The organism is Pseudomonas sp. PHC1 (assembly GCF_046487845.1).
GTDB classification, from domain to species: domain Bacteria; phylum Pseudomonadota; class Gammaproteobacteria; order Pseudomonadales; family Pseudomonadaceae; genus Aquipseudomonas; species Aquipseudomonas sputi.
In genome coordinates, this window is sequence record NZ_JBJXHJ010000009.1 from 57,672 (window position 1) to 173,014 (window position 115,343).

At 61.8% G+C, this 115,343-nt stretch carries 86 protein-coding genes and 1 other RNA gene (2 of these 87 cut by a window edge); 47 read left to right on the forward strand and 40 right to left on the reverse strand.

Annotated features, from left to right (window positions below; translation table 11 throughout):
• From ACKJSM_RS14580 to ACKJSM_RS14590, 3 genes are all read right to left on the reverse strand, one after another.
• On the reverse strand, positions 1 to 813 hold the beginning of the coding sequence (locus ACKJSM_RS14580; protein WP_410238067.1) for a non-ribosomal peptide synthase/polyketide synthase. 14,247 nt of this gene lie to the left of the window's left edge; 813 of the gene's 15,060 nt are visible here — the first part of the coding sequence; it begins with the start codon at positions 811 to 813; its stop codon lies beyond the left edge, outside the window.
• On the reverse strand, positions 813 to 13,223 hold the full coding sequence (locus tag ACKJSM_RS14585) for a non-ribosomal peptide synthase/polyketide synthase (protein ID WP_410238068.1): 12,411 nt from the start codon (positions 13,221 to 13,223) through the stop codon (positions 813 to 815). Before ACKJSM_RS14585 ends, ACKJSM_RS14580 begins: the two co-directional genes overlap by 1 nt.
• Before the next feature lie 235 nt (positions 13,224 to 13,458).
• Complete coding sequence (locus ACKJSM_RS14590; protein WP_410238070.1) at positions 13,459 to 14,196, reverse strand: thioesterase II family protein; 738 nt, start codon at positions 14,194 to 14,196, stop codon at positions 13,459 to 13,461.
• A 128-nt stretch (positions 14,197 to 14,324) separates the two neighbouring features.
• Here ACKJSM_RS14590 and ACKJSM_RS14595 point away from each other — a divergent pair, with 128 nt between their 5' ends.
• Entirely contained in the window at positions 14,325 to 15,458 is a 1,134-nt protein-coding gene (locus ACKJSM_RS14595; RefSeq protein ID WP_410238071.1) for a cupin-like domain-containing protein, read from the forward strand.
• Positions 15,459 to 15,464: 6 nt separating this feature from the next.
• Here the strand turns inward: ACKJSM_RS14595 and ACKJSM_RS14600 are convergent, their stop codons facing one another.
• The gene (locus ACKJSM_RS14600) at positions 15,465 to 16,637 is read right to left on the reverse strand and encodes an MFS transporter (RefSeq protein ID WP_236182011.1); all 1,173 of its coding nucleotides are present in this window, start codon (positions 16,635 to 16,637) and stop codon (positions 15,465 to 15,467) included.
• 295 nt (positions 16,638 to 16,932) lie between these two features.
• Here ACKJSM_RS14600 and ACKJSM_RS14605 point away from each other — a divergent pair, with 295 nt between their 5' ends.
• The 6 genes from ACKJSM_RS14605 to ACKJSM_RS14630 all read left to right on the forward strand — a co-directional run bounded on the left by ACKJSM_RS14605 (position 16,933) and on the right by ACKJSM_RS14630 (position 22,930).
• Positions 16,933 to 17,940 carry a terpene synthase family protein gene (locus ACKJSM_RS14605; RefSeq protein ID WP_410238073.1) on the forward strand — a complete coding sequence of 336 codons (1,008 nt, stop codon included), beginning with the start codon at positions 16,933 to 16,935 and terminating at the stop codon, positions 17,938 to 17,940.
• Between the two features lie 116 nt (positions 17,941 to 18,056).
• The gene (locus tag ACKJSM_RS14610; protein ID WP_236182009.1) at positions 18,057 to 18,857 is read left to right on the forward strand and encodes a glucose 1-dehydrogenase; all 801 of its coding nucleotides are present in this window, start codon (positions 18,057 to 18,059) and stop codon (positions 18,855 to 18,857) included.
• Positions 18,850 to 20,676, forward strand: coding sequence for a glycoside hydrolase family 15 protein (locus ACKJSM_RS14615; RefSeq protein WP_410238075.1), 1,827 nt, complete (start codon positions 18,850 to 18,852; stop codon positions 20,674 to 20,676). The genes ACKJSM_RS14610 and ACKJSM_RS14615 overlap by 8 nt, the downstream gene beginning before the upstream one ends.
• A gap of 308 nt (positions 20,677 to 20,984) precedes the next feature.
• Complete coding sequence (locus ACKJSM_RS14620) at positions 20,985 to 21,374, forward strand: hypothetical protein (RefSeq protein WP_410238076.1); 390 nt, start codon at positions 20,985 to 20,987, stop codon at positions 21,372 to 21,374.
• A gap of 11 nt (positions 21,375 to 21,385) precedes the next feature.
• Positions 21,386 to 22,018 (forward strand): BRCT domain-containing protein, encoded by a 633-nt coding sequence (locus ACKJSM_RS14625; protein ID WP_410238078.1) that lies wholly within the window; start codon positions 21,386 to 21,388, stop codon positions 22,016 to 22,018.
• A gap of 12 nt (positions 22,019 to 22,030) precedes the next feature.
• Complete coding sequence (locus ACKJSM_RS14630; protein WP_410238080.1) at positions 22,031 to 22,930, forward strand: alpha/beta fold hydrolase; 900 nt, start codon at positions 22,031 to 22,033, stop codon at positions 22,928 to 22,930.
• Here ACKJSM_RS14630 and ACKJSM_RS14635 read toward each other — a convergent pair.
• Positions 22,899 to 23,882 carry a GlxA family transcriptional regulator gene (locus ACKJSM_RS14635; protein WP_236182005.1) on the reverse strand — a complete coding sequence of 328 codons (984 nt, stop codon included), beginning with the start codon at positions 23,880 to 23,882 and terminating at the stop codon, positions 22,899 to 22,901. The genes ACKJSM_RS14630 and ACKJSM_RS14635 overlap by 32 nt on opposite strands.
• A gap of 90 nt (positions 23,883 to 23,972) precedes the next feature.
• On the opposite strand from ACKJSM_RS14635, the gene inhA reads away from it, so the two are divergent.
• The 3 genes from inhA to ACKJSM_RS14650 all read left to right on the forward strand — a co-directional run bounded on the left by inhA (position 23,973) and on the right by ACKJSM_RS14650 (position 27,250).
• On the forward strand, positions 23,973 to 24,659 hold the full coding sequence (gene inhA, locus ACKJSM_RS14640; RefSeq protein ID WP_236182004.1) for an isonitrile hydratase: 687 nt from the start codon (positions 23,973 to 23,975) through the stop codon (positions 24,657 to 24,659).
• Between the two features lie 132 nt (positions 24,660 to 24,791).
• Positions 24,792 to 25,583 (forward strand): CPBP family intramembrane glutamic endopeptidase, encoded by a 792-nt coding sequence (locus ACKJSM_RS14645; protein ID WP_236182003.1) that lies wholly within the window; start codon positions 24,792 to 24,794, stop codon positions 25,581 to 25,583.
• Positions 25,584 to 25,684: 101 nt separating this feature from the next.
• Positions 25,685 to 27,250: a methyl-accepting chemotaxis protein gene (locus ACKJSM_RS14650; RefSeq protein ID WP_085655232.1), complete on the forward strand. Its 1,566-nt coding sequence runs from the start codon at positions 25,685 to 25,687 to the stop codon at positions 27,248 to 27,250.
• Between the two features lie 62 nt (positions 27,251 to 27,312).
• Here ACKJSM_RS14650 and ACKJSM_RS14655 read toward each other — a convergent pair whose 3' ends face one another.
• The 3 genes from ACKJSM_RS14655 to ACKJSM_RS14665 form a co-directional block, all read right to left on the reverse strand.
• Complete coding sequence (locus tag ACKJSM_RS14655; protein ID WP_410238081.1) at positions 27,313 to 27,672, reverse strand: DUF6124 family protein; 360 nt, start codon at positions 27,670 to 27,672, stop codon at positions 27,313 to 27,315.
• Between the two features lie 87 nt (positions 27,673 to 27,759).
• Positions 27,760 to 28,125: a DUF6124 family protein gene (locus tag ACKJSM_RS14660; RefSeq protein ID WP_410238082.1), complete on the reverse strand. Its 366-nt coding sequence runs from the start codon at positions 28,123 to 28,125 to the stop codon at positions 27,760 to 27,762.
• 746 nt (positions 28,126 to 28,871) lie between these two features.
• On the reverse strand, positions 28,872 to 29,549 hold the full coding sequence (locus tag ACKJSM_RS14665) for an alpha/beta family hydrolase (protein WP_410238083.1): 678 nt from the start codon (positions 29,547 to 29,549) through the stop codon (positions 28,872 to 28,874).
• Between the two features lie 86 nt (positions 29,550 to 29,635).
• On the opposite strand from ACKJSM_RS14665, the gene ccoN (ACKJSM_RS14670) reads away from it, so the two are divergent.
• The 8 genes from ccoN (ACKJSM_RS14670) to ccoP (ACKJSM_RS14705) all read left to right on the forward strand — a co-directional run bounded on the left by ccoN (ACKJSM_RS14670) (position 29,636) and on the right by ccoP (ACKJSM_RS14705) (position 36,533).
• A complete protein-coding gene (gene ccoN, locus ACKJSM_RS14670; protein ID WP_007969190.1) occupies positions 29,636 to 31,060 on the forward strand; it encodes a cytochrome-c oxidase, cbb3-type subunit I in 1,425 nt (474 codons plus the stop codon).
• Positions 31,061 to 31,070: 10 nt separating this feature from the next.
• Positions 31,071 to 31,679, forward strand: coding sequence for a cytochrome-c oxidase, cbb3-type subunit II (gene ccoO, locus ACKJSM_RS14675; RefSeq protein WP_039770055.1), 609 nt, complete (start codon positions 31,071 to 31,073; stop codon positions 31,677 to 31,679).
• Positions 31,680 to 31,682: 3 nt separating this feature from the next.
• On the forward strand, positions 31,683 to 31,880 hold the full coding sequence (locus ACKJSM_RS14680; RefSeq protein WP_410238085.1) for a cbb3-type cytochrome oxidase subunit 3: 198 nt from the start codon (positions 31,683 to 31,685) through the stop codon (positions 31,878 to 31,880).
• Complete coding sequence (ccoP, locus tag ACKJSM_RS14685; RefSeq protein ID WP_410238086.1) at positions 31,877 to 32,830, forward strand: cytochrome-c oxidase, cbb3-type subunit III; 954 nt, start codon at positions 31,877 to 31,879, stop codon at positions 32,828 to 32,830. The genes ACKJSM_RS14680 and ccoP (ACKJSM_RS14685) overlap by 4 nt, the downstream gene beginning before the upstream one ends.
• 481 nt (positions 32,831 to 33,311) lie before the next feature.
• Complete coding sequence (ccoN, locus tag ACKJSM_RS14690; RefSeq protein WP_007960352.1) at positions 33,312 to 34,754, forward strand: cytochrome-c oxidase, cbb3-type subunit I; 1,443 nt, start codon at positions 33,312 to 33,314, stop codon at positions 34,752 to 34,754.
• On the forward strand, positions 34,754 to 35,362 hold the full coding sequence (gene ccoO, locus ACKJSM_RS14695; protein WP_085700210.1) for a cytochrome-c oxidase, cbb3-type subunit II: 609 nt from the start codon (positions 34,754 to 34,756) through the stop codon (positions 35,360 to 35,362). Before ccoN (ACKJSM_RS14690) ends, ccoO (ACKJSM_RS14695) begins: the two co-directional genes overlap by 1 nt.
• Before the next feature lie 5 nt (positions 35,363 to 35,367).
• Positions 35,368 to 35,553 carry a CcoQ/FixQ family Cbb3-type cytochrome c oxidase assembly chaperone gene (locus ACKJSM_RS14700; protein ID WP_003175465.1) on the forward strand — a complete coding sequence of 62 codons (186 nt, stop codon included), beginning with the start codon at positions 35,368 to 35,370 and terminating at the stop codon, positions 35,551 to 35,553.
• On the forward strand, positions 35,550 to 36,533 hold the full coding sequence (ccoP, locus tag ACKJSM_RS14705; protein WP_236181995.1) for a cytochrome-c oxidase, cbb3-type subunit III: 984 nt from the start codon (positions 35,550 to 35,552) through the stop codon (positions 36,531 to 36,533). Before ACKJSM_RS14700 ends, ccoP (ACKJSM_RS14705) begins: the two co-directional genes overlap by 4 nt.
• 84 nt (positions 36,534 to 36,617) lie before the next feature.
• Here ccoP (ACKJSM_RS14705) and ACKJSM_RS14710 read toward each other — a convergent pair whose 3' ends face one another.
• Positions 36,618 to 37,622 (reverse strand): metallophosphoesterase family protein, encoded by a 1,005-nt coding sequence (locus ACKJSM_RS14710; RefSeq protein WP_410238087.1) that lies wholly within the window; start codon positions 37,620 to 37,622, stop codon positions 36,618 to 36,620.
• A 469-nt stretch (positions 37,623 to 38,091) separates the two neighbouring features.
• Between ACKJSM_RS14710 and ccoG the strand changes: the two genes are divergently transcribed.
• The 8 genes from ccoG to ACKJSM_RS14750 all read left to right on the forward strand — a co-directional run bounded on the left by ccoG (position 38,092) and on the right by ACKJSM_RS14750 (position 46,578).
• On the forward strand, positions 38,092 to 39,507 hold the full coding sequence (gene ccoG, locus ACKJSM_RS14715) for a cytochrome c oxidase accessory protein CcoG (RefSeq protein WP_236181993.1): 1,416 nt from the start codon (positions 38,092 to 38,094) through the stop codon (positions 39,505 to 39,507).
• Positions 39,508 to 39,518: 11 nt separating this feature from the next.
• A complete protein-coding gene (locus tag ACKJSM_RS14720) occupies positions 39,519 to 40,058 on the forward strand; it encodes a FixH family protein (RefSeq protein WP_236181992.1) in 540 nt (179 codons plus the stop codon).
• Positions 40,059 to 40,191: 133 nt separating this feature from the next.
• Entirely contained in the window at positions 40,192 to 42,642 is a 2,451-nt protein-coding gene (locus tag ACKJSM_RS14725; protein WP_410238088.1) for a heavy metal translocating P-type ATPase, read from the forward strand.
• A 22-nt stretch (positions 42,643 to 42,664) separates the two neighbouring features.
• Positions 42,665 to 42,877 carry a cbb3-type cytochrome oxidase assembly protein CcoS gene (gene ccoS / locus ACKJSM_RS14730; RefSeq protein WP_410238089.1) on the forward strand — a complete coding sequence of 71 codons (213 nt, stop codon included), beginning with the start codon at positions 42,665 to 42,667 and terminating at the stop codon, positions 42,875 to 42,877.
• Positions 42,870 to 43,553, forward strand: coding sequence for a sulfite exporter TauE/SafE family protein (locus ACKJSM_RS14735; RefSeq protein ID WP_410238091.1), 684 nt, complete (start codon positions 42,870 to 42,872; stop codon positions 43,551 to 43,553). The genes ccoS and ACKJSM_RS14735 overlap by 8 nt, the downstream gene beginning before the upstream one ends.
• Before the next feature lie 82 nt (positions 43,554 to 43,635).
• A complete protein-coding gene (gene hemN, locus ACKJSM_RS14740; protein ID WP_192564137.1) occupies positions 43,636 to 45,018 on the forward strand; it encodes an oxygen-independent coproporphyrinogen III oxidase in 1,383 nt (460 codons plus the stop codon).
• 198 nt (positions 45,019 to 45,216) lie between these two features.
• Positions 45,217 to 45,951 carry a fumarate/nitrate reduction transcriptional regulator Fnr gene (gene fnr / locus ACKJSM_RS14745; RefSeq protein WP_007951654.1) on the forward strand — a complete coding sequence of 245 codons (735 nt, stop codon included), beginning with the start codon at positions 45,217 to 45,219 and terminating at the stop codon, positions 45,949 to 45,951.
• Between the two features lie 78 nt (positions 45,952 to 46,029).
• Entirely contained in the window at positions 46,030 to 46,578 is a 549-nt protein-coding gene (locus ACKJSM_RS14750; protein WP_003223345.1) for an adenine phosphoribosyltransferase, read from the forward strand.
• Between the two features lie 58 nt (positions 46,579 to 46,636).
• Here the strand turns inward: ACKJSM_RS14750 and ACKJSM_RS14755 are convergent, their stop codons facing one another.
• The 5 genes from ACKJSM_RS14755 to dnaX all read right to left on the reverse strand — a co-directional run bounded on the left by ACKJSM_RS14755 (position 46,637) and on the right by dnaX (position 52,327).
• The gene (locus tag ACKJSM_RS14755; protein WP_410238093.1) at positions 46,637 to 47,785 is read right to left on the reverse strand and encodes an acyl-CoA dehydrogenase family protein; all 1,149 of its coding nucleotides are present in this window, start codon (positions 47,783 to 47,785) and stop codon (positions 46,637 to 46,639) included.
• Positions 47,786 to 47,856: 71 nt separating this feature from the next.
• Positions 47,857 to 48,459 carry a recombination mediator RecR gene (gene recR, locus ACKJSM_RS14760; RefSeq protein ID WP_007951652.1) on the reverse strand — a complete coding sequence of 201 codons (603 nt, stop codon included), beginning with the start codon at positions 48,457 to 48,459 and terminating at the stop codon, positions 47,857 to 47,859.
• Between the two features lie 66 nt (positions 48,460 to 48,525).
• The gene (locus ACKJSM_RS14765; RefSeq protein ID WP_410238095.1) at positions 48,526 to 49,560 is read right to left on the reverse strand and encodes an NADP-dependent oxidoreductase; all 1,035 of its coding nucleotides are present in this window, start codon (positions 49,558 to 49,560) and stop codon (positions 48,526 to 48,528) included.
• Between the two features lie 270 nt (positions 49,561 to 49,830).
• A complete protein-coding gene (locus ACKJSM_RS14770; RefSeq protein ID WP_236181986.1) occupies positions 49,831 to 50,169 on the reverse strand; it encodes a YbaB/EbfC family nucleoid-associated protein in 339 nt (112 codons plus the stop codon).
• 67 nt (positions 50,170 to 50,236) lie between these two features.
• Positions 50,237 to 52,327: a DNA polymerase III subunit gamma/tau gene (gene dnaX, locus ACKJSM_RS14775; RefSeq protein WP_410238097.1), complete on the reverse strand. Its 2,091-nt coding sequence runs from the start codon at positions 52,325 to 52,327 to the stop codon at positions 50,237 to 50,239.
• Positions 52,328 to 52,472: 145 nt separating this feature from the next.
• Between dnaX and ACKJSM_RS14780 the strand changes: the two genes are divergently transcribed.
• Positions 52,473 to 53,222, forward strand: a complete 750-nt coding sequence (locus tag ACKJSM_RS14780) for a substrate-binding periplasmic protein (protein WP_410238099.1) — start codon at positions 52,473 to 52,475, stop codon at positions 53,220 to 53,222.
• Positions 53,223 to 53,231: 9 nt separating this feature from the next.
• Here ACKJSM_RS14780 and ACKJSM_RS14785 read toward each other — a convergent pair whose 3' ends face one another.
• From ACKJSM_RS14785 to ACKJSM_RS14815, 7 genes are all read right to left on the reverse strand, one after another.
• Positions 53,232 to 55,190, reverse strand: a complete 1,959-nt coding sequence (locus tag ACKJSM_RS14785) for a hypothetical protein (protein WP_410238101.1) — start codon at positions 55,188 to 55,190, stop codon at positions 53,232 to 53,234.
• A gap of 217 nt (positions 55,191 to 55,407) precedes the next feature.
• An RNA gene (gene ffs / locus ACKJSM_RS14790) (signal recognition particle sRNA small type) lies at positions 55,408 to 55,504 on the reverse strand.
• A gap of 111 nt (positions 55,505 to 55,615) precedes the next feature.
• Positions 55,616 to 56,782 carry a putative zinc-binding metallopeptidase gene (locus ACKJSM_RS14795; RefSeq protein ID WP_410238102.1) on the reverse strand — a complete coding sequence of 389 codons (1,167 nt, stop codon included), beginning with the start codon at positions 56,780 to 56,782 and terminating at the stop codon, positions 55,616 to 55,618.
• Positions 56,783 to 56,850: 68 nt separating this feature from the next.
• Positions 56,851 to 59,208, reverse strand: a complete 2,358-nt coding sequence (ligA, locus tag ACKJSM_RS14800; RefSeq protein ID WP_410238104.1) for an NAD-dependent DNA ligase LigA — start codon at positions 59,206 to 59,208, stop codon at positions 56,851 to 56,853.
• Between the two features lie 88 nt (positions 59,209 to 59,296).
• Positions 59,297 to 60,163, reverse strand: coding sequence for a cell division protein ZipA (gene zipA, locus ACKJSM_RS14805; protein WP_064378762.1), 867 nt, complete (start codon positions 60,161 to 60,163; stop codon positions 59,297 to 59,299).
• A 258-nt stretch (positions 60,164 to 60,421) separates the two neighbouring features.
• The gene (gene smc, locus ACKJSM_RS14810; protein ID WP_410238106.1) at positions 60,422 to 63,910 is read right to left on the reverse strand and encodes a chromosome segregation protein SMC; all 3,489 of its coding nucleotides are present in this window, start codon (positions 63,908 to 63,910) and stop codon (positions 60,422 to 60,424) included.
• Positions 63,911 to 63,912: 2 nt separating this feature from the next.
• The gene (locus tag ACKJSM_RS14815; RefSeq protein ID WP_007952019.1) at positions 63,913 to 64,572 is read right to left on the reverse strand and encodes a GntR family transcriptional regulator; all 660 of its coding nucleotides are present in this window, start codon (positions 64,570 to 64,572) and stop codon (positions 63,913 to 63,915) included.
• A gap of 266 nt (positions 64,573 to 64,838) precedes the next feature.
• Between ACKJSM_RS14815 and xdhA the strand changes: the two genes are divergently transcribed.
• Genes xdhA through guaD form a run of 4 tightly spaced genes read left to right on the forward strand, consistent with a single transcriptional unit; the run spans position 64,839 to position 70,885 of the window.
• Positions 64,839 to 66,293, forward strand: a complete 1,455-nt coding sequence (xdhA, locus tag ACKJSM_RS14820; RefSeq protein WP_410238107.1) for a xanthine dehydrogenase small subunit — start codon at positions 64,839 to 64,841, stop codon at positions 66,291 to 66,293.
• The gene (gene xdhB, locus ACKJSM_RS14825; protein ID WP_410238109.1) at positions 66,286 to 68,679 is read left to right on the forward strand and encodes a xanthine dehydrogenase molybdopterin binding subunit; all 2,394 of its coding nucleotides are present in this window, start codon (positions 66,286 to 66,288) and stop codon (positions 68,677 to 68,679) included. Before xdhA ends, xdhB begins: the two co-directional genes overlap by 8 nt.
• 30 nt (positions 68,680 to 68,709) lie before the next feature.
• A complete protein-coding gene (xdhC, locus tag ACKJSM_RS14830; protein WP_410238110.1) occupies positions 68,710 to 69,567 on the forward strand; it encodes a xanthine dehydrogenase accessory protein XdhC in 858 nt (285 codons plus the stop codon).
• A gap of 13 nt (positions 69,568 to 69,580) precedes the next feature.
• Positions 69,581 to 70,885 carry a guanine deaminase gene (gene guaD / locus ACKJSM_RS14835; RefSeq protein WP_236181975.1) on the forward strand — a complete coding sequence of 435 codons (1,305 nt, stop codon included), beginning with the start codon at positions 69,581 to 69,583 and terminating at the stop codon, positions 70,883 to 70,885.
• 144 nt (positions 70,886 to 71,029) lie between these two features.
• Here guaD and ACKJSM_RS14840 read toward each other — a convergent pair whose 3' ends face one another.
• Positions 71,030 to 71,794, reverse strand: a complete 765-nt coding sequence (locus tag ACKJSM_RS14840; RefSeq protein WP_007952027.1) for a GntR family transcriptional regulator — start codon at positions 71,792 to 71,794, stop codon at positions 71,030 to 71,032.
• Positions 71,795 to 72,018: 224 nt separating this feature from the next.
• On the opposite strand from ACKJSM_RS14840, the gene ACKJSM_RS14845 reads away from it, so the two are divergent.
• A complete protein-coding gene (locus ACKJSM_RS14845; RefSeq protein WP_039770013.1) occupies positions 72,019 to 73,209 on the forward strand; it encodes a benzoate/H(+) symporter BenE family transporter in 1,191 nt (396 codons plus the stop codon).
• Positions 73,210 to 73,270: 61 nt separating this feature from the next.
• Here the strand turns inward: ACKJSM_RS14845 and ACKJSM_RS14850 are convergent, their stop codons facing one another.
• A complete protein-coding gene (locus ACKJSM_RS14850; RefSeq protein ID WP_039770011.1) occupies positions 73,271 to 73,615 on the reverse strand; it encodes a YggL family protein in 345 nt (114 codons plus the stop codon).
• Between the two features lie 234 nt (positions 73,616 to 73,849).
• On the opposite strand from ACKJSM_RS14850, the gene dacB reads away from it, so the two are divergent.
• Complete coding sequence (gene dacB, locus ACKJSM_RS14855) at positions 73,850 to 75,310, forward strand: D-alanyl-D-alanine carboxypeptidase/D-alanyl-D-alanine-endopeptidase (RefSeq protein WP_410238112.1); 1,461 nt, start codon at positions 73,850 to 73,852, stop codon at positions 75,308 to 75,310.
• A 130-nt stretch (positions 75,311 to 75,440) separates the two neighbouring features.
• Here the strand turns inward: dacB and ACKJSM_RS14860 are convergent, their stop codons facing one another.
• Together ACKJSM_RS14860 and rlmKL are read right to left on the reverse strand one after the other, a co-directional pair.
• On the reverse strand, positions 75,441 to 77,825 hold the full coding sequence (locus ACKJSM_RS14860; RefSeq protein ID WP_410238114.1) for a diguanylate cyclase: 2,385 nt from the start codon (positions 77,823 to 77,825) through the stop codon (positions 75,441 to 75,443).
• A gap of 146 nt (positions 77,826 to 77,971) precedes the next feature.
• On the reverse strand, positions 77,972 to 80,242 hold the full coding sequence (gene rlmKL, locus ACKJSM_RS14865; RefSeq protein WP_410238115.1) for a bifunctional 23S rRNA (guanine(2069)-N(7))-methyltransferase RlmK/23S rRNA (guanine(2445)-N(2))-methyltransferase RlmL: 2,271 nt from the start codon (positions 80,240 to 80,242) through the stop codon (positions 77,972 to 77,974).
• A 531-nt stretch (positions 80,243 to 80,773) separates the two neighbouring features.
• Here rlmKL and rmf point away from each other — a divergent pair.
• Positions 80,774 to 80,989 carry a ribosome modulation factor gene (gene rmf, locus ACKJSM_RS14870; RefSeq protein WP_003223300.1) on the forward strand — a complete coding sequence of 72 codons (216 nt, stop codon included), beginning with the start codon at positions 80,774 to 80,776 and terminating at the stop codon, positions 80,987 to 80,989.
• 139 nt (positions 80,990 to 81,128) lie between these two features.
• Here the strand turns inward: rmf and ACKJSM_RS14875 are convergent, their stop codons facing one another.
• Positions 81,129 to 82,148, reverse strand: coding sequence for a quinone-dependent dihydroorotate dehydrogenase (locus ACKJSM_RS14875; RefSeq protein WP_410238118.1), 1,020 nt, complete (start codon positions 82,146 to 82,148; stop codon positions 81,129 to 81,131).
• A 222-nt stretch (positions 82,149 to 82,370) separates the two neighbouring features.
• Between ACKJSM_RS14875 and ACKJSM_RS14880 the strand changes: the two genes are divergently transcribed.
• The 8 genes from ACKJSM_RS14880 (at position 82,371) to cobA (ending at position 93,923) form a co-directional block, all read left to right on the forward strand.
• A complete protein-coding gene (locus ACKJSM_RS14880; protein WP_410238119.1) occupies positions 82,371 to 83,582 on the forward strand; it encodes a CmpA/NrtA family ABC transporter substrate-binding protein in 1,212 nt (403 codons plus the stop codon).
• 15 nt (positions 83,583 to 83,597) lie between these two features.
• Positions 83,598 to 84,173 carry an ANTAR domain-containing response regulator gene (locus tag ACKJSM_RS14885; protein WP_007916390.1) on the forward strand — a complete coding sequence of 192 codons (576 nt, stop codon included), beginning with the start codon at positions 83,598 to 83,600 and terminating at the stop codon, positions 84,171 to 84,173.
• 275 nt (positions 84,174 to 84,448) lie between these two features.
• Entirely contained in the window at positions 84,449 to 85,660 is a 1,212-nt protein-coding gene (locus tag ACKJSM_RS14890) for a nitrate/nitrite transporter (RefSeq protein ID WP_236182580.1), read from the forward strand.
• A 7-nt stretch (positions 85,661 to 85,667) separates the two neighbouring features.
• Positions 85,668 to 87,338, forward strand: coding sequence for a protein kinase domain-containing protein (locus tag ACKJSM_RS14895; RefSeq protein ID WP_410238121.1), 1,671 nt, complete (start codon positions 85,668 to 85,670; stop codon positions 87,336 to 87,338).
• A gap of 322 nt (positions 87,339 to 87,660) precedes the next feature.
• Positions 87,661 to 90,129, forward strand: a complete 2,469-nt coding sequence (gene nirB, locus ACKJSM_RS14900) for a nitrite reductase large subunit NirB (RefSeq protein WP_410238122.1) — start codon at positions 87,661 to 87,663, stop codon at positions 90,127 to 90,129.
• Complete coding sequence (nirD, locus tag ACKJSM_RS14905; protein WP_007951992.1) at positions 90,126 to 90,443, forward strand: nitrite reductase small subunit NirD; 318 nt, start codon at positions 90,126 to 90,128, stop codon at positions 90,441 to 90,443. Before nirB ends, nirD begins: the two co-directional genes overlap by 4 nt.
• Entirely contained in the window at positions 90,443 to 93,157 is a 2,715-nt protein-coding gene (locus tag ACKJSM_RS14910; RefSeq protein WP_410238124.1) for a molybdopterin-dependent oxidoreductase, read from the forward strand. The genes nirD and ACKJSM_RS14910 overlap by 1 nt, the downstream gene beginning before the upstream one ends.
• 13 nt (positions 93,158 to 93,170) lie before the next feature.
• Positions 93,171 to 93,923, forward strand: coding sequence for a uroporphyrinogen-III C-methyltransferase (gene cobA / locus ACKJSM_RS14915; RefSeq protein ID WP_410238126.1), 753 nt, complete (start codon positions 93,171 to 93,173; stop codon positions 93,921 to 93,923).
• A 75-nt stretch (positions 93,924 to 93,998) separates the two neighbouring features.
• Here cobA and ACKJSM_RS14920 read toward each other — a convergent pair whose 3' ends face one another.
• The 8 genes from ACKJSM_RS14920 to ppsA form a co-directional block, all read right to left on the reverse strand.
• Positions 93,999 to 95,033, reverse strand: coding sequence for an OmpA family protein (locus ACKJSM_RS14920; RefSeq protein ID WP_410238128.1), 1,035 nt, complete (start codon positions 95,031 to 95,033; stop codon positions 93,999 to 94,001).
• A 107-nt stretch (positions 95,034 to 95,140) separates the two neighbouring features.
• The gene (gene sigX, locus ACKJSM_RS14925) at positions 95,141 to 95,731 is read right to left on the reverse strand and encodes an RNA polymerase sigma factor SigX (RefSeq protein WP_011333251.1); all 591 of its coding nucleotides are present in this window, start codon (positions 95,729 to 95,731) and stop codon (positions 95,141 to 95,143) included.
• Between the two features lie 90 nt (positions 95,732 to 95,821).
• Complete coding sequence (locus ACKJSM_RS14930; protein WP_007951987.1) at positions 95,822 to 96,646, reverse strand: mechanosensitive ion channel family protein; 825 nt, start codon at positions 96,644 to 96,646, stop codon at positions 95,822 to 95,824.
• Positions 96,647 to 96,648: 2 nt separating this feature from the next.
• Complete coding sequence (locus ACKJSM_RS14935) at positions 96,649 to 96,897, reverse strand: CrfX protein (protein WP_085700244.1); 249 nt, start codon at positions 96,895 to 96,897, stop codon at positions 96,649 to 96,651.
• A 63-nt stretch (positions 96,898 to 96,960) separates the two neighbouring features.
• Positions 96,961 to 97,956, reverse strand: coding sequence for a zinc transporter ZntB (locus ACKJSM_RS14940; protein WP_410238130.1), 996 nt, complete (start codon positions 97,954 to 97,956; stop codon positions 96,961 to 96,963).
• Positions 97,957 to 97,980: 24 nt separating this feature from the next.
• Positions 97,981 to 98,472 carry a ribonuclease E activity regulator RraA gene (gene rraA, locus ACKJSM_RS14945; protein ID WP_339489857.1) on the reverse strand — a complete coding sequence of 164 codons (492 nt, stop codon included), beginning with the start codon at positions 98,470 to 98,472 and terminating at the stop codon, positions 97,981 to 97,983.
• A 226-nt stretch (positions 98,473 to 98,698) separates the two neighbouring features.
• A complete protein-coding gene (locus ACKJSM_RS14950) occupies positions 98,699 to 99,688 on the reverse strand; it encodes an alpha/beta fold hydrolase (RefSeq protein WP_410238132.1) in 990 nt (329 codons plus the stop codon).
• Between the two features lie 98 nt (positions 99,689 to 99,786).
• Positions 99,787 to 102,162, reverse strand: coding sequence for a phosphoenolpyruvate synthase (gene ppsA / locus ACKJSM_RS14955; RefSeq protein ID WP_410238133.1), 2,376 nt, complete (start codon positions 102,160 to 102,162; stop codon positions 99,787 to 99,789).
• A 174-nt stretch (positions 102,163 to 102,336) separates the two neighbouring features.
• Between ppsA and ACKJSM_RS14960 the strand changes: the two genes are divergently transcribed.
• Entirely contained in the window at positions 102,337 to 103,155 is an 819-nt protein-coding gene (locus tag ACKJSM_RS14960; RefSeq protein ID WP_410238135.1) for a pyruvate, water dikinase regulatory protein, read from the forward strand.
• Here ACKJSM_RS14960 and prpD read toward each other — a convergent pair.
• The 6 genes from prpD to ACKJSM_RS14990 all read right to left on the reverse strand — a co-directional run bounded on the left by prpD (position 103,148) and on the right by ACKJSM_RS14990 (position 111,433).
• A complete protein-coding gene (prpD, locus tag ACKJSM_RS14965; RefSeq protein WP_410238137.1) occupies positions 103,148 to 104,632 on the reverse strand; it encodes a 2-methylcitrate dehydratase in 1,485 nt (494 codons plus the stop codon). The two genes, ACKJSM_RS14960 and prpD, sit on opposite strands and share 8 nt — an antisense overlap.
• 117 nt (positions 104,633 to 104,749) lie before the next feature.
• Positions 104,750 to 105,940, reverse strand: coding sequence for a 2-methylaconitate cis-trans isomerase PrpF (gene prpF / locus ACKJSM_RS14970; RefSeq protein ID WP_410238138.1), 1,191 nt, complete (start codon positions 105,938 to 105,940; stop codon positions 104,750 to 104,752).
• 56 nt (positions 105,941 to 105,996) lie between these two features.
• Positions 105,997 to 108,591, reverse strand: coding sequence for a Fe/S-dependent 2-methylisocitrate dehydratase AcnD (acnD, locus tag ACKJSM_RS14975; protein WP_410238139.1), 2,595 nt, complete (start codon positions 108,589 to 108,591; stop codon positions 105,997 to 105,999).
• 61 nt (positions 108,592 to 108,652) lie between these two features.
• Entirely contained in the window at positions 108,653 to 109,780 is a 1,128-nt protein-coding gene (prpC, locus tag ACKJSM_RS14980) for a 2-methylcitrate synthase (RefSeq protein WP_236182566.1), read from the reverse strand.
• Positions 109,781 to 109,823: 43 nt separating this feature from the next.
• Positions 109,824 to 110,714, reverse strand: coding sequence for a methylisocitrate lyase (prpB, locus tag ACKJSM_RS14985; RefSeq protein WP_410238140.1), 891 nt, complete (start codon positions 110,712 to 110,714; stop codon positions 109,824 to 109,826).
• On the reverse strand, positions 110,711 to 111,433 hold the full coding sequence (locus tag ACKJSM_RS14990) for a GntR family transcriptional regulator (protein WP_169432611.1): 723 nt from the start codon (positions 111,431 to 111,433) through the stop codon (positions 110,711 to 110,713). Before ACKJSM_RS14990 ends, prpB begins: the two co-directional genes overlap by 4 nt.
• 299 nt (positions 111,434 to 111,732) lie before the next feature.
• On the opposite strand from ACKJSM_RS14990, the gene ACKJSM_RS14995 reads away from it, so the two are divergent.
• The 4 genes from ACKJSM_RS14995 to pabB all read left to right on the forward strand — a co-directional run.
• Positions 111,733 to 112,269: an ATP-dependent zinc protease gene (locus ACKJSM_RS14995; protein ID WP_011333239.1), complete on the forward strand. Its 537-nt coding sequence runs from the start codon at positions 111,733 to 111,735 to the stop codon at positions 112,267 to 112,269.
• A gap of 5 nt (positions 112,270 to 112,274) precedes the next feature.
• Positions 112,275 to 113,810, forward strand: a complete 1,536-nt coding sequence (locus ACKJSM_RS15000; protein WP_236182564.1) for an inactive transglutaminase family protein — start codon at positions 112,275 to 112,277, stop codon at positions 113,808 to 113,810.
• Positions 113,810 to 114,796, forward strand: coding sequence for an alpha-L-glutamate ligase-like protein (locus tag ACKJSM_RS15005; protein WP_339489866.1), 987 nt, complete (start codon positions 113,810 to 113,812; stop codon positions 114,794 to 114,796). The genes ACKJSM_RS15000 and ACKJSM_RS15005 overlap by 1 nt, the downstream gene beginning before the upstream one ends.
• Before the next feature lie 168 nt (positions 114,797 to 114,964).
• A protein-coding gene (gene pabB, locus ACKJSM_RS15010) for an aminodeoxychorismate synthase component I (protein ID WP_410238143.1) crosses the window boundary here: on the forward strand, positions 114,965 to 115,343 show its start. 965 nt of this gene lie beyond the right edge of the window; only the first 379 of its 1,344 coding nucleotides appear in the window; its start codon is at positions 114,965 to 114,967; the stop codon falls past the right edge of the window.

Genomic DNA, 115,343 nt, shown 5'->3' on the forward strand with positions numbered 1-115,343 from the left:
CAGACGCGCACCACGGAAGCTCTGCACCGCCGGGCGCGGATGATCGATCGGCAATTCCAGCACCGGCTGTTCGCCGCCGAGGGTGTCGATCCAGTATTTCAGCTGCCGCTCACGCTCGCCGGCCTCCAGCCAGTGACGTTGCCAGATCGCGTAGTCGGCGTATTGCACGTCCAGCGGCGGCAGGCTCAGGGACTGGCCGCCGGTGTCGGCGGCGTAATGCTGGATCAGCTCGCCGACCAGCACTTGCATCGACCAGCCATCGGAAATGATGTGGTGCTGGATCAGCGCCAGCACGTGATCGTCTTCACCGACCTTGAGCAATGACACTCGCAGAAGCGGGCCCTGTTGCAGGTTGAACGGGCGCGCGGTTTCGTGTTCGACGAAAGCCTTGATCGCGGCGTCGGCGTCCAGACCGGGCACCAGCGTCTCGACCGTGATGCTCAGCGGCATCTGCGCGTGAACCTGCTGACAGAAGGTTTCACCCTGTTCGACGAACGTGGTGCGCAGGCTTTCGTGGCGGGCGACCACCGCGTTGAAACTGCGCTCCAGCGCCGCGACATCCAGCCGCCCCTTCAAACGCAGGGCGCTGGGAATGTGATACGCGGTGCTGTGCGGGTCCATCTGCCACAGGAACAACTGACGTTCCTGGGCGTAGGACAGCGGGATCGCCTCGAAGCTTGAGCGAGTTTCCGGAATCGGCAGGTTGGCCGGCGAGACGCCCTCTTCGAGCATCTTTTCCAGGTAGAGCTTACGTTTGTCCAGCGGCAGAGTGATAAAGCGCTTGGCAATCCTCAAAGCAACACTCGTGTCCATCAGAACTCCTCCATATCGTCAAGCAGGGCTTCCAGCTTGTTCAGTTTCTGTTCGTTGATTGCCCCGCCTCCTGTATCGAGTCGAGCGACAAAGTCGCCCAGGACGGGGTGCTGGAATAGCAGTTGCGGCGTCAGCGTCAGGCCCAGTTCCAGGGCGATGCGCGACACGACATTGACCGCCAGCAGCGAGTGCCCGCCGAGTTCGAAGAAGTGATCGTTCAGACCGATGCGTTCCACGGTGAGCACTTGCTGCCAGATTGCCGCGACCTGTTGCGCAAGCTCCGACTGCGGCGCGACATACGCGGCCTGCATCTGGCTGGCATCCACCGCCGGCAGCGCCTTGCGGTCGAGCTTGCCGTTGGGGGTCAGGGGCAACTGCTCAAGGAACAGCAGGTGCGCGGGAATCATGTAGTCAGGTAACGAAGACTTGAGGCCAGTCTTTAGTCCGTCGCGCCGTTGGCGCTGCGCTTCAGCGTCGTACACATCCAGTTGCGGAGCGACCACGTAGGCCACCAACTGCGCGCCACCCTCGGCCTCAACGGCCAGTACGGCCGCCTCACTGATGCCCGGTTGCGCCAGCAGTCGCGCCTCGATTTCGCCCAGTTCGATACGGAAACCACGGATTTTCACCTGATGGTCGATCCGCCCCATGTACTCCAGTTCGCCGTCCTCGCGCTGACGAATCAGGTCGCCGGTGCGGTAGAGACGCTCGCCGTTGCGGGCGAACGGGTTGGGCACAAACTTCTCGGCGGTCATCGCCGCTTTGCCCAGGTAACCGCGGGTGACCCCGGCGCCCGACAGGTACAACTCGGCCGACACACCGTGCGGCACCGCCTGCAGATCGGTATCGAGCAAGTGGCTGCTGGAGTGCTCCAGCGCCCGGCCGATGCGCGCCTGACCACCGGCGGTGCGGCGGGTCCAGGTCGAGTAAGTGGTGTCTTCCGACGGGCCGTACAGGTCGTAGACATGCTCGATAGTCGGCTGCTGATAGAGCGCGTCCACCAGTCCCTGCTTGAGCGGTTCGCCCGCCAGGTTGATGATCCGCACACCCGGCGGAATCTGCCCGGCGCGCTGCAATGCGTTGATCGCCGACGGCACGGTGTTGATCAGGCGCACCTGATCCCGGGCCGGCAGTTGCGGCAGTTCCAGCGCGTTGCGGGCGATGATCAGCGAGCCGCCGTTGGCCAGGGTCACAAACAGCTCCCACACCGACAGGTCGAAACACACCGAGGTCGAGGCCAACACGCCTTGAATGTCTTCGCGGCGGTAGACCCTGGCCGACCAGTCGATCAGCGCCATGACGTTGCGATGAGCAATCGCCACGCCTTTCGGCTTGCCGGTGGAACCGGAGGTGTAGATCACGTAGGCGAGGTTGTCCGGGGTCACGGCGGTTTGCGGTGCCTGAACCGGATGGCCACCCAGTTCTACTTGATCCAGCAGCAACACTTGCGTGTCGGACGGCACGGTCAGTGCTGCCGCCAGCGCTTGCTCCGTCAGCAACACTCGCGCACGGCTGTCTTCGAGCATGTAGGCGACTCGGTCGGCCGGGTAATCCGGGTCCAGCGGCACGTAGGCGCCACCGGCCTTGAGCACCGCCAGCAGTGCAATCAGCAACTGCTCGGAACGCGGCAGCGCCACGCCCACCCGCACTTCCGGGCCGACGCCCAGTTCGATCAATTTGTGCGCCAGGCGATTGGCCCGGGCGTCCAGTTCGGCGTAGGTCAGTTGCGTGTCGGCGAAGGTCACGGCCCGTGCATCCGGGGTCGCGGCGACCTGACGGGCGATGCCTTGATGGATGCACAGGTCGGTGACGAAATCAGTGTGAACCGGCGGCGTCTCGATCAGACGCAATTGGCTGAGCGAACGCTCACCCGCCTCGGTCATCTGCTCAAGCAAATGCTGCAGGTGCGCGCCCAGTTGCGCCACGCTGACATCGGCGAAGCTGTCGCGCTGGTAGCTGAAATGCACAGACAACTCGGCACCCAGATGCACCAGCAGGGTCAACGGATAGTTGGTCTGTTCGTGGTTTGCCACCGGACCGAATCGCAGGCCCTGCGGCGCGCCTTGCTCCAGCGCTTCGGCAATCGGGTAGTTCTCGAACACCATCAGGCTGTCGAACAGCGCGTCACCGCCCTGCCCGGCCCAGCGCTGAATCTGCGCCAGCGGCGTGTGTTCGAATTCGCGCAGCGCCAGGTTCTGCGCCTGCACGCCCTGCAGCCAACCGGCCAGGCTCTGCTGCGCTTGTGGCGCGGCGATTACCGGCAAGGTGTTGATGAACAGGCCGACCTGCTGCTCGGCCCCCGGCAGATCCGTCGGACGCCCGGCGACGGTGGCGCCGAACGCCACGCAATCCTTGCCGGTGTAGCGCTGCAACAGCAGCAGCCACGCGGCTTGCACCAGGGTGTTGACGGTGACTTTCGAGGCCCGGGCGAACTCGCCCAGACGCTGAGTCAGGCTGGCATCGAGCACCTGGAAATGATCGCCATAACCGACGCTCGGCAAACCGGCATTCGGCCGCGCGATGGCATCGGCCAGACGCGTCGGCTCCTGCAGGTTGTTCAGCGCCGCCAGCCAGAAGGCTTCCGCGGTCGCGGCGTCCTGGCGCTGCAGCCAGGCGATGTAATCGCGGTAGCGCCCGGTCGGACGCGGCACCGCTGCGCCGCTGTAATGCTGCAACACTTCGCCGAGCAACTGCGCGCTGCTCCAGCCGTCCATCAGGATGTGATGGTTGGTGTAGATCAGGTGATGACGGTGTTCAGCGATGCGCACCAGCACCAGACGCAGCAACGGTGCGCGGGTCAGGTCGAGGCCTTGGGCACGCTCTTGGTCGGCGAGTTTTTTCAGCGCGGCATCAAGATCGGTCTGACCGTTCCAGTCGAGGACGCGAAACGGCACGTCGAGCTGACGCTGCACCACTTGCAGCGGCTGCGCCAGATCGCCCTGCCAGACGAAACCGGTGCGCAGGATGTCATGGGCATCCACCACCGCTTGCCACGCGGCACGGAACCGCTGCGGGTCGACGCCATCGACGTCCAGACGCATCTGGTTGATGTAGTCGCCGCTGCCATGTTCGAGCAGGGTGTGGAACAGCATGCCCTGCTGCATCGGCGACAGCGGGTAGATATCGTCGATGGCTTGCGGTTGCGGGGCGAGCACATCCAGTTGCGCTTGAGTCAGCTGCGCCAGCGGGAAGTCCGACGGGGTCACGCCACGGTGGGCGCTGTCGCAGCAATGGGCGATCAGCGCGGTGAGTTCTTGCAGGTAATCGTCGGCCAGACGCTGGATGGTCGCCGGTTCGAACATCTCGCGGCTGAAGGTCCAGCTCAGGTCCAGCTCGCCGTTGAACACCTTGCCGTCGAGGGCCAGCGGGCTGCCCAACGGGCCTTGCATATTCACTTCTTCGCCGCCGGATTCGCTGGTCGGCACGAACAGCGCTTCATCGCCGGCATCGAAACTGCCGTCGAACTGGCCCAGATAGTTGAAGGTCAGGCGCGGCGTCGGCAGCGCTTGCAGGGTGGCCCGGGCATGGTCATCGCCCAGGTGCGCGAGGGCACCGAAGCCGATGCCTTTGTTCGGGATCGCCCGCAGTTGTTCCTTGATTTGTTTCAGCGAGGCGCCGAGGTCAGCGAGCGGAGTCAGTTTTGCCGGGAACAGGCTGGTGAACCAGCCCACGGTGCGGGTCAGGTCGACGTGCTCGAACAGGTCTTCACGACCATGGCCTTCCAGTTGCACCAGCACATTGTCGTCGCCGGTCCAGCGCACCATCACCCGCGCCAGCGCGGTCAGCAGCAGATCGTTGACCTGGGTGCGATAGGCCGCCGGGGCCTCTTGCAGCAGTTGGCGGGTCAAAGTCTTGTCCAGCGGCGTGCGGATTGCCAGTGCCTGGCAATGCTGCTGGTCACCGTGCGGGTTGTCGTACGGCAATGCGTTCGACGCGCCTTGCAGTTGTTGCTGCCAGAAGCCCAGCTCGGCTTGCAGCGGCGCACTGCCGGCGTAGTCCTGCAACGCTTCAGTCCAGGCTTTCACCGCACTGGTCTTGGCCGGCAGTTGCACGGCGCCCCCCGACTGGATCTGCCGGTAAGCACTTTGCAAGTCTTCGAACAGAATCCGCCACGACACGCCATCCACCACCAGGTGATGAACCACCAGCAACAGACGCTGGCTGCCATCGGCCAGGTTCGCCAGCACTGCACGGATCAGCGAACCGCCGCTCAGTTGCAGGCTGCGTTGGGCCTGGTTGCCGAGCACTTCAAGGGCCGCCAGATCGGCGACCTCGACTTGCCACAACACCGTTTCACCGGCCTGGGTTTCGACGTCGCGGTACTGCGCCGTCCAGCCCTGCGTTTGTTCGGTAAAGTCCAGGCGCAGGCTGTCGTGATGCACGAGCAGCGCATCCAGGGCTTGCTCCAGAACGGACGCATCCAACGGCTGAGCAGTCTTGAGCATCACCGACTGGTTCCAGTGATGACGGTCGGGAATCGGCTGGGCGAAGAACCATTGATGAATCGGCAGCAACGCCGTTTCACCGGTCACCGGTCGCTGATCGATCGGCTGCACCGGCTCACCGCTCTGCACTACATTGGCCAGCGCCTGAATGGTCTGGTGCTGGAACAGGTCTTTCGGGGTAAAGCGCAGCCCGGCCTGACGGGCGCGGCTGACCACCTGGATCGAGATGATCGAATCGCCGCCCAGCTCGAAGAAATTGTCGGTCAGACCGACGCGCTCCAGCTTCAGCACGTCCTGCCAGATCGTTGCCAGTTGCTGCTCCAGTGCGCTTTGCGGCGCCACGTAGGTTTGCTGCAATTGGCTGACGTCAGGCTTGGGCAGGTTCTTGCGATCGAGTTTGCCGTTCGGCGTCAGCGGCATGCGCTCAAGGGTCAGCACGTAGGCCGGGACCATGTGCGCCGGCAAGCTGGCCTTGAGTTGCGCCCGCAATTGCTCGGCGAAATCCGCCTGTTTTGAGTCACCAACCACGTACGCCACCAGCCGTTTGCTGCCGGCGCTTTCCTGGGCCACGACCACCGCTTCGCGCACGCCGTCGAGGGCTTGCAGGCTGGCTTCGATTTCACCCAGTTCGATGCGGAAACCACGGATCTTCACCTGGTTGTCGATGCGTTCCAGGTAGTCGAAAGTGCCGTCGGTGCGCTGGCGCACCAGGTCGCCGGTGCGGTACAGCACGCCACCGGTTGCGCTGAACGGGTCCGCGACAAAACGCTCGGCGGTCATCCCCGGACGATTCAGGTAACCACGGGCCACGCCGCTGCCACCCAGGTACAGCTCGCCGGCCATGCCTTGGGGCAACAGGTTCAGATCGGCATCGAGGACGTAGGCGCTGCGGTCGCCGATACGGCTGCCGATCGGTGCATACGCGGCGCCGCACGGCACATCGCGACCGGCCTTCCAGATCAGCGGCGTCACCACGGTTTCGGTCGGGCCGTAGCCGTTGATGATGTATTGCGGGTTCAGCGCGCGCTTGACCCGTTCGAAACTCGCATTCGGCACCGCGTCGCCGCCGAAGCAGTAGATGCGTACCTGCGGCGGATTGCCCACGCGTTCGGCGTGTTCGGCGAGTTGTTGCAGGTACACCGGCGGGAACGCGACCACGGTCACGCCGTGCTCGATCATCGCGTTGTAGGTCTGCTCCGGCGTCCACAGGCTGTCGTCGCGGATCAGCAGCGAGCCACCGTGGGTCAGGCTGGTCAGCCAGCGTTCATGGGCGCCGTCGAAGGCGAACGACATGAAGTGGAATTCGCAATCGCTGTCGCGCATTTCATAGCGCTCACCGATGGCCAGGCAGTGCATCGCCAGCGGCCCGTGGGTGACGCTGACGCCTTTCGGATTGCCGGTGGAACCGGAGGTGTAGATCACGTAGGCCAGATTGTCCGGATCGATCGCCACCACCGGTGCCTGCACCGAATGGCCGCTGAGGTCGAGGCGGTCCAGGTCCAGCACGCTCATGGCGTCGTCGATCGGCAGTTGCGCCGACACGCGGGAATCGGTCAGCAACAGCGCCAGACCGGAGTCCTGCATCAGATACGCCAGACGCTCACGCGGGTAGCTGGTGTCCAGCGGCACATAGGCGCCGCCGGCCTTGAGCACCGCCAGCAAGGCGACGATCAGGCCCTCGCCGCGCGGCATCGCCACGCCGACCCGCACTTCGGCGCGCACGCCACGGGCCACCAGTTCATGGGCCAGACGGTTGGCCCGGGCATCCAGTTCGCCGTAGCTGTAATGCTTGCCATCGAAAATGACCGCCGTGCGATCAGGCTGCTGTGCAGCCAATCGGGCGAAGCGCTGGTGCACGGCGATATCGGTCGGGTACGCCTGCGGATGGTTCTGCGCCTGTTGCCGCGCATGTTCGTCGGCCGTGGCCAGGGCGATTTCACCGAGACGACGCTCGGCGGATTCGGCGAACTGCTCCAGCAAGTGCAACAACTGCGCGCTCAGGCGCTCGACCGTGGCGACGCTGAAATGCGCCTGGTCGAAGCTCATGTGCAGCGCCAGGGTTTCACCCAGCGTCACGCCGAGGGTCAGCGGATAGTGGGTCTGATCCTGGTTGGCGACTTCGCCGAACACCACGCCCTGGGCGGTGCCATGCTGCAGCGCCTCGGAAATCGGGAAGTTCTCGAACACCAGCAGCGTGTCGAACAGCGACTCGCCGCCCTGCCCGGCCCAGCGCTGAATGCTCGCCAACGGCGTGTGTTCGAACTCGCGCAGCGACAGGTTCTGCGCCTGCACCGCCGCCAGCCACGCGGCCACGGTCTGGTCCGGCCGACTGCCGGCGATCACCGGCAAGGTGTTGATGAACAGACCGACCTGCTGCTCGATGCCCACCAGTTCCGCCGGACGCCCGGCCACGGTGGTGCCAAACGCCACGCAGGCGCTGCCGGTGTAACGCTGCAACAGCAACAGCCACGCGGCTTGCACCAACGTGTTGACGGTGACTTTCTGTTCACGGGCAAACGCGTTCAAACGACGAGTGCGCGAAGCATCGAGGTCGTAGTGCTTGAGCAGATGACCAACCTCGCTGCGCACTTCGCCACCGCCGGCCGCGGCTTGCGCCAGCACGGTCGGCTCGTGGAAGTCCGCCAGTTGTTGCAGCCAGAATGCTTCGCTGACCGCCGCGTCCTGACGCTGCAGCCACTGGATGTAATCCGAGTAACGGCTGACCGGACGCGGTGGTTGCTGGCCGACATAACGCTGCAGGACTTCGCCGAGCATCTGCGCGCTGCTCCAGCCGTCCATCAGGATGTGGTGGTTGGTGAAGATCAAGTGATGACGCTGGTCGCTGATACGGATCAGGGTCACGCGCAGCAGCCCGGCCCGGGTCAGGTCGAACCCTTCGGCCAGATCGGCGACGGTGAAATCCTTGAGGGCCTGGGCGATGTCGCTGCGCTCACGCCAGTCGAGCAGCGTGTACGGCAGCGCCAGTTGGCGATGGATGATTTGCAGTTGTTCCTGCAATTGGCCCTGCCAGATGAAGCCGCTGCGCAGGATGTCGTGAGCGTCCATGGTCGCTTGCCACGCCGCACGGAAACGCTCGGGATCAAGGCCGTCGACATCGACGCACAACTGGTTGATGTAAGTGCCGGTGCCCTGCTCGTACAAGGTGTGGAACAGCATGCCCTGCTGCATCGGCGACAGCGGATAAATGTCTTCGATGTCGGCGGCCGGCACCGGGATCGCGTCCAGTTGTGCCTGATCGATGTGCGCCAGCGGGAAGTCCGACGGCGTCACGCCCATCGAATCCGCGTCGCAGCAATGGCTGATCAACGCCTGCAGTTCACGTTCGTAGTCTTCCGCCAGACGGGCGATGGTCGCTTCGTTGAATTGCTCGCGGCTGAAGGTCCAGCGCAGGTCGAGTTCGCCGTCATAGACCTGGCCTTCGACACCCAGCCAGTTGTCCAGCGGCGCGTCGAGGCTTTGCTCCAGCCCGGCGCTTTCACCGGCCGGGCTGAACAGCGCACCGTTATCGGCATCGAAACTGCCGTCGAACTGACCGAGGTAGTTGAAGGTGATGCGCGGCATCGCCAGCGCCTTGAGGCGGGCCTGGGTGGCTGCGTCACCGAGATGGCGCAACACGCCGAAACCGATGCCCTTGTTCGGAATCGCCCGCAGTTGTTCCTTGATCTGCTTGATCGCCGCCGCGACGCCATCCTTCGGGGTCAGACGCACCGGGAACAGGCTGGTGAACCAGCCGACGGTGCGGGTCAGATCGACGTCGTCGAACAGGTCTTCGCGGCCGTGGCCTTCCAGCTGGATCAGGGTATCGGCGTGGCCGGTCCAGCGGCTGATGACCCGCGCCAGCGCGGTCAGCAGCAGATCGTTGACCTGCGTGCGATAGGCCGCCGGGGCCTGTTGCAGCAATTGCTGGGTGAAGGTTTTGTCGAGGCGGCTGTGCAGCACCAGCGCGTGACGGCTTTGCAGGCTGCCCTGCGGGTTGTCGCAGGGCAGATCCAGTGCCGCACCGTCGAGTTGTTGCTGCCAGAACCCCAGTTCGGCTTGCAACGCATCGGTCGCGGCCCAGGCTTGTAGATGTTCGCCCCAGGCCTTGTAGGCGCTGGTTTTCGCCGGCAGCTTGATGGCGGTTTTTTGCGCAGCCTGCTGATAAGCCAGTTGCAGGTCTTCCAGCAGAACCCGCCACGAAACACCGTCCACCACCAGGTGATGCACGGCCAGCAGCAGGCGCTGACTGCCATCGGCGACGGTCGCCAGCACCGCGCGCAGCAGCGGGCCGTTCTGCAGGTTCAGGCTTTGCTGGGCCTTGGCGTACAGCGCTTGCAGTTCGCGGTCCGCGAGCTTGTCAGCGGTCCACAACAGCTCCGGATCGTGCGCAATTGGCGCGAGTTCGGCACGCCAGCCTTCGGTGCTTTCAACGAAGCGCGAACGCAGGCCGTCGTGATGCGCGATCAACGCGTTCAGCGCTTGCAGCAGCGCCTCGGCGTTCAAGGTTTGATGACTGCGCAGCAACACCGCCTGGTTCCAGTGGTGACGCTGAGGAATTGCGTCTTCGAAGAACACTTGCTGGATCGGCAGCAACGGCAGTTCGCCGCTGACCGGGCCCTGATCGATGCTCAGGCCACCGCTGCCCTGCTGCGCCACACTGGCCAGGCCTTGCACGGTCTGGTGCTGGAACAGGTCACGGGGGCTGAAATGAATGCCGGCCTGACGCGAGCGGCTGACCACCTGAATCGAGATGATCGAGTCGCCGCCCAGTTCGAAGAAGTTATCGGTGAGGCCAACCTGCTCAAGCTTGAGCACGTCCTGCCAGATGCCGGCGATTTTCTGCTCCAGCTCGCTGCGCGGCGCGACGAACGCCTGCTGCATCTGGCTGGCGTCCGGCGTCGGCAAGGCCTTGCGGTCCAGTTTGCCGTTCGGGCTCAGGGGCAGTTCGGCGAGGAACAACAGCTGCGTCGGCACCATGTAGTCCGGCAGGCTGTCCTTGAGCTGCGCCTTGATCGCTTCCCGCGCCGCACTTTGTTCGTCGGCGGGCGCCGCGACCACGGATGTATCCTTCGGCACCACGTAGGCCACCAGTTGCAGGCTGCTGCCGCCCTGCACTGCCAGCACCACGGCTTCGCTGACGTCGTTCAATTCCAGCAGGCGCGCTTCGACTTCACCCAGCTCGATACGGAAACCACGGATCTTCACTTGATGGTCAACCCGGCCGACGTATTCGATCTGGCCAAGGGCGTTGTAGCGCGCCAGGTCGCCAGTGCGGTACAGACGTGCCCCACTGCTGGAAAACGGATCGGGAATAAAGCGCTCGGCCGTCAGATCGGCGCGCTGGAAGTAACCCCGCGCCAGCAATTCACCACCGATCAGCAGCTCGCCGACCACACCGACCGGGGTCGGCTGGCCATCGGCATCCAGCAGATAGGTGTGACGGCCCGGCAGCGGCTGACCGATCGGCAGGGTCAGCGGCAACGGCTGACGAGCGAAGACGTAGTCGCTGCAATCAAGGGTGGTGGCGGTGACCGTGGCTTCGGTCGGGCCGTAGGTGTTGAGCAGTTTGACGTGCTCGAGCCCGGCCTGACGCCAGGCCTGCACGCCTTCCGGCGGCATCGCTTCACCGCCGCTGTGCACCTGACGCAGCGCCGCGTAGTCACGCGGGCCGACAGCGGCGAATTCCTTGGCGATCATGTTCCAGTAAGCGGTGGTCAGGTCCATGACCGTGATGCCGTGTTCCACGATATTCCGGTACAGGGTTTCGCTGTCCCACACTTCGTTGCCGCGCAGCACCACCGAGGCGCCGCAGGTCAGCGGGCCGAACAGTTGCTCGCCAAAGGCATCGAAGTTGAAGGTCGCGAATTGCAGCGCACAATCGGCAGCGCTCAGGCCGTAGTAATGCTGCGAAGCGAATGCGTGCTTGCTCAGCGCACCGTGACTGATGCCGACGCCTTTCGGGCGACCGGTGGAGCCGGAGGTGAACATCACGTAGGCCAGGTTGTCGGCCCACACGGCGCGGTGCGGGTTGCTTTCGTCGGTGTGCGCCCAGACTTCGGCCTGATCCAGGCACAGGCTCTGGACGTTCTGCGGCACCGGCAAACGCTCGAGCAAATGGCTTTGGGTCAGCAGCAAGCGGCTGCCGCTGTCTTCGATCATGCACAGCAGGCGATCACGCGGGTATTGCGGGTCCAGCGGCACGTAGGCGCCACCGGCCTTGAGCACGGCGAGGATGGCGACGATCAGTTCCAGTCCGCGATCCACCGCCACGCCCACCAGCACCTCGGGGCCGACACCTTGCGCCAGCAGCGTACGCGCCAGGCGATTGGCCCGGGCGTTGAGCTGGGTGTAAGTCAGTCGCTGACCGTCGAAAATCAGCGCGACGGCATCCGGTGTCAGCCCGGCCTGGGCTTGGAACAGTTGATGCACCGGGCGCTCGCTCGGCCACTGGGTGTCGTGGCGGCCCCAGTCCTGAGTCAGTTGTTCCAGCTCGGCCGTTTCCAACAACGCGATGTCACCGACGCGCTGCTGCGGATCGCTGGCGAGGCTGCGCAGCAAGTTCGTCCAGTGGCGCGCCATGCGCTCGATGGTTTCGGGTTCGAACAGATCCGTGGCGTAGGTGAACGCCGCGTGCAGTTGCCCGCCCTTTTCGTAGGTGTCCAGGCTCAGGTCGAACTGGGTGCTGCGGCTTTCCCATTCGATAACGCCCAGCTCCAGACCGCTGCCGACCTTGAGCGTGGTGACATCGGCAACTTCCGGCTGGTGGTTGTACATCACCTGGAACAGCGGGTTGTAACTGAGGCTGCGCTCCAGTTTCAGCGCCTCGACCAGACGTTCGAACGGCAAGTCCTGATGCGCCTGGGCACCGAGGGCGGTTTCCTTGAGGTCACGCAGTAGATCGGCAACGGAGGTCTGGCCGTCCAGTTCGACGCGCAGCACCTGGGTGTTGACGAAGAAGCCGATCAGCCCTTCGATTTCCCGACGGTTGCGGTTGGCGATCGGCACACCGACGCGCAGGTCGGTCTGGCCGGTGTAACGGTGCAGCAGAATATTGAAGGTGCCGAGCAACAGCATGAACAGCGTCACCCCGTGCTGACGGGCGATGCCACGCAATTGCTCGACCAGCGCGGCGTCCACCACGCTTTCCAGACGCCGGCCCTGATTGCTCGGCAGCACCGGGCGCGGGTGGTCCACCGGCAACTCCAGCACCGGGTGTTCGTCGCCCATCTGCGCCAGCCAGTAGTCGAGTTGACGTTGTTGCTCACCCGCTTCCAGCCAGCGGCGTTGCCACAGGGCGTAGTCACTGTATTGCACCGCCAGCGGTGGCAGTTCGGCAGCCCGGCCCTGATCGTGGGCGTCGTAGAAGCGGCAGAACTCGTCGATCAGCACATTCATCGACCAGCCATCGGACACGATGTGATGCAGCGTCAGCAGCAGCACGTGCTCCTGCTCGGCCAGTTGCAACAGACGCACCCGCAGCAGCGGGCCGTTGGCCAGGTCAAACGGCAGCAGCGATTGCTCCTGCGCGGCGGCGGCCACCCGGGTTTCGCGTTCGGCGGCGGGCAAATTGCTGAGGTCGATGCGCTGAATGTCCAGCGGTTGTTGCAGCGGTACTTGCAGCAGGCTGTCGTCGGGTTGCTGCTGAAACACCGTGCGCAGGGTTTCGTGGCGTTCGATCAGGCTCGCGAACGCTTGCTCCAGCGCTGCCTGGTTCAGGCGACCGGTCAGGCGCACCGCCGCCGGCAGGTTGTAGGCGCCACTTTGCGGGTCCAGATGCCAGAGAAACCACATGCGTTGCTGGGCATAAGACAGCGCCTGCCGGTCCTCGGCCTCAACGCCTGCGGGAATCGGAAACCGGGAAAAATCCACCCCTTCTTTCGCCAGGGCAGCCAGGAACATCTGGCGTTTTTCCAGGGGCAACCCGATAAACCGGCGAGCGAGTTTCAAGGAGTCTTCTGCATTCATTTCTTGGCATCCGGATCAGTAGGCAGGCAGCACAAAGGCACGTCGTCCCTATAAAACGAATGCAGACCGGAAAAATTAGCGATTGAGAAGAAGTGTCAGAAGCAACTGCGGGAGCGAGCTTGCTCGCGATCGCGGCCTGTCAGTCAACCCTGCGCCGACTGAAAAATCGCTATCGTCGGATCGCCGCCCGGGACAAGCTCGCTCCCACCGTTTTCAGGATGAGTTGCAGGTTGGGCTAGACGGCAGCCATCAAGCTGTGGCGCCGATGATGCACCTCAAGTTGATCCTTGATCACCTTGAGCACCCGGGCTTCTTGTTCATGAATGAAGAAGTGTCCGCCGGCCAGCATGTCCACCGAGAAGCTGCCCGTGGTTTCCTTGCTCCAGCCGATCAGTTGTTCGGTGGTGGCCTTGTCAGCCTTGCCGCCCAGCACATGCACCGGGCAACTGAGCAATGGGCGCTGCAACGGCTGGAATTTGCCGCACAGCAGGAAGTCTGCGCGCAGGATCGGCAGGGTCAGGCTCATCAACTCTTGGTTGGCCAGCACTTCCTCGCGGGTGCCGTTGAGCGTGCGCAACTGGTCGATCAGCTCGGCGTCGGTCTTGGGGTCGGCAAAACCGCGATCGTAATCGGCGCGCATGGTCGGCGCAGCGGTGCCCGAGGCGAACAGTGCCACCGGTTCCGGACAGCCCAGCGCGCGCAATGCATGGGCGATTTCGCAGGCCATCAGTGCGCCCAGGCTATGGCCGAACAACGCATAAGGGGTCTTGAGCGTCGGGCGCAATTCCTTGGCCAGTTGCATCGCCAGTACGCGCATGTCGGTGTGCAGCGGTTCGTCGAACCGGGCGCCGCGCCCCGGCAGCTCCACTGGTTGCAGTTGCAGCCATTGCGGCAGCTTCGGCCGCCAGCGGCTGTAGACCATGGCACTGGCGCCGGAGTACGGCAGGCACAGCAGGGTCAACTTGGTCACCACGCTTCCCTCGAAAAATGTCTCTTCAAAAGGGTACGGATCAACAGCCGGGCAAATTAGTCGGCGGCGGCTAAATTTCCCCCGCAAGCCCTCGTTAACCGTTCAGGCCAAAACAACAACGAGGATTCACCGTGGACCTGCAGACCATCCTGGGCAAGCTGTTCGCCAATGCCGGTGCCGTCGGCATCGAAGGCGTTTTCCAATTCGTGTTGGGGCCTCAGCTGGCGTGCTGGTCCGAGGTCAAGGCCAGCACCCGCACCGAGGCCGGTCGCCACCCGAGCCCGGACGTGACCATTGAAGTGGCGCCGAACGATTTTGCCGGGATCATGAGCGGCACCGCCAACGTCGAGGAACTGTTCGCCAGCGGTCGGCTGAAGATCGGCGGCAACATGGGCCTGGCGACGATGCTGCCGCAGATCATCGACCACGCCCGCTACGGGGGTGCGCCGGCGCAGAAGGTCGACATGAACAAGCGCTACCCGACACCGCCACGCCCCAGTGAAGCCATCACCGCCGCACGGCCGGTGCAGACCATCGTCGAACGCCGGCCACGCAGCGAGCTGTCGCGCCAGGAATTCGAGGAGCGCTACCTGCCCTTCGGCACGCCGGTGGTCATCAGCAATGCCCTGCACGACTGGCCGCTGTTCAAGCTCAGCCGCGAAGAGTCGCTGGTGCATTTCGCCGAACTGCAAGGCATCACCCGCCACGGCGATTACGTGAAGAAGACGTTCTCGACCGAACGGGATTTCCGCTCCACTTCCATGGCCGATTTCATCGCTTCGCTGGACAGCCCGGCGGTCAAAGGCGCGGACGGAGAACCGCCGGCCTATATGGGCAACAACATCCTGCCCGCCGCCCTGATGCAGCAGATCCAATACCCGCCCTACTTCGATACCTCGCTGTTCATTCCGCCACGGATCTGGATCGGCCCCAAGGGCACGCTGACGCCGCTGCACCGCGACGACTCCGACAACCTGTTCGCCCAGGTCTGGGGCCAAAAGCAATTCACCCTCGCCGCGCCCCATCACCGCGAAGCGCTGGGCACCTGGTCCACCGCGCCGGAAGGCGGCCTGGATGGCTGCGATTTCAACCCCGACGCGCCGGACTATGAGCATTTCCCCGCCGCACGGGACGTGACCTTCCTGCGCGTGACCCTGGAGGCCGGGGATCTGCTGTTCCTGCCCGAGGGCTGGTTCCATCAGGTGGAGTCGGTATCGACGTCGCTGTCGGTCAACTTTTGGGTGAACTCGGGCCGGGGCTGGTAACCGGCCTCATTTGAGGTGACGAAAGCTCTGCACCGCCGAGCCCAGCACCACCGCCCCGGCGGCAATCGCCAGCCAGAAACCGCTGCGCGCGCCAAAGGCATCCACCAGTGCGCCGGAGCCGGCGGCGCCGATGGCCACGCCGATGCTCAAACCGGTGACCAGCCAGGTCAGGCCTTCGGTGAGTTTGGCCGGCGGCACGATGCGCTCGATCAACGCCATCGCCACGATCAGGGTCGGCGAGAAGAACAGGCCGGCGATGAACACCGCCACCGACAACCCGAGGATGTTGGTCGCCAGCAACAACGGCAGCGTAGTCACCGCCGTCGCAATCCCGCCATACAGAAACAGCCGTGGCAACGGCAGCTTCGAGCGCATCGCACCGAAGGCGATACCGGCCAGACAGGAACCGATGGCGTACACCGACAACACGATACTCGCCGCCGCCGGCTGGCCCTGGTGCTGGGCGAACGCGACGCTGACCACGTCCACCACGCCGACAATCACCCCCATGGCCAGCATCAACGCCAGCAGCCATTGCACGTCGGTTGAACGAATGATCGAACCTTGATGCTGCGATTCGTGCGGATGCACCGGCGGCTCGGTGCTACGCTGGGCCACAAACGCCGTCACACCAATCGCCAGCATCAACAACGCCGCCAGCGGCCCGGCCTCGGGAAACACGCCGACGCACAAGCCCACCGACAACGGCGGGCCGACAATGAAGCAGACTTCGTCGAGCACCGACTCCAGCGCATACGCCGTCTGCAATTGCGGCTGGCCGCGATAGATTTCAGTCCAGCGCGCCCGCGCCATCGCCGACATGCTCGGCATGCAACCGGCCAATGCGGCGCAGACAAACAGGGTCCAGGTCGGCGCCTGCAAGCGGGTGCACAGCAGCAACATCAGCAACGCGCCCCCGCCGATCAGCGCCGCCACCGGCAGCACCCGCCCCTGGCCGAAACGGTCCACCAGCCGTGACACCTGCGGCGCGCAAAACGCCGTGGCCAGCGCAAACGTCGCCGCCACCCCACCCGCCAGTGCATAGCCGCCGGTCAATTGCGAGAGCATGGTGATCACGCCGATGCCGGTCATGGATATCGGCATGCGCGCGATCATCGCGGCGATCACAAAAGCCCGGGCGCCGGGGGCGTTGAACAGTTCGCGGTAAGGGTTTGCCATCGGATGCAGCCTCATCAGGGGCGGCCACGTTGCCACAAAGCCTGACGGGCGGGGAAGCGAGGAATTGTTGGTGGAATGTGAAGGGAATGCACCCGCGAAAGATTCAGGGTTTTGGCTTCGCAAACTGCCTGCCTGACGCTTAGTGGAGGTCGTTGACTGCTCGTCCATTGAGCCGCGCACCTGTCAAACCTGACAGGTGCGCAAATTCCGCCAAAGGTTTTACATGGACCTGTCATCCCTGCACAGGAACCGCGTCGGTGAGCATCTCAATCGGCCCTGAGAAAAGGATCACCCCATGAATCAATCCAGCAGTGCCCGGACTCCACGCAGCGCCACTGCCCCCTTTATCGTCCGTGCCGTACGCTGCCCGGCGCCTACGCGCATTGATGAGGCGTTGGGCCAGGAAGTCAACGAACGCCTGATGGAGTGGATATCGAACATAGGGATCTTTGCCGGCAAGGAAGAAAAAATCCGCGCCAGCGACTTCGGTCGCTATGCAATGCTGTGCCATGCCGACACGAATAATCCGGATCGACTGTTACTCGCGGCGCAATGCTTTGCGGCGTTGTTTGCGGTGGACGATCACTATTGCGACGATCAATCCCTCGGCGGTCGCCCCGAGACAGTGGCCGAAAGCTTGTCGTTCGCCCTCACCGCGATCGATCCGGTCTATTTGCCTTCGCCGTTCGACAAAGAACTCCTGAAGCAGCAAATGTGCGACCCGGTAATCAGGGGATTGCTGGCCTACATGAAACGGGTCGCCCAGTTCTGCACGCCTTCGCAAGTCGCCCGGGTGCGCCAGATCACCATCGCCATGTTCGTCACCATGGCGGCGGAAGGTCCCTGGCGCCTCTATGGCACTCAACCCACCGTCGCCGAATACCTGGCCAGTCGGCAGGTCAACAGCTTCTGGCCATGCCTGGTACTGATCGACGTGATAGGCGGCTACGAAGTCCCGGCCAATGCGTATTCCCGTCCAGACATTCACCACGTCACCGCACTGGCCTCGCTGGCGACCACTCTGGTCAACGATCTGTATTCCGCTTACAAAGAGCACCTGAACGAAACCGGCGACTTCAAGCTGCCTTATCTGCTGGCAGCCAGGCACAACTGTTCGCTTCAAGAGGCAATCGACCTGGCAGCCGATATCCATGACGCAGTGATGGAAGAATACGAACGCCTGCACGGAACGCTGATGAAAGGCGCGCGCTCGCCGATATTGCGGCGCTATCTCACCGGATTGAGTACATGGATCGGCGGCAATCTGGAGTGGCATAAACACAGTGCCCGGTACCATATCTGAACCCGTACAGCCCTGCGGGACCCGACTTGATTACGTGCCCCTTCGCATTCACGCTGAACTCTGACTCAAGGATGCCGGTCAGCAGATCAGATCCCCCGCATAAGGCGCGACCGTTCATGCAGATTTCCCTCGCCCGTCAGGTGGCACTGGTCACCGGCGCCAGTTCCGGCATCGGCCACGGCGCCGCCAAAGCCCTGGCCGCCGCCGGTGCTGCCGTGGTCATCAACTACAACCGTCAGGCCGAGCCCGCCGAAGCGTTGGCCCGGCAGATCGTCGCCGACGGTGGCCAGGCCATCGCCATCGGCGCCGACGTTTCGAAGGAAGAAGACGTTGAGCGGCTGTTCCAGCAGACCCTCGACGCCTTCGGCACACTGGACATTCTGGTGGCCAATTCCGGCCTGCAAAAAGACGCGGCGGCGGTGGATATGTCGCTGGCCGACTGGAACGCGGTGATCGGCGTCAACCTCACCGGCCAGTTCCTCTGCGCCCGGGCTGCGCTGCGGATCTTCATTCGCCAGGGCGTGCGCGAAGGCGTGTCATGGGCCGCCGGCAAGATCATCCACATGAGTTCGGTGCACCAGCGCATCCCTTGGGCCGGGCACGTCAATTACGCAGCGTCCAAGGGCGGCGTCGATCAGTTGATGCAGAGCCTGGCCCAGGAAGTCAGCCACCAGCGAATCCGCATCAACGGCATCGCGCCGGGGGCGATTCGCACGGCGATCAATAAAGACGCCACCGAAGGCGACGCTGCGCAGGACCTGCTCAAACTCATCCCTTACGGTCGCATCGGCGATGTCGAGGACGTGGCCAACGCGGTGGTATTTCTCGCCTCCGATGCCTCTGACTACATCGTCGGCACCACCCTGTTCATCGACGGCGGCATGAGCCTCTATCCGGAGTTCCGTGGCAATGGCTGAGCATCAATCCGAACGACAAAGCCCCATCGACGCCCACGGCATCATTGGCGACATGCGCAGTGCCGCGCTGGTCAATGACAAGGGCAGCGTGGATTTCTTCTGCTGGCCGGAGTTCGACAGCCCGTCGATCTTCTGCTCGCTGCTGGACACACCCGATGCCGGGATTTTTCAGCTCGCCCCGGACCTGCCCGATGCCCGGCGCGAACAGATTTACCTGCCCGACACCAACGTCCTGCAAACCCGCTGGCTCAGCGACCACGCCGTGGTGGAAATCACCGATCTGCTGCCCATCGGCGACAACGACGATGCCCTGCCACTGTTGATGCGTCGGGTGCGAGTGGTCAGCGGGCAGGCAACGTTTCATCTGCGCTGCGCGGTTCGGCATGACTACGCCCGCGCTAAAACCCGCGCCGTCATTGATAAGCAGGATGTGCTGTTCAGCGCCAGTGGGCAGCCGACACTGCGGCTCGCCTCTGATCAAGCCTTGAGCGTCGATAACGCTGCGGCAGTCGGACAATTCACCCTCGAACAGGATCAGACGGCGGCATTCATGCTCGGCGCCAGCGACGACCCGCGCTTTGCCGAAGGCGCCGCGCAGCTGTGCATCGAACGCACGCTGAAGTTCTGGCGCGACTGGATCGGCCAATCCAACTATCGCGGTCGCTGGCGGGAAATGGTCAACCGCTCGGCCCTGGCCCTGAAGCTGCTGACCTCACGCCAGCACGGTGCCATCCTCGCCGCCGCCACCTTCGGTCTGCCGGAAACAGCCGGCGGCGAACGCAACTGGGACTATCGCTACACCTGGATCCGCGACGCCTCGTTCACGGTCTACGCCTTCATGCGCCTGGGCTTTGTCGACGAAGCCAACGCCTACATGCGCTGGCTGCGCGGGCGGGTCAGCGATTGCAGAGGCCAGCCGATGAAACTCAACATCCTGTACGCCATCGACGGCCGCCAGGAGCTGCCGGAAACCGAACTCACGCATTTGTCCGGGCATGGCGGCGCGAAACCGGTGCGGATCGGCAATGGCGCGTACGACCAGATTCAACTGGATATCTTCGGCGAACTGATGGACGCCGTTTATCTGGTTAACAAGTACGGCGACGCGATTTCCCACGAAGGCTGGAAACATGTGATGGAAGTGGTCGATCAGGTCTGTGAGACCTGGCAGACCAAGGACGTAGGCATCTGGGAAATGCGCGGGGAGCAACATCACTTCCTGCACTCCCGGCTGATGTGCTGGGTGGCGCTGGACCGAGCAATCCGCCTGGCCTCGAAACGCTCGCTGCCGGCGCCCTTCGCCCGCTGGGACCAGACCCGTCAGGCCATTCACGCCGATATCTGGGACAACTTCTGGAACGCAGAGCGCGGACATTTCGTGCAATACCAGGGCGGCACCGCGCTGGATGGCTCGATGTTGCTGATGCCACTGGTGCGTTTCGTCAGCGCCAAGGATCCGAAGTGGCTGGCGACGCTGGAAGCCATCGAAAAAAATCTGGTGCGTGACGGCATGGTTTACCGCTATCGCAACGACGATGCCGGCATTGACGGATTGTCTGGCACCGAGGGCGCCTTTGCCGCGTGCTCGTTCTGGTACGTCGAGTGTCTGGCTCGAGCCGGACAAGTGGAAAAGGCCCATCTGGAATTCGAGCAACTGCTGCGTTACGCCAATCCGCTGGGGCTGTACGCCGAGGAATTCGACAACCGTGGCCGGCATCTGGGCAATACTCCACAGGCGTTGACCCATCTGGCGCTGATCAGCGCGGCGAGTTTTCTCGATCGCAAGTTGAGCGGGGAGAAGAATTACTGGCAGCCGTAGTCGTCCTTTTTCGATAGAGCCTGTAAGAAAGATCTCAACTCCAATCGCCGTTTGTAGGATGGCCACCTACGAACGGCAAACAGCCCCAAGCCTTGCGGTTGAAGGGCTGGCCCACACAATCGATTCCTTTCGATACAACTTGTTGAAGGCGCGACCTGCAAAAACCTGCCAACCCCGTGTAACGCTTGGCCCGCAACTCGCACTTACACCCCGAAATACCTTGTTGCCAGCTGTTACATCCCCCCCTACCATCCACCGCAACGGGCACAGCGGAGCTGTCCAATAAAAACCCGATTCAAGGAACCAGAATGAGCCAACGCATCCACCGCCAGATCGACACCCCACTGCGCACGGGCCTCAAGCGCGACGAACTGTGGGAAGCCGCCGACAAGGGCCTGATCAAATGCTGGGAAATCGGCCGCCAGCGCGCCATCCGCTTCCCCGACCTCGCCCAACGCTGCCGCGCCGACGAATTACCGGTACTGGGCTGGAAAGGTGGCGTGAGTCGCAGCCTGAAGAAGAATGAAAAGTATGGATCGCTGAAATACCTCGCCCAGTGGCAAGGGTTGCGCGGGGAAGATCTGGATATTGATCTGGGTGCAGAGCGGGTCATGACCTGCTCGCGGACGAAAATGGTGGTGACGTTTACGCCGGATCGGAGCAAGTATTTCAATCAGGTGGCGGAAGCCGAGGCTTGAGGAAAAGCACAATGGTCGATCTGCATCAGGAGTTTCAAAACAGCAGTTTCTTTCATCAGGCCCGAATCGACCGTCGCTCTGCTGACGCCCTGGTTGGTATCGCCGCCGGGCTTGCAGCAGACGGCAAGATCAATCAGCAGGAGGCAGAATTTCTCAAGAACTGGATTGAATCGCACTTGATCCACCTGAATGATCCGGTCGTCAACATCCTTTATAAGCGTCTCGCCGACATGCTGAGTGATGGTGTTCTTGATGCAGAAGAGTCGGTCGAACTGCTGGAAATGCTTCACCAGTTCGCAGGTCTTCCAGTCGGCGCACAGCAATTCTTCGTTGCCTCAACCTCTCTTCCTCTCGACAACCCTGCTCCGGCATTGAGCTGTGCCGATCGTGTCTTTCTCTTCACCGGTGTCATGGCCTACGGCCCCCGCAAGGACTGTGAGGCGCTGATTGTCGAGCGAGGTGGACTGATCGGGGGCTCTGTCAGCAAAAAGATTCATTATCTGGTGGTGGGGAGCATCGGGAACGATCAATGGCTTCACAGCAGCTATGGCACCAAGATCAAGAAAGCCGTTGAGCTTCGGGACAGTGGCGTGCCGATTGCCATCATCAGCGAAGACCATTGGCAGAGGGTGTTGTTCGGATAACGGGAGAGTGAAATGACCCAAGCCGTGATGCAGTTTTGCAGGACTGGAAGTCTGACCATCGGCTATGAACATCACGGCCCGGAAAACGGCACACCAGTCATCCTCCTCCACGGTTTCCCCTATTCCCCCCGTGCCTACGACGAAATCGCCCCACCCCTCGCTGCAATGGGCTACCGGGTAATCGTGCCGTACCTGCGCGGTTACGGGCCGACCCGTTTCAACAGCCCGGACACGCTGCGCTCCGGTCAGCAAGCAGCGCTGGCTCAGGATCTGCTGGAGCTGATGGATGCGCTGGGTATCGAGCAGGCGACGTTGTGCGGTTACGACTGGGGTGGTCGGGCGGCGTGCATTGTGGCGGCGCTGTTCCCTGAGCGGGTGCGCGGGTTGGTGACGGGCGATGGCTACAACCTGCAGGACATTCCGAACTCGATCCAGCCGCTGGATCCGCAGAGCGAGCATCGCTTTTGGTATCAGTATTACTTCCACACGCCCCGTGGTGTTGAAGGGCTGAGGCAGAATCGGCGGGCGCTGTGCGAATTGCTCTGGCAGTTATGGTCGCCGACCTGGGCGAGGAACGCCGAGCGTTATCCGCTGAGCGCACCGGCGTTCGACAACCCGGATTTCGTCGAGGTGGTGATTCACTCTTATCGCCATCGATTCATGTATGCGCCGGGTGATCCGGCGCTGGAAGGGATGGAGCAGGCGCTGGAGAAACAACCGGCGATCGGCGTTCCGACGATATCGCTGTGCGGTGCCGATGATGGCGTCGGCCCGGCGCCAGTAGACGATGAAGATGCCCATCACTTCACCGGGCTTTATGAGCGGCGGGTGCTGGCGGGTGTCGGGCATAACATTCCCGAGGAAGCACCGGGCGAAACGCTCAAGGCATTACTGGATCTGCTCCAGCGCTGACCGAAAAACGCTCCCGATAAGCCTGCGGCGTTACACCCATGGCTCGCAGAAAACTGCGACGCAACGTCTCTTCACTGCCAAAGCCACAATTGGCCGCGACCCGTTTGATCGGCAAACCGGTGTCGCTCAGCAACCGGCGGGCGGTTTCAACGCGGATCAGTTCGATGGCCCGGGCCGGGGTCTGGCCGGTGTCGGCGCGGTAGTGGCGTACGAAGCTGCGTTCGCTCATGCCGGCCTGTTCGGCGAGGGTCGGAATGCCCAGATCGCAAGTCAAGTGTTCGGCAATCCACGCGTGTAACTCATCGAAGCGGTTGCCCTGTTTTTGCAGCGACAGTGTCACGCTGAATTGCGACTGCCCGCCCGGGCGTTTGAGGAACACCACCAGTTGCCGGGCGACGTCCAGGGCCATGTCGCGCCCGAGGTCGTCTTCGACCATGGCCAGTGCCAGGTCGATGCCGGCGGTGACGCCCGCCGAGGTCCAGACCGGGCCGTCGTTGATGAAGATCGGATTGGGCTCGACCTGCAATTGCGGGTGCTGCTGCGCCAGTTGTTCGCAGCGGGTCCAGTGGGTGACCACGCGGCGACCGTCGAGCCAGCCGCTGGCGGCCAGCAGAAATGCGCCGGTGCAGACCGAAGCCACGCGCCGGCAGCCGCTTGCATGTTCACGCACCCAACTCACCAATTCAGCGTCTTCGGCAGCGGCGTAGACGCCCCAGCCGCCGGCGATGATCAGCGTATCGCTGGGCTGCTGCGGCAGCGGTTCGGCCAGCATCGCCAACCCGGCCGAAGAGTTGACTGCCCCGCCGCCGCTGGCAATCACCGTTGGCGCATAAGGCGCCGACAAACCCTGCTGGCGCGCGATGTCATTGGCCGAGGCGAAGACCTGCAACGGCCCGGTGACATCGAGCAACTGCACATTGGCGAACGCGAGGACGTGGATGGTTTTCGGCATTTGGCGTAATTCGTGGGCTGATTGGCGTATGCGCCAAAACCTACGCGCCTACAGTGAAGCCGTCTACCCCCCTTTTCACGGAGAAGAACCATGGCGTTGCAGATCGGCTTTCTGTTGTTTCCCCAGGTGCAGCAACTCGACCTGACTGGCCCGTATGACGTGCTGGCCTCGTTGCCGGACGTACAGGTGCATCTGGTCTGGAAGGATCTGGTGCCGGTTACCGCCAGCACCGGGCTGGTGCTCAAACCGACCACTACCTTCGAGGACTGCCCGGCTCTGGATGTGATCTGCGTGCCCGGCGGCGCCGGGGTCGGGCCGTTGATGGAAGATGAGCAGACGCTGGCCTTCATCAAGGCGCAAGCTGCGCAGGCGCGGTACGTGACGTCGGTGTGCACCGGTTCACTGGTGCTTGGCGCGGCGGGCCTGTTGCAGGGCAAACGGGCGACCACGCATTGGGCTTATCACGAACTGCTGCCGACACTGGGCGCGATCCCGGTGAAGGATCGGGTGGTGCGCGACGGCAATCTGTTTACCGGGGGTGGCATCACGGCCGGGATCGATTTTGCTCTGACCCTCGCGCAGGAACTGGTCGGTGTCGACACGGCGCAACTGGTGCAGTTGCAGCTCGAATATGCGCCGGCGCCGCCATTTGATTCGGGTAGCCCGCAGACAGCGCCGAGCGGGATTGTCGATGAGGCTCGCAAGCGCGCGGCACCTTCGCTGAAGTTGCGCACTGAAATCACCGAGCGTGCTGCGGCGAAACTCAACCTGCGCTGATCTGCCAAACACTCGCACTGTGGGAACCCACCCCACAGTGCCCGCGTCCCGGTTTCCCCCTACACCTTCACTTGTCCCCTCGCCCTCACCCGTGTAGAAAGCCTGTCCACAAATCGTGCACAAGGACTTTCCATGACCGCTCTGCCATGGCTCTATCTCGGGCTTCTCAGCCTTGGTTACGGATTGGCGTCGAGCTTCGGCCAGCTCGGCTGGCTGGCGCTGATCTCCATCGCACTGCTGGTTTTCGCCGGTTACGCCGTGCGCCAGCAGACCGTGCCGGTCGGGCGTTTTCTTGGCCATGGCCTGTTTGTCGTGCTGGCCCTGGCGCTGGCGATGCACTGGCTGCCGGGCTTCCATAATGGCCGGGCCATCGAGCCGCAGCGCTTCACCGATAACGCCGTGCCGTTCTCGATGTACTTGAACCTCGACAAACCGCTGATTGGCTTCTGGCTGCTACTGGTTTGCCCGTGGATCGTCGCGCGACGCTCGTTGCGCCTGACTGTGTACGCCACCGCATTGGCTTTGACGTTGAGCGTGATTCTGGCGCTGGGCGGCGCGGTGTTGCTGGGCATGATCACCTGGGCGCCGAAATGGCCGGATCAGGCCTGGCTGTGGGTGCTGAACAATCTGCTGCTGGTGACGCTGGTCGAAGAGGCGCTGTTTCGCGGCTATATACAGGGCGGCCTGAGCCGGCGTTTCAAACACCTGCCCTACGGCGAAAACCTCGCGCTGCTGCTGGCGTCCCTGCTGTTCGGTCTGGTGCATGTGGGCGCCGGGTGGCCATGGGTGTTACTGGCAAGCCTGGCGGGTGTCGGCTATGGTCTGGCGTACCGTTTTGGTGGGCTCGGTGCGGCGATCGCCACGCACTTTGGCCTGAACCTGCTGCATTTCGGCCTGTTCACCTATCCGATGCTGGCGGGTTGAAGCAAGGCCGTTTTGCGACGCCGTACTTATAAATGAAAAAAAATTTCAATAAATGGCCGATACCGCCGACAACCTTTCAAAGCCTTGCGGATTGAAAAACCATGCGTAACAACCAGCCCATTACACAACGCGAACGGACTTTCCCGGCTCAGCAACGGTTGATTTCCACAACCGACGCCAAGGGCGTGATCACCTACTGCAACGACGCTTTCGTCGAAATCAGCGGGTTCTCGCGTGAAGAACTGATCCGTGCGCCGCACAACCTGGTTCGTCACCCCGACGTCCCGGCGGCGGTGTTTTCGCACATGTGGGGCACACTGAAACAAGGCTTGCCATGGATGGGCATTGTCAAGAATCGCTGCAAGACCGGTGATCATTACTGGGTGAACGCCTATGTAACGCCGGTGTTCGATGGCAATCAGGTGGTCGGTTACGAGTCGGTGCGGGTCAAACCCACCGCCGAACAGATCCGCCGTGCCGAAGCGCTCTACCAACGCATCAACCAGGGCAAGTCGGCGATTCCTTCGAGCGACAAATGGCTGCCGATCGTGCAGGACTGGCTGCCGTTCATTCTGGTCAGCCAGTTGAGCTTCATGATCGGCGCCACCCTGAACTCGCAGTGGGGCTTCGCCCTCGCCGCCGGTCTGTCGGTGCCGCTGGGCCTGCTGGGCCTGCAATGGCAACAACGCGGGCTCAAGCGCCTGCTGCGTCTGGCCGAGCAGACCACCTCCGACCCGTTGATCGCGCAGATGTACACCGACAGCCGTGGCGCCCAGGCGCGTCTGGAGATGTCGATCCTCAGCCAGGAGGCGCGCCTGAAAACCTGCCTGACCCGTCTGCAGGACACCGCCGAGCACCTGACCGATCAGGCCAAGCAGTCCGACGCCCTGGCACACAACAGCTCCAGCGGCCTGGAACGTCAGCGCGTGGAAACCGAACAGGTCGCCACCGCCGTCAACCAGATGGCCGCCACCACGCAAGAAGTGGCCAGCCACGTCCAGCGCACCGCCGACGCGACTCAGGAAGCCAATCGCCTGACCGGTCGCGGTCGCGACATCGCCGGCGAAACCCGTGAAGCCATCCAGCGTTTGTCGGTCGTGGTCGGCGAAACCGGCCTGACCGTCACCCAGTTGGCCAAGGACAGCGACGAAATCGGCGGCGTGGTCGACGTGATCAAAGGCATCGCCGACCAGACCAACCTGCTCGCGCTCAACGCTGCGATTGAAGCAGCGCGTGCCGGCGAGATGGGTCGTGGTTTTGCCGTGGTTGCCGACGAAGTCCGCCAACTGGCACAACGCACCAGCGAGTCCACCGGCCAGATCCACGCCCTGATCGCCAAGTTGCAGCAGACCGCTACCAGCGCCGTACAAACCATGGAAGCCGGCCATCGCCAGGCGGAAGAAGGCGTGGCACGGGTTCTGGAAGCAGACCAGGCCCTGGTGGGCATCAGCGAAGCGGTGGCCAACATCACCGACATGACCACCCAGATCGCCGCCGCGACCGAAGAGCAAAGTGCCGTGGCTGAAGAAATCAGCCGCAACATCAGCAACATCTCGGAACTGGCGGACCAGACGTCCGAGCAGGCGCATAACTCGGCGTTGCTGAGTGAAGAGCTGACGAAGACTGCCAACACGCAGTATTCGTTGGTGGAGCGGTTTAACCGCTGATTGTTCTGCAATACAAAAAAAACCGGATAGCGAGAGCTTCCGGTTTTTTTTTGCCTTGTTACTTACTCCTTTGGCACGAGGTTATCCAACGCCTGATTCACCGCCAACTCGCCCAACATCACCACTTGCGCAATGCCCAATAGGGTCTTGCGGTTCGGCCCTTCCAGCAGGCCGGCAAAGTCACCGAGCATGACCGTGGCTGACGCGAGGGATTCGCAGGCGTTGGCCAGCAGGGACTCCGTGTCGGTTTGCGGGTTGACCATGAACATGTCGTTTGGGGTGTAGGGCGTGGCCATGATCTGGGCTGCGGGTGTCAGGTAATAGTCGAGGGCGCGTTCGGCCGCGTCGTGGAGTTTTCTTGAATCGGGAAATTCGTACGGGGACACCGGATCTTCTACCGGTGGAATGACGGTCTTGGACATCAGCTGGAACTCCGGAAAAGAGTCGCTTGAGGATTTTTATCGACGGCTGCAGGCAGTGAGGGGACAAGCCCCTCACCGAAGCGGCAACTACCGCGAGACGTGATGGTTATCCAGCACACGATTGACCAGCAGCTCACTCAGCATGATGACCTGCTGCAGTATCTGCATCGCCTTGCGCTGCGACGGATCGACGGTGTTGCCGAGATCCCGGGCCATGTCACTGGCCGATGACAGCGTTTCGCACGCTTCGACCAGTAGCGTTTCGTCATCCATCGTTGGATTGACCAGATAAATCCTGCCGGGCTTGCGCGATGGCTTGGACGTCTTCTGCGCCCCAGGATCGAGGTAATGATTGATCGCCCGCTCGGTGGCCGATTTTATGTTTTCGGCTTCGAGTGCAGCGTCGTAGGGGATTGAATCGGTATCTGGTGGGTTTGGTGTGGCTTTGAACATACGTGTAACTCCTATCGCAGACTTCAAGGAGCCATCACCCACGCTACCAAACGATGGGTGGCGGCCATACGCGGGTTGGTAGACCGGCTGCAATAGGAACCCGGCGCTCACGAATGAGCCCCACGCATGACCACCATAAAACAGAGCCCCCAAAAGGGACGGCATACGGTGTTGCCATACAGCTATTACAGACGGGCTACCAAACCCGATCACTGTTTTTTCAGTGACAGGGAAACGATATAGCCCACCCCATAGCCGCGTAAGCCGGCGGATTCTGGCGTACGCGTAGGCAACGACGCAAGGTGTTGTAGCCCTTATGGCGTAACGGTTCGTGTACTTTAAACGCCGTCTCGGAATTACGTTTACGCACAGAAAACAAGCAGATCTTTCCCTGCTGCAATCCGAATGGCTCCCCACCACTCAACACGATGAGCGTTAGCTCGAGTACCGCTTTTGATCTTAGGGCGACGTCGGAAGGCTGAGTGGAGGGATTCATCCGGGGGTGGGAGCGCAGCGACCGTTTGGCGAAGCCAAACACATCGAGAGGAGGTGCAGCGAAGCAAACCGTAGGCGATGCCCCCCGGATGAATCCCGGAGCGAAGGAACCCCGAGCTTTAGCGAGCGGGCCGGACGTAGGAGCAAGACCTTTTGGTTACTTTTGGGGCGTTTGCCAAAAGTGACCCGCCGTAGGGGCGGAACCCTAAGCAGCCATAACCGCAGCAACGGATATGCCCCCAAAAAAAGCCTCAACGAAGAAACGCGGCCACCTTCTGCGCGGCGCTAGCCAAATGCTGCTCATGCGTAAACCCGGATACCTTGAGAGGCTTCAAATCATGATCCCCAGAGCCCAACCAAAACACCTCAATACTCGGCGATAGATCGTAAGCCACGACAGCGTCCCGATTCCCCAGAGCATCCCGCTCCCCCTGAACAATCAACGTCCGAGTCTTCAACCCCGCCAGATGCTCGACCCGTGGTTTCTCCGGTTTCCCAACCGCATAAAACGGATACCCCAGACAAACCAACGCATCAGCGCCAAGCTCGTCGGCCAGGAGACTGGCCATCCGCCCCCCCATCGACTTCCCGCCAATCGCCAGTGGCCCAGCGACATGAAGTCGCACCACGCCATAAACCTCACGCCAACATTCCAGCAACTTCGGCGCCGGATTCGGCGGACGTTTGCCGCCATCAACCCGTCGCTGCGCCATATAAGGGAACTCAAACCGCAACACGTTCACACCCAGCCCGGCAAGGCGCCCAGCCATATCCGTCATCCACTCACTGTCCATCGGCGCCCCCGCACCATGGGCGAGGATGAGAGTCGCCGAAGCCTCACCCACAGCGGCATCCCAAAGCCACCCGTGATCCCGCAGGCACTGCGCCCATTGATCCCCGTCAATACTGGCCTTGTGCTCTTTGTCCATGCTTGCCTCGCTTTTAGTCTGCCTATAACTCCAGGCGAAGGACGCGCTGTTGGCGCTCACTTCGGCTGAACCGTGGATGGGGAACCATGAACACTTCTATCAGTACCGCCTACAACTACAAGGTGGTCCGCCAATTCGCCATTATGACGGTGGTGTGGGGCATCGTCGGCATGGGGCTCGGGGTTTTTCTCGCGGCTCAATTGGTCTGGCCCGAACTCAACTTCAACCTGCCGTGGACCAGCTTCGGACGCCTGCGCCCGCTGCACACCAACGCGGTGATCTTCGCGTTCGGCGGCTGTGCCTTGTTCGCCAGTTCGTTCTACTCGGTGCAGCGCACCTGCCAGACGCAATTGTTTGCGCCGAAAATCGCCGCGTTCTGCTTCTGGGGCTGGCAGCTTGTGATTCTATTGGCGGCCATCAGCCTGCCGCTGGGTTACACCAGTTCCAAGGAATACGCCGAGCTGGAGTGGCCGATCGACATTCTGATCACCATCGTCTGGGTCGCCTATGCCATCGTGTTTTTCGGCACGATCATGCAGCGCAAGACCAAGCACATCTACGTCGGCAACTGGTTCTTCGGCGCGTTCATCATCACCGTGGCGATCCTGCACATCGTCAACAACCTTGAGTTGCCGGTGAGCTTCACCAAGTCCTACTCGGTGTACGCCGGTGCGACCGACGCGATGGTGCAATGGTGGTACGGCCACAACGCCGTAGGCTTTTTCCTCACCGCCGGTTTCCTCGGGATGATGTACTACTTCGTGCCGAAACAGGCGGAGCGTCCGGTGTATTCGTATCGCCTGTCGATCGTGCACTTCTGGGCGCTGATCACCCTGTACATCTGGGCCGGTCCCCACCACTTGCACTACACCGCGCTGCCGGACTGGGCGCAGTCGCTGGGCATGGTGATGTCGCTGATCCTGCTGGCGCCAAGCTGGGGCGGCATGATCAACGGCATGATGACCCTCTCGGGCGCCTGGCATAAATTGCGCAGCGACCCGATCCTGCGCTTCCTGGTGGTGTCGCTGGCGTTCTACGGCATGTCGACCTTCGAAGGTCCGATGATGGCGATCAAGACTGTCAACGCCCTCTCCCACTACACCGACTGGACCATCGGCCACGTACACGCCGGCGCGCTCGGCTGGGTGGCGATGATTTCCATCGGCGCGCTGTACCACATGATCCCGAAAGTCTTCGGCAAAGAGCAGATGCACAGCATCGGCCTGATCAACGCGCACTTCTGGCTCGCGACCATCGGCACTGTGCTCTACATCGCCTCGATGTGGGTCAACGGCATCGCCCAGGGCCTGATGTGGCGTGCGGTGAACGAGGACGGCACGCTGACCTACTCCTTCGTTGAAACGCTGGTGGCCAGCCACCCGGGCTTCGTCGTGCGGCTGATTGGCGGGGCGATCTTCCTCAGCGGCATGTTCCTGATGGCTTACAACACCTGGCGCACCGTGCGGGCCTCGCAGCCTGCTGACGTCGTTGCTGCCGCGCAGATGGCCTGAGGAGTCCGCCATGAAACACGAAACGATTGAAAAGAACGTCGGCCTGCTGATGCTGCTGATGGTGTTCGCCGTGAGCATCGGCGGCCTGACCCAGATCGTCCCGCTGTTCTTCCAGGACGTGACCAACAAACCGGTGGAAGGCATGAAGCCCTACACCGCGCTGCAACTGGAAGGCCGCGACATCTACATCCGCGAAGGCTGCGTCGGCTGCCACTCGCAGATGATCCGTCCGTTCCGCGCCGAAACCGAACGCTACGGGCACTACTCGGTGGCCGGCGAGAGCGTGTGGGATCACCCGTTCCTGTGGGGCTCGAAACGTACCGGTCCGGACCTGGCCCGGGTTGGCGCGCGTTACTCGGATGACTGGCACCGTGCGCACTTGTACAACCCGCGCAACGTTGTACCGGAATCGAAGATGCCGGCCTACCCATGGCTGGTCACCCAACCGGTCGACAGCAGCCACACCGAAACCAAGCTCAAGACCATGCGCACCCTCGGCGTGCCGTACACCGACGACGACATCAGCGGCGCGGTGGCCAGCCTCAAGGGCAAGACCGAAATGGACGCCCTCGTCTCCTACCTGCAAGTGCTCGGCACTGCGATCAAGAGCAAGAGGTGAGAAATGGTCATTGAAATGAGCGCGGGCCTCATACGAGGCCTCGGCACGGTCGTGGTGTTCGTGGCCTTCGTCGGCCTGACCCTCTGGGTGTTCAACCGCAAGCGCACCCCGGAATTCGCCGAAGCGCGCCTGCTGCCGTTTGCCGACGAGCCGCAACCCGACATTACCCAAGCACCTGAAACAAGGAGTACCCGGCCATGACCACCTTCTGGAGTACGTGGATCTGCGTACTGACCATCGGCAGCCTGATCGGCCTGACCTGGCTGCTGATCGGCACCCGCCGGGGCGAGACCAAGGGCAGCGTCGACCAGACCATGGGCCACAGCTTCGACGGCATCGAGGAGTACGACAACCCGCTGCCGCAGTGGTGGTTCATGCTGTTCGCCGGCACGCTGGTGTTTTCCGTGGGTTATCTGATCCTTTACCCGGGCCTGGGTAACTGGAAAGGCATCCTGCCCGGCTACGAGGACGGCTGGACCGGCGTCCACGAATGGGAAAAGGAAATGAACAAGGCTGACGCGAAGTTCGGGCCGATCTTCGCCAAATTCGCCGCCATGCCGGTGGAAGAAGTGGCGAAGGACCCGCAGGCGCTGAAAATGGGTGGCCGTCTGTTCGCCTCCAACTGCTCGGTGTGCCACGGCTCGGACGCCAAGGGTGCATTCGGTTTCCCTAACCTCGCCGACAAGGACTGGCGTTGGGGCGGCAGCGCCGAAACCATCAAGACCACCATCATGGGTGGCCGGATGGCGGCGATGCCGGCGTGGGGCGAAGCGCTGGGCGAGGCCGGAGTGAAAAACGTCGCGGCGTATGTGCGTCACGAGCTGGCCGGCCTGCCACTGGCGGCGGACAACAAGGCTGATCTGCAAGCCGGGCAGCAAGCGTTCAGCACCATGTGCGTGGCTTGTCACGGGGCAAACGGCCAAGGCACCGAAGCCATGGGCGCGCCGAACCTGACGCACCCGGCCGGTTTCATCTACGGCACCAGCCTGACCCAGCTCGAGCAGACCATTCGCCATGGTCGTCAGGGCCACATGCCCGCTCAGAACGAGCTGCTGGGCAACGATAAAGTGCAATTGCTGGCCGCCTATGTGTACAGCCTGAGCAATGGATTGAATACAGAAAAACTGATTACTGAGGACAATAAAAAGTAATCATTGCGTATAAGACTGCCGCACCTTTCCAGTGCGGCAGTTTCCAGCCCCTTTGCGACGCATTGTCGCACCCCTTCACCCCCTCTCCTTTCGGTTACCCGGATTCGGGTCTACGCTTGCTCGATGCGGACTGGCCCGTGCCGGTTCCAGGTCGACCCCGAGCGAGGCGTTGAACGAATCGGCTGACTGACATGGCCGCAAAGGCCGGTAGATACCGGCTGTCGTGCCCATTACCGTCCGTCACCCGAACCGAGCGTTCGAACACACCCCGTTACATCCGACCGGGACCCCTCGCTTTTTTCGTCCGCTGCGACATTTTGCCCGAGGGCAATTTTGTCCTTACGCGGCGCATGGAAAGGCCGCAGAATCAGCGTTGGAAAGCATTGACCCAGGTCATGGCGCGTTGCATTGACCCCCTGCTTTCTACATACTTGCGGCCGATTTTAATCCTAATAAAACACCCAAACCGTGGAACCTTAGAATGAGCACAGCAATCAGTCCGACTGCTTATAACTATAAGGTAGTCCGCCAGTTCGCCATCATGACGGTGGTCTGGGGGATCCTTGGCATGGGGCTTGGTGTCTTCATCGCCTCGCAACTGGTCTGGCCGGAGTTGAATTTCGGTCTGCCGTGGACGAGTTTTGGACGCCTGCGCCCGTTGCACACAAACCTGGTGATTTTCGCCTTCGGTGGTTGTGCACTGTTTGCCACTTCCTACTATGTCGTGCAGCGAACCTGCCAGACGCGACTGATTTCCGACAGCCTCGCGGCCTTCACCTTCTGGGGATGGCAAGCGGTGATCGTCGGCGCGATCATTACCTTGCCGCTGGGTTACACCACCACCAAGGAATACGCGGAACTGGAATGGCCCCTCGCCATTCTGCTGGCCATTGTCTGGGTCACCTACGGTCTGGTGTTCTTCGGCACCATCACCAAGCGCAAGACCAAGCACATCTATGTCGGTAACTGGTTCTACGGTGCGTTCATCGTGGTGACCGCGATGCTGCACATCGTCAACCACATGTCGCTGCCGGTCAGCCTGTTCAAGTCCTACTCGGCCTACTCGGGCGCCACCGATGCGATGATCCAGTGGTGGTACGGCCACAACGCCGTGGGCTTCTTCCTGACCACCGGTTTCCTGGGGATGATGTACTACTTCGTGCCGAAACAGGCCGAACGTCCGATCTACTCCTATCGCCTGTCGATCGTGCACTTCTGGGCACTGATCACCCTGTACATCTGGGCCGGCCCGCACCACCTGCACTACACCGCCCTGCCGGACTGGGCACAATCGCTGGGCATGGCGATGTCGATCATCCTGCTGGCACCGAGCTGGGGCGGCATGATCAACGGCATGATGACCCTGTCGGGCGCCTGGCATAAGCTGCGCACCGACCCGATCCTGCGCTTCCTCGTGGTATCGCTGGCGTTCTACGGCATGTCGACCTTCGAAGGTCCGATGATGGCGATCAAGACCGTCAACTCGCTCTCGCACTACACCGACTGGACCATCGGCCACGTACACGCCGGCGCGCTCGGCTGGGTGGCGATGATCTCGATCGGCGCGATCTACCACATGATCCCGAAACTGTTCGGCCGTGCGCAGATGCACAGCACCGGCCTGATCAACGCGCACTTCTGGCTCGCGACCATCGGTACCGTGCTGTACATCGCTTCGATGTGGGTCAACGGCATCACTCAGGGCCTGATGTGGCGCGCAATCAACGATGACGGCACCCTCACCTACTCGTTCGTCGAAGCGCTGCAGGCCAGCCACCCTGGCTTCATCGTCCGCGCCCTGGGCGGTGCGTTCTTTGCCAGCGGCATGCTGCTGATGGCTTACAACGTATGGCGCACCGTGCGCGCCTCGAACCCGGCTGAAGCCGAAGCCGCCGCCAAGATCGCCGTAGTTGGAGCTCACTGATGAAGCATGAAGCTGTCGAGAAGAATATTGGCCTGCTGGCCTTCTTCATGGTCATCGCCGTCAGCGTCGGTGGCCTGACCCAAATCGTTCCGCTGTTCTTCCAGGACGTCACCAACAAGCCGGTCGAAGGCATGAAGCCGCGCACCGCCCTTGAACTGGAAGGCCGCGACGTTTACATCGCCAACGGCTGTGTCGGCTGCCACTCGCAGATGATCCGTCCGTTCCGTGCCGAAACCGAACGCTATGGCCACTACTCGGTCGCCGGTGAAAGCGTCTGGGACCACCCGTTCCTGTGGGGTTCCAAACGTACCGGTCCGGACCTGGCCCGCGTCGGCGGTCGTTACTCCGATGACTGGCAGCGTGCGCACTTGTACAACCCGCGCAACGTCGTCCCCGAGTCGAAAATGCCGGCCTACCCGTTCCTCGTAGAAAACAAGCTCGATGGCAAAGACACGGCCAGGAAAATGGAAGTGTTGCGCACGCTCGGCGTTCCTTACACCGACGAAGACATCGCCGGTGCAAGAGATGCCGTGAAGGGCAAAACCGAAATGGACGCGCTGGTGGCCTATCTGCAAGGCCTGGGCACCATCATCAAAAGCAAACGGTGATTCTGATGGATATCGGGATGATTCGAGGCCTGGGCACCGTTGTCGTGATGGTTGCCTTCATCGGCCTGGCGTTGTGGGTGTTCAGCCCCAAGCGCAAGTCGGAGTTTGAAGACGCGACCTTGCTGCCCTTCGCGGATGATCCCGAAGCCATCAAGCACGTCGAGCAAGCTTCTAGGAGTAACAAAGAATGACTACATTCTGGAGTCTGTACGTCACAGTCCTCAGTCTCGGTACGATCTTTTCCCTGACCTGGCTGTTGCTGTCGACCCGCAAGGGTCAGCGCAGCGAACAGACGGACGAGACAGTGGGCCACTCCTTCGACGGGATCGAGGAGTACGACAACCCGCTGCCGAAATGGTGGTTCATGCTGTTCGTGGGCACCATCGTCTTTGCGCTGGGTTATCTGGTGCTGTACCCGGGCCTGGGCAACTGGAAAGGTCTGCTGCCGGGCTACAACTACCTCGATAACGAGAAGCAGACGGCGTTCGCCAACGGCCAGACCGGCTGGACCGGCGTTCATGAGTGGGAAAAGGAAATGGCGCGTTCGGACGCCAAGTTCGGTCCGATCTTCGCCAAATTCGCCGCCATGCCGATCGAAGAGGTGGCCAAGGATCCACAAGCCCTGAAGATGGGGGGCCGTCTGTTCGCCTCCAACTGCTCGGTGTGCCACGGTTCCGACGCCAAGGGCGCCTATGGTTTCCCGAACCTGACCGACGCCGACTGGCGCTGGGGCGGCGAGCCGGAAACCATCAAGACCACCATCATGGGCGGTCGTCACGCGGTGATGCCGGCCTGGGCTGAAGTGATCGGTGAGCAAGGCGTGGCCGACGTGGCCGCGTTCGTGCTGACCAATCTGGATGGCCGCAAGCTGCCGGAAGGCACCAAGGCAGATCCGGCCAACGGCCAGAAACTGTTCGCCGCCAACTGCGTGGCGTGCCACGGTCCGGCGGGCAAAGGTACGCCAGCGATGGGCGCACCTGACCTGACCCACCCGGCCGCGTTCATCTACGGTTCGAGCTTCGCCCAACTGCAGCAGACCATCCGTTACGGCCGTCAGGGCCAGATGCCTGCCCAGGAACAACTGCAAGGCAACGACAAGGTTCACCTGCTGGCGGCTTATGTTTACAGCCTGTCCCACGGTGAAAAAACGCCGGAAGCCGAGGCACAGTAAGGCCCAAGCTTGAAGCAAAAAAGGCCCCGCCAATTCTCATTGGCGGGGCCTTTTTGTTTCAGCCCCTTGATCGACCGAAAATGTTTATGGGCGACTCGTCCAGATAGACTTCACCGGAACCGTGTCCACGAAATACGGCTTTTGCCAATCATTGTTCTCGATCAGGTTGACGTGCAGTTGCTTGCGATCATCCGAGAGGCTGGCCGTCAGGTACGTCTGCTGAGACGTTGCGCCGCTGAGAAACATCGGCACCTTACCCATCCAGCGCTTGCCTCCCCCTCGCGTGTGGTAGTGACCTGCAAAGATGGCGGTGACCTCATACTTCTCGATCATGTCCAGAAAGCGCTGCTCCTGTTGCCAGCCCCCTTGCCAGCGATCCCACTTGTGCATGTTGATGATGATGGCGTAACCCGACGCCCGCGCGACCCTCAAATCCGTTTCAAGCCAGTCCAGGGCACTGGTGATGTTGAAGGTCGTCGGGTTCAACACATGAGAAATCTTTGTTGTGTAGGTGGGTTCATTGTTGAGCTGCACCAAATGCACGTCCCCTACATCTTTCGAGTACGCGAGACTGCCCGAATAAAGAATATCTAGAAAACCACCTGTCACCTTGAGGTCAAAGTTATCCACCTTGTCCAAATGATGCTCCTTGAATTCGACAATACTGCCGGCAGCACAACTATTAGTGAAACAGTCATCCACGTTATTCTCGTAATCATGATTACCCAGACCATACAGGTAGTCGCCCTTGAAGTATTTCTCCAGGGCCGATTTCATATACGAGCGCTGCCAACCGTGGCCGAACGCCGTAATGTCACCATTGATCATCAACGGGACTTTCGCCTGCCCCCCGTGGGCATTTCGAAACCCGGCGATACTGCCCAACTGGCTGTCCACCAGCCACTTGGCACGTTTTTCGAAATCCGTACCGTTTTCCGGCTCTCCGCTGTCGCTCTTGTCAGTCCACGGATATTGCGTATCGGAGGCGAACACCAGATGCCGTGGAGCACTCTCGATGGCATGAGCCAAAGCAACAGAACAAATCAAACAGACGCCCAGCAGAAACTTTACAACTCCTTTAAAAGCCATAACATTGAAACTCCATTTAACTTAAATAAAACTGACGATTGAATATCGCCAGGCGCAAACATATTCGATCAAACGGAATCTTTCAAAGCAGACCAGAGCAGTAATTAAATGAACTTGTTTCAAACATGCAAACAACAGAAATCAATGTTTCTTGTTTCAACCAGATTTCTCGAAGTCTGACGACGGGCAACCGGACAGCGAAGAGCTGGATTTCGGCCATGCGGATCATCCGACAGCGCAACGACGACGGATCGCCTAGACTCAATCATCGGCCGAGCAAAAAATGGCGATCTCCCACAAGTCAATTGATTCAAGTCACTACACCATCAATTGATTTTGCCCAACGCGACCAAAGGTCGCACCCGTTCGTCGGCATGACAGGCGTATCATTGGGCCACTGCAACACCCCTTTTGACCCCGGTCGGCACGTATCGACCGAGGCATTTTTCCACTGCCGTGGGATGCAATGATGAGCAACCAGATTCCGGTACACGACGTCACGCCACCCAGCAAGAACGCGAACAACAGCGTCGACCTTTACGCCTCTCGAGAAAAAATCTACACCCGTGCATTCACCGGTCTGTTCCGCAATCTGCGGATGATGGGCGGCGCAGCACTGTTCCTGCTGTATTTCGGAACAGTCTGGCTGAACTGGGGCGGCCATCAGGCCGTGTGGTGGAACCTGCCGGAGCGCAAGTTCTTCATCTTCGGCGCCACATTCTGGCCGCAGGATTTCATTCTGCTTTCCGGGCTGCTGATCATTGCCGCGTTCGGTCTGTTCTTCATCACCGTATATGCGGGCCGGGTCTGGTGTGGTTACACCTGCCCACAAAGCGTGTGGACGTGGATTTTCATGTGGTGCGAAAAGGTCACCGAAGGTGACCGCAATCAGCGCATCAAGCTCGACAAGGCGCCGATGAGCGCCAACAAGTTCCTGCGCAAATTTGCCAAGCACGCGTTGTGGCTGCTGATCGGCTTTGTCACCGGCATGACCTTCGTCGGCTACTTCTCGCCGATCCGCGAACTGGTGATTGAATTCTTCACCGGCCAGGCCGATGGCTGGTCGTATTTCTGGGTCGGCTTCTTCACCCTCGCCACCTACGGCAACGCTGGCTGGCTGCGTGAGCAGGTGTGTATCTATATGTGTCCGTATGCGCGCTTCCAGAGCGTGATGTTCGACAAGGACACACTGATCGTTTCCTACGATCCGCGTCGCGGCGAAAGCCGTGGCCCGCGCAAGAAAGGCGTCGACTACAAGGCCCAGGGCCTGGGCGATTGCATCGACTGCACCATGTGCGTCCAGGTTTGCCCGACCGGCATCGACATCCGCGACGGCCTGCAGATCGAGTGCATCGGTTGTGCCGCGTGCATCGACGCCTGCGACAGCATCATGGACAAGATGGATTACCCGCGCGGGCTGATCAGTTACACCACCGAACACAACTTGTCCGGGCAGAAAACCCATAAACTGCGGCCGCGCCTGATCGGTTATGCCGTGGTGCTGCTGGCGATGATCAGCCTGTTGGTGACGGCTTTCTTCATGCGCTCGCTGGTGGGTTTCGACGTCAGCAAGGACCGCGTGCTGTACCGCGAAAACGCTGAAGGCCGAATCGAAAACGTCTACAGCCTGAAGATCATGAACAAGGATCAGCGCGACCACACCTACGTGCTGGAAGCCGCCGGTCTGCCGGATCTGCGCCTGCAAGGCAAGCGTGAGATCAAAGTACCGGCCGGGGAAATCTTCAGCATGCCGGTCGAACTGTCGAGCGCGCCCGAACAATTGCCGTCGAGCACCAACGAGGTGAAATTCATCCTCAAGGATGCCGATGACGACAGCGTTCACGTAGAAGCCAAGAGCCGGTTCATCGGCCCACAAAATCGTTGAGAGAACTGAACATGCCCGCAGCAAACACCGCAAGTCCCTGGTACAAGCACCTTTGGCCATGGATCATCATCGGGATTCTGGCCTGTTCGGTGACCCTGACCCTGTCCATGGTGACCATTGCGGTGAACAACCCGGACAACCTGGTCAACGACAACTACTACGAGGCCGGCAAGGGCATCAACCGTTCGCTGGATCGTGAGCTGCTGGCGCAGACCCTGAAAATGCGCGCCGCCGTGCATCTGGATGACGTCACCGGCGAAGTCGACCTGCGCCTGAGCGGCGACAGCCAGCCGAAAACCCTGGAGCTGAACCTGATCTCGCCGACCCAGCCGGAGAAGGATCGCAAGATCGTCCTGGCCCGCAGCGAGTCCGAACAGGGCCGCTACATCGGCCAGTTGAGCGACAAGATCGAAGGCCGGCGTTTTGTTGAGTTGCTGGGCACTCAGGACGATCACGTGTGGCGGATGTTCGAAGAAGAAGTGGTCAGCCATGACCAGGATTTGTTGCTGGGTGATGAGCCACTGCAGGGTGCTGAAGACCTGAAGAAATAAGCCTTACTCTGATCGTTCCCACGCTCTGCGTGGGCACGCAGCCAGGGACGCTCCGCGTCCCAGCCGAAGCGGACGCGGAGCGTCCAGGGAGGCATTCCCACGCGGAGCGTGGGAACGATCATCGGAACGCCTCATGACCATTCCAATCCCCTGCTACCACTGCGCCCTGCCCGTCCCGTCCGGCAGCCGCTTCACCGCCATCGTGCTCGGGGAGTCCCGCGAGTTCTGCTGCCCGGGCTGTCAGGCGGTGGCCGAAGCCATCGTTGCCGGTGGGCTGGAAAGCTATTACCAGCATCGCAGCGAAGCTTCGGCCAATCCCGAAGCGCTGCCGGTGCAACTGGTCGATGAGCTTGAGTTGTACGACCGCGCCGACGTGCAGCAACCCTTCGTCCGTCACGAAGGTGAACTGGCCGAAACCACGTTGTTGATGGAGGGCATCAGTTGCGCCGCGTGCGGCTGGCTGATCGAGAAACACCTGCGCACCCTGCCGGCCGTGGCCGAGGCGCGGCTGAACCTGTCCAACCATCGCCTGCATGTGCGCTGGGCTGACACTCAGTTGCCACTGAGCCAGATCCTCAGCGAACTGCGCCACATCGGCTACGCCGCGCACCCGTATCAGGCCGACCGCGCCAGCGAGCAGCTGGCCAGCGAAAACCGCCTCGCCCTGCGTCAGCTCGGGGTCGCCGGGCTGCTGTGGTTCCAGGCGATGATGGCGACCATGGCGACATGGCCGGAATTCAACATCGACCTCAGCCCGGAGTTGCACACCATCCTGCGCTGGGTCGCGCTGTTCCTCACCACGCCGATCGTGTTCTACAGCTGCGCACCGTTTTTCAAAGGGGCCATGCGCGATTTGCGCACTCGCCATCTGACCATGGACGTCTCGGTGTCGCTGGCGATCGGCGCGGCGTATATCGCCGGGATCTGGACCTCGATCACCGGGGTCGGCGAGCTGTATTTCGACGCAGTGGGCATGTTCGCGCTGTTCCTGCTCGCCGGGCGCTACCTCGAGCGCCGCGCCCGGGAACGCACCGCCGCGGCCACCGCGCAACTGGTCAATCTGCTGCCGGCCTCGTGCCTGCGCCTCGACGACGCCGGCCAGAGCGAACGCATCCTGCTCAGCGAACTGCGCCTCGGTGACCGGGTGCTGGTGCAACCGGGCTCGGTGCTGCCGGCGGACGGCAAGATCCTCGATGGGCAGTCGAGCATCGACGAGTCGGTGCTGACCGGCGAATACCTGCCGCAACCGCGCACCAAGGGCGATGCCGTCACCGCCGGTACGTTGAACGTGGAGGGCGCGCTGACCGTCGAGGTCCAGGCGCTCGGCCAGGACACACGGCTGTCGGCCATCGTCCGCCTGCTCGATCGCGCCCAGGCGGAAAAACCACGGCTGGCGGAAATCGCCGACCGCGCCGCGCAGTGGTTTCTGTTGCTGTCGTTGATCGCCGCAGCCGCCATCGGCCTGTTGTGGTGGGAGCTGGATTCATCGCGGGCATTCTGGATCGTCCTTGCCATGCTGGTCGCGACCTGCCCCTGCGCCCTGTCACTGGCGACGCCGACCGCGCTGACCGCCGCCACCGGCACCCTGCACAAACTCGGCCTGCTGCTGACGCGCGGCCATGTGCTGGAAGGTCTGAACCAGATCGACACAGTGATCTTCGACAAGACCGGCACCCTCACCGAAGGCCGACTGGTGCTGCGTTCGATCCGCCCGCTCGGTGCCCTCGACAGCGATCAATGCCTGAGCCTCGCCGCCGCCCTGGAAAATCGTTCGGAACACCCGATCGCCCGCGCCTTCGGACGCGCGCCGCTGGCCGCCGAAGACGTCCACAGCACGCCGGGCCTGGGGCTTGAAGGGTTAGTCGGCGAACAGCGCTTGCGCATCGGCCAGGCGGATTTTGTCTGTGTTCTCAGCGGCGCGCCTTTGCCGACGATGCCGAAGGAGCCGGGGCAATGGCTGCTGCTCGGTGACCGTCAGGGGCCGCTGGCTTGGTTCGCCCTCGACGACCGGCTGCGCGACGACGCCCCCGCGCTGCTCGCCGCGTGCAAGGCACGCGGCTGGCGCACGCTGCTGCTGTCGGGCGACAGTTCGCCGATGGTCGCCAGCGTCGCCGCCGAACTGGGCATCGACGAGGCCCGTGGCGGTTTGCGTCCGGACGACAAGTTGCAAGTGCTGCAACAACTGCACAAGGACGGCCGCAAGGTGTTGATGCTCGGCGACGGGGTCAACGATGTGCCGGTGCTGGCCGCCGCCGACATCAGCGTGGCCATGGGCTCGGCCACCGATCTGGCGAAAACCAGTGCCGACGCGGTGCTGCTGTCCAACCGGCTCGAGGCCTTGGTGCAAGCCTTCACGCTGGCCCGCCGTACCCGTCGGGTGATCATCGAGAACCTGTTGTGGGCGGCGCTGTACAATGGCCTCATGTTGCCGTTCGCCGCCCTCGGCTGGATCACTCCGGTGTGGGCCGCCGTCGGCATGTCGATCAGTTCCCTGACCGTGGTGCTCAACGCCCTGCGCCTGACTCGCCTGCCGAGTGCGCCGGCCGTCAACGCTTCGTCAGAAACCCGCCCGCTGCCGGCCTGAGCCGCGCGGGCATGGAGTACAGATGCCAGCTCTCTACGTGATGATTCCGGCCGCGCTGCTGATCTTGGCCATCGCCGTCTACATCTTCTTCTGGGCGGTGGACAGCGGCCAGTACGACGACCTCGACGGCCCGGCCCACAGCATCCTGTTCGACGATCAGGACCCGAACCACACCGCCGCCGTGGACGAAGCCAACCCGGTCAAACCGGACGACAAGGCGCCACCCCATGCTTGAACTGGCGCCACTGCTGGTGTCTGCGTTGATTCTCGGGCTGCTCGGCGGCGGCCATTGCCTGGGCATGTGCGGGGGCTTGATGGGCGCGCTGACCCTGGCGATCCCCAAGGAGCAACGCAGCCGACGTTTTCGTCTGCTGCTGGCCTACAACCTCGGGCGGATTCTCAGCTATGCCATGGCAGGCTTGCTGATCGGGCTGGCGGGTTGGGCGGTGGCCAACAGTCCTGCCGCGCTGTTCATGCGGGTGCTCGCCGGTCTGCTGCTGATCGCCATGGGCCTGTATCTGGCGGGATGGTGGAGCGGTCTGACCCGCATCGAGGGCCTCGGGCGCGGGCTATGGCGCTACATTCAACCTGTCGCCAATCGCCTGCTGCCGGTGTCGAGCCTGCCCCGGGCCTTGCTGCTTGGCGCACTGTGGGGCTGGCTGCCGTGCGGGCTGGTTTACAGCACGCTGTTGTGGTCGGCCAGTCAAGGCAATGCGTTGGACAGTGCCTTGCTGATGCTCGCCTTCGGGCTCGGCACCTGGCCTGTCTTGCTGGCGACCGGCCTCGCCGCCGAACGGGTCACCTCACTGCTGCGCAAACGCAGCGTGCGCATGGCCGGTGGTCTGCTGGTGATCCTCTTCGGCATCTGGACCCTGCCGGGGCCGCACCAGCACTGGCTGATGGGCCACTGATCCCGTTGATGCAAATCAAGATGCCTTTTCGCGCCCTCCCCTAGACTCGCCACACTGCCAGCCTATCCGGGGGAATGCCCGCATGCTCGACGCCATTCGTTGGGACACCGATTTGATCCGCCGCTACGACCTGGCGGGGCCGCGCTACACCTCGTACCCGACGGCCGTGCAATTTCACAGTCAGGTCGGCACCTTCGACCTGTTCCACGCCCTGCGCGACAGCCGCAAGGCGCTGCGCCCGTTGTCGCTGTACGTGCACGTGCCGTTCTGCGCGAACATTTGTTACTACTGCGCCTGCAACAAGGTCATCACCAAGGATCGCGGCCGAGCGTTGCCGTATCTGCAACGGCTCGAACAGGAAATCCAGCTGATCGCCTGCCACCTTGATCCGGCGCAGAAAGTCGAGCAACTGCACTTCGGTGGCGGTACCCCGACCTTTCTCAGCCACGATGAGTTGCGCCAGTTGATGGCGCACCTGCGCAAGCATTTCAATCTGCTGGACGATGACTCCGGCGATTACGGCATCGAGATCGATCCACGCGAAGCCGACTGGTCGACCATGGGCCTGCTGCGCGAACTGGGTTTCAACCGGGTCAGCATCGGCCTGCAGGACCTCGATCCGGCGGTGCAACGGGCAGTCAATCGCCTGCAAAGCCTGGAAGAAACCCGCGCCGTGATCGATGCGGCGCGCACCCTGCAATTTCGCTCGATCAACATCGACCTGATCTACGGCCTGCCCAAGCAGACTCCGGACAACTTCGCCCGCACCGTCGAGGAAGTCATCAGCCTGCAGCCGGACCGGCTCTCGGTGTTCAATTACGCGCACCTGCCGGAACGTTTCATGCCGCAGCGGCGGATCAACGGCAACGAACTGCCGAGCCCGGCGCAGAAACTGGAAATGCTGCAACGGACCATCGAACAACTGACCGCCGCCGGCTACCGCTACATCGGCATGGACCACTTCGCCCTGCCCGACGATGAACTGGCGATTGCCCAGGAAGAATCAACCCTGCAACGCAATTTCCAGGGCTACACCACCCACGGTCACTGCGACCTGATCGGTCTGGGCGTGTCGGCCATCAGCCAGATCGGCGATCTGTACTGCCAGAACAGCAGCGATCTCAATCACTACCAGAACACCCTCGCCGGTGCGCAACTGGCCACCAGCCGAGGCCTGGTGTGCAACGCCGATGACCGCCTGCGTCGCGCGGTGATCCAGCAACTGATCTGCAATTTCAGCCTGGACTTCGCCGAAATCGAGCGCCGCTTCAACATCGATTTTCAGGGCTACTTCGGCGCGCTCTGGCCGCAATTGCAGGGCATGGCGCAGGACGGCCTGATCGAACTGGATCGCGAGCGCATCACTGTGCTGCCGGCCGGGCGCCTGTTGGTGCGCTCGGTGTGCATGGTGTTCGACGCGTACCTGGAACAGCAAAACCGCCAGCGTTTCTCGCGGGTGATTTAACTTTTCAAGCACCACGCAGGGGTTGCCTATGTAGAACGGTCATCGAAACGGTGCCTTGCACGCCGTCCGAGACACGTTTATCAGCCGTCATCCCTGCGGCGTTTTGCCGGTGGGGCAATCTCGCCACAGACTGGCCTGAATGTCTTCCAGTGGGTTACCCTTACGCCTTATGTGTGTTTTCCCACAAGGATCCAAGAAATGTCCGAGCCAGTTAAACTGCGCGCTCATAACCAGGCTAATTGCAAGGATTGCAGCCTGGCCCCTCTCTGCCTGCCACTTTCACTGAATCTGGAAGACATGGATGCGCTGGACGAAATCGTTAAACGTGGCCGCCCGTTGAAAAAGGGTGAGTTCCTGTTCCGCCAGGGCGACACCTTCGATTCCGTTTATGCAGTACGCTCCGGCGCCCTCAAGACCTTCAGCCTGAGCGACACCGGCGAAGAACAACTGACCGGCTTCCACCTGCCGAGCGAGCTGGTCGGGCTGTCCGGCATGGACACCGAGAAACACCCGGTTTCCGCCCAGGCCCTGGAAACCACTTCGGTCTGCGAGATTCCGTTCGAACGCCTCGACGAACTGGCCCTGCAACTGCCGCAGTTGCGCCGTCAGTTGATGCGCGTGATGAGCCGCGAAATCCGTGACGACCAGCAAATGATGCTGCTGCTGTCGAAGAAGACCGCCGACGAGCGCATCGCCACCTTCCTGGTCAACCTGTCGGCGCGTTTCCGCGCTCGCGGCTTCTCGGCCAACCAGTTCCGCCTGAGCATGTCGCGCAATGAAATCGGCAACTACCTGGGGCTGGCGGTAGAAACCGTGTCCCGGGTCTTCACCCGCTTCCAGCAGAACGAACTGATCGCCGCCGAGGGCAAGGAAATCCATATCCTCGACCCGATCCAGCTCTGCGCCCTGGCCGGCGGCTCGCTCGAGGTCTGATCTCGACCCGCGGCCGAGCGTATCGTTTCAGCCGCGGGTATACTGCGCCGTTTGCAGCCCTGCCAGGACACCTCGACGATGGTCTTCGACTCCTTCGACATCAAATCCCTGATCCGCCCCGTGATCGACTTCCCGAAACCGGGCGTGATCTTTCGCGACATCACCCCGCTGTTCCAGTCGCCCAAGGCCCTGCGCCTGGTGATGGACAGCTTCGCCCACCGTTACGTCGAAGCCGACTTCACTCACATCGGCGCGATGGATGCGCGTGGTTTCCTGATCGGTTCGGTACTGGCCTATCAGCTGAACAAGCCGCTGGTGCTGTTCCGCAAGCAGGGCAAGTTGCCGGCAGACGTGCTGGCTGAAGGTTACGCGACCGAGTACGGCGAAGCGTTTCTCGAAGTGCACGCCGACAGCCTGTGCGAAGGCGACTCGGTGGTGATGTTCGATGACCTGATCGCCACCGGCGGCACGCTGATCGCAGCGGCCAACCTGATTCGTCGCATGGGTGCCCGTGTTCATGAAGCGGCGGCGATCATTGATCTGCCGGAACTGGGTGGCTCGCAGCGTCTTGAGGACATGGGGATTCCGACGTTCTGCCTGACGCAGTTTGCGTTGACTGACAAGTAATCAGCCCCGCGCCGCGATCGTTCTCACGCTCCGCGTGGGAACGATCAAACACCGAAGATTACAGTCCCATCTGTTTGCTGATGATCTCGTTCATCACTTCCCGCGTCCCGCCGCCAATCGACAAGATGCGGTTATCCCGATACAGCCGCTCCACCAGGCTTTCGCGCATATAACCCAACCCGCCAAGAATCTGCACCGCCTCGTTGGTGATGCGGTCCGAAGTGTCCGTGGCGAAGTTCTTGGCCATGGAAATCTCCTTGATCACGCTCTGCCCCGCCGCCATTTTCGCCGCCTGCCGGTAGGTGAACTCCCGCGAGACTTCCAGCGCCGTGGCCATTTCCGCGAGGCGATGCTTGATCACCTGGAACTTGCCGATGGGTTTACCGAACGCTTGCCGCTCCTTCGCCCACTTCAGGCTTTCTTCCAGTGCCAGTTGCGCGGTCATGTTTGCCATCAGCGCCAATGCCAGACGTTCGCTCTGGAAGTTGCCCATGATGCAGGCAAAACCCATGTTCTGCGCGCCAATCAGATTTCCTACAGGCACCCGGCAATCGTCGAAGAACAATTCAGCGGTGTCCGACGCCCACCAGCCCATTTTCTTCAACTGCCGGCCGACAGTGAAACCTGGCGTGCCCTTCTCGATCAGCAACAGGCTGATGCCGCCAAAACCGGGCGCGCCGGTGCGCACTGCGACGGTGTAGTAGTCGGCTCGCACGCCACTGGTGATAAAGGTTTTGCTGCCGCTGACCCGGTAATGATCGCCATCGCGTACGGCGCGGGTCTGCAGGTTGGCGACGTCGGAACCGCCGCCCGGCTCGGTGACGGCCAAGGCGCTGATTTTTTCGCCCCTGAGCACTTGAGGTACGACGCGGTCCCGCACTTCAGGGCGGGCCCATTTGACGACTGGCGGCAGACCGATATCGAGCGAACCAAGCCCGGCCACCAGCCCGCCGGAGCCGCAGCGCATCAGTTCTTCGCTGGCGGCGATTTTGGCGAACAGGTCACCTTCGTGACTGCCGCCCAGCGCTTCGGGGTAACCGATGCCGAGGATACCGGCCGCACCGGCCTTGAGATAAAGCTCACGGGGAAAGCTTTCGGCTTCTTCCCACGCATTGATGTCCGGCAGGATCTCGCGCTCGACGAAACGTCTGACGCTGTCGCGGACCATTTGGTGGCTGGGGTCGAAGTATTCCTGGAAGGCGGGCATCGGCGAACTCCATGGAAGGGTTCGCCGAACTTAACCGAGCGCTTGCTTGGTTTTCAACCGGATTGTGTGACTCAGAGAGAAATCGGTTTACGCCCGGCAAACGAGTGAGCCAGCGTGCCACCGTCCACCAGCTCCAGTTCGCCGCCCAGCGGTACGCCGTGAGCGATGCGCGAGGCGATCAGGCCTTTGTTCTGCAGCAACTGGGCGATGTAGTGGGCCGTCGCTTCGCCTTCCACGGTCGGGTTGGTGGCGAGGATGACTTCGGTGAAGGTGCCCGCCTCTTCGATCCGTGCCATCAATTGCGGAATGCCGATGGCTTCCGGGCCCAGGCCGTCCAGCGGCGACAGGTGCCCCTTGAGCACGAAGTAACGCCCACGGAAGCCGGTCTGCTCGACCGCGTAAACATCCATCGGCCCCTCTACTACGCACAGCAGCGTGTCATCGCGGCGGGTGTCGGCGCATTGCGGGCACAGGTCGTCTTCGGTCAGCGTGCGGCACTGACGGCAGTGTCCGACCCCTTCCATGGCCTGGCTCAAGGCCTGGGCCAGGCGCGTACCGCCGCTGCGGTCACGTTCGAGCAACTGCAACGCCATGCGCTGGGCAGTTTTCTGACCCACGCCCGGCAAGGTTCGCAGGGCGTCGATCAGTTGGCGAATCAAAGGGCTGAAGCTCATGGGGAAAAAGTCCGACAAAACAACGAGACGCGGTTTATACCCGCGCCTCCGGCCAGCGTCAAATCCTCAGTCCTGGGCGACCTTCACCACCAGTTTGCCGAAGTTGCGCCCCTCCAGCAGCCCGATAAACGCCTCAGGCGCCTGCTCCAGGCCCTCGACCACGTCCTCGCGGAATTTCACCTTGCCATCGCGCACCCACGGCACCATCGCGCTGATGAATTCCGGCTGACGATCACCGTAGTCGTCGAACACGATGAAGCCCTGAATCCGTACGCGCTTGGTCAGCAACGTGCGTTGCAAGGCGGGCAAACGATCCGGGCCTTTCGGCGCTTGCGAGGCGTTGTAGCCAGCAATCAGGCCGCACAGCGGGATCCGCGCCTTGGGATTGAGCAGCGGCACGACCGCATCGAAGACATGTCCACCGACGTTTTCGTAATAGATGTCGATGCCATTGGGACAGGCCTTGGCCAGTTGCTCGGCGAAGTCCGGCGCCTTGTGATCGATACAGGCGTCGAAGCCCAGTTCCTCGACTACGTATTTGCACTTCTCGGCTCCACCGGCCACGCCGACGGCACGCAGGCCCTTGATTTTGGCAACCTGACCGACCACCGAGCCCACTGCGCCGGACGCGGCGGCGACCACCAGGGTTTCACCCTCTTTCGGCTGGCCGATGTCCATCAGGCCCATGTACGCGGTCATGCCCGGCATGCCCAGCACGCCGAGGGCCATCGACGGGCTCGGCAGCCCGGACGGGATCGGGATGATGTTGCGGCCATCGCTGATGCTGTGGCTTTGCCAACCGGTCGCACCGACGACCAGATCGCCCGGATGAAATTTCGGATGACGCGACTGTTCGACCCGGCTGACAGCGCCGCCGGTCATCACTTCGCCGATTTGTACCGGCGCCGCGTAGGACGGCGCGTCACTCATACGACCGCGCATGTAGGGATCAAGCGACAGGTACAGGGTCTTGAGCAACACCTGGCCTTCTTCCAGGTCTGGCAGCGCCTCGCGCTCCAGACGGAAGTTCTCGGGGGTCGGCGCGCCCACCGGCCGCGAGGCCAGCACGAAGCGTTGATTGAGTGTCAGAGGGTCGGACATGTCAGCATCTCCTGTGAATGATGAATTCGGTGGTATAGGGAGCAGACCTTGGTGGGCATGGTGCGTTCCGCTTGATAAGCGTTGGTCGAGGCGTCGAATCGTCCACTTGGGAATGCCCTATCGGACGCTCCGTGTTTGGCTTCGGATTGGGGACGCGAAGCGTCCCGGGCTGCATTCCCACGCAGAACGTGGGAACGATCGGGCGGAAACAAAAAATGCCAGGCGCGATGCCTGGCATTTTTTGTAGCTCATCCAACCCGCAAAGGCGAATCAGAACGGCAGTTTCATACCGGCCGGCAGGTTCATGCCAGCGGTCATGCTGCCCATTTTCGCCTGGCTGTTGGCTTCGACCTGACGCACGGCGGCGTTGACGGCAGCAGCCACCAGATCCTCGAGCACTTCACGGTCGTCTTTGTCCAGGCCCGGCAGTACGCTCGGGTCGATGCTGACTTTTTTCACGTCATGACGACCGGTCATCACCACGGTGACCAGATCGCCACCGGCCTTGCCGGTGACTTCGGCGTTGGCCAGTTCTTCCTGCATCTTGGCCATTTTTTCCTGCATCTGCTGCGCCTGCTTCATCAGGCCGGCCATGCCACCTTTCATCATGGGAATCACCTCAAACGTACTTGGATCAAAACAGCGCCCGCCCCTAAAGGCCGGACGCCCTCAGTTATTAGCCCTGACTGACCAGGGCGTCGACAGGTTCAATAGTATCGTGTCGCACGACCGCACCGAACTGCTGCACCATCTGCTGGATGAACGGATCGCCGTGGATCGATTCCTCCGCCTCGCGCTGACGGTTGGCACGGCGCCGGGACGCGGCCTGGGCCGGGGTTTCCTGCTCGGGCTTGATCAGCTCGATGGTCAGGGTCAGCGTGCGCCCGTGGAACTGGTTCAGCGCATCGTTCAGGCGACGCTGCTGGGTGGCGTTGAACAAGGCGCTGTGGGCCGGGTCCAGGTGCATCAGCCAGTGATCGCCATCGACCGCGATCAGCGTGCAGTTGGCGGCGATGCTGCCGGTCATGCCGGAAATCGGCAGTTGCGGGAACAGCTCCAGCCATTGCAGGGCCAGACCGGTGGCCGGCGCGGCGGCAGGTTCCGGCTCGGGCTCCGGGGCCGGTTCTGCAGCATGTTCGCTGGCCAGATCGTCGAGGTAACTGTAGGCCGAATCCATGTCCGGCTCGATGTAGTCCTCGTCAAGCGGCGGCTCGTCGTCCATGTCCACGCCCGGCGTGGCGGCATCGACTTCGGCCACTGACGGTTCGGGGATCGGCGCAGCGGCCCACTCCGGCGCGTCCGGCACGACGCTGTCCGGGGTCGGCAGCGGCATTGGCGGCAGCTCCGGTTGTTCGGCGGCGGTTTCCAGTACAGGCTCGACCACTGGCTGCTGCACAGGCGCCGGTTCTACCGGGTCATTCCACGGCAGATCGACGACGTCCTCAACGGCAACCGGCTCTGGCTCTGGCTCAGGAACGGGTTCAGGCGCAATCACCTGGGCAACCGGTGCAGGTTCGGGAGCAGGTGCAGGCGCAACCACCGGCGCTGGCGTGGGTGCAACAGCCGCAGCAACTACCGGCGCAGGCTTCGGCGCGGCAGCCACTGAATTTGCGGAATCAACTGTGGCCTGGCTGATTCCCACTGGCTTTAGCGGTTGCCTCGGAGCGTCCGCCGTGTCTGCCGGCCGGAAGGCCAGCATCCGCAGCAGGACCATTTCGAAACCACCTCGCGGATCGGGCGCCAGCGGCAAGTCGCGGCGGCCGATCAGGCCCATCTGGTAATAGAACTGCACGTCTTCGGCCGGCAACGCCTGGGCCAGTGCCAGCACCCGGTCACGGTCGCCGTGGCCGTGGCCGTTGTCGACACCTTCCGGCAAGGCCTGGGCGATGGCGACGCGGTGCAGCACATTGAGAATTTCCGAGAGCACGCCGTTCCAGTCCGGGCCCTGTTCGGCCAGGTGACGCACGGCCTCGAGCAACGCCTTGGCGTCACCTTCGATCAGCGCGTGCAGCACGTCGTAGACCTGACCGTGATCCAGCGTACCAAGCATCGCCCGCACGTCGGCGGCCAACACTTTGCCTTCACCGAAGGCGATGGCCTGGTCGGTCAGGCTCATGGCGTCACGCATCGAACCGTCCGCCGCGCGACCGAGCAGCCACAGGGCGTCGTCTTCGAACGGTACGTTTTCGGCGCCCAGAACGTGGGTCAGATGCTCGACCACCCGCTCCGGGGTCATGTTCTTCAGGGAGAACTGCAGGCACCGCGACAAAATCGTTGCCGGAAGTTTCTGCGGGTCGGTGGTCGCCAGGATGAACTTGACGTAGGGCGGCGGCTCTTCAAGGGTTTTGAGCAGCGCATTGAAGGAATGGCTGGAGAGCATGTGCACTTCGTCGATCAGGTAGACCTTGAAGCGCCCGCGGCTCGGGGCGTACTGCACGTTGTCGAGCAGTTCGCGGGTGTCCTCGACCTTGGTCCGGCTCGCGGCGTCGATCTCGATCAGGTCGACGAAACGGCCTTCATCGATCTCGCGGCACACCGAACACTCGCCGCACGGGCTTGAAGTGATACCTGTTTCACAGTTCAGGCATTTGGCGATGATTCGTGCAATCGTGGTCTTGCCGACCCCGCGCGTACCGGTGAACAGGTAGGCGTGGTGCAGGCGCTGGCTGTCCAAGGCATTGATCAGAGCCTTGAGCACATGGGTCTGGCCGACCATTTCGCGGAACGAGCGCGGACGCCATTTACGTGCAAGAACCTGATAACTCATCGAAAACCGTCGCGGCAAAGGAAGCAGAAGCGGCTAATGCTAGCGGAGCAAGGGCAAAATTGCATCCGGTGTGCTCGTCTATTCTGGCTAAGCTGCATGTGCGAGGGCTTTTGTCGGCTCGGGATCGGGAATTACCGGAGCGTTTATGCGGTGGGCCGTGGGGGCATTACTGGGATTGAGCCTGAGCGCGATGGCGTCACAACCGCCGCTGCGCTTCGTCGTTGCCGACAGCTGGGCGATGCCGATGGTGCAGATCGAACGCGGCCGCCCGACCCAAGGCATCCTCTACGACATGATGCTCAGCCTGGCGACCCAGGTCGGCGTGCCGGCGCAATTTCACGTCCTGCCCCGCGCCCGGGTGCAGAACGCCATGGAACACGGCGAAGTCGACGTGCGCTGCTTTGCCGCACAATCCTGGCTGCCGAACCTGTCCGGGGATTACATCTGGAGCCTCCCGCTGTTCTTCCAGCGCGACCTGCTGATCAGCCGTCGGGACCCACCACCCAGCGTCGACCCGGCCCACCTGCCCCGCCAGTCGATCGGCACCGTGCTCGGTTACACCTACCCCACGCTGCAACCGATATTCGACGCCGATCGGCTCTGGCGCGAAGACGCGCGCAATCAGGAGCAGGTGCTCGACAAACTGCTGGCCGGTCGCTACCGCTATGCGGTGAGCAATCAATGGACACTGGACTGGTTCAACCAGCGCCTGCAGCCGGCGCAACAACTGCAAGCGGTGGCAGTGCTGCAGGAGCAGAAGATCGGCTGCTATGTGCGCAATGATCCGAATGTGCCGGTGCAGCGGATAATGAGGACGTTGCAGCGGATGAAAATGTCCGGGGAGATTGATGACATTATTCGGTTGTATACCGGGGGGTCGAGTAATGAACCGTGAGCCAGCCTCTCAATGCCCCGCCGTATCGCGAAATTTCTGATATTCGTGATACTCGACCCACGCGACCACATCGTACGGCACATAAAGCTTCTGTCTGGCGCGGGAGATGGCAATGTACACGGCGCAGATCCGCTGATCGAACGCGTAGGCATCCTTGAATTGCTCGTTGGTCAGCAAGCCCGGCGTCAGTAGCACCTTGTCGAACTCCATACCCCCCGCCTCTTCCGCGAGCATCAGCAGGCAGCCATTGCCGGTGTTGTCGATCATTCGGTTCAGGCGTGTCAGGTCGGCAATCATGAAACCGTTTTCCAGCTTGGCCTTGACCCGCAGAAATGATTCGTCGAACTGATTGGCGTCACAAACGGCCTGCCAGTCAGGCAGGTCGCTGAAGTACGGATGCACGCCGTTTTCACTGAATTCGGAACGGTAGAAGTCAGGCTTGAACCGTTCGATGGCGGTGGCCATGAAATGCTTGAGATCATCCTGGGTTGGCTTGTCCGGGAATCTGAACTTGCAATTGGTATCGTGCAGGTGGATAGCCCAGATCATTGTGTCCCACGGTGAGGCTGTCAGCACCACACAGCCCTCGGGCGGCACAAAACCTTCCGGATATTCCTTAATCATGACGTCAGCATCACTGGCGCCTTCGAACGGCATCTTGCCCTTCTGCGAATGCCGGGCGATCAGCGGATTGACCAGCCGCTCGACATTGCGACCCGAGCGCACGGAATAACTGATATCGCTCTGGCGAACCTCTCGGTGCCGTTTGACCGGAACGCCGCTGGCCTGCTGGTACTCGTCGCCGAGGGTGATCAGCACCTGCCGGCCGCGTTCGATGATCTGCAACAGCGAGCCGGGAATGTCCTGGCTTTCGTCGATCAGCACGTGCGTGTAGCGCGCGGGCACCACGCAACCGGCAATGCAGGCCCGCTTGATCATCAGTAGCGCTTCGAAACCGGTCTGGCCGCCCCACGCCGGATTGAGTTCGAGGTAGCCCCACACCCGGCTCGAATATTCCAGCAGCACTTGAGCGTCCACGCTGGAGAGCGGCTGATTGAAATGCGGCAGATGCTTCGCTGAAAAGGTGTGATCGCGAAAGCGACAGTAGCGCTCGATCACCTTGAGGCACAATTCAAGAGTCGCCTGCCCGTCGTGGTGGCGAAAACCGAAGATATTCAGTTCCTGCGCCAGCGCCTGGCGACTGAGGATCCGAGTCGCTCCTTCAGCCTGAGGCCTGCGCCCGAGCATCAGCGACTGCGCAAACGCCAGGAAGGTCTTGCCGGCCTTCTTCTCGCTCGGCCCCACCATCCGCTGACGAAGGACCTCCAGCTTGGCCGGTGTGCGCGCCAACAGTAAGGTCTTTTCCGGGCGCAGGTGTTCCAGCAAGGCCACCAGCAGATGGCTTTTGCCGATCCCGGCGTAGCCCTGAACGTGCAGGTCTTCGTCCAGGTTGGCGCGAAAGGTTCTGACCAGTTTGTCCTGTGCCGGGCTCAACCAGCGCTCGCGCTGTCGGGGCGTCACTATCGGCTGGCTGAACGGATCATGGCTGCGATGGCGCTGAACCTTGTATTCGAAGTCCCACTGGCCGTCGGGCAACAAGTAGTCGCGTGCGGATACTTCTTCGGCCAACAGAAAACGCAGGTTCAGAGGCTTGAGAACCTTCAGGCCGAAATACAGTTTGCGCGGGTCGAACAGACGTTGGGCTTCTGACAGCAGGCCTGCTGTCGTTGACTGACGGTTTTGCGCAGCCCAGGACAAGAGCCTGGCCAGAATCTTCTCCGCTGCCACGGCGCCGAGATCCTGCTCTTTCGTTTGCACCAGGTTCTGGATCACCAGCACGGCCGCCAACTCTGGATCGGTCAGGGTTTCGAGCGCTGTGGTGCCCCCCGCCTGCAAAAGGTTCGTGCAGGTTTCTTCCGTCAGAGGCAAGAACACGGGGCTGGATAAATCGGAATGTTCCGGGAGCATAAAACCTCGCGACCAGGGTGCAGACCTTACACGGTCGATCCTGGCCAGACTCTTCATTTATTTCGGTGGTGGCGAGTATGCGGGATTGAAGAGGCGTCGACACCTCCGCGAGCGGGGTGTTTGGGTACGAAACGCCAAATCGCAGGCATAAAAAAACCGCAGTGGGCGAAACCCATGCAGTTCGGTCTGATTCGTTCGAGGGTCGTTAAGGTGGCAACCCTACCAGCCACACCCCGGCACACAATGTCACCGCTGCGGCTGCTCCCTTCCAGGCCTGACCGGGTTCACGGCTGATCGTTGCGGGGGGACCGATAGGGTCACCATAACGACGCTCACCTGTCGGCGAGCCGCGCCATTGTACCTATCTGAGACGAAGTTACAACCGCTCGTTGCAGATTAAAAATATGAAGGGCTTCAAGCACTTGCTATTGCGCCTGCAGCACCTCGTCCGCCCGGCCGCCCTCCTGCTGGATCACCAGATGAATGAAGTGCAGCTTGGCGATCGCCGCCGGCGGCAGGACGAAGGGATAAAAATCCGGCTGACCCATGCTGCGCGACAGTTCGTTGAGCATGCCGGCCAGTTCGATCCATGCGTTGACGAACGACAGGAACGCCGCGCCGCCAGGATGCTCGGGGTCATACAGCGTGCTCGACGGAAACGGCTGGTAATCGAGATCCATCTGCCGGGCGCTCATGCCAAAACCCAGTGCCGTGTCCACCGCGTCCATCATGTGCAGGTAATGCGCCCAGGTTTCCGCCCAGTCTTCCCACGGGTGCATAGTGGCGTAGGCGCTGACGTAGTGCTGCGACCAGTCCGCCGGCGCGCCCTGTTGATAATGCCGCTCCAGCGCCTCGGCATAACTGGCGCGTTCGTCGCCGAACAGGTTGCGGAATGAATCAAGCCACGGGCCGTTGTCGATCAGGCGATCCCAGTAGTAATGCCCGACCTCATGGCGAAAGTGCCCGAGTAGCGTGCGATAGGGTTCATGCATCTGCGCCCGGACGCGCTCGCGGTGGGCGTCGTCGGCTTCTGCGATGTCGAGGGTGATCAGGCCGTTGGCGTGGCCCGTCATGGGCCCGTTGCCTTGCAGATCGACGCCGATGAAATCAAAGGCCAGGCCGGTGTCTTCATCGACCGTTTTCGGAACGACCGGCAGACCGAGGCTGATCAGTTGCGCCATCAGTCGCCGCTTGGCGATTTCAACCTTGCGCCAGCGTTCGGGGTTTTCCGGGACGGACAGATCGGGGATGGTGCGATTCAGAGCGCAGGCAGAGCACAGGGTGTCGTGATCGTTGGCGGGCAGCAGCCAGTTGCAGGCCGCCGGGGTATCGAGGTTGGCGCAACGGCGGAACAGCCCGGCCTCGGGATCGACATCCAGCGTCCAGGTGCCCTCTTGCGGCCCCGGTTGCAGCGAGGTCAGACGACTGTGTTCCGGTTGATAACCCAGCGCCGCGCTGCAAGCCAGGCACTGGCTGTTGCGAAAGAACAGCGACTGACCGCAGCGGCACGGCCAGACTTTGCTGTTGCGCGAGGATTCGCCCATGAACGGCGCGACGATGCGGGAACTGAGCTGCTCGAAAAAGCGGTACATGGCGATCTCTCCCTTGGGCTTGCCAAGACTAGATCATTCCCGCGAGTTGATCGTTCCCGCGCATTGCGTCAGGCAGAAATACCGTGTCCTTTGAGGAACGCGATAAACGCCTCTTCGTCCATCACTTTCACGCCCAGTTCGTTGGCCTTGGTCAGTTTCGAGCCGGCACCCGGTCCGGCCACCACGCAATGGGTCTTGGCCGACACGGAACCGGCGACCTTGGCGCCGAGACTTTCCAGATGCTCCTTGGCGACGTCGCGGCTCATCAGCTCGACCTTGCCGGTCAGCACCCAGGTTTCGCCGGCCAGTGGCAGGCCTTCGACGACTTTCTTTTCGCTTTGCCAATGCATGCCGAAATCGCGCAGTTGCTGCTCGGCAGACTCCGCAAGCTGACGATGCCCGGGCAAGGCGAAAAACTCGCGAACCGCGTTGGCCTGTTTCTCCGGCAATGCCTGGCGCATGTCCAGCCAGTCAGCGTTCATCACCCCTTCCAGCGATTCGAACCTGTCCGCCAGTTTCTGCGCCCCGCCCGGCCCCACCGAAGGAATGTGCAGCTTGTCGAGGAAGCCGCCCAGCGTTGTGCTTGCGGCAAACTCGGCGCCCAACTCACCCTGATCCTGAATCTCTAAACCATGGCCCAGCAACTCGGTAATAACCTGCTGGTTGTGCGCATCTTCGAAGAAGCTGTGAATCTCGTGGGCCACTTCCAGGCCGATGTCCGGCAGGTACGTCAGCACTTGCGGCAAGGCTTGCTGGACGCGCTCCAGCACCCCCAGCGAACGCGCCAGCACCTTGGCGGTCTCCTCGCCGACATCCGGGATGCCCAGCGCATAGATGAAGCGCGCCAGCCCCGGCTTCTTGCTGTCCTCGATAGCGGCCAGCAACTTGTTGCTCGACACTTCGGCAAAACCTTCAAGATCGACGATGTCATCGAACTTCAATGCATAAAGATCGGCCGGCGAACTGACCAGACCTTCGTCCACCAACTGCTCGACGCTCTTGTCGCCGAGGCCTTCGATGTCCATCGCCCGACGGGAGACGAAGTGAATGATCGCCTGCTTGAGTTGCGCACCGCAGGCCAGTCGGCCGACGCAGCGGTACACCGCGCCTTCGCTGATGGTTTCCTTGCCCTTGCTGCGCTTGACCAGTTGCGTGCGCTCGACGTGGGAGCCGCAGACCGGGCAGCTCTCGGGAATCTGCACAGGGCGCACATCTTCCGGACGACGCTCCATGACCACTTGCACCACTTGCGGAATCACATCACCGGCGCGGCGAATGATCACCGTGTCGCCGATCATCAGGCCCAACCGGGCGACTTCGTCCATGTTGTGCAGCGTGGCGTTGGCCACGGTGACGCCGGCAACCTTGACCGGTTTCAACCGCGCCACGGGCGTGACGGCGCCCGTGCGGCCGACCTGGAACTCCACGTCGAGCAGTTCGGTGAGTTCTTCCATGGCCGGGAATTTGTGGGCAATGGCCCAGCGCGGCTCCCGGGCGCGAAAACCCAGTTCACGCTGGTCGGCAATGCTGTTGACCTTGAACACCACACCGTCGATTTCGTAGGCCAGCGCGTTGCGGCGCTCGCCAATATCACGGTAATAATCCAGGCATTCGCCGATGCCTTTGGCCAGTTTCAATTCATGGCTGATCGGCAGGCCCCAGGCTTGCAGCTGCTTGAGGTTACCGATGTGGGTATCGGCGATGTCGTGGGACACCTGGCCGATGCCATAGCAGCAGAACTCCAACGGGCGGTTGGCGGTGATCTTCGAATCCAGCTGGCGCAGGCTGCCGGCGGCGGCATTGCGCGGGTTGGCGAAGGTCTTGCCGCCGACTTCCAGTTGCGAAGCGTTCAGGCGCTCGAAACCGGCCTTGGACATGAACACTTCGCCGCGCACTTCCAGCGTCGCCGGCCAGCCCGTGCCGTGCAGCTTCAGCGGGATGTTGCGCACCGTGCGCACGTTGACGCTGATGTCTTCACCCGTGGTGCCGTCGCCGCGCGTAGCGCCGCGCACCAGCACGCCATCCTGATACAGCAGGCTGACCGCCAGACCATCGAGCTTCGGTTCGCAGCTGTATTCCACCGCCGCGCCACCGCCAAACAGATCGCCGACCGGCAGATCCAGCCCTTCGGTCACCCGGCGGTCGAACTCGCGCATGTCGGTTTCTTCAAAGGCGTTGCCGAGGCTGAGCATCGGCACTTCGTGGCGCACCTGGCTGAACGCGGTCAGCGCCACGCTGCCCACGCGCTGAGTCGGTGAGTCGCTGGTGATCAGCTCCGGGTTGGCCGCTTCCAGCGCCTTGAGCTCGTGGAACAACCGGTCGTACTCGGCATCCGGAATGCTCGGTTCATCAAGGACGTGGTAACGGTAGTTGTGCTGATCGAGTTCAGCGCGCAGCGCTAGAATGCGGTCTTTGGCGGCAGTCATGGGTGTTCTCTCATAAAGCAAAAGAGCAGCCGAGGCTGCTCAATCTGTTTTTGCCGATTGCCTCTTTATGACGAGGCAACCTTTTCAATCAACGCTTCTGGGTCAGGGCGCGACGTTCGAATTCGACGATGCGCTGACGGTAGTGCTCGATGGTCTGCGCGGTCAGGACACTGCGCTGGTCATCTTTCAATTCGCCGTTCAGTTCCTGAGACAGCTTGCGGGCCGCCGCGACCATCACGTCGAAGGCCTGCTTCGGATGACGCGGGCCTGGCAGGCCGAGGAAGAAGCTCACCGCCGGGGTGCTGAAATGGTCGATGTCGTCCAGATCGAAGATGCCCGGCTTGACCGCATTGGCCATGGAGAACAGTACCTCGCCGTTGCCGGCCATGCTTTCGTGACGGTGGAAAATATCCATCTCACCAAAACGCAGACCGCTTTCCAGAATGTTCTGCAACAGCGCCGGGCCCTTGAAGCCGGCCGGGTCGCGGCAGATCACGCTGATCACCAGCACTTCTTCTGCTTGCGGCTGATCTTTATCGGCCACCGCAGGCGACGACTTGGCGGCAGGCTCGACGAAATCATCGTCGCGGCTGCTGAAGCTCGGGCCGCCGTCCAGATCCAGATCGAGGTTCAGGTCGCCCTGGGCCGGGCCGTTGCTACCACGCTTGCCGCGCTTGGAACCGGATTCGCGAGGCTCGCGTGCTTCGCGGGCCGGCATGCTCACCGATGGCAGATCGTGTTCGTCCAGTTGTGGCTCTTTATGAGTATCCAGCACGCGGGCCGGGCCCAACAGCTCGGCGCTGGTGTCCTCGTCCGGCAGGTTGGACAGACTTCGGTCAAGGCGGAATTTCAGTTTTCCCTTGCCGCCGCGCATACGGCGCCAGCCATCGAAAAGAATACCGGCTATCACAATGATGCCGATGACGATCAGCCACTCGCGCAGACCGATTTCCATGTAATCCCGTGCCTCTATAAAAAATGCTGAAAAATAAGGGGTTTACACTGTGCAAACCGCTTTAAAACGTGGCGCCAACTCTATGTTCTGACAGGCGTTTTGCCCACGTATACGAAAAATTGACATTAAACTAGCACGACCAAAGACAACTTTACACCGTCTGTCTCATTGGCTTGCGCGATTATGTCGATTGGCCAGCAAGTCGAAGGCGGTAAATATGTCCTACAGACTACAAATACCTTTTCCGACAGCGCCGACTCAGGCATCCACCATCGCCATCGCCTCCTCGACATCCACGGCTACCAGTCGCGAACAACCCGGCTCATGCATCGTCACGCCCATCAACTGGTCAGCCATTTCCATGGCGATCTTGTTGTGGGTGATATAGATGAACTGCACGGTCTGCGACATCTCTTTGACCAATCGTGCGTAGCGTCCAACGTTAGCGTCATCCAGTGGCGCGTCAACTTCATCGAGCATGCAGAACGGCGCCGGATTCAACTTGAAGATCGCAAATACCAGTGCCAGCGCGGTCAGAGCTTTCTCGCCACCAGAGAGCAAATGGATAGTGCTGTTCTTCTTTCCGGGCGGCTGCGCCATGATCGTCACCCCTGTATCGAGTAGATCTTCGCCCGTCAGTTCCAAATACGCCCGCCCGCCACCGAAAACTTTTGGGAAAAGTGCCTGTAAACCGCCATTGATCTGATCAAAGGTATCTTTGAAACGGTTACGGGTTTCCTTGTCGATCTTGCGGATGACGTTTTCCAGGGTCTCCAGCGCTTCCACCAGATCGGCGTCCTGCGCATCCAGATAACGTTTACGCTCGGATTGTTGCTGGTATTCGTCGATCGCCGCGAGGTTGATCGCGCCCAGGCGCTGAATCCGCGCGGCGATGCGTTCAAGTTCTTCTTCGGCGGCCTTCTCGCTGGCCTCGGCGGTCAGAGTATTGAGCACGCCGTGCAGATCGTAGCCGTCTTCCAGCAGTTGATCCTGCAGGGCCTTGCGGCGCACGGTCAGAGCTTGCCACTCCATGCGCTGCTGTTCGAGCTGACCCCGGATCAATTGCGATTGCTGCTCGGCCTGGGTCCGGCGTTTTTCCGCGTCGCGCAGTTCGCGGTCGGCGTCTTCCAGCGCGATCTGTGCGGTCTTGAGTTCGTCGTCGACGCTCATGCGCTTGTCGAGCAACTCTTCAAGTTTGAGGCGCAGTTCTTCCAGCGGCGCCTCACCCTCCTCCAGATTCAGGCTGAGCTGTTCACGTTTTTCGGTGAGACGCTCGGCCTGCATTTCCAGACGCTCAAGGGCCTGACGGGTCGAATCATGTTGTGCCCGCAGTGAGCCAAGGCGCACGGCCAATTGATGGGCGTGATCCTTGTGCTGGCGGGCTTCCTGACGCACCCGATCCAGCCGCTCGCGCAGGCTGTCACGCTGGGCCAGCAGCAATTCGCGCTGTTCGGTGTCGAGGGCCATGGCGTCGAGGGCGTCCTGCAACTGGATCCGTGCCTCGCCGATGTTTTCGTGTTCCAGTTCGCGCTGCTCGGCGAGCTCGACCAGTTCTTCATCGAGGCGGGTACGACGCAGGTTCAACTGCTCGGCCTTGGCCTTGCCGGCGGACAACTGGGCTTTCAATTCGCCTTGCTGACGGGCTTCGTCTTGCAGCAAGCGACGCAAATGTTCGCGACCGTTTTCCTGCTGACGCTGTTGTGCGCGCAGGGTTTGCAAACGGGTTTCCATGGCCTCGACCGTGGCTTCGCGCTCTTCGCGTTCCGCATGCAGCGATTCGATTTCCTGGCCGCGGGCGAGCATGCCGCTCTCGGCTTCGCTGGCGCGGCGCACCCGCAGAAAGTGCCGACCGACCCAGTAACCGTCACGGCTGATCAGACTCTGCCCGGCCGCGAGCTGGCCGCGCAGGGCCAGCGCCTGTTCAAGGCTGTCGACCGGTTTGACCTGAGCGAGCCAGGGCGACAGATCGACCTGCGCCTCGACCTTGTCCAGCAGACTGCCGGCCACGCGCACGCCGTCACTGCCGGGACTGAGCAAACGCAGATCGCCCTGAGTAAAACCGGACAGATCGAAGCCGTCGAAATCATCCACCAGCACCGCTTGCAGATCGGCGCCAAGCACGGTTTCCACCGCCAGTTCCCAACCCGCCTCGACTTTCAGGCCTTCGGCCAGACGCGGACGCTCGGCGAGGTGGTGTTCTTTCAGCCACTCAGCAGTGCCGGTGCCCGGATCGAGCGCCGCCTGCTGCAAGGCTTCCAGCGATGCGAGGCGACCATTGAGGCGCTGCAAATCGCCCTGCGCCTGTTGTTGCGCAGTCAATGCCTGCTGCAATTCCTGGCGCAGTTGTTCAAGTTTTTCGACCTGGGCTTCTTCGCTGGTCTGCAAATCTTCAAGGGTCGCTTCGGACTCGGCGAGCTGTTCGCTGAGCTCCATGATCGCCGCGTCTTCCGGATCGGCCGAGAGCAGCGCGCGCTCTTCGCCTAGACGCTTTTGCCGATCAGCCAGACGCTCCATGCTGGTTTCCAACTGCTGGATGCGCGATTGCTGCACTTCGGCCTGACGACGGGGTTCGGCGGAGGTCAGGTTGAAGGCGTCCCACTGCTCCTGCCAGCCGTGCATGACGGCTTCGGAATCCTCCAGCGCAGCGGCGGCTTCTTCGGCGGCGGCGTTGGTGATTTCCTGCTCGGGGGTCAGTTGATCGAGTTCTTCGCCGAGGGTCAGCAGCAAGGTGCGGTCGTGGCCCAGGTGCGATTCGGTTTCGAGGCGTGCGCGCTCGGCTTCTTTCAGGTCGTCCTGCAATTGGCGCAAGCGCTGCTGGCCGTGCTGGATGCTCTGCTCGACGCGGGCGATGTCGCCGCCAACCGAATAGAAGCGCCCCTGCACCAGATTGAAGCGCTCGGACAGGTCATGGTGACCGTCGCGCAGGCGTTCAATCGCTGCGTCGGCGTTGCGTTGTTCGGCGACCAGCGCTTCGAAGCTGATTTCCTGGTTGCCGATGATCGATTCGCGCTGACCGACCTGATCGTTCAGATCCTGCCAGCGCAGGGCCGACAGTTGCGCCTTGAGCTGGCGTTCTTCGGCCTTGTATTCCTGATATTTCTTGGCGGCTTCGGCCTGCCGGTGCAAGCGTTCAAGCTGACGTTCAAGCTCTTCGCGCAGGTCGGTCAGGCGGGCCAGGTTTTCGTGAGTACGGCGGATACGGTTTTCGGTCTCGCGCCGACGCTCCTTGTACTTGGAAATGCCGGCAGCTTCTTCGATGAAGTTACGCAGGTCTTCCGGCTTGGACTCGATCAGCTTGGAGATCATCCCCTGCTCGATGATCGAGTAGCTGCGCGGGCCGAGGCCGGTGCCGAGGAAGATGTCGGTGATGTCGCGACGACGGCATTTGGCGCCGTTGAGGTAATAAGTCGTCTGGCTGTCGCGGGTCACTTTGCGGCGAATGGAAATTTCCGCGTAGGCCGCCCACTCGCCCAGCAGCGTGCCGTCGGAATTGTCGAACACCAGTTCGATGCTCGCCTGGCTCACCGGTTTGCGGCTGGTCGAGCCGTTGAAGATGACGTCGGTCATCGACTCGCCGCGCAGGTTCTTGGCCGAGCTTTCGCCCATCACCCAGCGCACGGCATCGATGATGTTCGACTTGCCGCAACCGTTCGGCCCGACGACCGCCGCCATGTTGCTGGGGAAGTTCACTGTGGTCGGGTCGACGAAGGACTTGAACCCCGCCAGCTTGATGCACTTGAGCCGCAAGGTCAGGCAACCGTCAGGGCGGACACCACCAGATCGCAGCTGCGCTGGGCGTAAGCCGTCAGCACGATGCGGATCTGCGGCAGGTCACGGGCGAGGACGGCGGCGAGCAAGCGTTCGAACAGTTCGAGGAACTCGCTCATCTCGGCCTTGCGCTGTTCCAGCGCGAGGAAATACGCACGGCTCATGGCCGGTTGCAGGTTCTCGACGGTTTCCTGCAGGTACGGGTTGTTGGCGAACGGATACGCGGCACGCATCACGTTGAAGCTGTCGTCGACGAAGGTGCGGATGTCCTGACGCTCGTAGCTGGCGGTCAGGCGCTGCTGGATCTGCACGAACGGCGCCATGTCGGACTGGACTTGCCAGCCATTTGCCACTGCGTTGCCGAGCAGGATGTACAGCTCGCTCATCAGCGTGCACAGGCTCTGCACTTTGTGTGCCGTCAGCTCAGTGACGTGGGCGCCGCGGCGCGGCAGGATCGCGATCAGGTGACGGCGCTCGAGGATCAGCAAGGCTTCGCGGACCGAGCCGCGGCTGACGTTCAGCGCCAGCGTGACCTTCTGTTCCTGGATGCGCTCTCCCGGCTTCATTTCGCCGCGAATGATCCGTTCGGCGAGGTGGTGAGCGATTTGCTCGGCGAGGCTGTCCGGCGCCTTGAACGTCATGGTTGTCCTTCAAACTCTTCGATCTGCACAAGCGGCGCAGTGTAGCGCAATGCGCGGTCATGGCGGAGTGCCCGCACAGCGGTTTTTGGCACGAATCCCGCAAAAAAGCGCTTGATCCAATGAGGGTCAATACTGAAGAGACACGTGGTTGAGCGACAAAACGGTTTTTCCTGACCTTTAAGTCAGAAAACCATTGACCGAAAAGTCAGACCTGCTAAATTCGGCTCAAGTCGCTCAACAACAATAATGAGTCTGCGAGGCCTTCCGTGATCCAGTTTTTACTTAACCAGGAACTCCGTAGCGAGCACGCCCTGGACCCGAACCTGACTGCGCTCAACTACCTGCGTGAACATGTGGGTAAATCCGGCACCAAAGAAGGCTGCGCCAGCGGTGACTGCGGCGCCTGTACGGTGGTGGTCGGCGAGTTGCAGACGGATGACGATGGCCGCGAGCACATTCGCTATCGCAGCCTCAACTCGTGCCTGACGTTCGTGTCGTCGCTGCACGGCAAACAATTGATCAGCGTCGAAGACCTCAAGCACAAGGGCGAACTGCACAGCGTGCAGAAAGCCATGGTCGAGTGCCACGGCTCGCAGTGCGGTTTCTGCACCCCCGGTTTCGTGATGTCGCTGTTCGCCCTGCAAAAGAACAGTGATGCACCGGATCAGGCCAAGGCCCACGAAGCACTGGCCGGCAACCTCTGCCGCTGCACCGGCTACCGGCCGATCCTGGCCGCCGCCGAGCAATCCTGTTGCGCCAAGCAACCGGACCAGTTCGACGCCCGGGAAGCGGAAACCATCGCCCGCCTCAAAGCCATTGCCCCGACGTCGATCGGCGAACTCAACAGCGGCGACAAGCGCTGCCTGGTGCCGCTGACCGTGGCCGATCTGGCCGACCTCTACGATGCTTATCCACAGGCCCGCCTGCTGGCCGGCGGCACCGATCTGGCGCTGGAGGTCACGCAGTTTCACCGCACCCTGCCGGTGATGATCTACGTCGGCAACGTCGCCGAAATGAAGCGCATCGAGCACTTCGATGATCGCATTGAAATCGGCGCCGCCACCGCCCTCTCCGACTGCTACGAAGCACTGAACGCCGAGTACCCGGACTTCGGCGAGTTGCTGCACCGCTTCGCCTCCCTGCAGATCCGCAATCAGGGGACTTTGGGCGGCAACATCGGCAACGCCTCGCCAATCGGCGACTCGCCGCCCCTGCTGATCGCCCTCGGCGCGCAGATCGTGCTGTGCAAGGGCGAGACCCGCCGCACGCTGGCGCTCGAGGATTACTTCATCGATTACCGGGTCACCGCGCGTCAGGAAAGCGAGTTCATCGAGAAAATCATCGTGCCTCGCGCCACGGCTGAGCAGCGCTTCCGCGCCTACAAAGTCTCCAAGCGTCTGGACGACGACATCTCCGCCGTCTGCGCCGCGTTCAACCTGCGTGTCGAAAACGGTGTGATCACCGACGCCCGCGTCGCCTTCGGCGGCATGGCCGCGATCCCGAAACGCGCCGCTCACTGTGAAGCCGTGCTGCTCGGTCAGCCGTTCGACAACGCTGTGACCGAACGTGCCTGCACCGCGCTGGGCGAGGATTTCACCCCGCTCTCGGACTTCCGCGCCAGCAAGGAATACCGCCTGCTCAGCGCGCAGAACCTGCTGCGCAAATACTTCATCGAACTGCAAACACCGCACATCGAGACTCGGGTGACCGCTTATGTCTAACCATCACGGCGTAGAGAAAACGCAAGCTGAACTGGCCGAACTGTTCGCCAAAGACCTGACCACCGGCGTCGGTCGCAGCGTCAAGCACGACAGCGCCGCCAAGCATGTGTCCGGTGAAGCGCAATACATCGATGACCGCCTGGAATTCCCCAACCAGTTGCACGTTTACGCGCGGCTGTCGGATCGCGCCCACGCGAAAATCATCAGCATCGACACCCAGCCTTGCTACGCCTTCGAAGGCGTGCGCATCGCCATCACCCACGAAGACGTGCCGGGCCTGAAAGACATCGGTCCGTTGCTGCCGGGCGACCCGCTGCTGGCCATCGACGACGTGCAGTTCGTCGGTCAACCGGTGCTGGCCGTGGCTGCGAAAGATCTGGAAACCGCACGCAAGGCCGCCATGGCCGCGATCATCGAATACGAAGATCTGGAACCGGTGCTGGACGTGGTCGAAGCCCTGCGCAAACGCCATTTCGTGCTCGACAGCCACACCCATCAGCGCGGCGATTCGGCCAACGCATTGGCCACGGCCGAACATCGCATTCAAGGCACGCTGCACATCGGCGGCCAGGAACACTTCTATCTGGAGACCCAGATCTCCTCGGTGATGCCCACCGAAGACGGCGGCATGATCGTCTACTGCTCGACGCAAAACCCCACCGAAGTGCAGAAACTGGTGGCCGAAGTTCTCGACGTGTCGATGAACAAGATCGTGGTCGACATGCGCCGCATGGGCGGTGGTTTCGGCGGCAAGGAAACCCAGGCCGCGAGCCCGGCGTGCCTGTGTGCGGTGATCGCGCACCTCACCGGACAGCCGACCAAGATGCGTCTGCCACGGGTCGAAGACATGCTGATGACCGGCAAGCGTCACCCGTTCTACGTCGAATACGACGTCGGCTTCGACAGCACCGGGCGCCTGCACGGGATTGCGATGGATCTGGCCGGCAACTGCGGCTGCTCGCCTGATCTGTCGGCCTCGATTGTCGACCGGGCGATGTTCCACTCGGACAACTCGTACTACCTGGGTGACGCGACCATCAACGGTCACCGCTGCAAGACCAACACCGCGTCGAACACCGCGTACCGTGGCTTCGGCGGCCCGCAAGGGATGGTCGCGATTGAAGAAGTGATGGACGCCATCGCCCGTCACCTGAACCTCGATCCGCTGGCCGTGCGCAAGGCCAACTACTACGGCAAGACCGAGCGCAACGTCACCCATTACTACCAGACCGTCGAGCACAACATGCTCGAGGAAATGACCGCTGAACTGGAAGAAAGCAGCCAGTACGCCGAGCGCCGCGAAGCGATCCGTCGCTACAACGCCAACAGTCCGATCCTGAAAAAAGGCCTGGCGCTGACTCCGGTGAAATTCGGCATTTCGTTCACTGCCAGCTTCCTCAACCAGGCCGGCGCGCTGGTGCACGTCTACACCGACGGCAGCATCCACCTGAACCATGGCGGCACGGAGATGGGCCAGGGCCTGAACACCAAAGTCGCGCAGGTCGTGGCCGAAGTGTTCCAGGTGGAAATGGACCGCGTGCAGATCACCGCGACCAACACCGACAAGGTGCCGAACACCTCGCCGACGGCAGCCTCCAGCGGTGCCGACCTGAACGGTAAAGCCGCACAGAATGCCGCCGAGACCATCAAGCAGCGCCTCGTCGAATTCGCCGCCCGGCACTACAAGGTCAGCGAAGAAGACGTGGAGTTCCACAACGGCCACGTACGCGTTCGCGACCACATCCTGACCTTTGAAGCGCTGATCCAACTGGCGTATTTCAATCAGGTGTCGCTGTCGAGCACCGGGTTCTACAAGACCCCGAAAATCTACTACGACCGCAGTCAGGCCCGTGGTCGGCCGTTCTACTACTTCGCCTTCGGCGCGGCGTGTTGCGAAGTGATCGTCGACACCCTGACCGGTGAATACAAGATGCTGCGCACCGACATCCTCCACGACGTCGGCGCCTCGCTGAACCCGGCCATCGACATCGGCCAGGTCGAGGGCGGTTTCGTCCAGGGCATGGGGTGGCTGACCATGGAAGAACTGGTGTGGAACAACAAGGGCAAGCTGATGACCAACGGCCCGGCCAGCTACAAGATCCCGGCCGTGGCGGACATGCCGCTGGACCTGCGGGTGAAACTGGTGGAAAACCGCAAGAACCCGGAAGACACGGTGTTCCACTCCAAGGCCGTGGGTGAACCGCCGTTCATGCTCGGCATCGCCGCGTGGTGCGCGATCAAGGACGCGGTGGCCAGCCTCGGCGATTACAGGCATCAGCCGAAGATCGACGCGCCGGCGACCCCGGAGCGGGTGTTGTGGGGCTGCGAACAGATGCGCCAGCTCAAGGCGGTGAAAGCCGTCGAGGCTGAAACCGAGGTTGTTTGATGATCGTTCCCACGATCTGAGAGGTGAGATATGTACAACTGGATCGACGCCCTCGCCGACCTGCAGAACCAGGGCGAACCCTGCGTTCTGGTGACGATCATCGAAGAGCTCGGCTCGACGCCGCGCAATGCCGGTTCGAAAATGGTCGTCAGCGCCCGCCAGACCTTCGACACCATCGGTGGCGGGCACCTGGAATACAAAGCCATGCAGATCGCCCGCGAGATGCTCGCCAGCGGCAGGCAGGACACCCATCTGGAGCGCTTCAGCCTCGGCGCCAGTCTGGGCCAGTGCTGCGGCGGCGCCACGGTGCTGCTGTTCGAACCGATGGGCCAGGTGCAGGCGCAGATCGCGGTGTTCGGCGCCGGTCATGTCGGCCGTGCGCTGGTACCCTTGCTCGCCAGCCTGCCCTGCCGGGTGCGCTGGATCGATTCCCGGGAAGAGGAATTCCCCGAGCAGATTCCCCAGGGCGTGCGCAAGATCGTCGCCGAGGAACCGGTGGATGAAATCGACGACCTGCCCGCCGGCAGCTACTGCATCGTCATGACCCACAACCACCAACTGGATCTGGAACTCACCGCCGCGATCCTCAAGCGCAATGACTTCACCTGGTTCGGCCTGATCGGCTCGAAAACCAAACGGGCGAAGTTCGAACACCGTTTGCGTGACCGTGGTTTCGACGCCAGCGTCGTGCAACGCATGCGCTGCCCGATGGGTATCGGCGAAGTCAAAGGCAAGTTGCCTGTGGAAATCGCTATCTCCATCGCCGGCGAAATCATCGCCACCTATAACGCCAATTTCGGCCAGCACAGCGCCAGCGCCGAACCGATTGCCAAACTGCTGCCGGTTTCACGCCGCAGTCAGGCCGCCACACTCAAAGCCTCAAACTGATTAGAGAACCCTCATGCCTCTGACTCGCAAAGCCTACCGCGCCGCCATCCTGCACAGCATCGCCGACCCTGCCGAGGTCGGCATCGAAGCCTCCTACGAGTATTTCGAGGACGGGCTTCTGGTGGTCGATGGCGGCAAGATCAGCGCCCTCGGCCACGCCAGCGAACTGCTGCCGACGCTGCCGGCAGACATCGAAATCACCCATCACAAGGATGCGCTGATCACTCCGGGCTTCATCGACACCCACATCCACCTGCCGCAGACCGGCATGGTCGGCGCCTACGGCGAGCAACTGCTGGACTGGCTGAACACCTACACCTTCCCGTGTGAAAGCCAGTTCGCCGACAAGGCCCACGCCGATGAAGTGGCGGACATTTTCATCAAGGAACTGCTGCGCAACGGCACCACCACCGCCCTGGTGTTCGGCAGCGTCCATCCGCAATCGGTGAACTCGTTCTTCGAAGCGGCCGAGAAGCTGGACCTGCGGATGATCGCCGGCAAAGTGATGATGGACCGCAACGCGCCGGACTACCTGACCGACACCCCGGAATCGAGCTACGTCGACAGCAAGGCGCTGATCGAGCGCTGGCACGGCAAGGGTCGTCTGCATTACGCCGTGACCCCGCGCTTCGCCCCGACCAGCACTCCGGAACAGCTTGCACTGGCGGGGCAGTTGCTCAGCGAATACCCGGATCTGTACATGCAGACCCACATCAGCGAAAACCTCAAGGAAGTCGAGTGGGTCAAAGAGCTGTTCCCGGAGCGCAAGGGTTACCTGGACGTCTACGACCACTATCAATTGCTCGGCGAGCGCTCGGTGTTCGCCCACGGCGTGCACCTGTGCGACGACGAATGCGCGCGCCTGGCAGAAACCGGTTCAGCGGTGGCGTTCTGCCCGACGTCGAACTTCTTCCTCGGCAGCGGCCTGTTCAATCTGCCGATGGCCGAGAAGCACAAACTGAATGTCGGCCTCGGCACTGACGTCGGCGGCGGCACCAGTTTCTCGCTGCTGCAGACCCTGAACGAAGCCTACAAGGTGATGCAGCTGCAAGGTGCGCGCCTGAGCCCGTTCAAGTCGCTGTACCTGGCCACCCTCGGCGGTGCGCGGGCGCTGCGTCTGGAAGACAGGATCGGCAACCTGCAACCGGGCTCCGACGCCGACTTCCTGGTGCTGGACTACAACGCCACCCCGCTGCTGAGCTACCGCTTGAAGCAGGCCAACAACATTGCCGAAACGCTGTTCGTGCTGATGACCCTGGGCGATGACCGCACCGTGGCTCAGACCTATGCGGCGGGTGCGCTGGTACATCAGCGCTGATTGATCGCTTGATCGCTCCCACGCTCTGCGTGGGAATGCAGCCCGTGACGCTCCGCGTCACCAGAGCGCGGGAACGCTCGGGCAGGCAAAAAAATCCCCCGGTACTTTGCAGTCCGGGGGATTTTTATTGCCTGCCGATTCGCCTCAGAGCTTGACCGCCGGCCGCCCCGGCTTCTTGGTCTGCAACAGGTGCGAGAACACGGCATGCAGGTCGTCCGACGCGCTTTCCTCGTCGAGGTTGAGCTTGCTGTCGATGTGATCCATGTGATGCATCATCAGGTCCACCGCCAGCTCGCCGTTGCGCGCTTCGATGGCGTCGATCAACTGGGTGTGCTCGTCATAGGAACAGTGCGAACGGTTGCCGCTTTCATACTGGGCAATGATCAGCGACGTCTGCGAAACTAGGCTGCGCTGGAAGCTGATCAACGGCGCGTTCTTCGCCGCTTCGGCGAGTTTCAGGTGGAATTCACCCGAGAGACGGATGCCGGCACCGCGATCGCCACGGGAGAAGCTGTCGCGCTCGTCGTTGACCATCTGGCGCAGTTCGGCGATCTGCTCGGCGGTGGCGTGCTGCACTGCCAGCTCGGTGATCGCGCGCTCCACCAGACGCCGGGCGAGGAACACCTGACGCGCCTCTTCGACGCTCGGGCTGGCCACTACCGCGCCACGGTTCGGCCGCAACAGCACCACGCCTTCATGGGCCAGACGCGAGAGCGCGCGGCGAATGATGGTGCGGCTGACCCCGAAAATTTCCCCCAGCGCTTCTTCGCTCAACTTGGTACCGGGCGCCAGGCGCTGCTCGAGGATGGCCTCGAAGATATGCGCATAGACAATATCGTCCTGGGTTCCGCTGCGGCCGGCTTTGCCTGCTCGCGGTTGTTTCTTGAGGGGTTGCAACTGTTCGTTCATGGGCACTCGAGTCGGGAAGAACGGCGGCGAATTGACCGTGACTGTAATACGGCACAGTGGGTCGCTGGCAAGTATCGCGTAAAAAACAGCGCGATTGTACACAATGGAAGGTGGCAACACGACTGTACGGCTGTTTGTGGCTTCGGCTGTATCGCAACGCTCCGTTACGTTTGAGTTTAGGCTTAAACCCGAAATCCGTGGTTTGAACAAGGAACGCCGCTGTCATGAACGAAATTACCCACACCCGACTGCGCCCGCTGGCGGACACATCGCCCTCCGCCATCGTCGCCGGGTTCATCGCGATGATGACCGGCTACACCAGTTCGCTGGTGCTGATGTTCCAGGCCGGGCAGGCGGCGGGCCTGACCAGCGGGCAGATTTCCTCGTGGATCTGGGCGATCTCCATCGGCATGGCGGTGTGTTCGATCGGCCTGTCGTTGCGCTATCGCACGCCGATTACCATCGCCTGGTCGACACCCGGCGCGGCGCTGTTGATCACCAGCCTGGGCGGCGTCACCTACGGCGAAGCCATCGGCGCCTACATCACCTGCGCGGTGCTGGTGACGATCTGCGGCCTGACCGGCAGTTTCGAACGGCTGGTGAAAAAGATCCCGGCCTCCCTCGCCGCCGCGTTGCTGGCGGGGATTCTGTTCAAGATCGGCAGCGAAATCTTCGTCGCCGCGCAACACCGCACCGGCCTGGTGCTGGGGATGTTCTTCACTTATCTCATCGTCAAACGCCTGTCGCCGCGTTATGCGGTGCTCGCCGCGCTGCTGATCGGTACTGCGCTTTCGGGCTTCATGGGGTTGCTGGACTTCAGCGGCTTTCATCTGGAAGTGGCAACACCGGTCTGGACCACGCCGCACTTTTCCCTGGCCGCGACCATCAGCATCGGCATCCCGCTGTTTGTTGTAGCGATGACCTCGCAAAACATGCCCGGCATCGCCGTACTGCGGGCCGACGGCTACAACGTCCCGGCCTCGCCGCTGATCACCGCCACCGGCATCGCGTCCTTGCTGCTGGCGCCGTTCGGTTCCCACGGCATCAACCTGGCGGCCATCAGCGCGGCGATCTGCACCGGGCCCCACGCCCATGAGGATCGCAACAAACGCTACACCGCTGCCGTGTGGTGCGGAATTTTCTACGGGATTGCCGGGGTGTTCGGCGCCACGCTGGCGGCGCTGTTTGCCGCGCTGCCCAAGGAACTGGTGCTGTCGATTGCCGCGCTGGCCCTGTTCGGCTCGATCATCAACGGCTTGAGCATCGCCATGACCGAAGTGAAGGAACGGGAAGCGGCGTTGATCACCTTCATGGTCACGGCGTCGGGGCTGACGCTGTTTTCCATCGGTTCGGCCTTCTGGGGGATTGTCGCGGGGGTGCTGACCTTGCTGATCCTCAACTGGCGCAAGGCCTGAGGCCTCATTAAAAAGCAGGCATAAAAAAACGGCGACCCTCAGGTCGCCGTTTTTTTCAGTATCACTTGGCCGCGTTGATCGGCTTTTCCGGATACCAGACGTCCAGCAGCGGGCTGATTTCAGTGCTGGTCAGCTCGGAGCGTGTTTTCAGCCAGGCTTCAACGGCAGCGCGCTGCTCTTCGGTGACCGAGCCACGCTTCTGCAGGCAAACCAGACCGAAGTCGTCGCCGCCGACATAGCCCAGACCGTTGGCTTCCATGGCTTCTTTGATGAATGCTTCAAGGAAAGCGTCAATGGCTTCTTCGGACAGGTCTTCTTTGAAGCCCAGGTTCAGTTCGAAACCCAGCTCTTGAAATTCATCGACGCACAGTTTTTTGCGCAGACGCTGGGAACGGTTAGTCGCCATTGGAACAATCCTCTTAAGTAATAACGGCCGGCACTTTACCAGTTTAAGCCGGCGATTGCCCGCCTATCCGGGACGTGCGTGCGACCGCCTGTAAAAAAATAACGGATTGGCGCCCTTGCGAAAGGCACAAGCTGTTACACCTTGGGGCATAATGCCGACACTTTCATGACCACTGAGGGCCTTTTCATCCATGTCCTCGTCTTTTTTCCCCTCGGCTGTAGGGTTTTATTTCATATGATCAAATCGTTGCGTCCTCTGCTCCTGGCCGGCCTTCTTCTGCCGCTGGCCCTGCCCGTCTCCGCTGCCACCCTCAACACCGCCCTGACTCCCAACGTCGAAAAAGCCCTCAAGGCCAGCAAACTGCAACCCACTGCCCTGTCGCTGGTGATGGTGCCGCTGGATGGTCCAGGCACGCCGACCGTGTACAACGCCGACGTGTCCGTCAACCCGGCCTCGACCATGAAGCTTGTGACCACTTACGCGGCGCTGGAAATGCTCGGCCCCAACCACCAGTGGAAAACCGAGTTCTACACCGACGGCGACCTGAACGGCGGGATCCTCAACGGCAACCTCTACCTCAAGGGCGGCGGCGATCCAAAGCTGAACATGGAAAAGCTCTGGCTGCTGATGCGCGACCTGCGCGCCAACGGCGTGACCCAGGTCACCGGTGATCTGGTGCTCGATCGCAGCTTCTTCGTGCAGCCGCAACTGCCGGAATTCAACGATGACGGCAACGACGAGAACAAACCGTTCCTGGTCAAGCCGGATTCACTGCTGGTCAACCTCAAGGCCCTGCGTTTCGTGGCCCGCAATGACAATGGCCGGGTGTTGATCTCGGTCGAACCGCCGATTGCCAGCATCAAGATCGAGAACACCGTCAAAGCGCTCAACTCCAAACAATGCACCGGCGGCGTGCGCTACAACCCGGTGCCGCAGGCCGATGGCAGCGTGACCGTGACCGTGGCCGGCCAGTTGGGCGAAGGCTGCAGCTCGCAGACGTATCTGTCGCTGCTCGACCACGCGACCTACACCGCCGGCGCCGTGAGGGCGATCTGGAAGGAACTGGGCGGCAGCATCCAGGGCAAGGATCGTCTGGCCCCGACCCCGAGCAGCGCCAAAGTGCTGGCCCGCGCCTTCTCGCCGGATCTGGCGGAAATCATCCGCGACATCAATAAATACAGTAACAACACCATGGCTCAGCAGCTGTTCCTGAGCCTGGGCCAGAAATTCCGCAACGACGCCGACGGCGATGACGCCAAAGCCGCGCAACGTGTGGTGCGTCAGTGGCTGGCGAAGAAAGGCATCACTGCGCCGCATCTGGTGATGGAAAACGGTTCCGGTCTGTCGCGCTCCGAGCGGGTCAGTGCCCGGGAAATGGCCAACATGCTGCAAGCGGCCTGGCGCAGCCCTTACGCTGCCGAGTACATCAGCTCGCTGCCGATTGCCGGCACCGACGGCACCATGCGCAAACGCCTGAAGACCACCGCGATGCGCGGCGAAGCCCACGTCAAGACCGGCACCCTGAACACCGTACGGGCGATTGCCGGCTTCAGCCGTGACGTCAACGGCAACACCTGGGCGGTGGTGGCGATCCTCAACGACAAGGCCCCGTTCGGCGCGTCGTCGGTGCTGGATCAGGTGCTGCTGGATCTCTATAAACAGCCGCGGACGCCGCAGACCGCTTCGGTTCTGTAACTCTGTAAATGATTGTTCCCACGTCAAACCGTCTGCGTGGGAACACAGCCCGTGGCGTTCTGTGTCACTCGACGCGGAGCGTCCCTAGAGGCGTTCCCACGCAGAGCGTGGGAACGATCATTCGAATGGCTCAGTTCATCTGCCGCTCGACCCGATCCCGCCCGCCCTGCTTCGCTGCGTAAACCCCGGAATCCGCCCGCAGCAACAGCGCGTCCGCGCCCTCCCCCGGTCGCCAGCTGGCGATGCCGAAACTGGCCGTCACCACCCCCACCACGTCGATCGGCGCACTGCGCAGGCTGTGCCATAACTCCTCGGCCAGCATGTAGGCGTGATCGCCGTCGATGTCCGGGCACAGCACCATGAACTCTTCGCCGCCCAACCGGCAGAACACGTCGGTACGCCGCAGACGATGGCCGATGCGTTCGCAGACCGCCTGCAACACGCGGTCGCCCACCGCGTGACCGTACTGATCGTTGATCCGTTTGAAGTGGTCGATGTCGAGCATGATCACCGACAACTCGCCACCGCCACGCTCGACCCGGGCCATCTCGGTGGTCAATCGCTCCTGGAAATAGCGGCGGTTGTGAATGCCGGTCAGGGAATCGGTCACCGACAGTGCGCGCAGTTCTTCTTCAACGCGCTTCAGGTCGGAGATGTCGGAAATATAACCGTGCCACAGCACCCCGCCGCCCGGCAGTTCCTCCGGGGTCGCCTCACCCCGAACCCAGCGCAGGCCGCGCTCGGGTAACTGCACACGATATTCCTCGCGCCACGGGCTGAGGTTGTCCGCCGAGGCGCGGATCGACTTGCGCACCCGGCTGACGTCCTGCGGATGAATGCGGGTGAAGATCGCTTCGGCATTGAGCAGCAGCACGTCCGGCTCCAGCTCGTAGATTTCGCGGATACCGTCGCTGGCGTAGATCACGCTGAAGCGTCCGTCGAACTCCATCTTGAATTGATAGATCCCACCGGGAACGTGGGCGCTGAGCTTCTTCAACAGCACGTCCCGCGCCGCCAGGGCTTCATGCACGCGCTTGCGTTCGGTGATATCGATGCAGATCGCCAGATGCCCGACCCACAGGCCCTGCTCGTCCAGCACCGGGGTGGCGAGCATGTTCACCGGCAGGTGGCTGCCGTCCTTGCGCACCAGTGTCCATTCCCGCGCCTCGTGCCCGCCGACTTCGCCGCCCTCGACCAGCATCGCCTGACAGGTCGGAATGGCCTTGCCATAACGGGCGCTGAGTTCCGCCGCGCGGGCCACCAGCTCCCGGGGAAAGTGCAGGTTTTCCAGGGTCATGTGACCGACCACTTCCTGGCTGCGGAAGCCGAGCATCTGCTCGGCACCAGGATTGAAGGTGTTGATCACGCCGCGCAGGTCGGTGGCGATAATTGCCACTTGGGTCGCCGCGTTGAGCACCCCGCGCAACTGGCCGTGGGTGCCGCGCAGTTCCTGTTCACGCTCATGCAGTTCCTGAGTGCGCAACTCGACCATGCGCAACGCGCGCTGGCGCTGACTGACCAGCACATAAAGCAGCGCGCTCAGCAGTACACTGAGTAATCCGCCCAGCACCACCACGCTGCCCACCGACGAATGGTTGGCCTGCATGAAGGCTTCGCTGGGCAGGATATCCACCTGATAGTCGTGATCGGCCATGCGCACCAGCCGGGTGGCCGACAAATCGCTCGACACCGGTTCATTGGTGGATTCGAACAGCACTTCATGCTGATCGTTGGTGGAGAGATCGAGAATACGTAACGACAGATAATCATGGAGTGCATCCGGCAGGCCGTCCGCCAGCAGCTGACGCATGCTGATGACAGCCATCACATAGCCATATGATCTGGACTCCCCTTCACGCAGCACCGGTGCCACCAACAATACGCCGCGTGCGTAAGCCGGCTCGATACCGACCAGATGCATCGGCTGCGACACTGTCAGGCCGCGAAGCTGGTCGGCACGCTCCAGGGTCGATCGGCGCAACGGTTGTGCCAGCAGGTCGTAACCCAGCAACGAGCCGAGCCGGCTCTGGGTCTGGCTGTACAACAACACCACGTATTCATCGCGGGCCGAGGCCAGTTGCAGCTCGCCGCGCGCATTGAGTTCGCGCACGCTGAAGGTGCTCAGGCCCTCGTCGCGCACCTTCTGCTCGAAAGCAGCGCGTTCGGCACCACTCACCCGCAGGGCAAACGAATAGGCCTGGGTGCGCAGCAATAAAGGATGGGTGTAGCCGTCGAATTCGGCGCGGGACACCGATTCGGAGTTGGCGAAGAACCGACGCAGGCCGTCGAGACGTTGCTCCTGATCCTGAAAACGTTCTTCGATGCGGCTGTAACGTTCGTTGGCCAGTAGCTGAAAGCGTTGGCGCAACTGGCTGTGAAACTGATTGTAGGTGCCCCAGGCAAGCAGCCCCGTGAGAATCCCGCCGGCGAGCAATACCAGCAGCGCGACCAGCCAGGCCGAGACGTCTTCGCTGATGAAACCCAATATCTTCGGGCGTACGGGGTGCAACGACATAAAAGCCACTCACTACGTCAGCAACTGCGGGAAAAACCCCATCGGCCGTGTGTGAGTTATAGCTATTAGCCACTAATTTGGCTAGCTCTGAACGGATCCAAGAGCCTTTAAAAATCAAGGCTCTGTGGATCCAATTTTGCAGAGTGTCAACGAGCCGTGATTTTCCAGGCGCGGTGGATCTTGCCGTTACGGGCGAAATCCGGGTCGATGGTGCTGGCGGTGATTTCCTCGACCGCGTAACGCTCGGCCAGGTTGTCTTCGAGCTGGAACTTGCGGAAGTTGTTGGAGAAGTACAACACCCCACCGCTGGCCAGACGCGCCATGGCCAAGTCGATCAACTGCACCTGGTCACGCTGCACGTCGAAAATCCCTTCCATGCGCTTGGAGTTGGAGAAGGTCGGCGGATCGATAAAGATCAGGTCGTACTCCTCGCGGCAGTTTTCCAGCCACGCCATCACGTCGCCCTGCTCCAGACGGTTCTTGTCGGAGAAACCGTTGAGCGACAGGTTGCGGCGCGCCCAGTCGAGATAGGTTTTCGACAGGTCGACGCTGGTGGTGCTGCGCGCGCCGCCCTTGGCTGCGTGGACGCTGGCAGTCGCGGTGTAGCAGAACAGGTTGAGGAAGCGCTTGCCGGCGGCCTCTTTCTGAATCCGCATGCGCATCGGCCGGTGGTCGAGGAACAGCCCGGTGTCGAGGTAGTCGGTGAGGTTGACCAGCAACTTGACGCCGCCCTCGGTCACTTCATTGAATTTGCCTTGGGCAGCCTGCCGCTCGTATTGCCTGGTGCCGCTCTGGCGCTCGCGGCGCTTGACCACCACGCGGCTCTTGTCGATGTTCAGCGCCTGCGGGATGGCCGCCAAGGCGTCGAACATGCGGATCGAGGCCTTTTCCGGGTCGATCGACTTCGGCGCGGCGTATTCCTGAACGTGCACCCAGTCGTGGTACAGGTCGATGGCCATGGCGTATTCCGGCATGTCCGCATCGTAGACGCGGTAGCAATCGATGCCTTCACGCTTGACCCACTTGCCCATCGCCTTGAGGTTTTTCTGCAGGCGGTTGGCAAACATCTGCCCGCCTTCGCTCAGGCGCGGTTGCTCGACCACCGGCGCGGGGGCCGGCGTCGGTTTGATCGGATTGCCGTTCTTGTTGAACTTGCGCTCTTGCGGCTCGTTCGGCGTCTGGTCGTAAGCGGCTTGCTCGCGCTCCGCCTGACGCTGTTCCGGTGTGCGGCGCTCGCCGGTGACGAATTGATCCGGCAACACTTTGATCAACAGCAGCTTGCACGGCAGCGCGCCGTTCCAGAACGAATACTGCTTGTGGCTGCGGATGCCCATGCGCTTGCCCAGGTCCGGCGCGCCGGTGAACACCGCCGCTTCCCAGTTCAGGCAGGCCTGACGCAGGCGCTCGCCGAGGTTCTGGTAGAGGTACAACAGGCTGGCTTCATCACCCAGACGCTCGCCGTACGGCGGGTTGCAGATGACCAGACCTTTCTGGTTCTGGTCCGGACGCGGTTCGAAGGTCGCGACTTCGCCCTGGTAGATCTTGATCCACTCGCTCAAACCGGCGCGTTCGACGTTGTTGCGGCCCGGCTGGATCAACCGGGGGTCGGCTTCATAACCACGGATCCACAGCGGCGGCTTGGCCAGACCGGCAGCGGCGCGCTCGACCGCTTCTTCATGCAGTTTTTTCCACAGCGCCGGCACGTGACCGAGCCAGGCGGTGAAGCCCCACTGTTCGCGACGCAGGTTCGGCGCCATGTCGGCAGCGATCATGCCGGCTTCGACCAGGAACGTGCCGACACCGCACATCGGGTCAGCCAGCGCGCCACCCTCGGCGGCAATGCGCGGCCAGCCGGAACGGATCAGGATCGCAGCTGCGAGGTTTTCCTTCAGCGGCGCAGCGCCCTGCTGCAAGCGGTAGCCGCGCTGGTGCAGGCTGTGGCCGGAGAGGTCGAGCGACAGAATCGCTTCGCCGCGATCCAGGCGCAGGTGAATGCGCAGGTCCGGGTTGAGCTTGTCGATGCTTGGGCGATCGCCCTGCGGGGTGCGCAGTTTGTCGACGATGGCGTCCTTGACCTTCAGGGCGCCGAAGTGGGTGTTGTCGATGCCCGAACCGTGACCGCTGAATTCCACGGCCAAAGTGCCGTCAGCCAGCATGTGATCCTGCCAGTCGACGTCCAGTACGCCGTGGTACAGGTCTTCGGCGTTTTTCATCGAGAAACGCTTGAGCACCAACAGCACCCGATTGGCCAGACGCGACCAGAGGCACAGGCGATAAGCGGTTTCCATGGTCGCCATGCCACGCACGGCGGAGGTGTGTTCGCGGGCCTCTTCAAGGCCAAGCCCGACGGCTTCCTCGATGAGCAGGCCTTCAAGGCCTTTGGGGCAAGTGAGGAAGAGTTCGAAACGGTCGGACATGGTTTTTCCAGAGCCTTTGGCTGATGAACCGGCAACGCATTGCCGATCCGGTTTTCAATCAGGCGCTTTTCTAAAAGAGCGCCCGCGTGGCACGAAGGTGTGCCGTTCCATCCCCCGCTGCTCGGGTTAAAAGAGCTTAGATGCCGGGACAGATAAAAAAGTTGAAGCAACAAAATGATTCAAAGCAACCCTTCGTCGAATAGTACCCCAGCGTAAACGTGGGTCATTCTCACTAAAGGATTAACCTCATCATCCAGCGCGGAGCCGATCATACCGGGGTTTGGCCAACAGACGCTGGACAAATACGCGGTTACTTATGGCCATAGCATCTTTTTCGTTACGTCCTTATGACAAAACGGTCATTCCATCGATGTGACTCATTGGTTAGAACTGGACACAGGTTGACGTCGCAACGGCGTCAACACCTTGGCTCGCCACGCCGGCAGCGAGCCGCCAACGGCAGAGTATTTCTGCCAGACCTCAATTGAGGTCGACGCGACAAAAACAGTCAACAAGTGAGGGAAACACCCTATGAGAAGACTTAAGCGTGATCCGTTGGAAAGAGCATTTTTGCGCGGATATCAATATGGCGTTGGTGGCAAATCCCGTGAGCTTTGCCCATTTACTCTACCGTCGGTACGTCAAGCCTGGATCAACGGCTGGCGAGAAGGACGCGGCGACAACTGGGACGGTATGACCGGCACTGCGGGAATCCACAGACTCAACGAACTTCACGCCGTCGGCTGACACAGGGCACTTATTGCGACACGACAAACTGATTTCATAACAACCTGATCACCATGCACGTCCTTCCCGGACGGCGGGCTACGGCCCAGGGGCTCCTTCGAGGAGCCCTTTTTTATGCCTGCCTTTTTATGTCGGCCAATCAGCGCTTGGCGGCGATGGCGTCGACCGATTCGCGGATCAGCGCCGGGCCCTTGTAGATGAAGCCGGAATAGATCTGCACCAGACTCGCGCCGGCAGCGATCTTCTCCGCCGCATGCTTGCCCTCGGTGATGCCGCCCGCCGCGATGATCGGCAGCTTGCCGCCCAGCTCGGACGCCAGCACTTGCACGGTGTGGGTGCTCTTCTCACGCACCGGCGCACCGGACAGACCGCCCGCCTCATCACCGTGTTCCATGCCTTCGACGCCCACGCGGCTGAGGGTGGTGTTGGTGGCGATCACCGCGTCCATCCCGGTTTCGATCAGTGCTTGGGCGACTTGCGCGGTTTCTTCGTCGGTCATGTCCGGCGCGATCTTGATCGCCAGCGGTACATGTTTGCCGTGGCGCAGGGCCAGTTCGGCGCGGCGCGTGGCCAGGTCCGCCAGCAATTGCTTGAGCGAATCACCGAATTGCAGGCTGCGCAGGCCCGGGGTGTTCGGCGAGCTGACGTTGACCGTGACGTAACTGGCGTGGGCGTAGACCTTGTCCAGGCAGATCAGGTAGTCGTCCACTGCGCGCTCGACCGGGGTGTCGAAGTTCTTGCCGATGTTGATCCCCAGCACGCCTTTGTATTTGGCCGCCGCCACCCGCGCCAGCAGGTTATCCACACCGAGGTTGTTGAACCCCATGCGGTTGATGATCGCCTCGGCTTCCGGCAGACGGAAAATCCGTGGTTTCGGGTTGCCCGGCTGCGGGCGCGGGGTCACGGTGCCGATTTCGACAAAACCGAAACCCAGTTGGGCGAAGCCGTCGATGGCCGCGCCGTTCTTGTCCAGACCGGCCGCCAGACCGACAGGGTTCGGGAACTGCAGGCCCATGACGTTTACCGGCAACGACGCCGGCGCCTTGCACAGCAAGCCATTGAGGCCCAAACGCCCGCCCGCGCCGATCAGATCCAGCGACAGATCGTGGGAAGTTTCCGGGGAAAGTTTGAACAACAGCTGACGGGCCAGGGTGTACATGGGCGGCAATGACTCGGGCGGCGAAAAGAGGCGGCGATTATAGCCGGGCATCGTCCCGCCGCGCGAGGCGCACGGGTAAATCGGTGCGCATGGCATATGCCTTGCACCTTCCTCGGCATCAGCCCGCAGGCCAATGGTGGCGTGCAGGCAAGGACAATGGCGTCGTCTCTCGGTTTTGCGCGGGCAAAGCCTGGGACGACGTTTTTTTTGAGGGTGGCTTTCATGACTCGAACCTCCGCCGGGCCGCTGGCCTGGGTCAACGGCAGCGATGCCCCGGAAAAAAGCGCGATCAACCTGGGCTTCATGGCGCTGAGCGACTGCGCCTCGCTGGTGGTCGCGGCCACCCAGGGCTTTGCCCAGCCTTACGGCCTGACCCTGAATCTCAAGCGCCAGAGTTCCTGGGCCAACCTGCGGGACAACCTGGTCAGCGGCGAACTCGATGCCGCCCACAGCCTCTACGGCCTGATCTACGCGGTGCATCTGGGCATCGGCGGTGTCGCGCCGACCGACATGGCGGTGCTCATGGGCCTGAACCAGAACGGCCAGAGCCTCAACCTGTCCCACGGTTTGCAGGGCATGGGCGTGACCGGTCCTGAAGCGCTGCACCACCATGTGCACCAAACCCGCGCAAAACTCACCTTCGCCCAGACCTTCCCCACCGGCACCCATGCCATGTGGTTGTATTACTGGCTGGCGAGCCAGGGCATTCATCCGTTGCAGGATGTCGACAGCGTGGTGGTGCCGCCGCCGCAAATGGTCGCGCACCTTCAGGCCGGTCGCATCGATGGCCTCTGCGTCGGCGAACCGTGGGCGGCCAGCGCCGTGCAGCAGAATCTCGGTTTCACCCTGGCCACCAGCCAGACCATCTGGCCCGATCACCCGGAAAAAGTCCTCGGCTGTACCCGCGCCTTTGTCGAGCAATACCCCAACACAGCCCGAGCGTTGGTGATGGCAATCCTCGAGGCCAGCCGTTTCATCGAAGAGAGCCCGGAAAACCGCCGCAGCACCGCGCAATTGTTGAGCGCCGCGGAATACCTCGACGCCCCGGTGTGCTGCATCGAACCGCGCTTTCTCGGCGACTACGACGATGGCCTCGGCAATCGCTGGCAAGACCCGCACGCCCTGCGCTTTCACGGCGATGGCGCGGTGAATCTGCCGTATCTGTCGGATGGCATGTGGTTCATGACCCAGTTCCGCCGCTGGGGCTTGCTGCGCGATGACCCGGACTACCTCGCCGTCGCCCGGCAGGTGCAACAACTGGCGCTGTACCGCGACGCCGCCAGCGCCATGGGCGTGTCCGTGAGCACCGAGGACATGCGCAGCAGTCAGTTGATCGACGGCAAAATCTGGGACGGCAGCGATCCGGTCGCCTATGCCCAAAGCTTCAAGCTCCACGCGCTGAGCGACAGCGCGCCCCTTCTCGTCCAGCGCTGACAGGAGACCGCGAACATGCTGCGCATTCTGCTGATCAACGACACCGCGAAAAAAGTCGGGCGCCTGAAAGCTGCGTTGACCGAGGCCGGTTTCGAAGTGATCGACGAGTCGGGCCTGACCATCGACCTGCCGGCGCGCGTCGAAACGGTGCGTCCGGACGTGATTCTGATCGATACCGAGTCACCGAGCCGCGATGTGATGGAGCAAGTGGTATTGGTCAGCCGCGACCAGCCCCGACCGATCGTGATGTTCACCGACGAGCACGACCCCGGCGTGATGCGTCAGGCGATCAAGTCCGGGGTCAGTGCCTACATCGTCGAGGGCATTCACGCACAACGCCTGCAGCCGATTCTCGACGTGGCCATGGCCCGCTTCGAGAGCGATCAGGCCCTGCGCGCCCAGCTTCAGGCCCGCGACCAGCAACTGGCCGAGCGCAAGCGCATCGAGCTGGCCAAGGGGCTGTTGATGAAAATGAAGGACTGTAACGAAGAAGAGGCCTATACCCTGATGCGCCGCCAGGCCATGAGCCGCCAGCAGAAACTGATCCAGGTCGCGGAGCAGATCATCGCCATGAGCGAGCTGCTTGGCTGAAGCCCTGCCCTGCCTTAATCGTTCCCACGCTCCGCGTGGGAATGCAGCCACATCGATCTGGCACAAATCTCGCTATGTAATCCCTACAGGTAACCAACGGCGGTTGCCCCACCTACGACAAAGACGTCGCTCACCTTCTTCGCCCCTTTCGGCGATCCGGGTAGCGGCGTTTTTGCGTTTTGGCCCCACAGCCCGGGGCCGGTGGAGCGGCCGTGGCGGCGCCCCACTGTGCGGTTCTGATTCCTTTTCGAGATTCTCTACAGCTGAGGTGCGCGATGAATAAAAGCTTCTGGAAATCCGGCCACACCCCGACCCTGTTTGCGGCCTTCCTGTATTTCGACCTGAGCTTCATGGTCTGGTACCTGCTCGGCCCGCTGGCGGTGCAGATTGCCGGTGACTTGCACCTGACCACCCAACAGCGTGGCCTGGTGGTGGCCACGCCGATTCTGGCCGGCGCGGTGCTGCGTTTTGCGATGGGCATGCTCGCCGATCGCCTGTCGCCGAAAACCGCCGGGCTGATCGGCCAGGTCATCGTGATCTGCGCGTTGTTCGGTGCCTGGAAACTCGGCATCCACAGTTACGAACAGGCCTTGCTGCTCGGTCTGTTCCTCGGCATGGCCGGCGCCTCGTTCGCCGTGGCCCTGCCGCTGGCCTCGCAATGGTATCCGCCGGAGCATCAGGGCAAGGCGATGGGCATCGCCGGGGCCGGCAACTCCGGGACCGTGTTTGCAGCGCTGATCGCCCCGGTACTGGCGGCGGCGTTTGGCTGGAGCAATGTGTTCGGTTTCGCCCTGATCCCGCTGATCCTGACCCTGGTGCTGTTTGCCTGGCTGGCGAAAAACGCACCGGAGCGACCAAAAGCCAAATCCATGGCCGACTACTTCAAGGCCCTGGGCGACCGAGACAGCTGGTGGTTCATGTTTTTCTACAGCGTCACCTTCGGCGGCTTCATCGGTCTGGCCAGCGCCCTGCCCGGCTACTTCAACGATCAATACGGCTTGAACCCGGTGACCGCCGGTTATTACACCGCGGCCTGCGTGTTCGGTGGCAGCCTGATGCGTCCCCTCGGTGGTGCGCTGGCTGACCGTTTCGGTGGTATTCGCACACTGTTGGCGATGTACACGGTGGCGGCGGTCTGCATCGCGGCAGTCGGCTTCAACCTGCCGAGTTCCTACGCGGCGCTGGCCCTGTTCGTCTGCACCATGCTCGGTCTCGGCGCGGGCAACGGCGCGGTGTTCCAACTGGTGCCGCAGCGCTTTCGACGCGAAATCGGCGTGATGACCGGGCTGATCGGCATGGCCGGCGGCATCGGTGGTTTTGCCCTGGCGGCGGGCATGGGCGCGATCAAACAGAGCACCGGCAGCTATCAACTGGCGCTGTGGCTGTTCGCCAGCCTTGGTGTGTTGGCGTGGTTTGGCTTGCATGGCGTCAAACGTCGCTGGAGAACCACCTGGGGTTCGGCGGCCGTGACCGCTGCCCGGGTCTGAGGCCCGAATGGCTCTGCAACTGAGCTTTGCCGAAGCCAGCGCCACCGGCCCGCGCGCGGAAAACCAGGACGCCGTGCGCCTGGTGACCCCGGCCCCGGCGCTGGCCGCCAGCAAGGGTTTCCTGTTCGCCATCGCCGACGGTGTCAGCCAGTGCGCCGATGGTGGTCTGGCCGCGCGTTCGACCTTGCAGGCGCTGGCGCTGGACTACTACGCCACCCCGGAAACCTGGAGCGTGGCCCAGGCCCTCGATCGTCTGCTGCTCGCGCAAAACCGCTGGTTACAGGCCAACGGTGGCGGCCAGCCGCTGCTTACCACGGTCAGCGCGCTGGTCCTGCGCGGCCGGCGCTTTACCCTGGCGCACGTCGGCGATTGCCGGGTCTATCGCTGGCACGCCGAGACCTTGCAGCGGATCAGCGAGGATCACGTCTGGGATCAACCGGGCATGCAACATGTGCTCAAGCGCGCACTGGGGCTGGATCAGCATCTGGTGCTGGACTTTCTCGACGGCGAACTGCGTGACGGTGAATGTTTCGTGCTGCTCAGCGATGGCGTGTGGGCCGCGCTTGGCGATACCGCCATCGCCGGGATTCTGCGCGATCAACCGGACCTGCACAGCGCCGCGCAAACGCTGGTCAACGCTGCGCATCTGGGAGGCAGTCAGGACAATGCCAGCGCTTTATTGGTGCGAGTGGATGCCGTTGGCGAGGCCAGCCTCGGCGATGCGCTGATTCATCTGCAGCAATGGCCCCTTCCGCCGCCGCTGAAACCGGGTCAGGCCTTTGAAGGCTGGCGGGTTCAAGAGGTTATCAGTCAGAGTCAGCAATCGTTGCTGTATCGCGTGCTCGATGGTCAGGGCCAGGCGTGGCTGTTGAAGACCTTGCCTGCACAACTGGCAGACGATACCCAGGCCGGCCAGGCCTTGCTGGCGGAGGAATGGTTTCTCAAACGGGTCGCCGGGCGGCATTTCCCTGAAGTCCATGGCGCCGTTCAGCGTCAGCATTTGTACTACGTGATGCGTGAATATTCGGGGACCACCCTGGCGCAGCTGTTCGAACCAAGCGGCCCGCTGCCACTGCCTCAATGGCAGGATCTGGCCGAACGCCTGCTGCGGGCCGTCGGCCTGCTGCATCGACGGCAGATCCTGCACCGCGACATCAAACCGGAAAACCTGCATCTGGGAGACGACGGCGAATTGCGCCTGCTGGATTTCGGTCTGGCGTATTGCCCCGGCCTGTCGCAGGACGCACCGTCAAGCTTGCCCGGAACGCCGAGCTACATCGCGCCGGAAGCCTTTCAGGGCGCAGCACCCGGCGCACAACAGGATCTGTATGCGGTAGGCGTGACTCTGTATTTCTTGCTCACGGGGCATTTTCCCTACGGCGAGATCGAAGCGTTCCAGCGCCCGCGTTTCGGGGTGCCGGTGAGTGCCGGTCGCTACCGCCCGGATCTGCCGGAGTGGCTGGCGCAGTGTCTGGAACGCGGGGTCTCAGCCGATCCTTTGCAACGCTATGAAACCGCCGAGCAATGGTTACTGATTCTGGAGCAAGGTGAGCGCCGCAGCCTGAGTGTGCGCCCTCGCCCCTTGCTGGAACGCGAGCCGCTGAAGGTCTGGCGGACGTTGGCGTTGCTGGCAATGCTGGGCAATCTGGTGCTGCTGTTGCTGTTGTTTCATGGCTGACCTACAGGGTCAGAACATCGCTCCATTAACGTGCAGACTGCTTCCATTCAGTGCAAAAACCACAACGAACATCTGGCCAATTCCAGCATTACCCCAGTGAATTCGCGGCCCGCCGCGACTTGGCACAACCACTGCATTACCGTTTTCAACTGACATAAAGCCCGACCTTCAACGACGAAGGCCAGGCTTCCCGAGAGAACGGGACAAGGACAAAGGCGTCCTCGCTAGGTAACTGGCGGGACGCCTTTTTTGTTTGCGCCATTTTTGTCGAGCAAGGCCTGACTGCCCACAAGAGGCAAGCCCGATGCTCCCGGAGAACCTGATGAAAAAACTCAAACTGGTGATGATCGGCAATGGCATGGCCGGGGTCCGCACCCTGGAAGAATTGCTCAAGCTGAGCAACGAGCTGTACGACATCACGGTCTTCGGCGCCGAACCGCACACCAACTACAACCGCATCCTGTTGTCGCCGGTATTGGCCGGCGAGCAGACCTTCGAAGAGATCGTGCTGAACGACCTCGACTGGTATTTGGAAAACGGCATCAAACTGCTGCTCAACCGCAAAGTCGTGGAGATCGACCGGGTCAAGCGCCGGGTGATCGCCGAAGACGGCACCGAGGCCGAATACGATCGCCTGCTGATCGCCACCGGCTCGACCCCGTTCATCCTGCCAATCCCCGGCAACACGTTGCAGGGCGTGATCGGCTACCGCGACATCGCCGACACCCAGGCCATGATCGACACCGCCAAAACCCACAAACACGCCGTGGTGATCGGCGGCGGCCTGCTCGGCCTCGAAGCGGCCAACGGCCTGATGCTGCGCGGCATGCACGTCACCGTGGTGCACCTTGGTGAGTGGCTGCTGGAGCGGCAACTGGACAAGACCAGCGGCCAGCTCCTGCAAACCGCCCTCGAAGCCCGCGGCCTGCACTTTCGCCTGAGCGAGCAGACCCAGGCCCTGCACGACGCCGGCAATGGTCGGGTCGGCTCGGTGCAGTTCAAGAACGGCGACATCATTCCTGCCGATCTGGTAGTGATGGCTGCCGGCATTCGCCCCAACACCGAACTCGCGGAAAAAGCCGGCATCCCGTGCAACCGCGGGATTCTGGTCAACGACACCCTGCAAACCTACGACCCACGCATCTATGCCATCGGCGAATGCGCCAGCCATCGCGGCATCGCTTACGGCCTGGTCGCACCGTTGTTCGAACAGGCCAAGGTCTGCGCCAACCACCTGGCGCAACTGGGTTTCGCCCGTTATCAGGGCTCGGTGACATCGACCAAATTGAAGGTCACCGGCATCGACCTGTTTTCCGCCGGCGACTTCATGGGCGGCGAAGGCACCGAAACCATCACCCTCTCCGACCCGATCGGCGGGGTGTACAAAAAACTGGTGATCAAGGATGACGTTTTGGTCGGCGCCTGTCTGTACGGCGATACGGCAGATGGCGGTTGGTATTTCCGGCAGATTCGTGAGAATCACGACATTCGGCAGATCCGCGATCACCTGATGTTCGGCGGCTCTTCTTCTATGGAGCATGCCTTGGGTGACGTAGGACATCAGGGCCAGGACAAAGCCATGAGCATGGCCGACAACGCCGAAGTCTGCGGCTGCAACGGCGTGTGCAAGGGCACCATCGTCAAGGCGATTCAGGAACACGGCCTGTTCAGCGTCGACGAAGTGAAGAAACACACCAAGGCCGCCAGTTCCTGCGGTTCCTGCGCCGGGCTGGTCGAGCAGATCCTGATCAACACCGTCGGCGGCGCGGCGGACGTCAAACCGAAAAGCGAAAAAGCCATCTGCGGTTGCAGCGACCTCAACCACGGCCAGATTCGCCAGGCCATCCGCGAACAGCACCTGCTGACCATCGCCGGCACCATGAGCTACCTCAACTGGCGCACTCCGAACGGTTGCGCCACCTGCCGCCCGGCCCTCAACTACTACCTGATTTCCACCTGGCCCGGCGAAGCCAAGGACGATCCGCAGTCGCGCCTGATCAACGAGCGGGCCCACGCCAACATCCAGAAGGACGGCACCTATTCGGTGGTGCCACGGATGTGGGGCGGCGTGACCAATCCGTCGGAACTGCGACGGATCGCCGACGTGGCGGACAAATATCAGGTGCCGATGGTCAAGGTCACCGGCGGCCAGCGCATCGACCTGCTGGGGATCAAGAAACAGGACCTGCCCGGCGTGTGGAAAGACCTCGACATGCCGTCCGGCCACGCCTACGGCAAATCGATCCGCACCGTGAAAACCTGCGTCGGCAGCGAGTTCTGCCGCTTCGGCACGCAGAATTCGACCCAGCTGGGCATCGACCTCGAACACGACCTGTTCAACATGTGGTCGCCGCACAAAGTGAAGCTGGCGGTCTCTGGATGCCCGCGCAACTGTTCGGAAGCGGGGATCAAGGACGTGGGAATTATCGGCGTCGATTCCGGCTGGGAGATGTACATCGGCGGCAACGGCGGGATCAAGACCGAAGTCGCCGAGTTCTTCGTCAAGCTCAAGACCGCCGAGGAAGTGCGCGAATACAACGGCGCGTTCCTGCAGCTGTACCGCGAAGAAGCCTTCTACCTCGAACGCACCGTGCACTACCTGCAACGGGTCGGCATGGAGCACATCAAGAAAGCCGTGCTGGAAGATCCCGAGCGCCGCAAAGCACTGAACGAGCGCCTGCAATTCTCCCTGTCGTTCGAACAGGACCCGTGGAAAGAGCGCCTGGCGCAGCCGCAACTGAAGAAAGAATTCGACGTGATCCCTGTGAAAAACCTGGAGGTGCCGGCATGAACTGGCTCGATATCTGTGCCCTGGAAGAGATCAACGCACTCGGTTCGCGGATCATCGCCGGCCCCAAGGGTGACATTGCGATCTTTCGCACAAGCGACGACGAAGTTTTCGCACTCGATGACCGCTGCCCGCACAAGGGCGGCCCATTGTCCCAAGGACTGATCTACGGCAAGCGTGTCGCCTGCCCGCTGCACAACTGGCAGATCGACCTGCAATCCGGCGAAGCCCAGGCGCCGGACGTCGGCTGCGCGCACCATCACCCGGCCCGGGTCGAAAACGGCCGCGTGCAACTGGCCCTGCGGGATGCCGTCTGATGAACCGCCAGACGACCGCCTCGACCTGCTGCTATTGCGGGGTCGGCTGCGGCGTGCTGATCGAGCATGACGGCGAGCGCATTCTCGGCGTCAGCGGCGATCCGGCGCATCCGGCCAACTTCGGCAAACTGTGCAGCAAAGGCTCGACCCTGCACCTGACCGGCGACCTGGCGGCCCGAGCGCTGTACCCGGAATTGCGCCTGGGCAAAGCCCTGACGCGCAGTCGTTGCGACTGGGACACCGCGCTGGAACATGCCGCCAACGTGTTCGCCGACACCATCGCCGAACACGGCCCGGACAGCGTGGCGTTCTACATCTCCGGGCAGTTGCTGACCGAGGATTACTACGCTTTCAACAAACTGGCGCGGGCGCTGGTCGGCACCAATAACATCGACAGCAATTCGCGGCTGTGCATGTCTTCCGCAGTGGTCGGCTACAAGCGCAGCCTCGGCGCCGACGCACCACCGTGCAGCTACGAAGACCTGGAGTTGAGCGATTGCGTGGTGATCGTCGGCAGCAACATGGCCTACGCTCATCCGGTGCTTTTTCGCCGCCTCGAAGAAGCCAAATCCCACCGCCCGCAGATGAAAGTCATCGTCATCGACCCACGGCGCACCGACACCTGCGACCTGGCCGACCTGCATCTGGCGATTCTGCCGGGCACCGATGTCGCGTTGTTCCATGGGATTTTGCATCTGCTGTTGTGGGAAGACTGGATCGACCGCGACTTCATCCAGGCCCACACCGATGGCCTCGCCGAGCTGAAAAGCCTGGTGCGCGATTACACCCCGGCGATGGTTTCGCAGCTGTGCGGGATCAGTGTCGAGCAGTTGCAGCAATGCGCCGAATGGATCGGCACTTCACCGAGTTTTCTGTCGCTGTGGTGCATGGGCCTGAACCAGTCCACCGCCGGTAGTGCAAAGAACAGCGCGCTGATCAATCTGCACCTGGCCACCGGGCAAATCGGCCGGCCGGGTGCAGGACCTTTCTCCCTGACCGGTCAGCCAAATGCCATGGGCGGACGCGAAACCGGCAGTCTGTCCAATCTGTTGCCCGGGCATCGTGAAGTGGCCAACCCGGAGCACCGTGCCGAAGTGGCGGCGTATTGGGGTGTGGATAAGCTGCCGGAAAATACAGGTCTCAGCGCCATCGAACTGTTTGAACAGGTGCGCAGCGGCCAGATCAAGGCGTTGTGGATTGCCTGCACCAACCCCGCGCAATCGATGCCGGACCAGAACGCCGTGCGCGCCGCGCTGGAGGCTTGCCCGTTCGTAGTGTTGCAGGAGGCGTTTCGCACCACCGAAACCGCCGCGTTTGCCGATCTGTTGCTGCCGGCGGCCAGTTGGGGCGAGAAGGAAGGCTCGGTAACCAACTCCGAGCGGCGGATTTCCCACGTCCGCCAGGCCATTGCCGCACCGGGTGAAGCGCGCCCGGACTGGGCGATCACGGTAGATTTCGCACAACGCCTTGAGAAACGTCTGCGCCCGCAACAACCGGGTCTGTTTGCCTTCGAGCAATCGGCGCAACTGTTTGACGAATACAAACAACTGACCCGGGGGCGCGATCTGGATTTGTCCGGGATCAGCCATCAGTTGATTGATGAGCTGGGGCCACAGCAATGGCCCTTCCCCGCTGGCGCTCGCCAAGGCACAGCCCGGTTGTATGGCGACGGGATCTTTCCTACAGCGAACGGGCGCGCGCGATTCGTTGCCGATCCCTATCGCGCCGCCAAGGAACAACGCGACGCGCGCTTTCCACTGACCCTGATCACCGGTCGCCTGCGTGATCAATGGCACGGTATGAGCCGCACCGGAACGGCGGCGCAGTTATTCGGCCATGTCAGTGAAGCGGCGTTGAGCCTGCACCCGGACGAATTGCGCCGCCACCGCTTGCAGCCGGGGGATCTGGTGAACCTGAAAAGTCGTCGGGGCGCGGTGATCGTGGCGGTCGCCAGCGATGACAGTGTGCGTCCGGGCCAGGCATTCCTGCCGATGCACTGGGGCGATCGTTTCCTCAAGGGCGGCGTGAACAGCCTGACCCTGCCCGCCTTCGATCCTTTGTCGAAACAACCGGAACTCAAGCACAGCGGTGTGCGGCTGGAATCGGTGGACTTGCCATGGCAACTGTTCGCACTGATCGAGGGCGATGTTCAACGGCATTTAGAGGCACTTCGACCGCTCTGTGAGGCGTTTTCCTACGCAAGTCTCAGCCTTGTCGGACGTGAACGGCCTGCGTTGCTGATACGCGCAGCCAGCGCCGTGGCACCCGAGCCGCGATTGCTGGGTGAAATCGACCAGTGCCTGGCCCTGATCGACGGGCCGGTGCTGGCTTATGACGATCCTCGCCGCGCCATCGGCAAACGGGTGCGCATCGAAAACGGACGAATCACCGCGATCCGCCTGGCCGGTGAAACCCTCGCCCAGCACTGGTTGCAAGGTCTGTGGCTGGAAGGCCGCGCCGACGAACAACTGCGGCGCTGGCTGCTGGCACCGATGAGTGCACCGCCGGGCAATGCCGGCGCGCAGGTTGTGGCGGACAAGACCCTGTGCAACTGCAAGAACGTCAGCCACAGCGCGGTCTGCGCCGGTATCCGTGAAGGTCTGGATCTGCAGGGTTTGAAAAATACATTGGGGTGCGGCACGCAATGCGGTTCCTGCGTCCCGGAAATCAAGCGTTTGCTGGCCGCTGAAGTGCGTCCGGTCGCCGTCATCTGAAGAGGAAAACACCATGAACGCGAAAGTCTGGCTGGTGGGCGCGGGTCCCGGTGATCCGGAACTGCTGACGCTCAAAGCGGTGCGGGCCTTGCGCGAAGCCGAGGTGGTGCTGATCGATGATCTGGTCAATGAAGCGGTGCTGGAGCATTGCCCGGCTGCGCGGATCATCGCGGTCGGCAAACGCGGCGGCTGCCGCTCGACGCCCCAGGCGTTCATTCATCGGTTAATGTTGCGTTACGCCCGTCAGGGCAAATGCGTGGTGCGGCTCAAGGGCGGTGACCCGTGCATTTTCGGGCGCGGGGGCGAGGAAGCGCAGTGGTTGCGCGAGCGCGGGGTCGAGGTGGAACTGGTCAATGGCATCACCGCCGGACTGGCCGGCGCGACCCAGTGCGATATTCCGCTGACATTGCGCGGCGTCGCACGGGGCGTGACGCTGGTCACGGCCCATACCCAGGACGACAGCCAGTTGAACTGGCGGGCCTTGGCGCAGGGCGGCACGACGCTGGTGATTTACATGGGGGTGGCGAAGCTCGGCGAGATTCGCGAGCAGTTGTTGGCGGGGGGGATGGCGGCGGATACGCCGGTGGCAATGATCGAGAATGCCTCGTTGCCAGAACAGCGCGAATGCCGCAGCGATCTGACAGCGATGGAAGACGATGCCCTTGGCTTCCAGCTCAGGAGCCCTGCGATTCTGGTCATAGGCGCCGTCGCAGCCGCTGCGACCCAGGTCGATTCGATTGACTGGGCAGCCGATCGACTGGCCTGACAAGCTCTGGTTTCATCAAATCGCAGGCAAAGAAAAGCCCGGCCTGAGCCGGGCTTTTCTCGCAGCGGCAGCTAATTACTTAGCTTGAGCTTCAACCTGCGCTTCTACGCGACGGTTAACAGCGCGGCCAGCGTCAGTAGCGTTGTCGGCAACTGGGCGGGACTCGCCGTAGCCAACAGAGTTGACGCGGGACGATTCAACACCGTACTGGTTGGTCAGAACTTGCTTAACGGCGTTTGCACGACGCTCGGACAGTTTCTGGTTGTAAGCGTCAGGACCGACGGAGTCAGTGTGACCTTCAACAGTAGTGGTGGTGGATGGGTACTGCTTCATGAAGTCAGCCAAGTTTTTGATGTCGCCGTAGCTGTTTGGCTTCACAACCGACTTGTCGAAGTCGAACTTCACGTCCAGCTCAACACGAACAACTTCGGCAACTGCAGGGCAGCCATCAGCGTCAACAGTTACGTTGGCTGGGGTGTCCGGGCACTTGTCAACGTTGTCGCACACGCCGTCGTTGTCGCTGTCGGAGCAGACTTCAGCGGGTGCTGGAACTGGAGCAGCAGCTGGCTTGGAGCCGCCACCGAAGTTCACACCGATACCGACGCTAGGAGCCCACTCGGTGTCGCCCTGGTCGATGTTGTACTGAGCTTCAACGCCAGCACGGGCGTAGAAGTTGTCGGTGAAGTACAGCTTGGCACCAGCGCCCAGGTTGGCGAAGGTGGAACGGTTACGACCGTTCGAACCGTTCTGGTCGATGCTCTGGTCAGAGAAACCGGCCGAAACGTATGGACGCAGCATGTCGCCTGGGTTGTTGAAGTGGTACAGAGCGTCCAGAGCGGTGTTGGCGCCCTTGACGTTCTTGCCATCGTCAGCACGTACGTTGTGCACTTCGTCGTAGGCCAGACGCAGTTCAACGTCGTCGGTCAGGAAGTAACCGACCGAACCGCCGAACAGGTTGCCGTTGTTCTTGAAGTCACGAGCGCTGTCGAATTGTTCTTTCTTTGCGAAGCCTTCGATTTCAACTGCGCCTTGGCCTTGTGCCAGAGCGCCGAAAGAAGTGGCGGCAATCAAAGAACCAATGGCCAAGCCCAAGGTGTTTTTCAGTTTCATCCGTTAAATCCCCATCTGGTGATTGTGAAGCAGTCCCGCAAACCGGGGGACAACTCGGCGGCAAGTCTATCAGAACTTGCCTACACGTAAGAGATATTTGCGCCGAACTAAGTTTCAGCAATACCTGCAAATTTCTCACGCAATTTATCAAGAGCACGCTTGTAACGCATTTTTGTCGCACTCAAACCCATGTGCATGATGTCTGCGATCTCCTGAAACTCCAGCTCTGCGACAAATCGTAGCACCAGAATTTCCCGGTCAATCGGGTTCACATACACCAGCCAGCGATCCAGTCCGCCCTTCTCCTCGGGTTTCGGCGCCTTTTCTTCGGACGCTTCCTCGAGAGGGTCAAGACTCAGTGCGTCCATCAAGCGACGCTTTCGCCGTTCCTTCCGATACTGTGTGATGCATTCGTTGTAAGTGATGCTGTATAGCCATGTCTTGAACTTCGATTTCCCCTCGAAGTTCTTCAGGCCGTACAGCACCTTCAACATCACTTCCTGACAGACATCGTCTGCGTCGCGATCGTTCCCGAGATATCGCGCACAAACATTAAATAATGTCCGCTGGTAACGCCGCATCAGTTCTTCGTACGCGCGCGTCACGTGAAAAAGCTCGGTATGCGAGCGCGCGACCAACTCCTCATCAGAGAGCTCGCGGGGGTCGTAGCGCGTGGATAGCGTTTGGGCTTTATTCAAAACAAGTCGTGCCGACAGTCAGGTCAATGTCCACCGCAGCCAGCGACGGCTGGCATTTTGCGGCGGCATACATTAGCAGGGTTTGCCGGGTTAGCGGCTACTCACATGCTGTTCCAGCAGGATCCGATTGGAGAGAGAGACTAGCTCACCCTCATCGGTCAGCAATGTGGTCTTAACCGTGCCGATCTCTTCGATCTGGCCTTCGACCTCGCCAATACGCACTTGTTGCCCAACCTGATACAACTCACGCACATAGATTCCCGCAAGAATCTGACCGGCAATTTCCCGGCTTCCCAAACCCATCGCCAGCGCAACCGCCAGACCAACGGTAATCAATACGATGACGATCACATGGTTCAGCAGGTCGGTCTTGACCTCCAGCTGACTGATCGCGACCGAAATGCTGATGATGATTACCAGGCCCTGGGCAATTCGCCCAAGTCCTGAAGCGTAGTCCAGGCCTACGCCTTCTGCCGCCCCGCGTACCAGGCCGTTGGCCAGTTGCGCAAGCAGGACACCCACAAGCAACACCAGCGCGGCACCGAATACTTTCGGTAAATACAGCGCCAGCATGTCAAGCGTAGCTGAAACTCGCTCAAGTCCAAGGGATTCTGCTGCAGAAACAAGAAAAATCAGCAGAACGAACCAATAGACGATTTTGCCGATCAACGTGGAGATCGGCACTTGCAGCCCGGCGCGGGACATCAATTTGGTCAGGCCGGTGCCGCCCATCAGGCGATCGAGACCCAGTTTGGCCAGCAGTTTGGACAGCAAGGTATCGAGCAGCTTGGCCACGACGAAACCCAACAGCAGCACAACCAGTGCGCCGAACAGGTTCGGAATGAAGTTAGCGACTTTGGTCCACAACGCAGTCATTGCAGTGACGAGGCTCTGAGTCCAGAGATCAAGTTCCATATTCAATCAGCCTTATCAGCAGTGCGAGCGGTAGGTTTACGGAGACGGGAGACCGGCGCGACATGGGCCGAGCCGTTGTTCAGGGCGATCATAAGCGCGGGCAGCCAGCGGCCCAGCAGGCTGAAGAGATCGCCGGCACCCACCTGGCGGTTGGCGGTTTTGAGTACGCGGCCCAGGCAGGCATCGTCGTCGCGACCGGACGGCGAGGCGTTGAGCATGTCGCGCAAAGACTGTTCAAACGGATCGTGCATACGCACCTCTCGTGATGTCTGTGAAAGACGCGGGCAAATTTGGTCGGGTCACATGGTGCATCGTCAGACCCAGCGCAATCGGCGGAACAACCACCACTGGCCGAGCGCCAGGGCGAGCACTGTCAGGCAAGCGATCAGGAAACCATAAGGGCTGCTGGCGAACGGTATTCCGCCAACGTTTATGCCCAACAGACCGGTAATAAAACTCATCGGCAAGAAGATGCAGGTGATGATCCCGAAACGATACATCGTGCGATTCATGTGCACGCTCAGGCGCCGGTCTTCGGCCTCCAGCACAAGCCCCACACGCTCCCGAGTCAATTCGAGCTCTTCGAGATAACGAGTCAGGCTGTTATTCAATTCGTTCCAGTAGTCGGCATCGTCATCGACGAACCACGGCAGTTTTATTCGCGTCAGTTGTCCGAAAATATCCCGTTGCGGTGCCAGAAAACGCTTCAGTCCGGCGGCCCGGCGACGGATGTGCAAAATGGCGCCATGCTCCGGAGTATACCGTTCGTCGGCATCCAGTTTTTCTTCCTCTTCATCGACCACTTCGGAGAGGCAAGTCACAAGATCCTGCACCTTGTTGGTGAGGAATTGCGCCAGATAAAGCATCAGTTCGGACGAGGTTTTCGGCCCCTTGCCCTCACCCAGCATCACCAATAATTCATCGGTGGCGCGCAATGGACGCAAGCGCAGGGAAATCACCCGCCGGGCCGAGGCAAAAATCCGCACTGACACCATGTCTTCCGGCTCGGCGCCCGGGTTGAGATTGACCCCGCGCAAAAACAGCAACAGCTCGGAGTCCGGCAGCGGCAACAGACGTGGACGGGTGTTTTCTTCCAGCAGCAGGTCGCAGGTGAACTCGTTGAGCCCACTGGATTTGCGCAGCCAGGTCTGGGTCTGCGGGTGACTGCGATCCCAATGCAACCACAGGCTTTCATGGGCCTGCAGCTGCAAATCGTCGAGATCAGTCCGGGCTATCGAACGCGCACCGCCTTTACCGTCCAGCACCAGGGCATGCACCAGCCCCCATTGCGCGTTTTCTTCCTCGAACATCCTCACCCCTGTGGTTACCGCGATTTATTCAGGCATTTTCAGCGGGCTTGGCGAGATGATCACGCCGTTGTTGTCCGCATAGAGGTACTGGCCGGGCTGGAAAGTGACGCCCGCGAAAGTCACGGGTACGTTGAGGTCGCCGAGACCGCGTTTGTCAGTCTTTTTCGGATGGCTGGCCAACGCCTGAACGCCGAGATCGGTCTGAGCGATGACATCCACATCACGGATGCAGCCATAAATCACCAGCCCTTCCCACCCGTTTTTCGAGGCTTTCTCGGCGATCATATCGCCCAGCAGCGCGCAGCGCAGCGAACCACCGCCATCGACCACCAGCACTTTGCCGTTACCCTTGAGTTCCGCTTGTTCCTTGACCAGCGAGTTGTCTTCGAAGCACTTGATGGTCACGATTTCGCCGCCGAACGAATCACGGCCGCCGAAATTGCTGAACATCGGTTCCAGCACCTGGACCAGCTCCGGATAGGCGTCGCACAGGTCAGGCGTAAGGTAATGGTTCATCGAAAAACTCCTGTAACAAGGAAAACGATCAAGGATGTCGCACTCTTTTGAAACGAGTCCCAACGGTCGCTGTTTACCTTAGCCCATGTCATGGTCGCTGAACGAACCTGAACACAGGCTGAAACGTAATAGCGAAACAGTCACCAAATATGACCAGAACCGTCCATAGCGTCATATCTTAGCCGCAAGCCGATTCGAACGAAATGCTCTTTTCAGGGCACTTCGCCTACACCGCTGTCGCCAGATCCGGCTTCTCGCCGAGCAACGGCGTGTGCTGATCCGCCAGCCAACGCGCCACCAGTGGCCAGACCTCAGCCTGCGCCGCCTTGCTGACCAGCATCTCGACATGCCCGAACTGATCGTTGAAACCCTGCTCACGGCCCAGGTTGATGAACTGCTTGTGCTCGGAACCGATCTGTTCGAACAGCTTCCGGCACGCCCAGGCCGGATCCTGATGATCCCCCGCCGCGCTCACTGCCAGCACCGGCACCTGCACATCGGCAAGGCCGGCCCACCAATCCTTGTCCTTGTCGCCAAAACGGCCGAACAGCCCGTACCAGCGCATGCTTTCCAGCGCCAGGCCGATCGGCTCGTCCTCGGGGCCGCGCTTGAGCCGCGAGCCGGACAACTGGGCAAAACGCTTGAGAATGAAGCGCCCGCTCCACTCCACCGGCGGAATCTTCAGCGGCCAGTAAGTACGGCTGACCTGGGTGCCGAAAAACGCCGCCGACGCAACCGCAGGCTCGCCAAGGTATTCGCCGCCCAGCGCAGCCGCCAGCGTGATGCCTCCCAGCGAGTGGCCGATCCAGTGCGGAATCTGCCCGCTCTGCTCTCGGACGAACGCCGCGATCGCCGGCAGATCGTAACGGGCGTAGTCGGCGACCCGGTTGCGACGGTAGTCCTCGTTGCGCCGGGACAGACCGTGACCGCGCATTTCCGGGATCCACACATCGAAACCCAGACGCGTCAGATACGCGCCCAGGCCCAGGCCCTTCGGCGAGAACCAGAAGCGCCGATTGGAAAAACTGCCGTGCAGCAAGATCACCGGCACGCCGCGCGACGCCGGCTCATCGGCCATACCGAGACGGGTCACCGCGATCTCCACGGACCAGTCAGGGCTGTTGCCCGGTTTCAAACGATAAACGTCTTCGCTCAGATCACCGCGTCGCTCGGCGCTGATCAGGGCGACAGGAAATAGGTTGCTGCTGCTTTGCATAATGCTCTTGCACAAAAAAGGGCGGCATCCGGAGAGCTCGCCCTACTTCAATCTTAAAGCCTCGACCCGGTTCAACGGGCCGAAGCTTGATTCACGGCTTATTCCGCCGCCTGGCCTTCGGCAAGGAAGAACCAGGTTTCCAGCACGGTGTCCGGGTTCAGCGACACGCTTTCGATGCCCTGCTCCATCAGCCACTTGGCCAGATCCGGGTGGTCCGAAGGACCCTGACCGCAGATGCCGATGTATTTTCCGGCCTTGTTGCATGCGGCAATCGCGTTGGCCAGCAACTTCTTGACCGCCGGATTACGCTCGTCGAACAGGTGCGCGATGATCCCGGAGTCACGGTCCAGGCCCAGGGTCAGCTGAGTCAGGTCGTTGGAGCCGATCGAGAACCCGTCGAAGAACTCGAGGAATTCTTCGGCCAGGATCGCGTTGGACGGCAGTTCGCACATCATGATCACGCGCAGACCGTTGTCGCCACGGGCCAGGCCGTTTTCGGCGAGCAGATCCACCACCTGACTGGCTTCGCCCAGAGTACGGACGAACGGCACCATGATTTCGACGTTGGTCAGGCCCATCTCGTTGCGCACACGTTTCAGCGCACGGCACTCGAGTTCGAAGCAGTCCCGGAACGATTCGCTGATGTACCGCGAAGCGCCACGGAAGCCCAGCATCGGGTTTTCTTCTTCCGGCTCGTACAGCTTGCCGCCGATCAGGTTGGCGTATTCGTTGGACTTGAAGTCCGACAGACGCACGATGACCTTCTTCGGTGCGAACGCAGCGGCCAGCGTACTGATGCCCTCAACCAGTTTCTCGACATAGAAGCCGACCGGATCGTCGTAACCGGCGATGCGCTTGTCGACGCTGTCCTTGATGTCCTGCGGCAGGCTGTCGTAATTCAACAGCGCTTTCGGGTGCACGCCGATCATGCGGTTGATGATGAATTCCAGACGGGCCAGGCCCACACCGGCGTTCGGCAGCTGCGCGAAGTCGAAGGCGCGGTCCGGGTTGCCGACGTTCATCATGATCTTGAACGGCAGTTCCGGCATGGCGTCGACGGAGTTCTTCTTGATGTCGAAGCCCAGTTCGCCTTCGAAGATGTAACCGGTGTCGCCTTCGGCGCAGGACACGGTCACGCCCTGGCCATCCTTCAGCAGTTGGGTGGCGTTGCCGCAACCGACGACCGCCGGGATTCCCAGCTCACGGGCGATGATCGCCGCGTGGCAGGTACGACCGCCACGGTTGGTGACGATGGCGCTGGCGCGCTTCATGACCGGTTCCCAGTCCGGGTCGGTCATGTCGGAGACCAGCACGTCGCCCGGCTGGACCTTGTCCATCTCGGAGACGTCCTTGATGATCCGCACCTTGCCCGCGCCGATGCGCTGGCCGATGGCACGACCTTCCACCAGCACGGTGCCGGTTTCTTTCAGCAGGTAACGCTCCATGACGTTGGCCTGGGTGCGGCTCTTCACGGTTTCCGGACGGGCCTGCACGATGTACAGCTTGCCGTCGTCACCGTCCTTGGCCCACTCGATGTCCATCGGGCAGCCATAGTGCTTCTCGATGATCATCGCCTGCTTGGCCAGCTCGCTGACTTCTGCGTCGGTCAGGCAGAAACGCGCGCGGTCGGTCTTGTCGACATCAACGGTTTTCACGGAACGACCGGCCTTGGCCTCGTCGCCGTAAATCATCTTGATGGCCTTGCTGCCCAGGTTGCGACGCAGGATCGCCGGGCGACCGGCTTCCAGCGTGCCCTTGTGGACATAGAATTCGTCCGGGTTCACCGCGCCTTGTACAACGGTTTCGCCCAGGCCGTAGGCGCCGGTGATGAACACCACGTCACGGAAGCCGGATTCGGTATCGAGGGTGAACATCACGCCGGCGGTGCCGGTTTCCGAACGCACCATGCGCTGCACGCCGGCCGACAGGGCGACCAGCTTGTGGTCGAAGCCCTGGTGGACGCGGTAGGAAATGGCACGGTCGTTGAACAGGGATGCGAACACTTCCTTGGCCGCGCGGATGACGTTTTCGACGCCACGGATGTTCAGGAAGGTTTCCTGCTGACCGGCGAACGAAGCGTCCGGCAGGTCTTCGGCGGTGGCGGAGGAACGCACCGCCACGGCCACGTCAGGATTGCCGGCCGACAACGCGGCGAACGCGGTGCGGATCTCGGTGTTCAGTTTTTCAGGGAATTCGGCTTCCATGATCCATTGGCGGATCTGGGCGCCCGTCTTGGCCAGGGCATTGACGTCATCGACGTCCAGCGCATCGAGGGCCTTGTGGATCTGATCGTTCAGACCGCTCAGTTCCAGGAAGTCGCGATAGGCTTGCGCGGTGGTGGCGAAGCCGCCGGGGACCGAAACACCGGCACCGGCCAGGTTACTGATCATCTCGCCCAGGGATGCGTTCTTGCCCCCCACATGCTCAACATCGTGTTTGCCGAGCTTATCGAGGGAAACTACGTACTCTACCAAGGTGATCTCTCCACTAACTGTGTTGGAAAAGCTCAGAAACCGGCGGCTCGGGGGAGCATTGGCCGGCTGTATGGCCTGGACCTGGAAAATAAGTGAGAATGCGGGCCAATGGCGGCCGGCAAACCGCGCCTATCATATCCAGAAATGCTCATTAGCTTAAGGCCCAAGGTGCAAATGAAACGATCTGCTTTCTTTATCTCCGATGGCACCGGCATCACCGCCGAAACCCTGGGTCAAAGCCTTCTGGCGCAGTTCGAAAACATTACCTTCAGCAAATTCACGCGACCGTACATCGACAGCGTTGAAAAAGCGCGGGCCATGGTACAACAAATCGACAAAGCCGCTGAAACCGACGGTTTCCGGCCGATTATCTTCGACACCATCGTCAATCAGGACATCCGTGAGATTCTCGCAACCTCCAATGGTTTCATGATCGACATTTTCTCGACGTTCCTCGCCCCGCTCGAGCAGGAACTGACCGAGCATTCTTCCTACACCGTCGGCAAGTCCCACTCCATCGGCCACAACTCCAATTACATGGAGCGGATCGAGGCGGTGAACTTCGCCCTCGACAACGACGACGGCGCCCGCACCCACTATTACGACAAGGCCGACCTGATACTAGTGGGCGTGTCGCGTTGTGGTAAGACGCCGACGTGTCTGTACATGGCGATGCAATTTGGCATCCGCGCAGCCAACTATCCGCTGACCGAAGACGACATGGAACGCCTGCAACTGCCGGCCGCCCTGCGCGCCCACCAGCACAAGCTGTTCGGCCTGACCATCGACCCGGACCGCCTCACCGCAATCCGCAACGAACGCAAGCCCAACAGCCGTTATTCGAGCTACGCCCAGTGCGAGTTCGAAGTGCGCGAGGTGGAAAACCTGTTCCGCCGCGAGAACATCCCGAACATCAACTCCACGCATTTTTCGGTGGAAGAGATTTCCGCGAAGATCCTCGTGGAGAAAGGCGTCGAGCGGCGCTTCAAATAACCCATAAATCCATAAACCGGTTCACCGGCGTGGCCTCGAGCCGCGCCTGATCCTTGCACAACGCAACAATCTCCCCGCTGCGCTGCCCGGTGAAGCGGGTCGCCAGATTTGCCCTGAATTTGTCCTCCAGCAATGGAATGCCCTCGGCGCGACGCCGGCGATGCCCGATCGGGTACTCCACCACCACGTTTTCCGTGCTCGAACCGTCCTTGAAAAACACCTGCACCGCGTTGGCAATCGAGCGTTTGTCAGCCTCCAGGTATTCGCGGGTGAAGCGCGGATCTTCGACAATGACCATTTTTTCGCGCAGCACATCGATGATCGGATGGGCCTTGTGGAAATCGTCTTCGTACTGCTCGGCCACCAGATTGCCGAACGCCAGCGGCACGGCGGTCATGTACTGAAGGCAGTGATCGCGATCAGCGGCGTTGGCCAGCGGCCCGACCTTGGAAATGATGCGGATCGCCGATTCGTGGGTGGTGATGACGATCCGGTCGATTTCATGCAGTCGGTTGCGCACCTGAGGGTGCAGCGCCACAGCCGCTTCGCAAGCGGTTTGCGCGTGAAATTCGGCGGGGAAGCTGATCTTGAACAGCACGTTTTCCATCACGTAGCTGCCGAACGGCCGCGAGAAGCTGAAGGCGCGCTTGTCTTCCGGTTTGAGCGCCAGATCGTTGTTGGTGTGGCTGAACAAAACGTCGTAAAAGCCCCACTGCCTGGCACTCAAGACGCCGGGAATCCCCATTTCGCCGCGCATCGCGATATCCGCCAGCCGCACGCCCCGGCTCGAAGCATCCCCCGCCGCCCAGGATTTGCGCGAACCGGCGTTCGGCGCATGGCGGTACGTGCGCAATGCCTGACCGTCGGCGAACGCATGAGACAACGCCGATAACAGTTGCTCGCGGTTGGCACCCATCAGTTTGGCGGTCACGGCCGTCGAGGCGACTTTCACCAGGATGACGTGGTCGAGGCCTACACGATTGAAGGAGTTTTCCAGGGCGATCACACCTTGAATCTCGTGGGCCATGATCATGGCTTCGAGTACATCGCCCACGGTCAGCGGCGCTTCGCCATTAGCCAGGCGCTTTTGCGACAGGTGATCGGCCACCGCGAGAATCCCGCCGAGGTTGTCCGACGGATGGCCCCACTCAGCGGCGAGCCAGGTGTCGTTGTAATCGAGCCAGCGCACGATGCAGCCGATGTCCCACGCCGCTTTTACCGGGTCGAGGCGATAGGACGTGCCGGGGACCCGAGCGCCGAACGGCACGACGGTGCCTTCGACAATCGGGCCGAGGTGCTTGGTGCATTCGGGGAAACGCAGGGCCAGCAGGCCGCAGCCCAGGGTGTCCATCAGGCAGTTGCGGGCGGTATCGAAGGCTTCGGGGGATTGGATTTTGCAGGTGAGGACGTAATCGGCGATGTCCTGCAGGACACGGTCGTAGTCGGGGCGGTTGTTCAGGTCGACGTTGGCGCTCATGTTCGATTCACTCTTGAAAGTGGTTCGTTGATGGGACCTCGGCTCAGGGCTGATTTTCTTCTTATTGAACTCCATATTGCGGTGAGAGCGAACAAGCTCGCTCTCACCTGCTGCTCGTTAGAACGAATCTCCAGGCACGCGGACGAAGCCTTCCATGAGGACCCGCGCACTGCGGCTCATGATCGCCTTCTTCACCACCCACTCACCGTTTTCCAGGCTGGCCTCAGCCCCGACGCGCAACGTCCCGGACGGATGTCCGAAGCGCACCGCATTACGCTCGACACCACCAGCCGCCAGGTTCACCAAGGTGCCCGAGATGGCTGCTGCGGTGCCAATCGCCACCGCCGCCGTTCCCATCATCGCGTGGTGCAGCTTGCCCATCGACAGCGCCCGCACGAGCAAATCCACATCCCCGGCGCCAATGGCTTTGCCACTCGACGCCACGTAATCCGCAGGTTTGGCGACAAACGCAACCTTAGGCGTGTGTTGACGCTTGGCCGCTTCATCCAGACTGGAAATCAGCCCCATGCGCAGCGCGCCATAAGCGCGAAGGGTTTCAAACATCTGCAACGCTTTCGGATCGCTGTTGATCGCGCCCTGCAGTTCGGTGCCGGTGTAACCGATGTCTTCGGCGTTGACGAAGATCGTCGGGATACCCGCGTTGATCATGGTCGCCTTGAACGTACCGACGCCCGGCACTTCCAGCTCGTCGATCAGGTTGCCGGTGGGGAACATCGAGCCACCGCCGCCCTCTTCTTCCGCCGCCGGGTCCATGAATTCGACCTGGACTTCGGCAGCCGGGAAGGTCACGCCGTCGAGCTCGAAATCACCGGTTTCCTGGACTTCACCGTTGGTGATCGGCACATGGGCAATGATGGTCTTGCCGATGTTGGCCTGCCACACGCGAACCACCGCCACGCCGTTGTGCGGAATGCGGCTGGCGTCCACCAGACCGTTGCTGATGGCGAACGAACCGACCGCCGCCGACAGGTTGCCGCAGTTGCCGCTCCAGTCCACGAACGGCTTGTCGATCGACACCTGACCGAACAGGTAATCGACGTCGTGATCGGCCTTGATGCTTTTCGACAGGATCACGGTTTTGCTGGTGCTGGACGTGGCGCCGCCCATGCCGTCGATCTGTTTGTCGTAGGGGTCGGGGCTGCCGATCACCCGCAGCAACAGCGCATCGCGGGCCGGGCCGGGAATCTGCGCGGCTTCGGGCAGATCCTTGAGGCTGAAAAACACGCCTTTGCTGGTGCCGCCACGCATGTACGTGGCGGGGATTCTGATCTGTGGTGCGTGAGCCATGAGTGCTCCTCAAAAGGGACCAAAGGACTCATCGTCCCTTGGTCGCCTGGCTTGTTTTAAACGGCAACCGCCGACTCTTCGAGGAAGTCCTGGGCGAAGCGCTGCAATACGCCGCCAGCCTCATAGATCGACACTTCTTCGGCGGTGTCGAGGCGGCAGGTCACCGGCACGTCAACGCGTTCGCCGTTCTTGCGGTGGATCACCAGCGTCAGGTCGGCGCGCGGCGTGCGCTCGCCGATCACATCGTAGGTTTCACTGCCGTCGATGCCCAGGGTCTTGCGGTCGGTGCCCGGTTTGAATTCCAGCGGCAACACGCCCATGCCCACCAGGTTGGTGCGGTGAATGCGCTCGAAACCTTCGGCGGCAATCGCTTCCACACCCGCCAGACGCACCCCCTTGGCCGCCCAGTCGCGGGACGAACCCTGACCGTAGTCGGCGCCGGCGATGATGATCAGCGGCTGCTTGCGCTCCATGTAGGTTTCGATGGCTTCCCACATGCGCATGACCTTGCCTTCCGGCTCGACACGAGCCAGCGAGCCCTGTTTGACCTTGCCGTTTTCCACGACCATTTCGTTGAACAGTTTCGGGTTGGCGAAGGTCGCGCGCTGCGCGGTCAGGTGGTCGCCACGGTGGGTCGCGTAAGAGTTGAAGTCCTCTTCCGGCAGGCCCATTTTCGCCAGGTATTCGCCGGCGGCGCTGTCGAGCATGATCGCGTTCGACGGCGACAGGTGATCGGTGGTGATGTTGTCCGGCAGCACCGCCAGCGGGCGCATGCCCTTGAGCGGGCGAGCCCCGGCCAGCGCGCCTTCCCAGTACGGCGGACGGCGGATGTAGGTGCTCATTTCGCGCCAGTCGTACAGCGGCGTGACTTTCGGGCCGGTGTCTTCATGGATGGCGAACATCGGGATGTAGACCTGACGGAACTGCTCGGGCTTGACCGAGGACTTGACCACGGCGTCGATTTCTTCGTCGCTCGGCCAGATGTCTTTCAGGCGGATTTCCTTGCCGTCGACCACGCCCAGCACATCTTTCTCGATATCGAAGCGGATGGTGCCGGCAATCGCGTAGGCCACCACCAGCGGCGGCGAAGCGAGGAACGCTTGCTTGGCGTACGGGTGAATCCGCCCGTCGAAGTTACGGTTACCGGACAGCACAGCGGTCGCGTACAGATCCCGGTCGATGATTTCCTGCTGAATCACCGGATCCAGCGCGCCGGACATGCCGTTGCAGGTGGTGCAGGCGAAAGCAACGACGCCGAAACCGAGTTGCTCCAGTTCCGTGGTCAGCCCCGCTTCATCGAGGTACAGCGCCACGGTTTTCGAGCCCGGCGCCAGCGACGACTTGACCCACGGCTTGCGGGTCAGGCCGAGCTTGTTGGCGTTGCGCGCCAGCAGACCGGCGGCGATCACGTTGCGCGGGTTGCTGGTGTTGGTGCAACTGGTGATGGCAGCGATGATCACCGCGCCGTCCGGCATTTGCCCCGGCACGTCTTCCCACTGGCCGGCGATGCCTTTGGCCGCCAGATCCGACACCGCCACACGGGCGTGCGGGTTGCTCGGGCCGGCCATGTTACGCACCACCGAAGACAGATCGAAGGTCAGGCCGCGCTCGTACTGCGCGCCCTTCAGGCTGTCGGCCCACAGGCCGATCTGCTTGGCGTATTGCTCGACCAGTTGCACTTGCTGGTCTTCACGACCGGTGAGTTTCAGGTAGTCGATGGTCTGCTGGTCGATGTAGAACATCGCGGCAGTGGCGCCGTATTCCGGGGCCATGTTGGAGATGGTCGCGCGATCGCCCAAGGTCAGCGCGGAAGCACCTTCGCCGAAGAACTCCAGCCAGGCGCCGACCACTTTCTGTTTGCGCAGGTATTCGGTCAGCGCCAGCACCATGTCGGTGGCGGTGATGCCCGGCTGCAGCTTGCCGGTCAGTTCGACGCCAACGCTTTCCGGCAGGCGCATCCACGACGCGCGGCCGAGCATCACGCTCTCGGCTTCAAGCCCACCGACGCCGATGGCGATCACGCCCAGCGCATCGACATGTGGGGTGTGGCTGTCGGTGCCGACGCAGGTATCCGGGAACGCCACGCCGTCGCGCACCTGGATCACCGGGGACATTTTCTCCAGGTTGATCTGGTGCATGATGCCGTTGCCCGGCGGGATCACGTCAACGTTCTTGAAGGCCTTTTTGGTCCAGTTGATGAAGTGGAAACGGTCTTCGTTGCGACGGTCTTCGATGGCGCGGTTCTTCTCGAAGGCCAGCTTGTCAAAACCGCCCGCCTCCACCGCCAGCGAGTGGTCGACGATCAGTTGGGTCGGCACCACCGGGTTGACCTGCGCCGGGTCGCCACCCTGCTGGGCAATCGCGTCGCGCAGGCCGGCCAGATCCACCAGCGCGGTCTGGCCGAGAATGTCGTGGCACACCACACGCGCCGGGAACCACGGGAAGTCGAGGTCGCGTTTGCGCTCGATCAGTTGTTTCAGGGAATCGGTGAGCGTGGCCGGGTCGCAGCGACGCACGAGGTTTTCCGCCAGCACGCGAGAGGTGTATGGCAGGGTGTCGTAGCTGCCAGGCTGGATCGCATCGACAGCCGCGCGGACGTCGAAAAAGTCCAGCGGCGTGCCAGGCAGGTTCTTGCGAAATTCTGTGTTCATCGGTCAGGACTCGGTCACGGTAGTTTCAAAGAGGGGGCGCCTGTGCCGGCGCCCTCCCCGGTCAGCGCTGTTCGATGGGCACGAACTTGCGCTGTTCGACGCCGGTGTACTCGGCGCTTGGACGGATGATGCGGTTGTTGGCGCGCTGTTCGAACACGTGCGCTGCCCAGCCGGTCAGGCGCGAGCAGACGAAGATCGGGGTGAACAGCTTGGTCGGGATGCCCATGAAGTGGTACGCCGAGGCATGGTAGAAGTCGGCGTTGGGGAACAGTTTCTTTTGCTCCCACATGGTCTTGTCGATGGCTTCCGAAACCGCGAACAACACCTTGTCGCCCACTTCGTCAGCGAGTTTTTTCGACCAGCCCTTGATCACCTCGTTGCGCGGATCGCTGTCCTTATAGATCGCGTGGCCGAAGCCCATGATCTTGTCCTTGCGCTCGAGCATGCCGAGGGTGCCCTTGATCGCCTCTTCCGGCGACGAGAAGCGCTCGATCATTTCCATCGCCGCTTCGTTGGCGCCGCCGTGCAGCGGACCGCGCAGCGAGCCGATGGCTGCCGTGACGCAGGAATACAGGTCGGACAGGGTCGACGCACACACCCGAGCGGTGAAGGTCGAGGCGTTGAATTCGTGCTCGGCGTAGAGGATCAGCGACACGTTCATCACCTTGACGTGCAGGTCGCTCGGCTTCTTGTCGTGCAGCAGGTGCAGGAAGTGGCCGCCGATGGACTGCTCGTCAGTCACGCAGTTGATGCGTTTGCCGTCGTGGCTGAAGCGATACCAGTAGCACATGATCGCCGGGAAGGCAGCCAGCAGGCGGTCGGTCTTGTCGCGTTGCTCGGAGAAGTCTTTCTCCGGCTCGATGTTGCCCAGGAACGAACAACCGGTGCGCATCACGTCCATCGGATGGGCGTCGGCGGGGATGCGTTCCAGCACTTCTTTCAGCGCTTGCGGCAGGTCGCGCAGCTTGCTCAGTTTGCCTTGATACTCGGCGAGCTGTGCCTGGGTCGGCAGCTCTCCGTAGAGCAGCAGGTAGGCCACTTCTTCAAATTGTGCGTCTGCCGCCAGTTCGCGCACGTCGTAGCCACGATAGGTCAGCCCGGCACCGGCCTGGCCCACGGTGGACAGTGCGGTTTGCCCGGCGACCTGGCCCCGGAGCCCGGCGCCACTGAGTACTTTTGCTTCGGCCATTGTTGTCTCCAATCTTGAATTTATTAGGGAGTACGGTTGCGGCTTACTTCTTCGCCGCAAACAACGCGTCGAGCTTTTGCTCGAAGGTGTGGTAATCGATGCGATCGTAAAGCTCCATGCGAGTCTGCATGGTGTCGATGACACTCTGTTGGGTGCCGTCGCGGCGGATCGCGGTGTAGACGTTTTCCGCCGCCTTGTTCATCGCACGGAACGCCGACAGCGGGTACAGCACCAGCGACACATCTGCTCCCGCAAGCTGCTCGGTGGTGTACAGCGGCGTCGAGCCGAATTCGGTGATGTTGGCCAGGATCGGCGCCTTCACGCGACTGGCGAACAGCTTGTACATCTCCAGCTCCGTGATGGCTTCCGGGAAGATCATGTCGGCGCCGGCCTCGATGCACGCGGCGGCGCGATCCAGTGCCGATTCCAGACCTTCAACGGCCAATGCGTCGGTGCGGGCCATGATCACGAAGCTGTCGTCGGTGCGGGCATCGACGGCGGCCTTGATGCGGTCGACCATTTCCTGCTGGGTCACGATCTCTTTGTTCGGACGGTGGCCGCAGCGCTTGGCGCCGACCTGGTCTTCGATGTGAATCGCCGCCGCGCCGAACTTGATCATCGACTTGACGGTGCGGGCCACATTGAACGCCGAGGCGCCAAAACCGGTGTCCACGTCCACCAGCAGCGGCAGGTCGCAGACGTCGGTGATGCGGCGGACATCGGTCAGCACGTCATCCAGACCGGTGATACCCAGGTCCGGCACGCCGAGGGAGCCGGCAGCCACCCCGCCACCCGACAGGTAGATCGCCTTGAAACCGGCGCGCTTGGCCAGCAGTGCGTGGTTGGCGTTGATCGCCCCGACCACTTGCAGCGGATGTTCGCTGGCGACCGCATCGCGGAAACGCTGGCCTGGAGTGCTCTTGTTGGAACTCATGACTCACCTCGTTCAGTGGCTGTCTTGTTGTCGGCGCCGTCCTGGTAATGACGGGCGATGTTGCGTTTCGAGGCGCCGATGTGACGGCGCATCAACAATTCCGCGAGCTCGCCGTCACGGTCGGCGATGGCATCGAGAATCCGGTGGTGTTCGGCAAAGGCCTGGCGCGGGCGATTGGGTGTGGTGGAAAACTGGATGCGGTACATGCGCACCAGTTGATAGAGCTCGCCGCAGAGCATTTGCGTGAGGGTGCGGTTGCCGCTGCCCTGGATGATCCGGTAGTGAAAGTCGAAATCGCCTTCCTGCTGGTAATAGCCGACGCCGGCCTGAAACGCCGCATCACGCTCGTGGGTTTCCAGCACCCGGCGCAGTTCGTCGATTTCTTCGACGCTCATGCGTTCGGCCGCCAGACGGCAGGCCATGCCTTCGAGGGATTCGCGGATTTCGTAGAGTTCGAGCAATTCGGCGTGGCTCAGCGACACCACCCGCGCACCGACGTGCGGTACGCGCACCAGCAGGCGCTGGCCTTCCAGCCGGTGGATCGCCTCGCGCAGGGGCCCGCGGCTGATGCCGTAGGTGCGCGCCAGTTCCGGCTCGGAGATCTTGCTGCCCGGGGCGATCTCGCCTTTGACGATGGCCGCCTGGATGCGCCGGAAGACGTTTTCCGAGAGCGTCTCGGAATCGTCGCCGCTGATCACCGGGGGATCGAGTTGATCCAGCATATTGTCGACACCTTCAAATCCAATGCGGCAAAAACTAGCGAATCAGCCCGTATCAGTCAAAGGATAAATAAGGATTGTCGACAATCGTCTAATAAGCCTTTGTAACAGCCCCAAGGGTTATAGACCGGTCCCGGCGCTGGCGCCATAAAAACACCGTGCTAGAATGCCGCCCGCATTTGCGAGTCATTTGCACGGCTTGTCATAAAAAGCTGATAGGCACACGAAGGCGATGGGCAGACAGGGTTTCCTGATGCCATGGCCCTGAACCGAGAACGGAACGCTGCTCGCCAGGATTTATGAGACTCAAGCCCTTCCCCACATTCTTTGCACTGTTTTGCCTGCCCGGCCTCGCTGCGGCGGGGGAAAAGACCGTGTACGGCCTCAACGAATACGCAGCCCTCGACGGGATCAACCTGGAAGTGGCGGCGAAACTCGACACCGGGGCGAAAACCGCCTCTCTGAGTGCCCGCGACATCAAACGCTTCAAACGCAACGGCGAGTCCTGGGTGCGTTTCTACCTGGCCATCGACGCCGCGCATTCGCACCCGATCGAACGGCCGCTGGCCCGGGTCAGCAAGATCAAGCGCCGCGCCGGCGACTACGACCCGGAAGAAGGCAAGAAGTACACCGCGCGCCCGGTAATCGAGCTGGACATCTGCATGGGTTCGGCGATGCGCAGCATCGAAGTGAACCTGACCGACCGTAGTGCGTTCCAATATCCGCTTTTGATCGGCTCCGAGGCGCTGAAACGCTTCGATGCGCTGGTCGATCCCAGTCTTAAATACGCTGCCGGCAAACCTGCCTGCGCCATCGCCGCTCATACCGCCGAGTAATTTCCATGCGTTCTCTAACCTTCCACCTGAAAGTCCTGATCACCATCCTGGTGTTGTTGGGCGTTTCGGTTACGGCCTATCAGATTTTCGTGCTCGGCATCCCGGTGACCGAAGACGCCACCGACGACTTGTGGAACATCGACGCCAAGGTCGAGTTCGTCGCCAGCTCCAAGGATCCGGTGAAGATCCAGATGTTCGTGCCGCCCCTGAGCCGCGATTACGTCAGCCTCAATGAAAGCTTCATCTCCAATAACTACGGCGTGGCGGTCAACCGCGTCGACGGCAACCGCAAGGTCACCTGGTCGGCGCGCCGGGCCAAGGGCAATCAGACTCTTTATTACCGGCTGGTGCTGACCAAGCGTTACACCGCCGAGAAAACCAAGGTCAAAGGCCCGACGTTCCGCGACAGCATGGCCGTCGAAGGCCCGGAAAAGATCGCCGCCGAAGCCTTGCTCGCGCCGATCCGCCAGCACTCGGCCGACGTCGAGACCTTCATCGGCGAAGCGATCAAACGTGTCAACAACGTCAACGACGACAACGTCAAACTGTTGCTGGCCGGCGATCCGTCGACACCGCACAAAGCCAAAATCGTTGAACTGCTGCTGTCCATCGCTCACGTGCCGGTGGAGAAAGTCCACACCATCCGCCTCGTCGCCGATCAGCCGCAAACCCCGGAACTCTGGCTACGCAGCTTCAACGGCACCGACTGGCTGTACTTCAACCCGGACACCGGCGAGCAAGGCCTGCCGACCGACCGCCTGCTGTGGTGGAGCGGTGACGAGAACCTGATCACCGTTGACGGCGGCAAGAAAGCCAACGTGACCTTCAGCCTGAACAACAGTGAGATGAACGCGATTCGTCTGGCCAAGCTGACCGACGAAAACACCGACGCCAACTTCCTCGAGTACTCGCTGTACGGCCTGCCGCTGCAAACCCAGCAGACGTTCATGATCATGGTGATGATCCCGATCGGCGTGCTGGTGATCCTGATCCTGCGCAACCTGATCGGCCTGCAGACCCTCGGCACCTTTACACCGGTGCTGATCGCCCTGGCCTTCCGCGAAACCCAGCTGGGCTTCGGCATCCTGCTGTTTACCGTGATCACCGCGCTCGGGTTATCGCTGCGTTCGTATCTGGAACACTTGAAGCTGCAAATGCTGCCGCGCCTGTCGGTGGTGCTGACGTTCGTGGTGGTGCTGATCGCGGCGATCAGTCTGTTCAGTCACAAGCTGGGTCTGGAGCGCGGCCTGTCGGTGGCGCTGTTCCCGATGGTGATTCTGACCATGACCATCGAACGCCTGTCGATCACCTGGGAAGAACGCGGCGCCAGCCATGCCATGAAAGTGGCGATCGGCACTTTGTTCGCGGCGTCCCTGGCGCACCTGATCATGACCGTTCCGGAGATGGTGTACTTCGTGTTCACCTTCCCGGCGATCCTGCTGATTCTGGTGGGCTTCATGCTGGCGATGGGGCGCTATCGCGGTTATCGGCTGACCGAGCTGGTGCGTTTCAAGGCTTTCCTGAAGAAGGCTGACGCCTGATGTTCGGTTTCTGGAAGACCTGGAAGGCCCTGGAAGCGCGGGGCATCATGGGCATCAATCGGCGAAATGCCGACTACGTGCTCAAGTACAACAAGCGCAGCCTGTACCCGATCGTCGATGACAAGATCATCACCAAGGAACGCGCGATCAAGGCCGGCATTCACGTGCCGGAACTGTATGGCGTGATTTCCACGGAGAAGGAAATCGACAAGCTCGGCCAGATCATCGGCGGGCACAACGACTTCGTGATCAAGCCGGCCCAGGGCGCCGGCGGTGACGGCATCATCGTGATCGCCGACCGTTTCGAGGGCCGCTATCGCACGGTGTCGGGCAAGATCCTCGCCCATGAAGAGCTGGAGCACCATATCTCCAGCATCCTCACCGGCCTGTATTCGCTGGGCGGGCACCGCGACCGGGCGCTGATCGAATATCGGGTGACCCCGGACCAGATCTTCAAGAGCATCAGCTACGAAGGCGTGCCGGACATCCGCATCATCGTGCTGATGGGTTACCCGGTGATGGCGATGCTGCGTTTGCCGACCCGCCAGTCCGGCGGCAAGGCCAACCTGCACCAGGGCGCCATCGGCGTCGGTGTCGATCTGGCCACCGGCCTGACCCTGCGCGGCACCTGGCTGAACAACATCATCACCAAACACCCGGACACCACCAACGCGGTGGACGGCGTGCAACTGCCCTACTGGGACGGGTTCATGAAGCTCGCCGCCGGCTGCTATGAGCTGTGTGGCCTGGGGTACATCGGCGTCGACATGGTGCTGGACCAGGAGAAAGGCCCACTGATTCTGGAGCTGAATGCGCGACCGGGGCTGAATATCCAGATCGCCAACGATTGCGGGCTGACGTTGCGCACCCATGCGGTGGAAGCGCATCTGGAAGAGCTCAAGGCGCGGGGTGTGACGGAGTCGGTTGAAGAGCGGGTGGCGTTTGCCCAGGCATTGTTCGGGCACATTCCGGCGGTCGAGGGCTGATACCACGAGGATCGATTTCATGATCGTTCCCACGCAGACGGTTCGACGCGGGAAAGATCAAGCGTGATACCTGCCGCCAATCTGCCAATCCCCGACATCCCCTCTAGGAGCAATTCCCGGAGGGGACTACAATCCCCACCCCGCCTCGATGGCCGATCTGCCCCGCCCATGTTGACCTGTTCCGTACACCCGCTGCCCTATCGCGCCAACCCCGCCGACTATTTCGCGGCCGTCCGCCATGCGCCCGGCGCCGTGCTGCTCGACAGTGGCCGGCCGAGTGCCGACCGTGGCCGTTATGACCTGCTCAGCGCCTGGCCGCTGGAACAACTGGCGGTATTGCCGGACGAACGCGGCGACAGTTTCCTGCAACGCCTGCGAGACACTCTGACGCGGTTGGGCGACGCACAATTGCCTGACGGGTACGAATTGCCTTTCGCCGGCGGCCTGATCGGTTACCTGAGCTATGACTTCGGCCGGCATCTGGAAAATCTGCCGAGCCAGGCCCGGGATGACCTGCAACTGCCTGATGCGCGTTTTGGTCTGTACG

Coding starts and splice junctions, on each gene's coding strand:
- ACKJSM_RS14585 (WP_410238068.1), bottom strand. CDS start 13,223: ATGAATGCAGAAGACTCCTTGAAACTCGCTCGCCGGTTTATCGGGTTG.
- ACKJSM_RS14600 (WP_236182011.1), bottom strand. CDS start 16,637: ATGGCAAACCCTTACCGCGAACTGTTCAACGCCCCCGGCGCCCGGGCT.
- ACKJSM_RS14605 (WP_410238073.1), top strand. CDS start 16,933: ATGAATCAATCCAGCAGTGCCCGGACTCCACGCAGCGCCACTGCCCCC.
- ACKJSM_RS14610 (WP_236182009.1), top strand. CDS start 18,057: ATGCAGATTTCCCTCGCCCGTCAGGTGGCACTGGTCACCGGCGCCAGT.
- ACKJSM_RS14615 (WP_410238075.1), top strand. CDS start 18,850: ATGGCTGAGCATCAATCCGAACGACAAAGCCCCATCGACGCCCACGGC.
- ACKJSM_RS14620 (WP_410238076.1), top strand. CDS start 20,985: ATGAGCCAACGCATCCACCGCCAGATCGACACCCCACTGCGCACGGGC.
- ACKJSM_RS14625 (WP_410238078.1), top strand. CDS start 21,386: ATGGTCGATCTGCATCAGGAGTTTCAAAACAGCAGTTTCTTTCATCAG.
- ACKJSM_RS14630 (WP_410238080.1), top strand. CDS start 22,031: ATGACCCAAGCCGTGATGCAGTTTTGCAGGACTGGAAGTCTGACCATC.
- ACKJSM_RS14635 (WP_236182005.1), bottom strand. CDS start 23,882: ATGCCGAAAACCATCCACGTCCTCGCGTTCGCCAATGTGCAGTTGCTC.
- inhA (WP_236182004.1), top strand. CDS start 23,973: ATGGCGTTGCAGATCGGCTTTCTGTTGTTTCCCCAGGTGCAGCAACTC.
- ACKJSM_RS14645 (WP_236182003.1), top strand. CDS start 24,792: ATGACCGCTCTGCCATGGCTCTATCTCGGGCTTCTCAGCCTTGGTTAC.
- ACKJSM_RS14650 (WP_085655232.1), top strand. CDS start 25,685: ATGCGTAACAACCAGCCCATTACACAACGCGAACGGACTTTCCCGGCT.
- ACKJSM_RS14655 (WP_410238081.1), bottom strand. CDS start 27,672: ATGTCCAAGACCGTCATTCCACCGGTAGAAGATCCGGTGTCCCCGTAC.
- ACKJSM_RS14660 (WP_410238082.1), bottom strand. CDS start 28,125: ATGTTCAAAGCCACACCAAACCCACCAGATACCGATTCAATCCCCTAC.
- ACKJSM_RS14665 (WP_410238083.1), bottom strand. CDS start 29,549: ATGGACAAAGAGCACAAGGCCAGTATTGACGGGGATCAATGGGCGCAG.
- ccoN (WP_007969190.1), top strand. CDS start 29,636: ATGAACACTTCTATCAGTACCGCCTACAACTACAAGGTGGTCCGCCAA.
- ccoO (WP_039770055.1), top strand. CDS start 31,071: ATGAAACACGAAACGATTGAAAAGAACGTCGGCCTGCTGATGCTGCTG.
- ACKJSM_RS14680 (WP_410238085.1), top strand. CDS start 31,683: ATGGTCATTGAAATGAGCGCGGGCCTCATACGAGGCCTCGGCACGGTC.
- ccoP (WP_410238086.1), top strand. CDS start 31,877: ATGACCACCTTCTGGAGTACGTGGATCTGCGTACTGACCATCGGCAGC.
- ccoN (WP_007960352.1), top strand. CDS start 33,312: ATGAGCACAGCAATCAGTCCGACTGCTTATAACTATAAGGTAGTCCGC.
- ccoO (WP_085700210.1), top strand. CDS start 34,754: ATGAAGCATGAAGCTGTCGAGAAGAATATTGGCCTGCTGGCCTTCTTC.
- ACKJSM_RS14700 (WP_003175465.1), top strand. CDS start 35,368: ATGGATATCGGGATGATTCGAGGCCTGGGCACCGTTGTCGTGATGGTT.
- ccoP (WP_236181995.1), top strand. CDS start 35,550: ATGACTACATTCTGGAGTCTGTACGTCACAGTCCTCAGTCTCGGTACG.
- ACKJSM_RS14710 (WP_410238087.1), bottom strand. CDS start 37,622: ATGGCTTTTAAAGGAGTTGTAAAGTTTCTGCTGGGCGTCTGTTTGATT.
- ccoG (WP_236181993.1), top strand. CDS start 38,092: ATGAGCAACCAGATTCCGGTACACGACGTCACGCCACCCAGCAAGAAC.
- ACKJSM_RS14720 (WP_236181992.1), top strand. CDS start 39,519: ATGCCCGCAGCAAACACCGCAAGTCCCTGGTACAAGCACCTTTGGCCA.
- ACKJSM_RS14725 (WP_410238088.1), top strand. CDS start 40,192: ATGACCATTCCAATCCCCTGCTACCACTGCGCCCTGCCCGTCCCGTCC.
- ccoS (WP_410238089.1), top strand. CDS start 42,665: ATGCCAGCTCTCTACGTGATGATTCCGGCCGCGCTGCTGATCTTGGCC.
- ACKJSM_RS14735 (WP_410238091.1), top strand. CDS start 42,870: ATGCTTGAACTGGCGCCACTGCTGGTGTCTGCGTTGATTCTCGGGCTG.
- hemN (WP_192564137.1), top strand. CDS start 43,636: ATGCTCGACGCCATTCGTTGGGACACCGATTTGATCCGCCGCTACGAC.
- fnr (WP_007951654.1), top strand. CDS start 45,217: ATGTCCGAGCCAGTTAAACTGCGCGCTCATAACCAGGCTAATTGCAAG.
- ACKJSM_RS14750 (WP_003223345.1), top strand. CDS start 46,030: ATGGTCTTCGACTCCTTCGACATCAAATCCCTGATCCGCCCCGTGATC.
- ACKJSM_RS14755 (WP_410238093.1), bottom strand. CDS start 47,785: ATGCCCGCCTTCCAGGAATACTTCGACCCCAGCCACCAAATGGTCCGC.
- recR (WP_007951652.1), bottom strand. CDS start 48,459: ATGAGCTTCAGCCCTTTGATTCGCCAACTGATCGACGCCCTGCGAACC.
- ACKJSM_RS14765 (WP_410238095.1), bottom strand. CDS start 49,560: ATGTCCGACCCTCTGACACTCAATCAACGCTTCGTGCTGGCCTCGCGG.
- ACKJSM_RS14770 (WP_236181986.1), bottom strand. CDS start 50,169: ATGATGAAAGGTGGCATGGCCGGCCTGATGAAGCAGGCGCAGCAGATG.
- dnaX (WP_410238097.1), bottom strand. CDS start 52,327: ATGAGTTATCAGGTTCTTGCACGTAAATGGCGTCCGCGCTCGTTCCGC.
- ACKJSM_RS14780 (WP_410238099.1), top strand. CDS start 52,473: ATGCGGTGGGCCGTGGGGGCATTACTGGGATTGAGCCTGAGCGCGATG.
- ACKJSM_RS14785 (WP_410238101.1), bottom strand. CDS start 55,190: ATGCTCCCGGAACATTCCGATTTATCCAGCCCCGTGTTCTTGCCTCTG.
- ACKJSM_RS14795 (WP_410238102.1), bottom strand. CDS start 56,782: ATGTACCGCTTTTTCGAGCAGCTCAGTTCCCGCATCGTCGCGCCGTTC.
- ligA (WP_410238104.1), bottom strand. CDS start 59,208: ATGACTGCCGCCAAAGACCGCATTCTAGCGCTGCGCGCTGAACTCGAT.
- zipA (WP_064378762.1), bottom strand. CDS start 60,163: ATGGAAATCGGTCTGCGCGAGTGGCTGATCGTCATCGGCATCATTGTG.
- ACKJSM_RS14815 (WP_007952019.1), bottom strand. CDS start 64,572: ATGACGTTCAAGGCGCCGGACAGCCTCGCCGAGCAAATCGCTCACCAC.
- xdhB (WP_410238109.1), top strand. CDS start 66,286: ATGTCTAACCATCACGGCGTAGAGAAAACGCAAGCTGAACTGGCCGAA.
- xdhC (WP_410238110.1), top strand. CDS start 68,710: ATGTACAACTGGATCGACGCCCTCGCCGACCTGCAGAACCAGGGCGAA.
- guaD (WP_236181975.1), top strand. CDS start 69,581: ATGCCTCTGACTCGCAAAGCCTACCGCGCCGCCATCCTGCACAGCATC.
- ACKJSM_RS14840 (WP_007952027.1), bottom strand. CDS start 71,794: ATGAACGAACAGTTGCAACCCCTCAAGAAACAACCGCGAGCAGGCAAA.
- ACKJSM_RS14845 (WP_039770013.1), top strand. CDS start 72,019: ATGAACGAAATTACCCACACCCGACTGCGCCCGCTGGCGGACACATCG.
- ACKJSM_RS14850 (WP_039770011.1), bottom strand. CDS start 73,615: ATGGCGACTAACCGTTCCCAGCGTCTGCGCAAAAAACTGTGCGTCGAT.
- dacB (WP_410238112.1), top strand. CDS start 73,850: ATGATCAAATCGTTGCGTCCTCTGCTCCTGGCCGGCCTTCTTCTGCCG.
- ACKJSM_RS14860 (WP_410238114.1), bottom strand. CDS start 77,825: ATGTCGTTGCACCCCGTACGCCCGAAGATATTGGGTTTCATCAGCGAA.
- rlmKL (WP_410238115.1), bottom strand. CDS start 80,242: ATGTCCGACCGTTTCGAACTCTTCCTCACTTGCCCCAAAGGCCTTGAA.
- rmf (WP_003223300.1), top strand. CDS start 80,774: ATGAGAAGACTTAAGCGTGATCCGTTGGAAAGAGCATTTTTGCGCGGA.
- ACKJSM_RS14875 (WP_410238118.1), bottom strand. CDS start 82,148: ATGTACACCCTGGCCCGTCAGCTGTTGTTCAAACTTTCCCCGGAAACT.
- ACKJSM_RS14880 (WP_410238119.1), top strand. CDS start 82,371: ATGACTCGAACCTCCGCCGGGCCGCTGGCCTGGGTCAACGGCAGCGAT.
- ACKJSM_RS14885 (WP_007916390.1), top strand. CDS start 83,598: ATGCTGCGCATTCTGCTGATCAACGACACCGCGAAAAAAGTCGGGCGC.
- ACKJSM_RS14890 (WP_236182580.1), top strand. CDS start 84,449: ATGAATAAAAGCTTCTGGAAATCCGGCCACACCCCGACCCTGTTTGCG.
- ACKJSM_RS14895 (WP_410238121.1), top strand. CDS start 85,668: ATGGCTCTGCAACTGAGCTTTGCCGAAGCCAGCGCCACCGGCCCGCGC.
- nirB (WP_410238122.1), top strand. CDS start 87,661: ATGAAAAAACTCAAACTGGTGATGATCGGCAATGGCATGGCCGGGGTC.
- nirD (WP_007951992.1), top strand. CDS start 90,126: ATGAACTGGCTCGATATCTGTGCCCTGGAAGAGATCAACGCACTCGGT.
- ACKJSM_RS14910 (WP_410238124.1), top strand. CDS start 90,443: ATGAACCGCCAGACGACCGCCTCGACCTGCTGCTATTGCGGGGTCGGC.
- cobA (WP_410238126.1), top strand. CDS start 93,171: ATGAACGCGAAAGTCTGGCTGGTGGGCGCGGGTCCCGGTGATCCGGAA.
- ACKJSM_RS14920 (WP_410238128.1), bottom strand. CDS start 95,033: ATGAAACTGAAAAACACCTTGGGCTTGGCCATTGGTTCTTTGATTGCC.
- ACKJSM_RS14930 (WP_007951987.1), bottom strand. CDS start 96,646: ATGGAACTTGATCTCTGGACTCAGAGCCTCGTCACTGCAATGACTGCG.
- ACKJSM_RS14935 (WP_085700244.1), bottom strand. CDS start 96,897: ATGCACGATCCGTTTGAACAGTCTTTGCGCGACATGCTCAACGCCTCG.
- ACKJSM_RS14940 (WP_410238130.1), bottom strand. CDS start 97,956: ATGTTCGAGGAAGAAAACGCGCAATGGGGGCTGGTGCATGCCCTGGTG.
- rraA (WP_339489857.1), bottom strand. CDS start 98,472: ATGAACCATTACCTTACGCCTGACCTGTGCGACGCCTATCCGGAGCTG.
- ACKJSM_RS14950 (WP_410238132.1), bottom strand. CDS start 99,688: ATGCAAAGCAGCAGCAACCTATTTCCTGTCGCCCTGATCAGCGCCGAG.
- ACKJSM_RS14960 (WP_410238135.1), top strand. CDS start 102,337: ATGAAACGATCTGCTTTCTTTATCTCCGATGGCACCGGCATCACCGCC.
- prpD (WP_410238137.1), bottom strand. CDS start 104,632: ATGAGCGCCAACGTCGACCTGAACAACCGCCCCGACTACGACCGTGTC.
- prpF (WP_410238138.1), bottom strand. CDS start 105,940: ATGGCTCACGCACCACAGATCAGAATCCCCGCCACGTACATGCGTGGC.
- acnD (WP_410238139.1), bottom strand. CDS start 108,591: ATGAACACAGAATTTCGCAAGAACCTGCCTGGCACGCCGCTGGACTTT.
- prpC (WP_236182566.1), bottom strand. CDS start 109,780: ATGGCCGAAGCAAAAGTACTCAGTGGCGCCGGGCTCCGGGGCCAGGTC.
- prpB (WP_410238140.1), bottom strand. CDS start 110,714: ATGAGTTCCAACAAGAGCACTCCAGGCCAGCGTTTCCGCGATGCGGTC.
- ACKJSM_RS14995 (WP_011333239.1), top strand. CDS start 111,733: ATGAGACTCAAGCCCTTCCCCACATTCTTTGCACTGTTTTGCCTGCCC.
- ACKJSM_RS15000 (WP_236182564.1), top strand. CDS start 112,275: ATGCGTTCTCTAACCTTCCACCTGAAAGTCCTGATCACCATCCTGGTG.
- ACKJSM_RS15005 (WP_339489866.1), top strand. CDS start 113,810: ATGTTCGGTTTCTGGAAGACCTGGAAGGCCCTGGAAGCGCGGGGCATC.